The organism is Marininema mesophilum, assembly GCF_900106775.1.
Taxonomy (GTDB): Bacteria; Bacillota; Bacilli; order Thermoactinomycetales; family DSM-45169; genus Marininema; species Marininema mesophilum.
The window spans coordinates 1-115,343 of the sequence record NZ_FNNQ01000013.1 but is presented as its reverse complement, the minus strand read 5'-3'; the positions used below and the strand labels follow the sequence as shown (position 1 = coordinate 115,343).

Sequence of the window (115,343 nt, the reverse complement as noted above, 5' to 3'; positions counted from 1 at the left end):
AGGATGCTTGCAACCCTATTGCGGCCGGACGCAGGTTCAGCACAGATCTTTGGGCATGATGTGGTGAAAGAGCCGCAGATCGTACGTCAATTGATAGGAGTGACGGGTCAATATGCGTCGGTTGACGAGTCTCTCAGCGCTACTGAGAATTTGATCATCTTTTCCCGACTGCTAGGATTAGGGCGTGCAGAGGCAAGGCAAAAGGCTAGGGAGTTATTAGAGGAATTTGGTTTAACGGAAGCCGCAAAGCGTCCGCTGAAACATTTCTCAGGTGGTATGCGTCGCCGGCTGGATCTAGCAGCAAGCCTAATTGCACGACCACCGCTCATTTTCTTAGACGAACCAACTACTGGTCTAGATCCACGTACCCGAAATCAAATGTGGGACACGATCCGCCAACTGGTAAAACAAGGTTCTACCGTACTACTAACCACACAATATCTCCAAGAAGCAGATGAGCTGGCTGATCGAATCGCTGTTATCGACCGAGGCCGAGTGGTAGCGGAAGGAACCGTAGACGAGCTAAAGACGTCCGTAGGGAGTTCATCGTTGCATTTAAGAACCCAACATCCACAGGATATCGAGGAGGCTCGGCAGACTATTGAGCGGGTTCTCAAGGTTGAGTCTAATGTTTCGTCGATAGATGGGAAAATTTCAGCGCCAATAACCGACGCCGACCGGGTCACTGACCTCCTTATTTCCCTTCGTGAGGCAAACATCCATCTCGCTGAATTAAGTGTGCAGAAGCCAACCCTTGACGAGGTCTTTTTGAACCTCACTGGACATGGTTTAGAGAACCATTCCAAACAGTCAGGTGAAGTAGAGGAGGCAGCCGTATGAGTAGTCCTTCGATTCATCCAACAACCCATCACCAACTAAATAAAAGAACGAGTTTCACACAGTCGGTACGAAACTCGCTTACGATGGCCTACCGCGGTCTGTTGAAAATTCGACGCACACCGGAGCAATTGTTTGATGTCACATTCCAACCAATCATCTTCACGCTGATGTTTACCTATATCTTTGGAGGGGCTATCTCTGGGAACGTAGAGAACTATTTGCCTGTCATCATTCCTGGAATTCTCGTGCAAACCGTGATCACCACTTCCATCGTTACCGGGGTTCAACTGCGTGAGGATATGGATAAGGGTGTGTTTGATCGATTTAAGTCACTTCCCATCGCACGGATTGCGCCCTTAGCGGGTGCCCTATTAGCAGATACCATCCGTTATACTATAGCGACTGTACTCACTTTCACGATGGGGTATATTATGGGCTACCAACCCGATGGAGGACTAGGCTATGTTGCTCTTTCTGGACTTCTTGTCATCCTATGCTCCTGGGCTATTAGCTGGATTTTCGCCTTCTTCGGCGTCATTGCTCGAACAGCATCCAGTGTACAGGGGATATCGATGATTATCCTATTTCCGCTCACGTTTCTATCCAATGCTTTTGTACCGGTCAAGACCATGCCTGGCTGGCTCCAGTGGTTCGTAAATATGAACCCGATCTCCCATTTAGTTACTGCTGTGAGAGACCTTTGTAACTCTGGAACCTTTGGCTGGGACCTTACGATCTCCCTCATCGGAGCCGCTGTCATTGTCCTAATCTTTGCCCCCCTCACAGTACGTTCATATATGCGTCAGACATAGGAAAGAAGCGTATGATTTCAACTTTCCCAAAAACCCTTTGGCATTTCAAAGGACAAATTTTATATGGCGCCATACTCCGGTTATTACGTCCCTTTCCTTTCACGAAGGAAGAGCAAATTCTTCTCATATGGTCTCATTCAGATGAAGTAAAAGAAGGAGTTTAATTAATAAAACCGGCTCAAGTAGCTACCTGAGCCGGTTTCATTCTTCAAACTAACTTTGAAACCATTAGAGCTAACTCTTACCACTTAAAAAGGAAAGCCTCTAGATTTCATCGTTCCCTAAGGGAACTTTGTCAGATCCCCTACATGTTCCCCAATCACATCCCTATGACGTGGCTCATGGTCAACCCTTTACATCTTTTCAGGAGCATTTACACTGATCATGTTCAAACCATTTTTCAATACTTGGGCCGTTGCAAGATAGAGCGAGAGGCGCGCGCGGTTCACCTGTTCGTCCTCTTGGATAACACGATGAGCATTGTAGTAGCTATGGAACTGACCAGCTAATTCAAACAGATACCGCACAACACGATGAGGGGCCATCTGCTCTGCAGCAGTCGCCACTTCACTTGGGAACTCCCCTAGTTTTTGCAGAAGATCATATTCCTGCTCAAGGGTTAGTGCCGAGAGACTCTCCTCATCAAAGCGTACAGTCAATCCTCGCTCTTGTGCTTGACGGAAGACACTGTTGATCCGTGCGTGAGCATACTGAACGTAGAACACAGGGTTTTCATTGGATTGGGTAACGGCTAGATCCATATCAAATTCGAGGTGGGAATCCAACCCACGGGAGGCAAAGATAAAACGAGTTGCATCAACTCCAACTTCCTCCATCAGCTCGACTAACGTAATCGCTTTTCCCGTCCGCTTGGACATCTTGATCAATTCCCCACCCTGATACAACTTCACCATCTGAGTTACAAGGAAGGTCAATTTTGCCGGATCGAAGCCAAGTGCACCCATGGCCGCTTTCATTCGCGGAATATATCCGTGGTGATCTGCGCCAAAGATATCAACGATCCGATCAAAGCCGCGATTATATTTATTGCGATGATAAGCGATATCCGGTGTAAGGTAAGTATAGGTACCATCCTGTTTTACTAATACCCGATCTTTATCGTCACCATAGTCCGTCGATTTCAACCAGAGAGCCCCGTCTTTTTCATAGGTTTTGCCAAGACCTTTTAACTCTTCAAGAGCTTCTTCCACTGCTCCTGATTCATGGAGTCCAACTTCCGAGAACCAGCTATCAAACTGAACGCGGTAGGCTCCTAGATCTTTCTTGATCTTCTCTAACAAACGCTGGAGACCTACTTTACGGAAGACTTCATACCGCTCTTCTGCATCGAGATGGATGAGCCGATCCCCTTCTTCTTTTGCCAGTTGTTCGGCCATCTCGATAATATCCCGACCACGGTAACCATCTTCAGGAAATTCCGATTCCAACTTCAGAGCTTCCCGGTAACGGGCCTCAAGGGAAAGTGTCATGTTATGAATCTGATTTCCTGCATCATTGATGTAATACTCACGAGTTACAGCAAAGCCAGCACTTGCCATCACACGACAGAGAACGTCCCCAAAGGCAGCACCTCGCGCATGGCCAAGATGGAGGCTCCCTGTTGGATTAGCACTGACAAACTCCACCAACACCTTTTGCCCTTGACCACCATCGGATTCACCATACTTACTCCCTTGCTGGATAACATCCTTCGTTACCTGAGTCAATAGAGAACGATCCACAAAAAAGTTGATAAAACCAGGGCCTGCTATCTCTATTTTCCGCACATGGGCTTTCTTTCGGTCGATCCCCTCGATGATTGCTTCTGCGATTTGACGCGGGTTTTTCCGTGCAATTTTGGTTAATTGCATCGCCATATTGGTAGCAAGATCCCCATGTGCTTTATCTCGAGGCACTTCCAGCGCGACCTCTGAGAGTTGACTCTCTTCAGCTAATCCCGCTCGAATCACCGCCTGGCGGATCTCATGTTTTAGATTTTCTTTCATCTGCTCCAAGACATTCATCTTATGCAGTCACCTCCGTCCATTTAATATTGAGAAGATAGGAGCCCATCGCTTCGCCACCCATGGCTAAGCGGAAGGATAAGCGAACCTGACCTTCTACCTCACTCCTTTTGCGGTCGTATTCTAAGGTTTCCACCTCAGTTTCAGACACACCACCAGGGATTTCAATACGACTGTAGGTCTTCTGATCTAACCGATAGGTTTGACGGTAATTGACAACCCCTTGACGGATCACTATCGCTTCATCCTTACCTGCTTTTACTGTCGTATTTACATCATCCGATGAATCAGGCGAACCTTCCTTATATTTAAGGACCCAATACTGTTCACGTTCCTCAAAGAACCCTTCTAACTGCTGTTCAATAACATCTCCGTCTCCCGCTTCGGAGGAATGGACTGTGGAATGAATCGCTAGTTGGACAGGTTTCACTAGCCACGCCGCCCTTTCTCTATATCTATCACTGATATGGATAACCACCATTAACGAGAGAAACCGATCAGCATCTCCCGGATCACTTTCGCGGCTACGACTGAGGTTTGCTCGGTTGGATCATAGGCTGGAGCTACTTCAACAAGGTCAGCCCCTACTACCTGAACATCCGACCCTGCAATAGCATGGATGGATGCAAGAAGTTCACGGGAGTTGATCCCACCTGGCTCTTGTGTACCCGTACCCGGAGCATAGGCAGGATCGAGAACATCGATGTCCACGGTTACGTAGACAGGGCGTCCAGCCAATGCCGGTAACGCTTCGTTCAACGGAGCTAGCACCTCAAAGGGATAAAAGTGGATTCCTCCCTGTTCCGCGTAATCGAATTCTTCCTTTGTACCCGAGCGAATCCCAAATTGATAGACGTTCTCTTCTCCGATCAGTTCTGCGATTTTCCGTAGCGGTGTCGCATGGGAGTACTCCTCCCCTTCATAATCGGTACGAAGATCCGTATGGGCATCCAGATGGATGATTGCTAGGTCAGGATAGTACTTGTACACTTCCCGTACAACAGGCCAGGTCACCAGATGCTCCCCGCCAATTCCGAGGGGCATCTTCTTCTGTGCAAGTACCTGGGCCACAAAGTCCCCGATCTGAGCGATGCTCTTTTCCGGGTTACCAAAGGCAAGAGGAATGTCTCCTGCATCATAGTAGGCTACGTCCGTCAATTCCTTGCGCAGATAAGGGCTATACTCCTCTAGGACAAGGGAAACCTCCCGTACACGCTTAGGTCCAAACCGAGAGCCTGGTCGAAAGCTAACAGTCCAATCCATCGGCATCCCATAGATCACGGTCTGGGCAGCTTCTAGTTCAGGAGTGGCACCGATAAAGACATTTCCAGAATAAGCTTCCTCAAAACGCATGGCTTACTTCTCCCCCTGTGTCAACACTTCAACAAAGCGAGGCAACTTAAAGAGTGCATGGAAAAGTTCAGGTTGAAAGTACTTGGTCTCTAGCTCAGGGATCTCGCTCACATCCACAGAGAGTGGATCTTTTCCTTTGGAACCTAGAGTAAAGCTCCACAGACCACTTGGATAGGTCGGGATACTAGCGGTGTATAGACGAGCTACCGGGAAGATCGATGAGATATCTTGATAAACCTGGGCAATCAAATCACGGTTAAACCAGGGGGATTCCGTCTGGGCTACCATGATACCATCGGGCTTCAATGCGTCATAAATCCCTTGATAAAAGGGTTTTTGGAAAAGACCTACTGCAGGGCCTACTGGTTCGGTAGAATCAACCAAAATGACATCGTACTCACCTTTATGTGCTTCAATATGCTGAATGCCATCCGCTACTTGAATATCCACTCGCTCATCGGAAAGCGCCCCTGCGATTGCCGGGAAGTACTCCCGTGATACATCAATCACACGACCGTCAATTTCACATAAAACGGCTTTTTCCACTGAGGGATGCTTCAACACTTCACGAATCGCCCCCCCATCTCCACCACCGACGACAAGCACTTTCTTCGGATTGGGGTGGGTGAACATTCCTACATGGGTCAGCATTTCATGATAAACAAACTCATCCTCATCCGTCGTCATGACCATACCGTCTAGGACCAACATCCGACCAAAGGTTTTGGTCTCGATAACATCCATGCTTTGAAAATCCGTTTGCTCATGGTAGAGTGTGCGGCGGATTTTACTTGTTATGCCATGATCCGGTGTTTGTTTTTCAGTATACCATAATTCCATATCCATAATTTATCTCCTCCGTCTAGGCCTACCGTGAATCAACGTTCCCAAGAGAACCTTACTATAGAATAAAGCAATCCACCCAAGCAGACAATCATGTATCTCCTATGAAATTCGCAATCTTCACGAAGAGCGTTTTAGCCTTTCTCCGCATAACATCGGAAACCCACCCTCATACTAACAAGGATTACCAAGTGAGGGCGTTTTCCAACCCCTCTCATCCAGTTCAGCAATTGCGACAGTAAGGGGGAACATCAATGGGGGACGATATCAATCGCACACTACCGCCCGATCCTACGGGATGGGATGAGATTCCTATAGGCCGTTGGTGGAATATCGGTCGTAAGGTCCTACGCCTTCTAGGAATCTGCCTTATCACCTCAGCAGCCATCGTCCTCGTTACTATGCTCTATCTCAAGTCTCGTCCTCTTCCACCCCCACCTATCGGCATCACTACAAAGATTGTGGACAGCGGAGGGAAAGTAATCGACCAATTGGATGCAGGGGAGCACCGGGATCCGGTCCGTTTAGAAAAGCTCCCCAAAGAACTGATCCAGGCGACACTTGCCGCAGAAGACCTGCACTTTTTTACCCATCGAGGTTTCTCCTTTCGGGGAATCGTACGTGCTGCTTTGGTCAACCTCAAAGAAGGCCGGATCGCTCAGGGTGCTAGTACCATCACGCAACAGTTGGCTCGTAACCTCTATCTCACCCATGATCGAACATGGAATCGTAAATGGAAGGAAGCGATTCTCACCACGCAGTTGGAACTTCATTTCACAAAGCACTCGATCCTAGAGATGTACCTTAATAAAATCTACTACGGCCATGGAGCCTACGGGGTAGAGAGCGCTGCCCAGCTTTATTTTCACAAACCGGCCCGCTCATTAACCCTTGCAGAAAGCGCGATGTTGGCAGGGATTCCCCGCGGTCCAGGGTACTACTCTCCCCTCGATAACCCTACACGTGCCAAAAAGCGGCAGGAGACCATCTTAGCTCGCATGGTGGCGACAAAAAAGATCACACGCCAACAAGCATCAGTTGCCAAGAGCGCTTCCCTTACCTATGGACCTCTCCCTAAACCAACACCTGCTCGCGCCCCTTGGTTTCGTGATTATGTGATCCGCTCAGCAATCAACGAATACGGTTTGAGTGAAGCACAGGTACGAAGTGGTGGATTAACCATTCACACCACCCTCGATGCTCGCAGACAACGAGAAGCAGAAAAAGGCGTTGCTCATTATATTCCGAAGGGAATGGAAGGAGCGTTAATCAGTATAAACCCTAAAACAGGGGCCATCCTGGCAATGGTTGGAGGTAAAGATTATACTCAATCCCAATACAACCGTGTATTTGCCCATCGCCAACCTGGTTCTACCTTTAAACCGCTTCTCTATCTCACTGCACTAGAACAAGGATATACCCCCTTGACACGCTTTAACAGTAATCCCACTGTATTTCAAGTAAATGGGGAGAACTATGCCCCTACAAATTATCACAATCATTACTTCCATCGGCCGATCACCATGCTAGAAGCAATTGCTACCTCAGATAATATTTACGCTGTCCATACTTTATTGGAGACCGATGCGACACAAACCACAGCCCTTGGTAATCGCATGGGGATCAACAGCCCTTTGCGGGCCGTCCCTTCCCTCGCCCTCGGCACCAGCCCTGTTCAGCCCATGGAGATGGCCAAGGTTTATGCTACGCTCGCCAATGGGGGTGTACAAAATCAGCCCTTTGCTATTCATAGCATTGAAGATGCGGATGGTAACAGGATTGGTCAACACACCCCTCGCGCGACGCCGATCATCTCCAAAGCAGAAGCCTTTGTCATGACACAATTATTGAAAAGAGTATTTGCCCCGGGAGGGACTGCACACCATGTACAGCAGATGATCCCTCGACCTGTCGTTGGTAAAACAGGGAGCACCGAGTGGGATTCGTGGCTATCCGGATACACCCCTGATCTAGAAACGACTTTATGGCTTGGCTATGATCGTGGCAAGCGTATCCCTACGGGTACCTCTCGCTTGACCCACGCTCTCTGGGGAAGCTATATGAGGAAAGCCCTGGCTAACACACCCGCGACAAACTTCTCTCCCCCATCAGGAGTGACTGCAGCCATCGTCGATCCAGTAACAGGAGACTTAGCTTCCTCCGCTTGTCCCCACCGTGAGAAGGTATGGTTCCTGAAAGGGACGGAACCCACTCAGCTTTGCTCGGTTCATGCTCCATCGGGATCTCCTCGTGAACGTCTACATTCCCTTTGGGACCGCATCAAAAAATGGTGGAACGGTTAATCGTTCCACCATTTTTTGATCTTACCAATTGATCATCCAAAAAAAGACACTAAAAAAGCGGGTATGGACCCGCCCCTTTAGTGTCCTAGCATTACGATCCCGAAGCCTAGCTTTAAGTTTACACCTGGATAAATGGGTGAACAAGTTAGAGATTACTTTGTTCACAGAGCGTTCACTTTTCATCCGCTGTGGTTAATGCACTCTTTAATTCCTGACTCGCATTCTCCCACCACTCGCTATTATTTTCGATCAGTAATCGCTTTAAAGCACCCTTATGTTGATCATCTAATCCCGCTACTTTAATGCGCCGCTTTAGGGCATCATCCATACGATTTACGTGTTCGGCTAGGTTTTTCCAACCTCGCCTTGCTTCCCGATTAACCGTCATAGAGCACGCTGTCAGGCCTGCGTAATAAGGACCTTCTTCTTTCCGATCAATGGCTACCCAAACCACCCAGTAGTCCTTGGGATTCCCCTCTTTGGGTACATCCTTAGGATCCGAGCTAAACTTGATACCACGTTCCGCTTTGCTCTTTGCATGGATCAACCCTAAATCAATGTGAGCCTCATCTCCATCGACTAAAATAGCGGATAAGTTAGATATGTTAAGTGTACCGGTATGATAACCACCATGTGTCGTGGAATCCTCCCGGATAATATTAAAGCCAGAATTTTTCTTGCCCATGATCCTTCGCCCCCTTCAATCTCCTTCCTTCATTGTATCCTAGAAGCAGAACCTGGTGCAAAAGCAAAAGCAGGTTTATGAAGGGGAGGCATTTAACATATTTAGGCGATCAACTACCTCGCTCCGATTGGTAGTTGATTTGGGGGGCAGTCCTCCTGGGTCCCCATCCCCATGATCATCCTTCACCACTTGGCGAATCGGAAGATGAATATTAAAGGTTGTCCCTCTTCCACTTCCGGGCTGGCTCGTTACATGAACTTGCCCTCCATGTTCGGAAATAATGCGGTGACAGATGGACAGCCCCATACCTGACCCATCTCCCTTGGTTGTAAAAAAGGGATCAAAGATCCGTGACATATACTCCGGTGGAATCCCACTCCCCGTGTCCTGAACACGGATACTAATCCGATCTCGCATCTCTTTCCAACGAACAAAAACAACTCCCTTGTCCGCCAATGCCTCCAGTCCGTTCTGCACCAAATTGATTAGCACTTGCTTAATCTGCTCTGCATCTGCTTCAATGATCACTGGTGAAGAAGGGGGTTGTGGTGTCAGGTCGTGCCCCATCAAAATTGCCTTTGGGTTAAGTAATTGAAGTACGTCATCAATCAGGCGATCCAAATTAAACAGCGTATGACGAGCAGGACGAGTTTCACTCAAATGGAGAAATTGTTTTAATAAATCGTTAATCCGATCGATTTCCGGTAACATGATCGACTCCCATTTCTTCACCTCAGGAGATTCTGTCGCTGATATCTGAATAAACCCCCGAATCGAGGTGAGTGGATTACGAATTTCATGGGCGAGTCCTGCTGCTAACTGTCCAACAGCGGATAACTTTTCAAGATGGCGACGACGCTCTTCCTCCTGATGGCGAATCCGCTTCTGCTCAATTGAAAGACGATGCTCTGCCAAACGGATCAACTCAGATGCACTCTGGGCCTCCCCAGGATAAGACGCTGTGCCAATACAAACATTGACAAGGGAGCGCTCCGCCCTCAATCCAGCAATCACATTTTCAACCGTCTCCAGGCAAAAACGCATTGCCGACTCATCACCAGTCAATCCAACTACAAATTGATCCCCATCATAACGAGCTACCTGGGCCAAAGGAGGGAGATTCTTCTTCAATTGGCGTGCAATCTGCACTAACAACTGATCTCCAGCATCGATACCCTCCCGCATATTCACCTGTTGAAAATCGACAAGATCAACACAGACCACATGATAATAATGACCTGTCGCCATACAACGAGAAAGGCTTTTAGTCACCTGTTCCTGTAATCCACCAAAATTATATAATCCTGTAAGGTAATCCCTTCGTGAAGTTTCTTCTAATTCATCGATGTATTCATGCAACCGAGAGTGAGCCTTATCCACCTTGTCCAATAGATGACTATTCTCCTGTTGAATCTCCTCTGCCCGTGCATGACCGCGATACATCCAACCACTCATCCAACCAAAAAAAGCAAACAAAACACCTTCCGTTGAAATCTCCCCTAGATTGGGAGCAAGATTAAGTCCATATTTCATCCCTGTATGTACGGTAAAAAATAGCACCGTATATGCCAGGGTTTTCAGAATGGGCACCTGGTCATGCAAAATGCCTAAAACAACCAGGTACGCCCACATAAAACGGCAATCTCCAGTCAATGCATCCAGCGTCATCAGGAGACCAAGTACAATGAGTGAGTAGAGACCATATGGAAGTTTGGGTGCCCACTGATGCCTCATTACTACTAACCCGAAAAGTACAGCAAACAAAGCCGCTGTTGCTTCCCAACTTCCTTCTATGAAGCCTAAGGTCCCTCTCGTATACCCTCCCTGGGTGATCAGCCAGTCGGTCAACGGTTTAACCCCCCATTTCACCCTCCGTCGAACAATATTCTCCCAAATTAAAAAAACGACGTGATTTAGTAACATCCCTACTCAAAAATGACTGGATCGATATTCATTTCTCCGTTTCATTTCTTTAAAATTAACGTAATGATTCCATCTTAGACATCAAATTTCCTCCTCCAAATCTCTCTTTCGACAAAATCTGTCAAAAATCGATTTAAATTTTGACCAGCGGAATTTATGTCTTTCCATTTTGTTGGATAAACTCTGTACTAACATTAACTCCCTGAACCATTCTCTAGTTGTCATGTTTAAAGATTGCTACTCGTACCTTGTATTATCAATACTAGGTGATATTCTGATTTTACAAGGGGGAATTGGATTGGAGAAGGAACAGGAATTGAGCCGTTCGATCCTAGAGCTGTTGGGTGGGCAGGAAAACTTAACCTCCCTGTCCCATTGCATGACTCGTCTTCGGGTAACAACAAGGGACCCCCAAAAAATTCGTTTAGCTGAGCTAAAGGAACTCCCTGATGTCATGGGTGTTGTCCAATCAGCAGGCCAATATCAAATCATATTAGGGCCAGGTAAGGTAACCAAAGTCGCTCAACATATGGCTAGGGAGACAGGAATAAAAGCGGATGAGGTACAAGATGTCAAAGCAAGTATCCAAGATCAAAACCGAACACCATTCAAACTCTTCCTGCGACGATTAGCTAGCATTTTTATCCCATTAATTCCTGCCATCGTAGCTAGTGGGATGCTCTTAGGCCTTACCAACGTCTTCCTGCACACCGATTTATTTGGACTCACTCCTGAGAGCCAAACAGTCGTGTTGTTAACGGCGATAAGCAAAGTGGTCTTCACATATCTCGCAATTTTTGTTGGAATCAACACGGCCCGTGAATTTGGAGGAACGCCTGCACTTGGCGGCATAGCTGGTGGTTTGATCATCTTCCCTGATATCGGTAAAATCACCCTCTTTGGTGAAGCACTTGTACCGGGTCGAGGTGGATTGATCGGGGTATTGCTAGCCGCTTGGTTTATCTCTGTAGCAGAGCGACATATTCGTCGCTACATTCCCGCGGCAATCGATATCATCGTTACTCCCACCCTTGCCCTTCTTGTAACAGGCTTAGCCACCTATATCCTCCTACAACCATTGGGTGGTTTCATCGCAGATGGAATCACCGATGGCCTCAAACTGCTCCTAGAAGCAGGCGGTACAGTTGGAGCCGCTTTATCTGGAGCCGTTTTAGCTGGTACTTTTCTACCCCTTGTAATAACTGGACTTCATCAGGGCTTGATCCCGATTCACATGGAATTGCTGGATAAGACGGGGTTGGACCCTCTTTGGCCGATCCTCGGAATGGCAGGGGCTGGACAGGTAGGAGCCGCCCTTGCTATCTATCTAAAAACCAAGAACAACACATTGAGAAATGTCATCAAAGGAGGATTGCCTGTCGGGGTTCTTGGGATTGGTGAGCCACTCATTTATGGAGTAACCCTTCCATTAGGCCGTCCTTTTTTAACTGCATGTCTTGGTGCCGCTGTAGGCGGAGCCATCCAAAGCGCCTTAGGAACGGCTACGATTGCTATCGGTGTCTCTGGACTACCCGCAGCCTTCCTCTTAGCCAAAGGTCACCTTCTCACCTTTTTGATCGGTATTCTCGCCGCATATGGAGCCGGCTTCTTATTCACCTGGCTCTTTGGTTACAAACGAGCGATGGATCAAACGTTTACAAAAGAAAATACCGCTTCCACCAAAAAGACAGCAACAGCCAGCTCAGTCGGTTCCCCATCCTAATGTGTAAAACCCGCCAGGACGGCGGGATTCTTTCTTATGGAGGATTTATCGATGGACAAGGAGACATCTCACTGGGTTACTGAAGAACGACATGAAGCCACCTATGAGTTAGACCGCATGACCACGATGGAAATCTTATCCGTAATGAACCAAGAAGATCAACGGGTTCCCCAAGCAGTAAGAGGAGAACTAACCCAAGTAGCCCAAACGGTAGATGCTATGGTAGAAGCTGTACAAAAGGGGGGACGAATTTTTTATATTGGAGCTGGAACAAGTGGGCGTCTGGGGGTATTGGACGCTTCTGAATGCCCACCTACCTTCTCCAGCGATCCGCAAACGGTGCAGGGAATTATCGCAGGAGGGGATCACGCCTTACGGTTTGCCATTGAAGGGGCCGAAGACAGTGCAGAACAGGGTGCAGAGGATCTACAAGTAAGCGGATTCAATCCAACGGACTTTCTAGTCGCTCTATCCGCTAGTGGACGTACTCCTTATGTGATGGGGGCTTTAACCCACGCCAAACATATCGGTGCACAAAGTGCTTCGATTGCCTGCAATCCTCACTCTCCTGCTGGTCGCCTTGCTACCATTGCTATCGATATAAAGACGGGACCAGAGATCCTCACTGGGTCTACCCGGCTGAAGGCAGGAACCGCCCAGAAGCTTGTTCTCAATATGCTGAGTACAGCCATGATGATTCGCCTTGGCAAAACCTATGGCAACCTAATGGTTGACCTAAAACCAACGAACAAAAAACTGCATGAACGCTCCCGGCAGATTGTCTCCTTAGCTACGGGTGTACCATTAAGTGAGGCATCCACCACCCTCGATCTAGCAGGCGGTGAAACGAAAACAGCCATTGTCATGCTTTTAGCAAACACCGATGCAGCGTCTGCTCGCCAGCGCCTTACCAGTACCGCTGGTCGTGTAAGAGATGCTCTAGGGAATAACTCATCCTCCTAAAAACAACAGTTACAAAAAGGCAACGGGTTACCCGTTGCCTTTTCTTCTGTGGGAATTTCGTCTTAACGATTTACCCAGCGCGTGTAAGGAGGACGTTCCTCTTCTCTCTCGGCACTAGCCACTTCATTCACCGTTTTGTGTGATAATGGTTCCTTCACACCATAAAGTTCTTCGATACGAATCGGACCTTGTCTTCCATCAGAATTCATATAAGTTCCTGCTGCTCCTCGCTCAGGAACACCTTCACGTCCTTCTAAGGCCGCTGCTCCCTCACGGTCTTGCCAATGACCACCATATCGTCTCCGATAGGTTTGGTGGGCCAGGGGAGCCCGTTCAGGTTCCTCTAAAAGAGTATGTATAATCGTTTCTTTCAAAATACTTTTAATCTCTTCACTGCGATATCCGTTATCTACACTATCTACCCAATCAAAGATTGGCCCATCTTCCTTCGTAAATGTCACATTCCGCTGTGTAGGGGATAGCTCCTGTAATACACCCATCCGCTCTCTGAACGTTCCCCGGTCACAAATCGTATCTAAAGGAAAATATACGCCCTTTAGATAGGATTGGATACAGTATTTAACCAACAGAGGGAACTGACCTCGGGGCAGGATATCATACCAATTGCGCAGGAACCGATCTTTTTTCCCCAAATAAACGCCTACTGTGATCGTCATTTTCAGAACCCCTTTCAAATCGTCGGTACTTGTCCAACCCCTTGTAGCCCAATTCCTCTGCAGCTACAAGAGAAAAAGTAAAGAAGCCAGCACCGCATTTTTTTCTCATTATGCCTGTGCAAATCCTTCTTTTGCCAAATATAGTATCAATGCTGACTACTCACAGTCAACAGAAGATTTTGTCGAATTGAGACAAGTTCTCCCGTTTTTCTTTTTTTCCTATATCAATCGTTTATGATGTTGAAGAATTCGACGATATTGTTCTGGATGTTGCTTCAAATGTTGAAACACGAAAAAATTTGGACGGGTGTTTACTTCAAAAATCCAAGGATGCCCCTGTTGATCGGGCCCGATATCAATCCCAAGTTCCTTAATACCGGGAAAACGGGCATTTAAGACATCCACCGTCATTCTGGATAAGGAAAGTAAGTTTGAGCAGAGTTGTTCATTGACCGGATTCCCTTTACCAAATGCCCTTATTATCGCTTCCTTTGCCGTGAGAGGCCTTCCACCCTTACAATGATTTGTCACAAATTGTCCTGGAGCGGCTACCTTGGCTACCATCCCGCTGAGGAGCCACTCCTCCTCGGGCTTTTGTAGCATGATACGGATATCAAAGGGGCGTCCATCCACCTTCATTATTTCAATTCCCTGTTGGATAATGTATTGACGAGAAGGAGAGAGAAACCTCACCAAACGTTTACAAAGATCCCTCATCTTCATCAGATGGCGTTCTTTACGCCAGCGTAATTCGCATTGGTCTCCGTCCTTTTGAATGCGAACGATTCCTGAGCCGCCACCCCCTTTATCCGGTTTAACAAACACCGTCGGGTATTGATCCAACATCTGTATCAGCTCATCTTTATGCAACCACTTTGTGTCTGGAATATAAGCCGCCAAGGGTTGATGGGATAGCATCACCTTTGTTTTAAGCGCTTTACTAGCAATTTGCCGATATCTTCTACGCATGGGTGTCCTCTCCTTATAGCCTGATACATATGTCAGATGAATGGGCGAGCTATCTGTGTACATCCCTAGTCTATTCCTTCGCATCTGTGGCAGTGAAACAACTTCGCCTAATTTTACCCAACTCGCACCATGATCCGTTCCCTATATGAATGTGTTAAAATGGAAATGAATGTAGTGCATGTTGTTACCCGTAAAGGAATGTGCAAAAATGTACAATGAACGACCCTCAACTAACCGAAAATCTTATTTATTGTGGATAATCCTTCTCTTAATACTGATCATCGGCTTTAATCAACGCGGGACGATTCTCGCACAGCCGCTTCTTCATCAAGGGAATTTTTTGTTAGAATCCTGGCGCTTCCGTGACTTTGACTTGATCAAGAGTCCACAGGCGCTTGTCTATTACACCCCTTCCCAAAAAGAAGAGGCTACGCTCATCTCTAAAGAGGCTGAAGACATCCTCTCCTCCTTTGCGAAGCACTACAATTTTAAGCCAAGGCGACCCTTACCGATCTTTCTTTTCCCGGATCGTCAAAGGATGGAGGAACATTTCACTACTAGAAACAGCCATAATGCCAACGGTATCTATACGGCAGGAGCCGTCTACATTCTCGATCCTGCGGCATGGAATATGAGTTTTCCCTCTGCTACCCAACAACCTAGCAAGTGGGCTCGTCTCTTTCATAAGGAAGGACCGCTCACCCATGAAATCACCCATTATTATTTGGACCGAACCACCGGGGGGAACTACCCTCTATGGTATACAGAAGCCTTTGCCCAATGGGTAGAATATAAAGAATTAGACTATGAACGAGTACCACCTACTCAACCGCTACCAAAGTATGTCCTATATACCTATGATGAGCTTTACAATCGCTTTGATCAGTTACCTAACCAAGACCTCGCCTACCGACAATCCTTTCTCTTTCTGCGCTGGATAATAGATTCTCATGGGGAGAAACTTAACAAACAACTACAAGAGCATCTAGCTCAGGGGAAAACATTTAACGAGGCGTGGAAACGAACGTATGGCGAGACACCGAAGCGATCTTATGATAAATGGCTTTATCAAATCGGCCGATAACTCTTCTTGCGGGGTGGATGAATCTATGTGTGCCAAAATTCTTGTCGTTGAAGATGAACGACCTATCGCAGATATCCTGCAATTTAATCTATCAAAGGAAGGTTACGAGGTAGAGTGCATCTATGACGGTGAAGAGGCGATCCAGCGCATTATTGCAGAGCCGCCGGATCTTGTTCTTCTGGACTTGATGTTGCCGGGGGCCGATGGTATCGAAGTATGCCGTCGCGTACGGCAACATCATCAAGTCCCTATCATTATGGTCACCGCGAAGGATTCTGAAGTGGACAAAGTACTCGGCCTTGAAATTGGCGCGGATGATTATGTCACCAAACCCTTTAGCAACCGTGAGCTCCTCGCCCGGGTAAAAGCAAACCTTCGTCGTACCCGAGACCGTGCTGAAGAGCCTACAACATCTACCACATCCCAGATCCTTCGAGTCGGCTCCCTTGCCATCGATCAGGGAAGTTATCTTGTCTCCAAAGAAAAAGAACCGATTGAATTGACTCACCGGGAATTTGAACTTCTCTTATATATGGCCAAAAACGTCAACCAAGTGCTTACCCGCGAACATCTCCTCCAATCCGTCTGGGGTTATGATTATTTTGGTGATGTGCGGACAGTAGACGTTACGATTCGCCGTCTACGTGAAAAAATCGAGGATGATCCCAGCCAGCCCATCTATATCATCACACGGCGCGGTATCGGCTACACCATGCGGGATCCCCAAGGAGACCGATGAAATTTTTCAAATGGCTCCGTTTATTTAATAGTGTTCAATGGAAGATGGTTCTGATCTACATCTCTCTCCTATTGATCGCGATCCAATTGATTGGTGTCTATTTCTTTCAAGAGTTAGAGGATTTTTACGTTGGCGATCTAGAAGTTCGTCTCAAACGACAAGCCGATCTACTAATCTCTCCGGGCGGTATGGCTAAGGAGCTGGCTAAGCCCCAGCTCAATTCCGCTGAAAAACGCAAACGATTAAACAAATTATTACAAAACATCTATATCCTTGATAAAGGCTCAGGGCAAATCGTTCAGCTCCTCGATCAAGATGGAGTCGTCCTTAGTACCACAGCAGAAAACAAATCCAAGATTGGACAAAAAAATCCACGGGTAACTTCTGTTCTCCGTGGAGTTAACACCAACGATACACAGTTTCGTCGAGGCCCAAACAATCAACCTCTCATCCTTTATTCCAAAGCAATTACAGAGAATGATCAAGTCATCGGTGCCATCTACATCGAAGCCCCGATGAAGAAAACCTATGACACCATTCGGACAATTAACAACAAACTTCTACAAATTTCACTTTTCTCCTTAGTTGGCACGGCGATCTTGGGGATTATCCTGGCTCGTACCATTACCAACCCGGTTAAAGAGATCACCGAACAAGCTTCTGAAATGGCTCTTGGTGATTTTCACCGAAAAGTAGCTGTGAAAAGTAATGATGAAATTGGTCAACTCGCTGCCGCCTTCAACCACCTCGCGCAACACCTTCGCGAAGCTCTTTCCCAAAACGAAGAGGAAAAAGGAAAATTAGAGTCCGTTTTGACTAATATGAACGATGGTGTTATTGCTACAGATGATCGAGGGTGTGTGATTGTCATCAATCAACGGGCAGGCAACATCCTAGGGAGGACGATTGCTAAAGGGGATCCCATCACCCAGGCTCTTCCCTTATCAGAGCCTCTCCCTTTTCCTCTAGTGGAGGAACGGCAAGCCTATCTGGAATTAAATCGTGAGGATGAAGATGAGCCCACGGTAGTCAAGATCACCTTTACCCCCATCCGCCGCTCAGAGGAGACCGTTGGCTTGATTACGGTTCTCCAGGATGTTACCGAAGAGAATAAACTAGATCGACAACGGAAGGAATTTGTGGCCAATGTCTCTCACGAGCTACGGACTCCTCTCACCACCATCAAGAGCTACTTAGAAGCCCTCGACGAAGGTGGGGCGATGGAAGATCCCGAGTTAGCCAAACGTTTTCTACGGGTCACCCGTCAGGAATCCGAGCGAATGACCCGCCTCATCCACGACCTGTTACAACTATCCCGTCTCGACGCCCAAAAGGTTCGCTTTAATCGGCAACCCGTAGCAATCGAGGAGATTCTCTCGGATGCTGTAGAGCGATTTTCCATTTCTGCGGAACAAAAAAATATTGATATTTCCTTCCGTTTCAATGATCATTTACCCAAAATATACGGGGATCGGGATCAGTTGGATCAAGTATTGGACAATCTGATCTCCAACGCGGTCAAATACACTCCTGAAGAAAGAAGTATCACCGTTTCTGCTCGCCGTCGTTCGGATGGCTTCGTTGTAGTAGCCGTCTCTGACCGAGGGATCGGTATTCCTCAAAAGGATCTCGCCCTCATTTTTGAGCGATTTTATCGTGTGGATAAAGCCCGCTCTCGTAATATGGGTGGTACTGGACTTGGACTGGCTATTGCAAGAGAGATCATCGAAGCCCACGGTGGATCGATCGATATAGATAGCCGCTATGGATGGGGCACCACCGTCCACTTTACGCTGCCCCCCTATGTACCGGAGGTAATCCGATGATAGATCACATCAAATCCGTCCTCTTGACCATACTCATCCTGACTAGCTTTGTGCAGTCGGGGATTCTTCTTTATACCTCTCCTTCCTATGAGCAGGTATTGACGCCGGATGATTATTCCTATCCCCATAAGATCGTCAAGGAATCCTTTGAAAAACAAGGAGTCCACGAAATTGCTGCACCCAGTCAAATTCTCATCCATCAGAATGGAAAGCATCAACAAATCCCAGGAAACTTGGAAAAGAGTCAAATTCGTAATCTCCTTTCCAATGTACATCTAACTGAGCTGACGAGACCACAAAAGGTGACACCATCCAACAAGGACTGGAATAACCTCATGGCGAAAAAAGATGGGATTGAGTTGCGCTTTAACAACAACCTCTCTCCAGAGATCATGCAAGCATTCTTCACCACGGATCTACCAAAACCGGATCTACGCTCGGTCAGCCGGGTATGGATCTATCAAAATGCTGCGGGCGATCAATCTGCTCGTTTTATCTCAGATGAAACAGGAAAAACCGTGCAATACAAAGCGACTCTGGAATCCTTTGCTGATTTAATAAAGGTCGCGGACAAACTAAATGCTCCTTTCTTATCCGCTACCCTTCCTAAGAAAAATTCGGGCGCGATACCAAGACCCCTCTATCTACCAAATGATCCACTCGCCGTTCAGCAACTGCGCTATCCTTTAAAAAAGATTACGATTAATGATCTAAAGCTTGCACTATTTCCAGATCCTAATCTAATCGAAAAAAAACTCACCCTAGATCGTGCTACGATGTACACCGATACCACTCGAACCCTCCAACACAATACAGCCAAGAATTTAATCACTTACAATCGCCCGGATTCCACCACCGAATCGGAATTCAGCCTGACAGATCAACTGGACTTGATCCAGCAGTTTATGCGTCGACACGAAGGATGGACGGGGAATTTCCTCCTTGACGATATAGAAAATGACCCAGACCAAGTCACTCCTTTCTTTCGATTCCGCCTTTACACCAACGGCCTCCCTGTCTTTTGGGATGGAGGAGAGAAAATTACCCCAGCCACTTTACGTCTCTCTGCGGTGGGCAAAGGAGTAACAAGCTATGATCGCTCACTCTTCTACCCAGCCTTACAACCAGATAAAAAGGCAACGAAGGTGAGTTACCTACCCGACAAAAAAGAACTACTCGCTGAATTGGATCGCAAGGGGATCTCGTTAGAGAAGAAAGTAACCAGTATCTACCCTGGATACCGAACGGATATCAAAGATCAGGCCGTTACTTTCATTCCCACATGGATCATTCAATTGGAGGATGGGACAAGAAATTATGTAGAAAAGCGATCACCTGGGAGGTGACCCGTCATGGAATGGAGCAAAGCCAAAAGTATACTCATCATGGCCTTCCTCGCCTTAAACATCTTTCTAGCTAGCCAACTATTCAATGCTAGAACAGAACAATCCCAGGATGATCAGGCTACCAATACACAGGAAGAGCTTAATGAAATCGCTACAGAGGCGGACATCACGATCCTTGGTAAAACACCTGCGGAACCTCCTCAAGTAAACTCCCTTAAAGGAAGTCCTGTTTCCTTTAAGGAACCTTGGACCAATGACACCGATGGTACCTGGGTGCAAACCTTTGATCCTCCTCTAACTGTTAGTGGAGATCGAGAGAAAACCCTTAATCGCTATATCGATAGCCTGGATAACTACGTCTTTCAACCCGATGAATCCAACGATAAACGTCAAGTTTATTATCAACGATATGGCAAAAACCTCATTTTCGACGGCAAGATCGAGGCGAAATGGAAGAATAAAAACCACCTGACCTCCCTGCGACAATCTCTTTTCAAGGTTGAATCCCAAAATGGGGCAAAACGGCCCGGAGTCGCTGCCACTACGACACTCATCAACTTAATTGAAAAGGGACAAATCCAAAAAAAAGAGACCGTCACCAATATCCAATTGGGATATCATAGCCAGTCTTATGATAAAAAGGTTCGTATTTTACAACCCATGTGGCGGATCCAAACCAAAAAACATACCTTCTTTGTCAATGCTTTTAATGGCGCAATTGAATCCTCCGTCAATGAAACCAATCACGAATAGAAGCTGGAGGAGCCTATCCCATGAAGTACAGCATATTGGCCAGTGGGAGTACCGGAAACTCCCTCTACATAGAAACCGAGAACATCCGCATTCTCATCGACGCTGGCCTATCTGGCAAACAATTGGAAACAAAAATGAAGGCAATCGGTGCCGATCCTACCCAGTTGGACGCCCTTTTGGTTACCCATGAACACATCGACCATGTTAAAGGGCTGGGTGTCTTTGCTCGTCGGTACCAACTTCCTATCTATATGAATGAAGCTACTTGGGGAAGCTTACCCAGTGGCGTTGGGGCGATTCATCCCGATCAGCAACGCATCTTTCCTGTGCTATCTACCCTACAATTAAAGGATCTTGCCATCGAATCCTTCCCCATTTCCCATGATGCCGCTCAGCCTATGGGATTTTGCTTTCACGCAGAAGATGTCTCCCTTGGCCTTGTCACTGACACAGGTTATATTAATCAGCGTATTGTTGAAAAGATACGAGGAGCAGAAGCACTCATTCTTGAGTCCAACCATGACGTCGAGATGCTTCGCATGGGTGCATACCCCTGGAACATCAAACGACGAATTTTAAGTGACGTTGGTCATCTATCCAATGAAGATGCCGCAGAAGCCCTCCTCGACATTCTTCAGGGCGAAGGAGAAGATGTTCACCTCGCTCACTTGAGTCAGGATAACAACCTGACCGAACTAGCCCATCTCACCGTACGAAGCATTCTCGAAGAAGAAGGGTTAAAGGTAGGAAAGGACATCCATTTACGAGAAACCTGGCCGGATCGTCCCACTCCTCTCAGAAAAATACGAAAACGATCATAAAAAAAATAGCTGTCATTCTCTTAGATCAATCACAGCTAATTTTAATCTCATTCTCATGATTCCCTAAGGGAAAGCCGCTATAATAATAAGTGTCCTCCTTTAACAGCGAGCCATATTGATGTTAACCTAGCCATTCTTTTGGGTTACCCCTACATCTCTGTTGAATCCGCTGCCCTGCATAGGTTGCAGGGTTTTTTTTGCACAAAAACTAGCCATCTAGCTCTGCCATTCTTTTTTCTAACTCCTCGATGGATACGAGTTTATTATCGATCATTACCTGAATAAGGGTTCCCAGCCAGAGACGAGTACGATGATCTGCTTCCTTGAGATCAGCCAACTGCGCACCCCAGTTGACCAAGGTCCATGGATCAATCGGCTCCGTTCTTTTATTTGAACTCATCCGCCGTGCTCCTTACCTTTTTCTTTCAGTTTGACCGACAGAGAAAGGACGCAAACCTTGACGTTTGAAAATTAAAAACATTTTCTAGCTATCTCTCCTTTAGAACACCACAGGGAAACAGTATAATAAAGTTACACCCATCACATAATGTTAGAGAATTTACGTCTGATTTGATTGGTTCAAGGAGGAATGTGCCCGTGGGGTTTTATAATGATCGGAATAGAAGTACCAAGAGCCTAATTTGGGTTGCTTTGATTTCAGCAATCGTTGGTGGGCTCCTGGTACTAATCGTGTCACCTGCCTTAGTTCGATCCGGAATTCTTCCTCAACAATCCTTCCAAGGACCTGCCGTTTCAGAAAACACAGGTCCCGCGAGTTCTGTCAATGTTACTTCCAATATCACCAAAGCAGTCGAAAAGGTTCGCCCCGCTGTAGTTGGAATCGTCAACCAGAAATCAAGTGATCCCTTTACACAAAAAACTGTCGAACAGGGGACTGGTTCTGGAGTCATCTTTAAAAAACAGGGGGGTAAAGCCCTAGTTGTAACCAACCAACATGTAGTCGCTGGTGCTGACAAGGTAAGTGTGGTCATCCCTGGTGAAGGCCAAGGGAAAGAAGTGAGCGCCCGCGTGATTGGAAAAGATGAGCCCACTGATTTAGCCGTATTGGAAATGTCCTCTGAGTATGTAAAGGCGGTCGCCCAATTTGGCAACTCTGATAAGTTGAAGGCTGGCGAACCTGCCATCGCCATCGGAAATCCCCTTGGATTGGAGTTTTCTCAGTCCGTAACATCAGGGGTGATCAGCTCCCCCCATCGACAAATCGCTGTTTCAGAGAACATGGCGATGGATGCCATTCAGACAGATGCTGCGATCAATCCTGGGAACTCAGGTGGAGCACTCGTTAACGTCGCTGGACAGGTCATCGGAATTAATAGCCTTAAAATTGCGGAGCAGGGTGTCGAGGGTCTTGGCTTTGCCATCCCTTCCAATGACGCAAAACCAACAATCAATGATCTCGTCCAATATGGTAAAGTAAAGCGACCCTTCCTCGGTATTCAATTGCGTGATCTAGACACGATCACCAACGACGACCGTCAGCGGTTAAACCTTCCTGACTCGGTCCGTAATGGCGTAGCCATCATCAATGTAACCAATGGTAGCAGTGCCGATGAGGCCAATCTACAACGATTAGACGTTATTACAGCCCTGGACGGTAAACCGATCAAAAATGGCTCGGCACTTCGCTCCTATCTCTGGAAAGAGAAAGAAGTCGGCGAAACAACCACCTTCACCTTCTACCGTGACGGGAAAAAGATGACAGCCAAAGTGAAATTAAGAGAAAAATCCTAGGAGCTATCAAGTCACAAAATCGCCCGCTATAGGCTAATAGCGGGCGATTTTGTGCTGTCTGCAATCCACTAGAGAGGGGACTCTCCTATCGAGTGGGTTTGTTTTTAGTGGTCTCTCCAATATAGGAGGTTGTTGAAAACATTTTCGTTAATGCGTGTTCCGTTATTATAGGGATTTCCACCATTGGTGTGGATGGCAACACTGTAGTAGTCATTTGTATAGACAGGGGAGCCACTTTGGCCGTACGTGTCATTGCCGTAGTATAATTTTCGATCATAGGTTTGACGAATTTGATCACTGTGGCGCCATTGGGTTCCATAGGCTTTGTCCCTAGGATATCCACTGATTGTTTCCGCTGTACCGGTTAGGGAGCCGGGTTGCAAGCGAAGACCGAACCAACCGGTTGTGTATCCGATGTCGGAATTGATCTTGATAGCAGCGTAGTCATAGTTGGTATCTTCATTGGTTACCCAACCCAGTACCGAGTGGAAGGATTTTGCACTATAGGTACCATAGGGAGCATTGTTTCCGTCTCTACCCGGGGTGATGGTCGCCCAGGATGCCCACTTGTTGTTTCCTGTGTTGTAGACACAGTGACCAGCGGTGATAATGGTATCTGCACTGATAAACCAACCTGTGCAATCGCCAATATCACTAGAGATTTGTGCAATAGCACTGTAGGGAAAGGAGGTTGTAGGGTTGACTCGTATGCGGCCATCGGAGCCGATGATGGACTTAACCCCGATAAAGGGAGGATCATTTTTTACCGTATCTTTTTTGGTTACAATGGATGTTTGCTTGGCAAGAGCCTCACCGTTTCCTTTGTAACTGGAGGTAGTAGCTCCTCCATCCCGTTGCTTGCTGAATTCGTTACTAAAAGGTGCTGTTGGTGCAGTAATCGTACCATCATTAGAGATCATCGTGTCTGGCGACAGTTTGGACTTGGATGGAGCAGCTTCTGCGCTGGAGAGCCCTATCAGTGGTAAAGAGAGTGAGACGGCGACAACCAGACCAAGTAACGGGATTCGTAAACCTCTTTTGCGATTGATCACGTACGTGCCTCCCTTTTCTATTTTTCGTGAAAATTATAAACAGTAGGTTTTGTTTTGTCAATTATTTACTGGGAAAATTTTGCGTAACAGTTTCATTGTAATTCCGCTGCAAAACGATTACCCATTCAGGCTTACAACCCCCAAGAAGAGGGGATTAATTACGAGGTTGAAAGGATCCATTGCAGGGCTGTCGATTAACCTAATTTAAAAAATAGATGATGCGTAAATAGGTGTGTGACTATTTATCGCCATAATTTTTTTAAAAAAATAGTAAAAAACAAGAGAAGTAACCCTCCACCGGGATTCTTCTCTTGTCTTATTTATTATCTGAAACTTTTAGGCTGATCTTATTATAGATTACGAGCGGGAAAACCCAGCCCTTCAGGGTTGGGATGAAAGCGAGCGTCAGACGAGAGAGGGGAGATCTTCCCTCTCGCAAGGCTGACAATCCCCGTATATAATTAGATAAAGGGGAGGTAAACCCATGCACAAAGCGTTTAAATTTCGCTTGTATCCAACAAAGGAACAAACCATTCTCATCCATAAATCTATGGGATGTAGTCGTTTCACATTTAATCACTTTCTAGCCAGATGGAACGAATCCTGAAGGACTTCGTGTACTTGCGGTTGGGCAGACCGTCTAAGCTTGGAATCGATCCTGTCGGTAGATGGGAGCTCCCAAGAATCCCACTGCTTCAGCTGTGGGAGTGTCAAACATAACGAATCAATTTATCTAATGAATGTCGATGGTGTTCTCTTCCTTCCTCTCCTCGCCTCCCTAAGGTAACAATGGAAGGAATTTGTACATGATCGGATAACTCAAACAACTCGCGTACTTTATAGGGGTTAAATCCATACATCGGCGATGAATCATAACCAAGACTACGAATCGCTATCAGCAAATAGCCCAGGGCGATATTGGATTGAGCTACTCCCCATTGTCCACGTTGTTCTATGGTTTGCTCACCAAATATTTTTGGTATCGTATTCGTTAACCACGCCCTTGCATCCTCAGGCATGCTGGGATGGATAAACTCTTCCAGATTGGCGATGGCATCCTCCATATCACTCGTCACAACAATGGCAACCGGTGCACTCTCTACTTGCGGATGCTTATTCGCGATGTTATAAAGCTCCTGTTTGGTTTCTTTATTGGTAACCACGATAAATCTCCAAGGCTGAATATTCCACGCACTGGGTGCTAAGCGCGTTAAACGAATGATCTCCTCAATATCCTCTCTTGGTACAGGCTCTTGTAGATACGTGCGAATACTACAACGGGTTTCCATCGCTTGTTTAACTGACATCGCCATCTTTAGAATCTCCCCCTCTTCTTATCATTAAGGTTATGATTTACTAACCGTTTGTACATTACCGACCAGCTGTTTATAAATCACTTTCATTACATTTTCCTTTGACGGAATCGTGTAATTGGGTCGCATTTTGCCAGAGGCCACCTCATAGGCCATCTGATGAGAGGGCTCTACTACAATATCCCCATCTGCCTCTAATGTTTTGATATTTCGCTGGAGAGATTTTTTTCTCCACATTCTTTCGTTCATATTAGGAAAATAAATAATCGGTTCCGGATAGGCAAGAATCGCCGTAGTTAGTAAGTTATCACCCAACCCATTTGCGGCCTGGCCCATGGTGTTTGCTGTTGCAGGTAAAATGACCAATCCATCCGCCCATCTAGTTAACTCTACATGGCTGATCTCCTGGGAAAATTCCTGCTCATCGGTATATGCGCCTGCACATAGCAGATTAACTGTTTCTCGTGGAAGTAGGCGAGCAGCCGATGGGGTCATGATCACCTTTACTTCTTTAAAAAAATGAGCAAAGAGGGTCAAATAAGATGGAACGGCTAGCACGGATATCGATCCACCTATCCCCACCAACAAATTCTTTATTTTCAATTGATCGGTATCCATATGCTCTCACTCCATTATGAAATCAGGAAGGCTGCATCCCAATCAGCATCCTGTTTTTCACTTAGACTCATTAACGATAACCCGATCCCAGAAACACCTTCCAACAGCCCTGCTTTATTGAGCCCCCTTCCCCCCTCAAGATCCTGATAGCCAAAGGGTGACTCCCCTTGAAACATATCGATGATCTCCTTTGCCATCAATTCCGCATGTTTCACAAAAATTTCCTCACCTGTATCCTTCGCCATCCTCAGTAATATTTGGAGGATCCCACTTTTCCCATGACAAAAGGTTGCAGATTCAAGCTTGCTTAGTTCCTCCGGCCGCATGAAGCTCGATTTTACTGCTTGAATTGCCAGTTTCTTTAACTCTTCATCTCCTAATGCCATCCCAGCTAAATATAATGAACGAGCAACTCCTGGCGCACCATAACACCAAGCTTCCCGCGAAAAATATTTTTGCGAAGGCTTCCTTGAAACCTCCTCTTCAAAGCGAATGCGATCCGACCACAAAACACCATATCGATCCTGATAGGCTCGCTTAACTAACCAATCACTCATCCGTTGAATCGCTTCCAGCTGACCGTCCACTCGATAACCTCGGAGCGATGCTAAGGAGAGCAATACCAACGGCCCAGGAATACCATGGGCAAGTCCACAATTAAAATTCCCTTTTGGAAAAAGCTCCTTCTCTCTCTCCATAAATTGATACTGTTGAGGAATGTACCAACCAGGTACCGTATGATGATCTACTTCAATATCATGACTCACCTCTACGAGGTGGTGCAGGGTTTGCTCAAGTACATCGTTTAATTCATCATGATGAGGGTGATTCAATGCATAGCGTCCGATCCCGCTTAACCCAGAGATCACATCATACACCTTTGGACTAAGACCGACCTCTGATTTGCGCCGAGTGTTGTCCCCCTCGATAAATCGCTTCGTCTCCTGTGCAATTTTGCTATGGATCACCTTTAAAAAATTGCCGTACCGCTCCCCCTCCCTTGACGCCGCTTGACAAGCAAAGGCCACACCCGTCAAGCCGCCAAACAAGGATATACTGCCGATTCCATTCGACTCTAGCGCCCGTTGCATTTCTACAATATGAGCATGTCCCTTATAATCCCATTTCTGATCCGGCTCATACCGATCCCACTGGGAAAAAAAGAGGACGGTAGCGGGATACCCATGGGAAAGACTGGTATCCCCCCAGGGAGTTGCTCCCATCACAGATACATTATCGGGGCGCTCCACAATTTCTTTGATTTGAATTGGATCCACCAACCGCTCTGCTATCCTCTGGCTAATCTCTAATCCTTTATCGGCAATAGCTGACCTCACCCTGCGTCTGTGAATCACTTTATTCTCCATCCAACCCCTCCCCTTAAGCGCTTGATATTTTCGCATCCAGATAACTTTCTGCTTGTTTTGTAAACATATCTTTATATAGCCCGTTTAAATTTATCAGTTGATCATGGGAACCCATTTCCACGATCTGTCCTTGATCCATCACGATAATCCGATCCGCATAGCGTACAGAAGATAAACGATGAGTAATAAAAATACCGATTCGATCACGTACAAGATCCTTAAACTTCTCAAATACCTCATGTTCCGCCTGGGGATCCAAAAATGAGCTTGGTTCATCAAACAAACAAATATCTGCGTCCCTTAAGTAGGCTCTGGCAATCGCCACCCGTTGCCACTGCCCTCCAGATAACTGATGCCCATCTTTAAATAGCTTGCCGAGTTGTGTATCGAGTTTTTTAGGCAGTGAATGGACTAGAGAGGATAGCCCCCCCTTTTCAGCTGCCTTCATCAACGCTAAATCGTCATCGATTTTTTCTACATCCCCAAAACCAATATTGTGCCGCAAAGGCATCTCATACTGTACAAAATCTTGAAAAACGCCTCCGATTCTTCTGTTTACCTCATCTGAATCGTATTTACGGATTGACGTTCTATTGATCAAATACTCTCCAGTAAACTGGTTATACATTTGGGTGAGAATCTTAATCAGCGTCGATTTACCAGATCCATTTGGCCCTACAATCGCTAACGTTTCCCCTGCATGTAATTGCAAATTAATACCCTTTAGTACAGGCTTGTCCGTGTTCGGATATTGAAAAGATAAGTTTCGTAACTCCAATTGGGTGATGGGTGATTGTAAATGCTTTTTTCCCTCGATTAACTCAGCGGGAGATTCTACCTTCATATCTAAATAAGTGAACAATTGCTCCAAAAAGAGATTGTTTTGAAACAAGAGCATCACTTCTTGCGTTAAATTACGCGCCGTAGATAACGTCAGATTGATTGCTTGTAAATACCCCACTACGTTACCAATCATCAATTGCTTCATGTAAGCCGCTTTGAAGATAAAATGAATGACAATCATCACAGCCGTGTAGTTGATTCCGTAGTACAAAAAAGAGAGATTTCTTCTTTGTAAAGCAATTTCCTTATCCTCTGCAATAAAACTGCGATGAATTTTTTGATATTGATCGATTAGATAAGGACCCAGTTGATACAGCTTTACCTCTTTAAATGAGAGATCCCGGGTCATAATGTAGTTGATATACCAAAGCTCTCTTGTCTTTGGTGCTCTTTTCCATAAATATTTAAACTCTTTTTCTCCTAACTTCAAAAGGAGGGGAAAGAAAATGATAGGCACACCCAAGATCAATACCGCTGCCCACCAATGCCAAGCGAACAACACAAGTGCGGAGGAGACCAGTGTCACCCCTCCTGAGAGCACGGTCATCACCTGTTTAAATACTTGATAGACACGGATATTGGATTCATTTTGTACTCGTTTGATTTGATCCTGTACCTCATGATCTTCAAAGTCACTCAAATGTAGCGTGGACGCTTTTTGCATGACAAGTAAATCCACTTGGTACGATAGGGAAACCTCAAAGATACGATCCACATAAACACGTAAAATGTTGCAAAGCTCATTAAATACCATGACCCCACCTAATACGAGCATGGCATTAATCACGATGTGAAATCCGCTTCCCCAACTACTAACCAATTGATTGATCGCAAACTGGGAGGCAAGGATAAAAAATGTAGGAGCTACCCCCTGCAAAATCGTCAGCACAATAATTGAAACAAATTGCAGAGGATGAACACTCCATAGAATGGTAAAAATCCGCTTGATATAGGATGCTAATTTCACGAAGTTATAAATGGATACATTCTCTAGTTGGTTATCCCTATTCATGTTCCTCCTCCTTCCAACTACGTACTAACCAACTGCTTCCGTAAGTATTGCTGACTGTATAGAGCATGCCTTGCAAACGCCCTCGCCTTCATTTCTTTGCTGTTATCCCCCATTAATCGATTACAGGTCATGTGAAGCATACTTCCTAAGATTTTATGGGGATGATTCCAAAGGAGATTCTGCTCCTGTATTCTCTCCATTTGACTCTTAAATTCAGTGATGCCTTGATTCCGCTTATCTGCCAAACCCTTTATTATCTCTTGGTCCACCCCAAGTAATTGAGCCCACACAGGATTATGCAATGTACACTCAACAATCGCTCTTCGCCATAACTGAAATTCTTTTCGGTGTTCATCAGGCTGAACCATTTGATCGAGCCACAAGAGCCGGTCTTCAAAATTAAGACCATACTGCTCCATGAAGTCCAGCATATTCATGCTTGCAACAAACTCCTCTGGAAACTCAATTTTTCCAAAGCGAATTTGATTGACTAGATAGGCTACCAAGTCACTATCCGCTTCAAAAACACGCTCAGCATGGTGGATCAGTTGCGGGCCGCCATATCGTTCAAATTCGGGATCATAAGCATCGATGGTCAACTTTTGGATAAGCCCCTCTTCTACAAGTCTTTCCGCCCATGTATGAATGGTCGGAATCAAACTGGCTATAAGCCTCTCTGGTTCCCCAAAAAACCGTATCCGTAAATGATTATCTGGATCTCCATACCGCATGAAAAACCATCGCTGAACTAAGCCCTCCTCACGTGCATTCTTCACAAAATGAGAAAGTGGCCTAGAGATAAAATCGTTTTGCCTACTCTTTGCCATATAGACTTTGATATATAAACAATCACTCCCTGGAAGTTTGATGCGACTATTGCTAGCCAGCTTCTTCATCACAGGAGTAACAGGGGATGGGTGAGGTAGAGCTTCTCTCTTTTTGAGCGGGAAAACAAATTCACCAATATAATGGTGATGATCCGCATCAACAATCCAATCGTTATTCTGCTGATAAAAGGATTCTGATAAATGAACCCTTCCTTTATTCTCCACTGCTTTTATGATCTCTTTCCGATGGGCTGGGTGTTCTAGATCCAAAAGGAGACGTTGGTCCGTAGCCCCCATATAGACAAACCGTGGGACCATCCACTTTTTCAGCCAGTGATCAAAGGCGGTATTCCACTCCTCTACCGATGCCTCCTTCTTAAGTTCAAGTTGTCCCATCGATAACTTCCATTTTGCTGGAGACAAAATCGTTTTATCTACCTGTACTCGAGGTAAAAATGGAGAATCTCTTAATGTTCCCCATTCATAGGAGTGCCAAATTCGAACATTCTCTAAGGAAACTTCCCGCAAAAAACGGTAGACACCAGGGGACGATTGAAAATTCAACATATTATTGGCCGTAAAAGTAACTTCCTTGCCCAATGAAACAGACTTAAAATAAAGGCGTTCCAATGTTGCTCCTACGACAATATCCTCTAAAAATAGTTTCTTTTTATCACTAGCGTAATTGGTGCCAAGCACTAGCTCGTATTCTTGTAAACCAGGTGCTAGGGAGACATTGGCCGCCCTACCCCGAGTGGGAAAGTAGACACAGTCTGCTGTAATCACATCGGGTTGAGCATCGTTTATCTCCTTATGAGCCGCCTGTAATTTATTTTTTGTAAAGGGATCCAGAACGTCAAAAAACCTACCAAAGGTCTGTCCAGCAGAGCCAGATCCTGGATTTGGAGCGATCACAAGCGTAAACTCACCATCATCTACTGCCTTTGCACTTTTGGCTAGAACTTCTGTATATAGCTCCACCGTGGATGGAGCATCACGGTCATCAACCGAGGGAGGGATTATGTCCTTCAATGCCTTTGCATCTAATTGGACGACATACTGTCGGTTAAGAAGTGCCGTCTGCATCATCTCTAGCAAACGTTGTTCTCTTTCACTATTACGTGGTTCACTTATGGTTGAAGGTGCATCAGGATAATACTCCTCAGGACTTCCCAACCCACTTTCTTCGCTCAAAAGCTCCAAGATGGGAACTTCACGATCACGTCCATAACGATCTAAAAAACGATCCCGATACTTCTTTAAATGGGGTAAACCTTTCTCTGTCTGAGAAATTCGCCAAAGAATCGTTGCCGCCTTGGCAGCTTCATCAGCAACAGCTTGATTCAATGTCAATTCTCTATTTTTCAATCCTAGATCCACTTGGAGATACGCTTTTGTTTCATTGATGCTCTTCATTTTCTGAATCACATCAAGGTAAATCTCAATCCCTTCACCCATTGGAGAAGCATTGAAATCTTCAAGTAGCTGATCGATTTCTACTAATTGAAGGTACACATCGTGATACCGGGGAATATCTTTGATCTGATTGATGATGTAGTGAAAAGGATTGCTGATTGTGAGCGGAGGGCGCAATTCACTGATGAGAAATTCCTGCTTTAATAGTTGGAGGATGTACGTTCTAATTTGAACCGGATCAAAATTGGAGTAGTAGGAAGAAATCCGCGCGATTAATTCAGACAGAACAATCGGCTCTCTACTTGCTTTTAAAACTTGCAACGCTGCTTCATTTAATTGAATAGAAACTCGTTCTTTTTTTGATGTAATATTTGTCTGTCTTCCATAACCTGTTTGATAGGGTAGATACAACCGTCCACCTGACTTTGTGACCAATTGATTTTTATAAACCTTTATCTGTTGAATCCCTTCGATATCTTCCTCTAATTTTTCGATCAGTGTTAATAACCATTCCATATCCGGTCGTGCCCTTTTGATATGATTCTCTGAGGACTGCAATGAAATCGTTGTTCCTTCGCTAAGCTCACCAACCGTTACCCCTGCAAATAAACCAAAAGGTGTTGGCCGAGTACTCATTCTTGTAGCATATTTCAAAACACTGGCGACCACTTGTTTTGTTTTTCGTTGATGACTATCTCCTTCTAATTGCGAAAGATCTTCATATAGTGATGGACTAGCAATCGCAATACTCTCTATAAATGTCTTATCCATTGTTTTTAACAAAAGTTGTTGGAACGGCATGGTTTTATCGGTAGTTAATGCGTTAAATTTTTCGATTGGCCACGTTGGAGTACGAAGCATCCATGCATTAATCGGTTCATACATGCCGAGGACCTCCATTCATGATCAGTAGTGTTGATTGCCCAGAAGATATCTCCTCGGTTTCTGGGTAATCAACACTACTGATGAATGTTGTAATATTAATATAAAGGTATGAAGGGGGAATGCTCCCCCTTCATACCTCTTACTGCTTTATGAGCTTAACAGCACCAGCTTTCAAATGTTCCTTCGTCACAACCAGGAGTACAGATCAAACCAGATCCAGCTTGCACATCACCCTGTTTCACTTCTACGCTTTGAAGATCAAGATCAAATGGGTTAGCCATGTTACAAATCACTCCTTTAAATAATTTTTAATCACATTAACGTTAATGCATTTTCTATTATAGTGTAATTATTCCCTTTTACCTGAATTGACCCTTAATTTTACCTGAATTATATGTAAGATTTAATGATATTATATATATTTTTTCCATATATTATCATATAAGATCTTATAAACCATAAAAATTAATCATGATTATTCCTATAAAATAAGTACGTTTTTTATAAAATAAAAAAACAACAGATTATCCCTTATCAGGTAGGTCTGCTGTTTTCAACAACACAAGGTTAAGTAATCCATCAGGAAGCCGGGATCTCTCGTGAGGGAAGTTCAATGGTCATCTCTGTCCCCTTATTCAAATGGCTCCTCACGGAGATTTCACCATCATGCAGTTCAATCAGTTTCTTAGCAATCGCCATACCCAAACCCGTTCCATAGCTGGAATTTATCGAACTACGACCACGATAATAGCGCTGAAAGAGTGTAGATACCGTCTTTGCATCCATGCCCACCCCATCATCCCTGATCGATATCCTTAGCCCTGGATCAACTGAAGAAGGGGCTACATTTGTTTCAACCTTTAGCTCCACAATCACTTCTGTATCTGGTGGATTATGAACAAATGCATTCGTCAGGATATTAATCACTGCTCGCTTAAACCATTTGGGATCAACCGATGCCATCACATGGGTATCCTTAGGTAATTCCAGCCGAATATGAGATTCCTCTACATCCGCTTCACTTAGAACTTCAGCAACAATCATGCGTAGGGTTTCTTTCATGTCTCCTCTCTCCCGATTGAGCGATAAAGCTTCATTCTTCATCTGAAATGTGATATTCATATCCTCAATCAGGTGCTGAATATACTCTGTTTTTTGGATAACCAGCTCTAAATAATGCTCCATTTCCGCCGTTGACCAACGATATTCCCGGTGAGCATAGAGGTCTGCATACCCTTTTATCGTCGATAAGGGGGTTTTAAGATCGTGAGAGACACCTGCTAACCACTCATCCCTGGATTGATCCAGTCTACTTCGTTTCTCTTCTACCTCATTCAACTGAACACTTAATTTCTCCAATGCTTCCATCACTTCCTGATAAATGCGAAATCGTTTTTTTAACTGACCCGTTTGCGGATCCCTCACGTACTTGGCTCGAATACAGCCTCGATAATCTCCCCTGGATAAATCTTGTATCCACCTCAAGATCAATAGGAGAGGCTCACCTAACTTTCTACCAAATCGATAAGCAAAAAAAACAAACACACATAAGGAAGCAATGATAGAAGTAAAAAATAAAGCCGCAATCGTCAGGTTGGTCTTTTTTTCCTGATCATTCACCTCAGAAGCATGATTATATACCCAGGTTACGGGCTTACCATTTAATTTGCCAGTCAAATAGATTAGGGAAGAGCTATCCATATAAACAAACTTACCTGGTGTATAATTCTTCACTGTATCCTTTGGTCTTTCAAATTCGTAAATCTCCCGTCCCTTTTCGTCTAGAATTTGAACCCATCCACGTTGCTTATGGACTTGTCTTAATAAAGAAGTAGGAACATAAATTTTTCCATCCTTCCATTGGGTCGCATCCTTTAGGGTTCGGAGAAGAACATAGTTATTTTTTCTGCCCAATATCCACGTATACTCTTCTTTTTCGTGGTTTTTATTCCATACATGGATATTATAGCCCTTCCGACGCATCTCTTTTTTCAATTGCACCAAATCACTTGGGGAGTAGTTCACTGGTACATTTTTAGGTGCACGGTATCGCATTACTTCTTGACCACGACCATTTAATACCTGTGTCCATTCCTGATTGCGAGATAATTGCTCTTTCATTTTAGAGCTTATTTCTACACGGCCGTCGTTGCTTACAGTTGCTTCTGATGCCATTCTCCCCATCACTGCTTCTGGATCATTGGAAGGTTGTTGCTTACCTCCCTTTAACATCCCCGCACCATAATAAAAGAAGAGAAATAGCCCGATTAATATTAAAGAAAGAGTAACTACACCAGTTAAAAACTTTACCATTAAACGGTTTTCTAGTTTCATTGGGACCCTACCAGATTGCCGATGAATTTATAGCCCAAACCACGGATGGTGACGATATATTTGGGCTTTCTAACATCCGGCTCGATTTTTTTTCTGATCTTACCAATGTGAACCATCACGGTATTTTCGTAGCCAAAACTTTCTTCCCCCCATACCTGTCGATATAACTGGCCCATGCTAAAGATTTGGTGAGGATGTTTACATAGAAAAGCCAGCAGCTTAAATTCCTTGGCAGTACACGATATCTCCTCACCCTTTACAAACAATTGGCCTGTATTTTCAACCAACTTAAAATCACCAAAATCATAGGGTTGAGGGAAAATATCCTCCGCCGTTTGGGAAAGTTGATCTCGTTTTAATTGTGCTTTGATTTTAGCCACAATAATGAGCGGATTAAAAGGCTTTTCGATATAATCATCTGCTCCCATGTTATATCCCATCAGCTTATCCAAATCCGTTGTGCGAGCAGTGAGGAAGAAAATCGGAGAGTGGGTAATTTCTCGTAGTTTTTTACAAACTTCATACCCTTCCATGTCTGGTAACATCACATCTAAAAGAATCACATCCGGTTGATGCTTTGCACATATCTGAATAGCCTCATGCCCTGTCCCAGCCGTAAAAATTCGCTGAAAACCCTCTGAATGCAATGTTTTCGTCAGGAGCTGCAATATTTCCGGCTCATCATCGACAAGCAATAGATTCGTGTGATCCAACAAGATCATCCCCTAATTGAGACCATTCACCGCGACAGACTTCTCCAGATCATACATACTATATTCTCCTGGATCAAAAAGACTGTGGATTCGGTACCCTACTCCTTTTTGATTGATCAAATTTTTTGGATTTCCCGGATTTGCTTCGATCTTTTTCCGTAGGCGACGAATATGCACATAGACCGTATCCACATTAACAAACTTATCCTCGCCCCACACCACATCCAGGAGCTCCTCTGTACTTAAATAGTCCGGTGATCGCTCACATAAGGTTTTTAGCAATCGATATTCGATATTCGGAAGTGAAATCTCTACATCGCGATTGATAATGATATGGTTTTTTAAGTCAAATATGACATTGCGATTGATTGGTATCTTCTCTTGCTCATTATCTATTGGGGCTGTGGATATCACGGATCCTCGATACAAGTCTTTGATCAATTCGCTTACAACGTCGGTGTGATCTTGCCCTCCATTTAATAAGATAATAGGAACGCCATATTTTTGTGAAAGAGGAATAAGCGCCAAAAGGAAACTAGTATCCCTACTACTGGTATCTATCAAAACCGCAGAATACGGATTATTCTCTTGCAAAAAGTCAGGGGTTAGTGTACCAGGCGATTGTAAGTCGATTTTAATATCACTTTTCATGGTGTTTTCGATAACTAACTTCACCATGATTGGATTGTCCGAAATTAATAGAACGGATTTCATAATAACCCCCCACTATATTTTTATAGCTAGAAGAGCTACTCAATCCAATATTTAATAATCGCGCTTGATAAAGATCGTACTTGTAGAAACAACGAAGAGGATGAACGTACTTAAAATCCCCATAAAAAGCATAAATGGATTAATACTGGTTACCCACTCATGCTTAGGCATCATGGCCAGGAAGGGTTGTGACCATGGATACCAGGACCCTAAAAGACCTGAACCTGTCATGATCATAGAAGGAAGAATAAACACCACGTTTAATGTTAATGGAGTAGCAAAGTTTTTCCATAGTAACGAACACCCTAGCATTAATGCCATCAAAGGCAATGAAGCAAGCCACCCCTTGATCACTTTTGTAATTAGAATGCTCCAGGGCAGCGGGTCATTCAAACCATAAATCGTCCCAACGATAAGAAACCCACTCAATAGGCATAGTTGCGTCAGTAAAGTGAGTAAGGAAACTAAGAGGAATTTGCTACTATAAATCTGAAAGCGTGATACGGGTAAACAAAAGATTTGCTTCCACCCATTTGCCAAATGCTCATAACGACAAACAAAGGCAGCAAACACCCCTACAATCAGTGGGTAGAAAAACATCGTATACTTGTGCACTGTCAAACTAAAAAACCATAGCCAATCATTAGCACCCTCGCTCATTTCTGTTGGATTGCCAAAACCTATCCATAATGAAATCGCTGGCCCAAGGAGCAAGATACCGATAATCATGGACCAACGAATTTTATAAAATTCCGAACGCAAGTATCGAAGAGATACTAAGCTTTCCATTTTTCACTCACTTCTTCCTTATTATAATTCTCTTTTTGAAAAGTGGATTCCTCCAATTATTAGTAGAAAAACACCAATAATTACTCCAAATAAAGGCCATTGCATATATTCACCTTTATTTAAAGGGGAAGCCAAGGGAATATAGGCCCAGGGGAGAATATTAAAGAGCTTCACTGAAGAATAGGCGAGAAACAAACATAGCATCGCACCAATGATCCCGACGGTAATCGATAGGGCTTGGTTATGAAAAATCATGGAAATCCATAGTTGAAGAGCGAGCACAGGAATACCTGCTAAGCATGGATAGAAAAGTTGCTCGAGAACCAGTGACCATTTAATAGGACCTAAGGAAAAGAGGAGTCCCACAAGAAGCAACCCAATCAAAGTGAGAAAAACAAATCCAATAATGTAGATCAGTAGCAAGAAGAACTTACTTACATAGGTAGAAAACTTGTTAATCGGGAGGGAAAATATCACCTTCCATGAACTTGCATCATGTTCCATCCCGGCTACCATCGATGTCGCAATCGCAAATCCTAGGATCAACACAACAGGCCAGAAGTAATTGGCCTGAGCCATCAGACCTACCCAACCAAGGGGTTTTAGTATTTCTGGGCGTGTCATATAGTTCACAACTTGTAGCAAACTAAATCCGATGGGAGCAACGAGCAATAACCAGGGAATCCATGTCCCTTTTATTTTTCGTGCATCGGACAAAAGCAACCCCATCATAAACTCTGCTCCTTTCCAGTTAATTCGATAAAGATATTTTCAAGGGATTGACTAATTTTGTTCATCCCATATACCGAAAAGTCCCCTCGCACTAAATTTTCTACTACATCAGCTACTTTCTCCCGGGCCATCGGAGTAAAACAGACGCGCTCTTCGTCGATAAAGGGTTGCCATCCCAAACTTTCAAGGTAATTCTTTGCTTCAGTAGGCCGGCTTACTTCTAACTCAATTCTCCCTTTGGCTCGTTGTTTTAACACCTCAAGGGAATCTTGGAAAATCAATTGCCCACGAAAGATGATTCCCACCGAGGTTGCTACCTGTTCGATCTCCGAGAGTAAGTGGCTAGAAATTAATATGGTAACCCCTTGTTCCTCGGGCAATCGACTAATCAATTCTCGTATTTCGCGAATGCCCGCAGGATCCAGACCATTGGTTGGCTCATCCAGGATGAGTAATTGTGGTTTTGCAAGTAAAGCAACAGCGATACCCAGTCGTTGTTTCATTCCTAGTGAATAACCCTTCACTAAGCGATCCGCATCCTTAGTTAAACGGACCATTTGAAGAGCCTCTTCAATATTTTTTTTCGGTAGACCGAGTACCTGGGCGATCACTTTCAGGTTGTCACGGCCAGATAGATGACCATAATAAGTTGGAGATTCCACGAGGGAGCCAACCTGTCGTAAAATGTTTTTTCGATCCTCTTGGATATCTCTGCCAAAGATCGTGACCGATCCCTTGGTCGGTTTGGCCAATCCCAATAGCATCTTGATCGTCGTTGTTTTACCAGCACCGTTTGGCCCTAGAAATCCATATACTTCACCCTTGGCAACCTGAAGGTTTACATTGTTCACAGAGGCGTGGCCGCCATATTTTTTTGTTAAGCGCTCTGTCTGGATAATCATCTCAGTCACCGATTTCACTCCCTATCGTGGTTTACAGGGAATATCATATCGGACCCCTCATAAATCCATCCAAGATCCACCTTAAATCTACCTAAAATTTAACTGCAATCAGCGAGTGTGAATATGATAATGTATAGCCGACATTTTCGCTTAGAATCTTTAGCTCACAAACTCACAAGATTATCAGAAGAAAACATAATGAACATACGGTACGTTTAATATCCATCATTCAGGATGTATGGAGGATTGTGCACAAGAGCTTGCCATTAAAGAGAATGATAAAAAGAACTGGCCACTACACCTGACCTCTTTTTACTAAATCTGTTTGGTCAAATAAAAAGGTTGTGGCTAACCACAACCTTTAACAACCCAGGTACAAAACATAAGGTAATCCTCTTTCACCTGCTCTGTAGCTCAGTAGGTGCATCCCCTCTCACTTCATGCTAAACTTAAAGGAATGACTTTATTGGAGGACGTTACATGGCAGGTACCGATCAAATTTATATAAAATGGTATGCTTGTGATGAGCATGTCGAAGTTGTTCTCGACCAGCTTGTTGACGAAGTAGAAATTGCTCCTGACCTTAACCCATGTGAGCCAGATGAAGCAAAGACTGCAACCTGCCACTGGTGCGGGGGAACACCTGCCTATCGTCTTTCTGCTCACCCTAGTAACCCGTAAGGGGATGGGGTATCGAACACCACCGTTGGAGGGATCGAATGAGGATTCAATTGATCACCGTCGGCAAAATAAAGGAGAAGTATTTGCGGATGGGCGTAGAGGATTACATTCAGCGCATCACCCCCTACGCAAAAGTAGAAGTGACGGAGATCACAGAAGAGAAAGGACAGGAACCCCTATCCCCTGCTGAGATCGAGCAACTCGTCACCAAAGAAGGGGAGCGAATTCTCCGTGCACTCTCTTCAGATACCTATGCGATGGCCCTTGCCATCCAGGGAGTCGCTTTCTCTTCAGAGACCCTAGCCAATCACTTAAACCAATTAGCCACCTATGGACGAAGTAAAGTCGCCTTTATCATCGGTGGCTCCTATGGGCTCTCTAAAGCTGTATTACAGCGAGCCGATTATTCACTTTCTTTTTCCAAAATGACCTTTCCCCATCAGTTGATGCGTATGCTTCTCTTAGAGCAAGTGTATCGCTCCTTTAAGATTAATCGGGGAGAAACGTATCACAAGTGATGTACATACTTTAGAAACGTGACTTTTTATACTTGTCATCATTAGGGGTTTTCTATCCATTTATTTTGGTAGAAAGCCCCTCATACTACTTCATAAAAAAGCTGGAAACGATCGGACACTAACGTCCTTTCGATTCCAGCTTTTTATGGCGTGCGTGCTTTTTATCTATTAAGCGTATGCAGGGCGGACTTGAATCGTCTGTTCCCTTCCAGGGCCTACAGAGAAGATCGTCAGAGGAATCCCTGTCAAGTGGGTGATCCGCTCTACGTAATGCTGGGCGGCCATTGGCAGATCGGATAGGTTACGTACCCCTGTAATATCCTCCTGCCAACCTGGTAGCTCTTCAAATACCGGCTCGCACTCAGATAATACATCCAAGTTAGCAGGATAGTTTTCCAACACCCGTCCGCGATATCGATAAGCCGTACAGATCTTCACCGTATCGAGTCCCGTCAACACATCGATGGAATTAAGGGAAAGACCCGTGATTCCGCTCACTCGACGAGCATGGCGAACGACGACACTATCAAACCAGCCCACACGGCGAGGGCGGCCCGTGGTCGTCCCATACTCTCGACCCACTTCACGGATTTTCTTACCCACTTCATCTTTCAATTCCGTTGGGAAGGGGCCATCCCCTACTCGTGTCGTGTATGCCTTGGCTACACCAATCACCTGGTGGATCTTCGTGGGACCAACGCCAGAGCCGATACAGACCCCACCCGCAACCGGGTTGGATGAGGTAACAAAAGGATAGGTCCCTTGATCAATATCCAGCATCACACCCTGGGCCCCTTCAAAGAGAACGCGCTGTCCCTGATCGATAGCATCATTTAGCACTACTGAGGTATCCGTCACATAGGGTCGAAGCTGATCCGCTGCCTCTACATAAGGTTCATAGATCTCCTCGAAGGTAAAACCCTTGGTATCATACAGCTTCTCCAGTATCCGATTCTTCTCTTCGATGGTTTTCTGTAGCTTCTTTGCAAAGAGATCCCGATCCAACAGATCAGAGATACGAATGCCGGTACGAGCTGCTTTATCCATATAAGCAGGACCGATTCCTTTGCCTGTCGTCCCGATCTTGGATTTTCCTTTGCGGTTCTCCTCTGCCTTATCCAAACGAATATGGTAGGGCATGATCACATGGGCTCGGTCGGAGATGCGCAGGTTTTGGCTGGAGAATCCATGCGTCCGTAGATACTCCAGCTCCTCCAGCATCGCTTCTGGATGGAGCACCATCCCGTTCCCCAAAACACAAACCTTCTCCAGATAGAAGATTCCTGAGGGAATGAGATGAAGCTTATATCGCTTTCCACCAAATTCAATGGTGTGTCCTGCGTTATTTCCCCCTTGGTAGCGAGAAACAACCTCCGCTTTCTCCGCCAAATAATCCGTAATTTTCCCTTTACCCTCATCGCCCCACTGAGTTCCGACAACGACGACTGTCGACATCCTTCATTCCTCCTTCGCGGCAGGTGTTCGCGGTCATTCATCCTTTTACAGTCTAACGGGGAAAGAGGGAGATGTCAACGAAAAATCCGAACGATAAAATCAATCTATCTTTTTATTGTTCGGATTTATATGTATCTCCTTTTCGCTCCTCTAGTATTGCCTAATTAAATTAAACTTTTCCCTTATAATCTAGCGTATGCAAAGGCTCCCGCAGGATTTACCCTGCTTAGGCCTTTTGTCCCTCCATAAAAATATGGAAATTCGTTGCAGAACGAATGTCCATATTTAGCAAACCCTTGGTCTAGCGTAAAATGATACGGCCTAGATTAGTTGGGGAGCGTTAGTCATTCATATGCGACCGGCCTAAGCCAACATTGTGATGCTTCGACAGTTGGGTAACCACCCAGCTGTTTATATTAACCCTTGCAAACAAATGACTACATAAAACCTCCTTACTCATCCACAGACTCCAGAGCTGTCGATTAAGTAAGGAGGTTTCGCACTGATTATCCACCCATTGCCTGACCATGACGCAAGTCCAGGCTGAGGAATTTATTGTAGTTTTTCAGGAAGAGTAGTTCTACTTTACCTACCGGACCGTTCCGGTGTTTGGCTAGAATCACTTCTGTAATATTCTTCTTCTCTGACTCCTCGTTGTAATAGTCATCCCGATAAAGAAAAGATACAATATCTGCATCTTGCTCAATCGAGCCGGATTCCCGCAAGTCCGATAACATCGGACGCTTATCCTGTCTTTGCTCTACCGCACGAGAAAGCTGGGATAACGCGATGACTGGACAGTTTAACTCCCGTGCCAATAGTTTCAGAGAACGGGAAATCTCAGAAATCTCCTGTTGGCGGCTATCTTTTCCTCGTCCTTCAATCAACTGGAGATAGTCGATCATCACCATCCCTAAACCATGTTCCGCCTGGAGGCGACGTAACTTCGCCCGGATGTCAAAGACATTGATCCCTGGGGTATCATCGATAAAGATCGGGGCTTCCGCAAGGCTACTGATCGCCATGGTTAGCTTTTCCCAGTCTTCTTCCTTCAGTTGGCCGGTACGAAAGACCTGGGCATCAATATTGCCTTCACAGGCAAGCATCCGTTGTACCAACTGAGGGGCTGACATCTCCAAGTTAAAGATAGCGACGGGTTTCCCACTTCTTACAGCCACATTTTGCGCCACATTGAGGGCGAAGGCGGTTTTCCCCATTGCGGGCCGAGCGGCAAGGATGATGAGATCTGAATTTTGGAAGCCTGAGGTCATCCGATCAAGGTCCGTATACCCTGAAGGAACCCCAGTCAGTTGACCCTGGTTATAGTGAAGGCTTTCGATCCGCTCATAGGTATCCATCAATACATCCCGAATGGGTAGGAATCCATCCCGGCGCATCCGCCGCTGGGAAATCTCCAGGATCTTTTTCTCAGCGGTATCGATCACAGAAGAGATCTCTTCCCCACCCGAGTATCCTGAAGTAGCGATTTCGGTCGCTGTACGGATAAGCCTGCGAAGAACCGCCTTCTCCTCCACAATCCGTGCATAGTACTCTACATTGGCCGCCGTAGGAACGGTTTGCACCAGCTCGGTCAGATAAGAAACGCCTCCGACTTCGTCCAGTAGTTTCCGGTCGGATAATTCTGAGGTGAGCGTCACAAGATCGACGGGTTCTCCCTGTTCCGCCAAATCCATAATCACTTGGAGTAAGCGCTGGTGGGCCTGCCGGTATAAATCCTCAGGTTGTATTCGTTCTGTAACGGTGGCTAACACCGAAGGTTCGATCAGGACAGCACCCAGCACCGCCTGCTCCGCTTCTTGATTATGTGGCGGCATTCGATCCGCAAACAGCTCACTCATTGTTCTCCTCCTCCCTTCTTACGGCAACAAAAAAGCGCCCCACTCCCTGTGGAGCGCCAGAGAAACCGATTGAATCACTTCTCTTCCAGTACTTGAACAGAAAGAGTAGTCTTTACCTTCGGGTGAAGTTTCACAGGGATCTTCGTTACACCGAGGCTACGAATCGGTTCATCCAACTCGATTTTCTTCTTGTCCAAGGAGATTCCTTGCTCCCTTTTTAAGTGTTGGCTGATCTGTTTGGATGTGATCGATCCAAAGAGACGCCCACCTTCACCCGCTTTCGAGTGCAAGGTAATATCCAATTTCGCTAATTGCTCAGCGAATTTCTTTGCTTGTTCCAGTTCCACCACTTTCCGCTCTTCATCCCGTCGTTTTTGTTCCTTCAGGGAGTTCATATTTCCTGCAGAGGCCTCCACGACTAATTTACGAGGGAGCAGATAGTTACGCGCATACCCTTCGGATACTTCTTTTACTTCCCCTTTTTTTCCTTGTCCTTTGACATCTTGTTGGAAAATCACCTTCATCCGGTGTCGTCCCCTTCCTCAAAGGTCTCTTTTAAAACCGAAAGTAGGCTATCCCTTACCTCGGCTGGTGTAAATTCTTCAAATTGGCAGGCAGCATTGGTAAGATGACCTCCACCACCTAGTTCTTCCATGATCAGTTGAACATTGATATCTCCAAGGGAGCGTGCACTAATCGCTGTCTTCCCGTCATTACGCATACCGATGACAAAGGATGCACTGATACCCTTCATCGATAACAGAGTATCTGCCGCCTGGGCGATCACCAATTGATCATATACTTCCTTCTCTTCGCCGACCGTAATCGCAATTTTATCGTATACCACTTCTGTGTTTTTGACAATCTCAGCCCGTTTCACAAAACGATCCAAGTCCTCTTTTAACAGGGTTTGAACCATGGCTAAATCGGCTCCATGACGACGGAGAAAGGAGGCCGCTTCGAAGGTGCGCGACCCTGAGCGGAAGGCAAAGCTCTTCGTATCTACCACAATTCCAGCAAAGAGTGCTGTTGCCTCCAATGTATCCATCTCTAAGCGCTCATCTTGATATTGAAGGAGCTCCGTCACCAATTCACTTGTTGAGGAGGCATAAGGTTCCAGATATACCAATACCGGGTCCTTTACAAATTCTTCTCCCCGACGATGGTGATCGATCACGACGACCCGATCCGCTTTTTCGACTAGCTTTGGCTCAATAGTAAGGGAAGGCTTATGGGTATCGACTAAAATTAATAGCGTTCCTGAGTTCACCAATTGTAAAGCCCGTTCTGGATTCACTACGGATTCACTCAATTGCTCGTCTTTTTCAACAGCATCCATCAGCCCATCGATAGAGGGGTTTGATTCTGCCAGTACGATATGACCCTCTCGATCCGCATTCTGCACTGCCCTCAGTACACCGATAGCGGCCCCTAAGGCGTCCATATCCGGCCGTTCATGACCCATGATGAGTACCCGCTCACTATCCCGGATCAGGTTGGATAATGCATAGGAAATCACCCGTGCACGTACCCGTGTCCGTTTTTCTACCGCATTGGTTTTCCCACCGAAGAAAACCACACGCTCACCATCTTGGACCGCCGCCTGATCCCCTCCTCTTGCCAGGGCAATATCGAGTGACGCCTCCGCTGCACGCGTTTGATCCACCATCGAGATACCCGCCGCGGCTAGACCGATGGAAAGTGTGATCGGAATTTTATTTTGCCGCGTTAACTCCCGAACGACATCAAGGATATCAAAACGACTTTTAATCAGCTTATCCAGGGAGCGCCGTTGGAGCACCATAAAAAACTTCTCCGAATCAAAACGGCGCATACTGATGTCATGTTCCTGGGCCCAGCGAGTGATCGCTGCGGTCACATTGGTCATCAATAGGGTCCGTTCCTGTTCATCCAGCCCTGTTCCCGCTTCATCAAAGTTATCCATATGAAGGAAACCAATCACGTTTCGCTCATTTTCATGTCGTTCTTTTAAACGCTCTAATTTTGTAATATCCCGAAAAAAGTAAAGTCGTTCATCCGTGTGGTGAATCACTTCAAAGGTGCTATCGTCAAAATGAATCCGTTTTGGTTCTGTATCCTCGCTAGCGAGACGGGGGAAAACTTCGCTTACTAGTAAACCAACTATACCTTCCCGATTCGTCATCTCTCGCACATAGGGGTTATGCCATTCGATCTCACCTTTTCGATTATACAGGAGGATCCCCACTGGCATGTGAGTCACTGCTGCCTGACTCGCACCCTTAACTCGCTGGGATAGGGTCTGCACATAGTCAATAAACTCTTTGCGAAAAGCCCTCTCTGCTTGAAACAAGAGGCTACCTGAAACCAAAAAAATAGCCAAGCCAAATAAACTGTATTCCCATTGGTATATAGAAAGAAGCGCTATGAGAACCAAGATGAAACCCATGGCAAACACCATGTGGAAGCCGTGCCAGCGCTTAATAATGAACTTTGGCATGTTGACAACCCCTCGCCCCGGATTCACTCTTGCTCAGGAATCCGAGCTTATGTGCCTATTTTACCCCAGCTCCACTGGAATTGATAGCGATAGTCCCTTAGCCCCGCCCTTTTATCCGTTGACGTATCTGAGTCCCTGTATCAAGAACCCCTAACAGATGTAGTACCACAGTTGCAGGAGGAATCATCAGGGATATCACTACCACGAGAATCATCCATTTTTTACTTTTCCCTCGTGTATGGAGAATGTAGGAAATGAATGACCAACCCTGAATCATAAACAAGACATATAACAAAGCCACCGCATTGCTAAACAAAAGATCGAAGGATCCGGATGCTTCACTAGAAGTAACCAATAAACCCGCTAGCGATACAAAATAAAAATAGAAAAAGGAACGTGGTAACCGCCATGTGTAAAAAGGAATCATCTCTTTTCTTGGCAGTCCCGAGCGTTTTAGGAAGCGGCGACCCAACACAAAATTAAGGATGGGAAAGGGAAGTAACGTCAAAAGAAGCATCCCTGGCAATACTTTCCCCATATTTTGCGGATTAGGTAGTTTCTCTACTGTCCCGAGCGACTTCACCTTTTGTTCCATTAGTTGCCACTGTTTGTCCCAGTTAGCTGCTAACTCAGAAAAAAGATCGGTAAAAGAAGCTGTCACGATCACGATCAACAGCATGCTTACCCAGGCAGCAATAACGCCTCCTAATACGACATCCGTTCCTGATACATTCTCTCTACGGTACAATAACCCCATCACACTACCCGTCACCACTGAGAACCCATAGAGGGAAAGTACCAGAGCATGGGGGAAAAGAAACAAGATGAACAATCCTGATACCGTCACAGGGAAGATCAACGACCTTCCTCCCCAACGTGCACCATGGAGGAAAAAAGGAAGTGGCAAAAACCAGATCGTCAGTAACGAAAAAGGAGTCAATAAACTAACTATCAACAGAATAAAAATCCCAAAAGTAATTAATCCATACCGTGCATCTGCAAATCGGGACAAACTCCAGTCACCTCTTGTTGATGTATTCTTCCAATTGGGAGAGATCTCCGTACCACTCTTCTAACTGGTGTCCTTCCCTTGTATGTTCACGTAGCTTTCGAGCAACATTTTGATCGATCTCACGATAGGATACCCCCACCCGCCGAGCCAAAACATAAACGACGACCACAAGACTTGCTAGACTATCAGAAATTAACGACTGATTAGCTTGATGAAGCCCTTTATATAAATTAGAGACCTGATCCAACATTTCGGTCTTAAGCCATTCAATCACTTTTACACTTTTAGCAATGTGGACATTCCGTTCTGGCCGACTCATAGGCTCCGCACTCCTTTGTCAGGCTATGGGAGCTTGTTCGACAAAAGAAAGACAGATTCCTCCTTTTCAAGTTTCCCTTCTCTCGCTCTGTGATACAAGTAATGATACAAAAAAGAAGAGGCGTTTCCACACCCCTTCTCTTTTATCAATCTGTAGCGTAGGGCAAAAGTGCCATTTGCCGTGCCCGTTTAATTGCCCGGGTCAATTGCCGTTGATACTTGGAAGAAGTACCCGTTACACGGCGAGGCAGGATCTTGCCGCGTTCACTTACAAACTTCCGAAGCAAATCGATATCTTTATAATCGATATACTGGATCTTGTTAACCGTAAAGAAACATACCTTACGGCGTTTATTTCCACGACGGCGTGCCATGTGATTTCCTCCTCTCAACTTGAATCATTCAACCCATAATTAGAAGGGCAAGTCGTCATCGGAGATATCAATCGGTTTTCCATCATCAGCAAAGGGATCATTGGAAGGGCTACGACCCCCTCCATAATTCCCACCGCCACTATTTCCGTGGTCCTGGCTATAACTTGAGCCAGCATCAGCAGCGGCAACTTGAGAACGAGATTCCAAGAAGCGAACATTATCCGCAACTACTTCCGAAACTCGTATCCGGCGACCTTCCTGATTTTCATAACTACGAATTTGTAAGCGTCCTTCGACAGCGACTAGCCGACCCTTTTTCATATAGTTAGCGACCGTTTCACCCAGCTGACGCCAGGCAACGATATCGATGAAGTCAGCTTCCTTTTCACCTTGCTGGTTAGTGAAAGGACGATCCACCGCCAAACGGAAGCTAGCTACCGCTACTCCATTTGGAGTGTACCGAAGTTCCGGATCCTTCGTCAGACGACCGATTAGTACGACCCGATTCAACATAGGGCACCTCTCCTTTCGGGCTACAGCCCGTCAGTTCAACAGTTCAGCGGGAACTGTCTGTCCCTTTGGGCCGATACTCTCTCTCCGAAGCCCTTATTTTTTATCGTCAATGTTAATAACCATGTGACGGACTACGTCATCATTCAGCTTGATCAAACGATCAAGCTCGTTCACAGTCGCTTCCACACCATTGAACGTAATGACGGTATAGATACCTTCACGATTGTCATTGATTTCATAAGCGAGACGGCGTTTGCCGAAATGCTTTAGCTCAACGGTCTCCCCTTCGTTCTGGGTGATCACGTCTTGTACCTTTTCACGGTTAGCGTTCAGCTTTTCTTCGTCCAGTTCCGGACGGACAATGTACATCAGCTCATACTTGTGCATTTGTTTTCCACCTCCTTTTGGACTAAGCGGCCCTCAAATGGGCAAGGAGTGAATAGCAAGGCAAAAATGCCTACATGATTAAGAACCTATTCACGATGTCTTATTTTATCAGAGCAAGCCGCATTTGACAAGAATTGACGATTGATCGTCACACATTGAACCGGAAATGAACCACATCACCATCATGGACGACATACTCTTTTCCTTCTGAACGAAGGTGACCCTTCTCCCGTGCTCCAGGCATCGACCCTGCTGCCATCAAATCTTCAAAGCTCACTACCTCCGCACGAATAAAGCCACGCTCAAAATCAGAGTGAATCACTCCTGCTGCTTGGGGAGCCCGCATGCCTTGTCTAATTGTCCAGGCGCGAACTTCCTTCTCACCAGCAGTAAAGTAGGTAGCAAGTCCCAAGAGCCGGTAGGCCGCCGCTACTAAACGATCAAGCCCAGAGGATTCCAAGCCCAGCTCTTCTAAAAAGAGTTCTCGTTCTTCCCCTTCCAATTCGGCGATCTCTGCTTCCAGCTGTGCACTTATCGTAACGACTTCTGCCCCCTCAGTGAGAGCTTGTTTTTTTAAAGCTTCCACATGAGGATTCACATCATCGACATCAGCCACGTCATCCTCAGCTACATTGGCGGCATAGAGCATCCGTTTCAGGGTGAGTAGATTGAGGGAGTTAATCCGCTTCCGCTCGTCCTCAACCAATTCTACCGAACGAGCAGGCTTTCCCTCAGCAAGAGCAACTTGTAGTTTCTCAAGAATGGTATGTTCAATTGCCGCATCCTTATCTCCACTTTTCTTTTGCCGAGCAATCCGATCCAGACGGCGTTCTACGGTTTCTAAATCAGAGAGCACCAGCTCCAAATTAATCGTCTCCATATCCTCTAGTGGATTCACCTGACCAGATACATGAACGATATTCTCATCTTCAAAGCAACGAACAACATGGATGATTGCATCCACTTCACGTATGTGAGAAAGAAACTGATTCCCTAGCCCCTCCCCTTTACTTGCACCCTTTACTAGGCCAGCAATATCCGTAAATTGAAAGGAAGTAGGAACAATGCGCTGGGGATTCACCATTGCTGCTAATTTATCCATCCGCTCATCCCGTACATCAACTACACCAACATTAGGATCAATGGTACAGAAGGGGTAGTTTGCTGATTCGGCTCCAGCACGAGTAATTGCATTAAAAAGGGTCGACTTGCCAACATTGGGCAGGCCGACAATACCAGTCGTAAGTGCCATCGTTGTCATCTCCTCGATTGTTAAACTTCCATCATCACAGGACTCTTTTATCTTCTCGCTAATCCATGCCTACCTAATAAAGCCCACTCGATCTTCACAAATGAAAGCACCGCTATACGACGGTGCCTTAGATCCTCCACCTTCAGTATCAGGGAAATATTTCTCACTCAACAGGGGGGTCGGCAGGAATCAATACTTTCCGTAAACGCTTCTCAAACCGAGTACGGGGCAATAACACACTATGGCCACAACCCGTACACTTCATTCGGATATCCATGCCCATTCGAATCACCTTCCAGGCGTTGGTTCCACAGGGATGGCCCTTCTTCATCTCAACGACATCCCCCAGTTGGAACTTTTTACGGTCCATCGGCATTCACCTGCCTCGCTTCCCTTCATTATAGAAAGTGGATCATGGGATTTCAACTAACCCTCTGACCACTGCCCTTTTTAGATAATCGGTGCAAAGCCTCTAATAATTCTCCGCTGATTCGTTCTTGTTCCCCACGTCCTCCTGAGGGGTCCACCGTAATCGGTTCCCCATATCGAATCTGGATTCGAGCCGGACGAATCCACTTGGCATCACGGGGAAGGGCCTGAGAGGTTCCCTCGATATAGACCGGTAAAAGGTGTGCCGTTGTCTTCAATGCAATATAGGCCGCTCCCTGTTTGATCTCCTCCATCGGATTTTCGTCCCTGCGGCCTCCTTCAGGAAACATCCCCACGACCTGACCTTCCTTGAGGTAGACAAAAGCCTTTCGGATCGAACGAAGATCGATCTTCCCTCGCTGGATAGGGAAAGCCTCTAATGAAAGGAGGATTCTTTTTAAAATCGGATGCTTGAAGGATTCTTCCTTAGCCATAAAGTGTATTTGACGGGGAAATGAGGCTCCAATATAAAAGGGATCTAGATAACTAACATGATTGCCAACAAGAACAATCGGCCCTGTTTGCGGAATGTTGGAGGCTCCCGTTACCTCCACCCGGTGATATAGACGCAGAGCCAAAGCCACCAATTGTTTCACTAAGGAATACCACATACAATCACCTCACTATCCTTATCTCTCATGCCCATGTCCTTCTTCTCAATTATAGATTGAAACAGCAAGGAAAGGGTATGAAAAGACCAATCCATCCAATTTTTCCATTAAAAACTTTCCTCTTCACATTCTCTTATCTCGTTATGGATCCTTCTTCTGATTTGAGAAGGGGTAAAGTAGGAGCATCGTAAGGATGAATAAGTTAAGAACCCCATAAAGGGGATAAAGATAGGTAACTAGGGTAGAAAACCCCAATTGCGTTAGTGGAAGTAACAATATCAAAACAGTCCCTCCGACTAGCCAGTGGGGAAGCCTCACCCAATCGGATAATCGGGAAGCAATGCCATGGATGTTACTTACCGCGGTTGTATAAATCGCTAACCATAACACCAAGGTAATCGCAAATACCCATATGGACGAATAGTCACGTACCAATGCAAACAAAGGAATTTCATATTGAGAAATTAAATCCTTCACTCGTAAAAGGGAATAATTATACAAATAAGCAATCAACCCTAATGCTGTACAACTGATGCCACCCGCCAACCAAATCTCCCCTTGATGACGAATCTGTCCACCAATCGTAGATAAAACCGCTAATAACGATAACATATTAAAGGCCGCATAGATAATCGCTGATGGCCAAACTGGGAGAGAGGAAGGAGTGGGCTCAGACCAGGATGCACTCCACCCACTAATTTGAAGAAAGTGAAAACAGACAAAGAGAAGCACCGCTGTCATCAGAGGAATCAACACCAAATTCATCGACATCAAACCTCTTACATCAAAAAACAGAATCAGTAACACAGCGCCAACCATTACCAGTACGCCTGTATTAAAAGAACCACTCCATTGTTGAAAAGTAGCTCCACTGCCAGCCACCATGACCAAGGTACTAGAGAGGAGAAAGATGAGCACGAGCACATCAAAGAAGCGGGCAATCCGTGCTGGAAAAACCACTTCAAGGATCTCAGAATAATGGCTAGTCTTATTCTTCCAACTAATCTGAAGAATAATTACAATCGCAGCAAAAAAGATGAGGGTCGAAAGGAGGATACTCCCTCCACTTCCTTCGCCATACGACCCAAAAAACTCCCAAATTTCCCGTCCAGATGCAAAACCCGCTCCGATCGTCGTCCCCACAATAGTCATGCTGATTTTCACCGATTGCCAAAAGTTGAAGTGCATATCCGACCACCCTTGTCCTGGTTGTCCTTACTATGTATATTTGCCGATACGTTTCCGTATACTGGTAAGGAAATATTTTCCCGCGGAGGTCGACTACTATGCGAGAGCCGGTTTCTTCCGGATCCTTTTTTTCTATGCCACCTCGTATCCAATATAGTCACCCTAGTGCCAAGCATCAATGTGCTGATTGGTTAGGTCAAGCCATCCAACTGTACCCATCCACCCGTGAATGTGCGATCCTTTGTATCGGTACAGACCGCTCCACTGGAGATTCCCTCGGTCCTCTAGTCGGCTCTCAGTTAGAAAAAAGCGCCTCTCCCAACGTTCGCATATATGGAACGTTGGACGAGCCTGTACATGCGATAAACCTACGTCAAACACTACATAAGATGCAAAAGGATCTTCGTTCTCCACGCGTCATTGCTGTGGATGCTAGTCTTGGACAGTTATCCAGTGTGGGTTGGATCCAAGTGGGAAATGGACCGCTTAAACCAGGGGCAGGGGTAAATAAACAACTTCCCGAAGTGGGCCAAATTCATATAACTGGCATCGTAAATGTAGCTGGATTTATGGAGTACTTCGTTCTTCAGAACACGCGTCTCAGTATCGTGATGAAAATGGCTGACATTATCTCTGCTGCACTGGCAATTGCAACACAATCGTGCATGGCAAAGCACGCACCCATTCAATAAGCAGTACGTAATCGATTAATTGTACTTATTAATGCATGTAAGGAAGTTAGAGCCAGGTACTCTATTTTTCTGGTCTCTATGACTTCTAGCCACCTAAACTAAACGGGCTTAGAGAAGCGTACAGAAGAGCTTTTTTTGTGAATCCAATCATTGGCCAAGATTATCTACAAAGCATGAGAATAAGCCGATCCTTGTGGTTCGGCTTATTCTCATCGTTTCATAGGAACTCAACCGATTCTCAGTGAGGATGGATGAATGGCAAACTCAATCGGAGTTTTTCCTTTGCTCTCACCGTCGATCTGTATATCTAATTCTCTTCTCGATTCGATCCGAACCTGACGAGCTTGAAAGGTATGAACAGCAGGATGACCAATATGAGTGCCGAAAAAAACGCGAGGAAACATGCGAAGAAATAGCATTCCTTTACTAATCCCGTCGACTACGCAGATATCCAATAAACCATCATCGTTTGAAGCACTCGGACATATCTTCATTCCGCCACCGTAAAAAGCAATATTGGCAACGGCGACGAGCCACGCTTTGTTAAATTGATGTTCTTTCCCATCCAAATAAAGCGTAACCTCAGTGGGTTGAAATTGCCATAAGACACGGAACACGCCTACTACATAGGACCACTTACCCAAATATTTTTTTATAGGAAACTGGTTCACCCATCGTGTAACACTTCCATCAAAGCCAATTCCCGCCGTACTCACCACTGTCCCCTGGCATTCCTCTGTTCCATAAAAATCAGCGGTATCCACCTGGGCTGTACGTCCATCTAAAATCCGCTCCAATGCTTCTACAGGATCCCAAGGGATCGACTGGGCACGGGCAAAATCGTTCCCTGAACCCATGGGAATATATCCAAGTCTCGTATCCATACCGTACAAACCGTTTACTACTTCATGAACAGTACCATCTCCACCCACTGCTACTATGGTTTCAACTTGTTCCCGAGCTGCTCTCCGTGCTAATTCAACCGCATGTCCTGGTCGTTCGGTAAAGTATCTCTGAAATAAAACGTTTTTTTGTTGCAAGTGCCGCTCCAATATTGGCCATACCCGACGTGCTCTTTTCATTCCAGAAATCGGGTTAACGATGAAAACAATCATCCTGAATCTCTCCTGATTCACTGATATCGATTGTTCTACAACATCTTCACCGAGTGATTTTTCGCTTCTATTGCTGGTTGCAAAGCTTGGGTTATTGCCTGTTCTTCTTCCTTGGATAAGCGGTGGGTAGATCCACCCTCATGCACAGGTTTTGAATAAATATACGATACACCTTGATTACTAAATAGACTACTCATGACGATCCCATCTTTATTTTCATCAAGAAGCGCTAGGGAGAAGCTCATATCAGAGGCACGCTCCCCAATGGCATTGTATCGGACAAGGCCTATTTTACCTTTTAATCGAGTAAGACGATCATGGATCCCTTGTAAATGAGCGATCACGAGATCTCCATCAATCTCTTCTGACTCCAAAAGAGATTTTAATTCTTTCCCTTCTCCTAATTTCCTTGCTAACTGTCGAATCATTCGCTTTTGTTTTCCCAATCTTACTGTGGTCAAGATCCCCCATATGAGCAAGATCACTTGCAGTGCCACAACAACAAGAATCACTTCAGGTAAATAACGTTGTATCCCCTCATAAATAAGCTCAACCTTCATAACAATGGTTCTCCTTCCCATCCTGATGCTGCAACCTCAAACTTATCTACCATCCGGCAAACGCCATTTCTATCTCTTCAATCGCTTGTAAGAAGGTATCAACTTCTTCCTCCGTGTTAAAGAAACCAGGGCTTACTCGCACCGTACCCGTTGTAGCCGTACCATTGGTCTGATGAGCGAGTAGCGCACAATGTAAACCTGCTCGTACAGCGATTTCATATTGTTGATCTAAAATAACCGCTACCTCCTCACAATTCACCCCTTCTATATTGAAAGAGAGAACGGCTAGTGATGAAGTTGGAGGTGTATAGAGTTTTACTCCTGTTAAAGTTGAAAGCTTACTACGCATTCTCTCGGTTAACGCCTTCTCTTTTTGATGAATTCTTTCCATCCCCATATCTTCAAGGAATCGAAGGCCTGCTCTTAGGCCAACTATCCCAGGAACATTCTGTGTTCCACTTTCATAGCTTTGAGGTCGTTCAAGGGGGGGAGTTAGCTCTTCTGATTGATTGCCTGTTCCCCCTTGATAAAGGGGTTCTAATAACATCCCCGAACGCACATAGAGTCCCCCCGTACCTTGCGGCCCAAATAACCCTTTATGCCCGGGGAAGGCAAGCAGATCGATTCCCAAGGCTTGCACATCAATCGGCACACGACCTGCTGTCTGTGCTGCATCCACCAGCAAAGGCACTCCATGACGATGTGCCAGATCAGCCACTTCTTTTACAGGCAAGATCGCACCTGTCACATTAGACCCATGGGTAATGGCAATGAGCCGCGTCCGAGGGCCTATCGCCTTCTCCATCGCATTCAAATCCACCAGTCCGAATGTATCTGGAGCAATATGAGTCACTTCGATCCCCATCTGATTGCTTAGTGCTGCTAAGGGTCGTGCTACCGCATGATGTTCCCAACTAGTGCTGATCACATGGTCCCCTGGACGTAACCATCCTTTGCATGCCTGATTAACTGCATGGGTTCCATTTTGGCAAAACCAGATATTCTCTGATGCCTCTGCATGAAATAAACGAGCAAGAGCAAGACGGGTCTCTTCGACCAACTGACTTGCCTCCCTCGCCAATCGATGACCACCACGTCCTGGACTGGCTCCACACTCCTCGATAAACCGCGCCATTTCTGTGGCAACATCCCTTGGCTTTGGCCAAGTCGTCGCCGCATTATCTAGATAGATCAGCAATAAACACCCCTTCTCACCCGTCGCTTCATGAGTTGATACCTGAACGAGGCTTACAATTTTTCATTTTTTACTGACCACACCTGAACAATCCCTGAACAATCCTTCCTCAATCGACAATCCGTTCCTTGTGTAATATCTCTACCAATCGTTCTAGTTCACGTTGAGAGAAATATTCGATTTCAATCGTTCCCTTTCTTCTCCCTTGTCGAATACGGACGGGAGTGCTGTACGCTTCCTGGAGCATATCCTCATACCGCTTATATATTGCAGGAACCTCTTCGCTTCTCTTGTTTTTCTTCTTTTTTTGCTGTAGTGCCCCCCCTCGCTGTACCCATTCCTCTAACTGACGTACACTCGCTTCTTGCTTTTCTACTTTCTTTGCCAGCAAGATCATTGTATCTCGATCTTTGACACCAAGGAGCGCCCGAGCATGCCCCATTGACAATGTTCCACGTGAAACACTCTCTTGCAATTCCACAGGTAACTGAAGTAAACGAAGGAAGTTAGCAACATGGGGACGGCTCTTACCTACTCGCATAGCCAATTCTTCCTGGGTGAGCGAAAGATGATTTTGCAATTTTTTATACGCTTGAGCAATCTCCATCGAGTTTAGATCTTCTCGTTGTAAATTCTCAATGAGCGCAATCTCCATCATATTCTCATCTGAAAAATCTCGTATAACAACAGGTACTTCTGTTAAACCGATTTCCTTACTCGCGCGAAACCGCCTTTCACCAGCAACAATCTCAAAACCGCGAATACTTTTTCTAACTACTAACGGCTGCACAACCCCATGTTCCCGAATAGACGCCTTCAGCTCTTCCAACGCTTCTGGATCAAATTGCTTGCGAGGTTGGTAGGGATTAGGACGCAATTCAGAAATCGAGACTTCGTTTAATTGTTCTCCCTCCTCTGCTTTAGCTGTTGGGAAAAGCGCATCTAATCCCTTGCCAAGTCCTTTATTAGCCATTTTGCATCACTTCCTTCGCCAAAGCTACATAGCACTCGGCCCCTTTAGAACGAGCATCGTACGAAAGAATGGGTTTTCCATGACTGGGCGCCTCACTAAGTCGCACATTTCGTGGGATTACCGTCTGATACACTTTCTGTTGGAAATATTTTTTCACCTCATCCATTACCTGCACGGATAAGTTCGTTCGTCCATCAAACATTGTCAAAAGCACACCTTCAATTTCTAATTGCTTATTTAAGTGTTTTTGTACAATGCGTACCGTATTGAGCAACTGCCCTAACCCTTCCAAGGCGTAAAATTCACATTGAATTGGAATGAGCACCGCATCCGCAGCTGTTAAGGAGTTGATCGTTAATACTCCCAAGGATGGGGGACAATCAATTAAGATGTAGTCATATTGCCCACGAATGCTTTTTAACGCACGCTTAAGGCGGAGTTCACGAGATAGTGTGTTCACCAATTCAATTTCAGCCCCTGCAAGGGCGATGGTTGCAGGAATGATATCCAGACCCTCATGGAAACTTTTTAAAATCACTTCTTGCATGGGTATTTCATTGATCAATACATCATAGATACATTGGTTAACCTCGGCCTTATTTACCCCTAAACCAGAGGTCGTATTTCCTTGGGGATCAATATCCACAATTAATGTTTTCTTTTTCTGGTTAGCTAGGCTAGCACCCAGGTTAATGGAAGTGGTTGTCTTGCCCACTCCCCCTTTCTGGTTAGCAATCGCTACTACATGGCTCATCATTTACACCTCTATTCGATGACTGTGATGTGATCCTTATCCTGGCTGTATGACCCTTCACCCATGGTCTTTACTTTGGAATGCGTATAACTACCTCATAGAAATCCTCAAATTCTTGCTCATCGGCAGTTACGGCTAACCCAGAATCCTTTACCATATCGACTGACTGCCGGATCGTGTTCATCGCAATTCGTACATCCCTAGAAAAGGACTTCCGTTTCTTTTTTGGCTGTGGAGGCTGAGCTTCCAACAACTTGCGAATCCGCTCCTCTGTCTGTTTAACATTGAGCTCCTTCTCAATTACTTCTGCTAATACCCGCATTTGTGCATCTGACTCTTTAAGGACAAGTAATGCCCGAGCATGGCGCTCAGTAATTTCTCGACGCATTAAAGCCTGACGAACCTCTTCAGGCAAGTGCAATAGGCGTAGTTTATTGGCAACAGTTGATTGACCCTTCCCTAACCGTTGGGCTAGGCTCTCTTGGGTCAACTCATGTAATTCAATCAATTTCTGATACGCTATAGCTTCCTCTATCGCGGTAAGACCTTCTCGTTGTAAATTCTCGATCAACGAGGCAGACGCCGCCTCTGTATCGCTCATTTCGCGAACAATTGCGGGAATCGTCTCTATGCCTAATTTTTTAACGGCACGTAGACGCCTTTCACCCGCGATCAGCTCATATCCCCCACGGATCGAACGGATCACAATGGGCTGAATTACCCCATGGGTGCGGATGCTTTGACATAACTCTTCAATTCGATCATCATCAAAAATAGTTCGTGGCTGATAGGGACTCGGTTGGATGAGATGAACAGCTAACTGTTTCACTTCATCCTTACTCTGATTTTCCTTCTCAGCTATGCCGAACAGACGAGTGAACGGCTCTCTCATACTTGTGCACACCACCTATATTGGTATCAAATTCTTGCTAATTACTGGCCTGCGTTCTCTCTAAATTGATAAGCATCTTTTTCTTAGATCAACTGCAAGTGGATAAGTTTCGCCAATCTCTACAGGAATAGATGGACACCTTCCCAGATACTTTATCATTCTACAAGAAGAAGCACACCTATATTTTCGTCTCTGGATCAAAAAGAATTTCACATCTACAAAACCGAGTAGCTCGATTCTCAAACCTTCTCTTTCATAACACATACTACACCTACAATGATTCAATTCGCATACATCCAACCTACACTTTGTTTCATTACAGTACATATTCGACTCTAACTACAAAGCACCTGCCAATTCCCTGTTACCACGCCTTCAAATGAGGGAATCCCTCCTATATAAATCAGGGATGTTTCACGTGGAACATCCCTGATTACTCTGCAATTATGAATAGCCTTCTAGAAATCAGATACGTTGGGAGCGCCTATTTTTTGATCTCAGGCGCTTCCAATCGCTCATATTTCACTTGCTTGATTTACAACACGCTCAACTTCCTGAATGTCTTCATACCTCATTGGATTATCCCACCCATTTTTACACAGCCAACCATTTCTTCTAAAATAGATGAATCGGCAAATCCGATAGGATACATATATCGACAAATATGATCAATGCAATGTCATATTACGTCAAAAACAAGGCAAATATGTCGCCTTTTTTGTTGACCCTACTCACAATGCACTGATAGAATCAGAAGTGAGGTTAAGTGACGCCCTTCGACAAATAAAGGGGAGGTAGAAACATGGGTACACCTGTATATATCGGGAATGATCAAGGGTATTATGGCACAAAAGTGGTTAGTCGCAACAACGATAAGTTTCTAAAAATGTTTATTCGGAACATGGTGGTACCTAATCGTGTAGGCGAAATTACCTACAACAATGATCCGCATAATATCATGTACCGGGAAAACAACAGTGATAGAGAATGGTTTGTTGGTAAACTGGCCATTGAACAATCTGCTGATGACGAACTCTTTGATTCTCACGAAAGGCGTCTGTTTAGCCCAACATGGTTCCGCGAGCAAGAGTACCTCATTATGTTCCGTGTCAGCACCGGACTGATGTTACAGGGAAATCCTGATGCAGAGCCTGTGATCTCTGTTGCTCTTCCTACCGACAGCTATATCGATTATAAAGAAGAATTAAAGCGGCGTCTGATTGGAAAACACAGCTTTGAAATTAAACAAGGTAACCTCCCTTATCGGAAGATTGAATTTGAAATTAAACGTGAAAATTTATACGTGATCAGCCAACCAATGGCTACTCTTTTCCATATTGCCCTCGACCGTGAAGGACAGCTTCTCAATGAAGATCTCTTTATTCAAAAGGTAAGCATTAATGATCTTGGCTTTGGAACATCGGATGTAGAAACTCTTCATGGGGAGACAATCATTAAGCGTCAAAGCTTCACTTCCCGTCACGCAATGATTAATGTGTACCACCTTCTCTCCCAACGATTGAATGAGTTCACAAAGGATGTAGATTCCGAAAAAACGGGTAAAGATTATCCGATATGGAGCTTAAATCCTATCATCCGTTCCGGAGAGATTAGTTTTAAGGGCACCGTATACGATGTATCCGATATCGTAAAAGCAGCGATTGAAGAAGTAGGTACTTCCTTAGTCGATGAAGTTTGGACACGGTTGGATTACGCCGATGATATTACATATATCATCCTAACAGGCGGATCTTCTATCCCCTTCAAAAACCATTATCAGCAACAGTTCGGCGAAAAGTTGATCTTCGCTGAAGATTATGGGATCGATGCTCAATTCGCGAATGCTTTTGGTCTCTGCAAATTCACGCAATCAAAGAATCGCTCGGTACCTAGTAAATCGCAACAAGAAGTTGCGTCAACGATTCAGGAAGAATTTACTGTACCCGCTTCAGCGGAAACAGCGGTGAATCGCGAAAAAAAAGCTGTCAAAAAATAACAGCCCGCACCTAGAAAATCCTACATTCCCCCAGGGCCTAGCTCTGGGGGATTCCATCATCGTTAGGGGTAGACACTGGCGATATACCATGACGCCTCACTATCCTTCGGTGACAGGAGATCGCTTTCTTACACCCCGGAAAAGGAGGGGAATCTATCATGGCCCACTCGGGAGCAGACTACGATATGATCGTAATCAGCACAGATCCTTCTGGAGTAAAAGCTGCCAAAGAAGCAGCTCGTTCTGGGAAAACAACTCTCTTGCTTCAACTACATCCAGGTGCTGTAGCATCAGTAATGTGCAGTACGCCTATTCCTGGGCCAAACGTCGGACAAAGCCCGGCACATGGGGTAGAAGCCTTTATCGTTCAACCCGATGACATCCAAGTGGATTGCATCACTTCGACCCCCATGTCTTCTGCTGAAACATCTTCCCATCATTCCGTCTATATTTTACAATCCTCAGAAGATCACCCTAACACCATGGATACCCTCCGAGAGGGAGATATCTATTATCCAAATGAGGAGTCTATTGAAGAAGATCCTTCTAATGAAGAAGATCCTTCTAGCGATGCATATACCGATATGGAGGAGATCAACCCATCTGAGATTCTACGTGAACGGGAATTACGTAATCGTAGTAGAATGATCCATCGCACTCCTAATATTTTTAGTTTCCAACAAAACAAACCATCCATCGACAAATCATCCCAATCAAATAGTTTAGACACAAAGAGTGAGAGCTCTTCTCTATTTTCCCAACCTGTAATAAAAGAACGAGAGCTCAATCTACGAAGACCAGGCTCCTATCGACAAAAGGAATCCCCACCTTCGTGGAAACAAGCGGAGGAGAATATCGCCCCTTCTCCCTATCGACAAGAAGAATCCGATCATATAGAAGCACAACCGCCATCTACTTGGGGGCTAAATTCAACTTCAATTTCTAGTGAATCCTCTGAGGAATTAGAACCAACAAACCCGTCTTCGCCTTCTAAAACTCCTTTAGAAACCAAATTTAATCAACGGGAATCTCCTCAGGGACCTACAAAGCCTAAACGCTCTCAAGAGAGTGAAGAATCTTTACTAAACCGATCCACACCTTTGGGTAACCTACGACCCTTTGGTCTGAAACCTGAACGTCCATCACCTGTTCCAGATGAGGATCATGTTGAGGGCGCTATTGTTTGGAAAGCGCCTCAATCTTCCCGTAAGATTGAAGCTCCAACTTCATCAGCAAACACCCAGGAAGCCTCATCACCTGATGAAAATCATGCATCTTCCTTTAGAAAAATAACTTATGAGCCCTTCTCTCGGAGCAAAAAAAGTCGAGAATCATCCAATAATCAAACCACCCAAGCAAAGAGACCTCTCTCCTCTACACAGAAACAGGAGAGCAATAAGCACCAATCACCTTCACCCTTTCCAAAGAGAACAGAATCTCAAAAGGAGCAGCTGAAACCTGTCTCTCAGACCCAAGCTCCTCCATCGATAAAAGGAAAAGAACCCTCCCCTTTTATGGGAGAAGCCGCTCGTAATATATTGCAAAACTCCACGGGGCTCAAACGGGATAGTATTGATATCGAAGATCCCTTTGGACAATCCTATGAGGATCTACAAGAACCCTTTGCGCAAAACAATCCTCAATCTGAGCAATTGGAGAAACGCAAACTTGCTTTGCGTGGATTACACAACTTGATTAATAACCTGGGGTAACCCCACAAGTAAACCGCCTATTTGACAACAATCGGGCGGTTTCTTCATTTTTGGAGGACGCCTGGGAAATTAATCGCACCCATCATTATTCCCCAGGAAATATGACGATCTTTCCCGGAAAATATCGAGAAATCAATCCCTCTGGAAAAACATCAATTACCCGTTTCAACAGGGATGGCACTCATGATACGACTACAAGGGGCCATGATAGTATTGAGTTATTTCCCAAGAAATCTCATCTGATTTTTGCAAACGATACGCATACTCATCTCCAATGAAAATCCCCTCCAGGTTAACAGTAAGAAGCGCGCCTCTACTGTTAACCTGGAGGGGATAGTATCAACTTGATGTTCCGTTTCCTCTCTAACTGGCTATCTGTCAAATTAACTACATTGTTCGATGGTTATCCCTTATTACAAAGGTTTTCGTTGGGGGGTTCCTGCTTTTCGAGGGTATGATTTGGGTGTAGAGGATCCTTTTTTCACTAGAATAATAGAACGATCACCCATTTCCTCGGGTAATGATAAGGTGTGTGTTTCGGTAATCGTGCCTCCTAACTTCACAACAGCCTTTTTTCCTAAGGAGAGTTCCTCCTGAATATCCGGACCTTTCATCGCAGCAAAGAAACCATCTAGACGTACAAAGGGAAGACAGTATTCTGAGAGAACATTTAATTTAGCAACTGCACGTGCCGTTGCTAGATCAAATTTCTCTCTATACAGTGTATTTTGACCGGTCTCCTCTGCCCGTCCATGTACCGCCTCTACATCCTTCAGTCCACAGGTTTCCGCCACTCCCTTCAAAAACGATATACGCTTTTGGAGAGAGTCCAATAGCACTAAACGGATCTCCGGAAAAGCAATCTTTAACGCTAGTCCAGGAAATCCAGCACCTGTACCCACATCGATGATTGAGGAGATTTCCTTCATATTCACATGGGTTGCTAGAGCAAGAGAATCATAGAAATGCTTGATATAGACTTCTTTTTTATCGGTGATTGCCGTCAAATTCATGTGTTGATTAACCTCAAGCAAGTGGGTGAGGTAGGTTTCAAACTGATCCAATTGTCTCTCATTCAAATCCACATTTAATTGGGAGGCCGCTTCTTCTTGTAGCCACTCTCTATTTTCCATCTACCTACTCCTTCCGGTTAATGATCTATCTAAATCCCTTAGGCATGGTATCAGGCATGTTGATTAACCAGTTGACGTCGCACCAAATCAGGGATAGTGAACCTTGCTTTTACGAAGTCAAGCAGGGACAATGCTAGGGAAGCTTATGCTAAGTCCTGCTCCTCGACTTCCTCGACTTCCTCGACTCAGTTGAATGAAAATCCATCACACCTGAACTTCAGTTCCTGAGCCAATCGTATTCACCATCGCTTATCTATCTCATTCAGTGAAAAAAGCCCGCCACTTCGGCGGACTCATCTAACCTTCTTAGACACCCGCTCGGCGTTTAACCCCCTGCTCAATATAGATCAGTAAGATCGAAATATCCGCTGGGTTTACTCCTGAAATTCGGGATGCTTGCCCAAGGGAGAGTGGACGGACCTTCATCAACTTCTCCTTTGCCTCAGTGGAGAGACCATTCACCAGTGAATAGTCAATTCCATCAGGAATCCGCTTATTCTCCATCTTGCTCATCTTTTCTACTTGTTGCAGTGATTTTTTAATATACCCCTCATATTTCAATTGGATCTCCACCTGCTCCGCGACATCGGGGGTCACTGATGCTGCAGGAGGAGAAAGCTGAACGATATGCTCGTAGCGAATCTCCGGCCGTTTAATCAATTGAGCCAACTCAACTGCATTATCGATTGGGCTTGAACCCACTTCGGCCAGCAAGGCCAGCACTTCAGAGGATGGCTTCACCCGTGTCTCACGTAACCGCGCGATCTCCTTCTCGGTTGCCTCCCGTTTTACGAGGAAACGTTGATAACGCTCATCAGAAATCAGACCTACTTCTCGTCCAATATCCGTTAAACGCAGATCCGCATTATCGTGACGCAACAACAAGCGGTACTCTGCACGAGAGGTGAGAAGTCGATAGGGCTCATTGGTCCCCTTTGTTACTAAATCATCAATTAACACTCCGATATAGGCCTGGGAACGATCCAGAATAATCGCTTCTTTCCTTTGTACCTTACGGCCCGCATTGATCCCAGCCATCATTCCCTGGGCAGCGGCCTCCTCATAGCCCGAAGTCCCATTGATCTGCCCAGCAGTAAAGAGGCCAGCTACCTGCTTTGTTTCTAGGCTCGGCCATAGTTGCGTGGGGACGATAGCATCGTACTCAATCGCATACCCTGTCCGCATCATCTCCGCCTTTTCTAAGCCAGGGATCGTTCGTAGGAGGGGTTGTTGGATCTCCTCAGGGAGGCTAGTGGAGAGTCCCTGTACATACATCTCCAAAGTTTCCCGACCCTCAGGCTCCAAGAAAATCTGATGGCGGTCCTTATCCGCAAATCGGACAATTTTATCTTCAATAGAGGGACAGTAACGTGGTCCTTGACCCTCAATCTTCCCCGAATACATCGGAGCCCGATGCAGATTATCACGGATAAATTCATGGGTCTTCTCATTGGTATACGTTAGCCAACAAGGAAGTTGGTCAGTAATATATTCCGTTGTTTCATAGGAGAAGGCACGTAGCTCTTTATCCCCCGGTTGAATTTCCATTTTATCTGTTGCAACGGTTTGTTTATTAACCCGCGGCGGTGTTCCTGTTTTGAAACGTACAGTCTGAAAACCTAATTCCAAGAGATGGTGGGCTAGTTCCACTGCGGGTTGTTGGTTATTTGGACCACTTTCGTAGGAGAGATCCCCAATAATAATCTTTCCACGTAGGTACGTCCCCGTTGTCAGTACCACAGCGGTCGCATAGTACAAAGCACCCGTACGGGTAACCACTCCCTTACAAACTCCATCCTCTACAATCAATCGTTCCACCATATTTTGATGAAGAGTCAGATGGGGTTCTTCCTCTAGGGCCTTTTTCATCTCTTGTTGATAAAGCACTTTATCAGCTTGGGCCCGAAGCGCATATACCGCAGGGCCTTTACCTGTGTTGAGCATCCGCATCTGGATATGGGTTTTATCAATATTTTTCCCCATCTCACCACCGAGGGCATCCACTTCCCGCACCACATGCCCCTTAGCAGGTCCACCCACAGAGGGGTTACAGGGCATATAAGCTATCGTATCTAAACTGAGTGTCAATAATAAGGTCTTACATCCCATTCGAGCCGAGGCAAGTGCCGCTTCACATCCTGCATGACCAGCCCCGATGACAATCACATCATAATGCTCTTTCGAAACAGGCATTTTAATAGCCTCCTCACTTGCCCAGACAAAACTGGGAAAAAATCTGATCGATCAAATCTTCCGCTACAGCATCACCGATAATTTCCCCAAGGGAAACCCATGCATTCTTCAGATCAATCTCAATCATATCGAGCGGCATCTCCTGCTCAATGCCTTCAATCGCATCCCGTACATGTTGCTGAGCCTCTTTTAACAAATGAATATGGCGTGTATTGGTTACATAAGTAGCATCTACTGATTGGATCGTTCCTCCAAGGAACCGATCAGCAATCGCCTGCTCCAGTGCATCTAAACCTTTCTCCTCCGTCACCGAGGTTGTAATCAACGGAAGATCGCCAATCAAGGAACGTACCTCTTCTAAATCCAACCGGGGAGCAAGGTCCGTTTTATTAACGACCACAATGGTAGAATGTTGCCGTGCCAATTCTACTAGCTTTCGGTCCTCGTCCCCTAACTCCTCGGAATGATTCAGCAGTAAAAGAACTAAATCTGCACGGGAAAGGGCTTGATGAGAACGTTCTACCCCGAGTTTCTCAACAATATCCTCTGTTTCACGAATTCCAGCTGTATCTACTAAACGGAGGGGAATCCCACGCACATTGACAAACTCTTCGATCACATCCCGGGTCGTTCCTGGAATATCCGTCACAATGGCTCGATTCTCATGGGCGAGGGCATTCAGCAGAGAAGATTTCCCCACATTGGGTCGTCCGATGATCACTGTCCCGATCCCTTCCCGAAGAATCTTACCCTGGCGAGCCGTTGTTAACAAGCCCTGAAGCGCTTGTTCCACTTCACGGGATTTCGTCAACATCCGCTCCGCTGTCATTTGTTCCGCATCATACTCAGGATAATCCACATTTACCGCCAGATGGGCTAAACTCTCCAAAATATCCTGCCGCAGCCGCTGAATCAGACGGGATAATCGACCATCAGCCTGTTGAATCGCCACCTGTGCCGCCCGATCCGTCTTGGAGCGGATCAAATCCATTACACCCTCTGCCTGGGAGAGGTCGATGCGTCCGTTCATAAACGCCCGTTTGGTAAATTCGCCGGGCTCCGCAAGGCGTACACCCGTAGCAAGGAGGGTTTCCAGCACCTTCTGTACAGGGATCATCCCCCCGTGACAGCTGACCTCCACCACATCTTCACGGGTGAAGGTTCGGGGAGCTCGCATCACTGTGACAAGGACTTCATCAATCGATTGTTTCGTCGCTGGGTCAGTCATATGTCCATAGCGGACCGTATGGGTATCCAACTCCCCGAGGGGTTCTTTTCCTTGATATAGACGATCCACGACCGCGATCGATTCCGGACCACTTATTCGGATCACCGCGATGCCTGCCTCGCCCACCGTTGTAGCGATAGCCGCAATCGTGTCCGTTTCCATTACCTTCACCTCAAAACATTAGTCAATATATGATGGCACATCCATTAATTAATTAACCCATGGCATTCATCCGCCTATGCAAGTTCATGCTTGATTCCTAACAATTTATCATAGCATACGGTTATTGGAAAAGAAAACAAACGTCATCTACGAAAAAAACTCCCTGATGGGAGTTAGCGTATGCCGTAACGGGTTTACTTTGATGTTTTCCAACTGACGACAACTCTGCGATGGGGTTCTTTCCCCTCACTTGCTGTGGTCAGTTCTTTTTGTTTCTGTATCTGGGTGTGGATCACTTTGCGTTCCATGGGATTCATCGGTTCTAGGGTGATTGTTTTTTTATTTCGCATCACCTGTCGCGCTATCTGATCAGCCAACCGCAAGAGGGATTCCTCACGGCGCTTGCGATACCCCTCTGCATCCAACACAAAGCGGATGTAACCTCCTGGTGCTTTATTGGCCACGATGCTCGTCAGGTATTGAAGCGCATCTAAGGTCTGTCCTCTACGACCAATCAGTATCCCCAACTCATCCCCAACAAAATTAACAAGGACATGATCCGATTGTTGTTCGATCTCTAACCGAACGGACCGAAGACCCATCCCATCGAGAACCTCCCGCAAAAAGGATTCCACTTTCTCGACAGGTGAAGGGAGAATCCTCACTTCTACCTTGGCATCCCGCCCACCGATCCAACCGAGAAATCCCTTTTTAGGCTCCTCAAGAACGGTGATCGTTACTTGATCCCGAGATACGGAAAGGCGGCCGAGGGCCTCCTCCACCGCCAATTCCACCGTTTTACCCGTCACGGTCACTTTATTCAACCGGCTGCACCCTCCCGTTTCGCCTTAAATTTGTCCCCGATGAAATAGTACTGAACCATTTGGAACAGGTTACCATACACCCAGTACAAGGCCAGGGCCGCTGGGAAATTAAAGGCGAGTACGAAAATCATTATAGGCATGATATAGAGGAAAGCACGTGCTTGGGGATTATCACCCATCCCCATCATTACGGATTGCAGATACGTTGTTACCGCAGCTAGAACCGGTAGGATGTATAGTGGATCGTGTACACCCAATTGAAGCCACAAGAAGTCAGCCTGATTGAGAGCTTTATCATTAATAATCGCTTGATAAAAAGCAATAAGAATCGGCATTTGTACGATGAGAGGCAAACAACCCGCCAAGGGATTCACATTATGTTTCTGGAAGAGCTTCATCGTCTCTTCCTGCATCTTTTGCTGATTGTTTTTATATTTCTCCCGTAGTTTGGTCATTTCGGGTTGGATCGCCTGCATCGCTTTTGAACTTTTCATCTGTTTCAAAGTAAGAGGTAATAACAATAAACGAATTCCCACGGTAACCACCAGAATAGCAAGTCCATAGCTATTTAGTGCTTTGCCGGTTGCCTCCAATGCCTTCATGAGAGGCACTACAAAGTATGTCTGCCAAACCCCTTTAGGCTTATCAATATCTATGTTGCTTTTTGTTGGGGTAGTCGGCGAACAACCCGCCATCGCCAGTACCGCTACAATCAGCACCAACGCCACTAAGACACGACGTCTCCGCAAGGATGACTCCTCCTTCGATCATGATTAGCTCCATTTAGAATGAGCCTAATCATACTTTAAATAAAGAATATAACATCAAGGAACTGGATCATATCCACCTGGATGGAAGGGATGACATTTTAAGATTCGCTTGATCGTCATCCAGCCTCCCTTCCAGACACCATAGCGGGAGATAGCGATCCATCCATACTGTGAACAAGTTGGAGCAAACCGACAAGTCGGTGGTTTTAATGGAGATAGAACACGTTGATAAAAACGGATCAATCCGAGGGCAAGTCGTTTCATCCACTATCCCCCCGATTACGCATCCTTTCCGTCTCCTTCGTAAGAAGACAGGATTTACGAAACAGATGACGTAGACTGGAATGCATTTGTTGATAATCCATTTCTGCCGCTGGTTTACGGGCGATGACAATCAAATCCACATTGTCAGGCAATCGATCCATCCATTGCCGGGTTATTTCCTTGACTAATCGTTTAATTCGATTCCGTACAACAGCATTCCCAACCTTACGGCTGACAGAAATCCCGATTCGGATCGAATCAGGGCCTGCTCCAGGGCTTCGGTAGACCACAAACTGCCGATTCGCTGTCGACGTTCCTAAACGGAAAGCCCGCCGGAAGTCATTCCGCCGCCTTAACCGATACTCACGCTGCACGGAAATCCCCCTCTCCGCCGGACTTCATTTCCAGTATAAGACCAGACTTGTCCACCCTATACCCATATGAAAAAAAGCCACTATGAACAAGTGGCCTTAAGCAGACAATACTTTTCTGCCCTTACGACGGCGATTTCGCAATACTCTGCGGCCATTTTTCGTGCTCATCCGCTCACGGAAACCATGCACGTTTTTACGACGGCGATTGCTCGGCTGAAATGTTCGTTTCATTATAGTTGCACCTGATCACTCTTGCAGAGGGTCAAATCATCCTACCCGGAGACGCTCCAACTCTACAGACCAGGTAGCCTCCTTTCCGATGTCCAGATTTCGTCAGACCGATCCTCTCGGTTGACATTCTTATTTATTATAGCGGTGTAAAGAAAAGGTTGTCAAGGAATCTCATCTTCCACTATCCACATGTGGATAACTCTGGTCCCACTTTTTCATCCACAACGATATCCCCGGTTTATCCACAATTTTCACGGCTGTGAACAGTTACTTTCCCACAACCTGTGGATCATGGGTAAAGATTGCTGAATCCATTGTGATCACTCCGTAAATTTGATAAGATATGTGTGTTTTCCACAGTGGATAACTGTTTTTTCGACACCAAGTTATGCACACCCTGTGGACAAGTATGTGGATAATCCACAGGTGCTTGGGGAAAAAGCTTTCCACAACCTTGTGGATAATGTGTAGAATTCGGCGTTCCACAGTACATAAACAGATCATCATGTGGATATCCCTGTTGAAAAAAAATTCTTTGAAAGGAGGCACCTAATGGAGACACATATTCAAGAACTATGGGCTCAAGCGTTGGAACATATCCAAGAAAAGTTATCCAAACCCAGTTTTGAAACCTGGTTACAAGCTACAGAAGCTGTGGATTATCGAGAAGACACGCTCGTTATCTCTGCCCCCAACGAATTTGCCCGGGACTGGCTGGAGTCTCGTTATGCCAATCTCGTCCGCGATACTTTGCAGGAAGTAACTGGCTCTGTGATCGGCGTCCAATTTATTACTCACGCCGCCGTTCGGCCAGAAGGAGAAGAAGAAAAAGCAACTCCCCAGGATGTGCCCCCTACCGAACCTGAAGCTCCTAAAACGATGCTGAACTCTCGCTACACCTTTGATACCTTTGTTATCGGTTCTGGCAATCGCTTTGCCCACGCCGCTTCCCTCGCTGTTGCCGAAGCACCGGCAAAGGCATATAATCCCCTTTTTGTTTATGGGGGAGTTGGATTGGGTAAAACCCATTTGATGCATGCCATTGGAAACTATGTCCAATCTCATCCTTCCCATACCCAGGTGGTTTATCTCTCTTCAGAGAAATTTACCAATGAATTTATTAACTCGATACGAGATAATCGAACGGATGACTTCCGTAATAAGTATCGAAATGTGGATATCTTGTTGATCGATGATATCCAGTTCCTTGCGGGTAAGGAACAGACTCAAGAGGAGTTTTTCCACACCTTTAATGCCCTTCATGAAGAATCGAAGCAAATTGTGATCTCTAGTGATCGGCCACCAAAAGCAATTCCTACATTGGAAGATCGTCTTCGCTCCCGTTTTGAATGGGGATTGATCACAGATATCCAACCTCCAAACCTAGAAACGCGAATTGCTATCTTACGAAAAAAAGCGATCGCGGATAATTTGGACATCGACAGTGAAGTGATGGCCTTTGTCGCGGATCGCATTGATACCAACATTCGTGAATTGGAAGGCGCCTTGATTCGGGTGGTCGCCTACTCCGCTCTGATGAACCAGCCTGTCACGACGGAACTCGCAGCAGAAGCTTTAAAGGATATTATCGGGAATGCACAACCCAAAATCGTAGGGATTCCTGAGATTCAGCAGACAGTAAGTGCCTACTACCATATGCGTGTAGAGGACCTCAAAGGAAAGAAACGGACGAAGAACGTAGCACTGCCTCGGCAAATCGCGATGTATCTTTCTCGGGAATTAACCGATTGTTCCCTCCCTAAAATTGGTGAAGAGTTTGGTGGACGGGATCATACGACGGTGATCCATGCCTATGAAAAGATTACTCGTACCCAATCGATGGATCGTAGTTTACAAAAGGCTCTTGACGATATTAAACAACAGTTACAACGGGGATAACTTTCCCCTTCCTTAGTGTGCGCCTGTGTAGAATGTGGACAACCAGGATCAACCTTTACACAAGTTTTCAACAGCGATCCAGCCATAGATACCAAGGGAAAAATGGACTTATTCACATATTCACAGCCCCTATTACTATGACTGTGATTTCTTAAACTATATAGATATGTTATCAAAGCCCCAATATGACTCGTTAACTCATTTATTTTCCACCAGAACTTTTCGTTCAGGTGGCCGTATTAATGTTACCTTGTTATTAGTCATTAGGGGGCTCTTTATCTTTTGAGATAGGGATAATCTGTTTCTGAGGAGGTCATATAGCAATGAAATTTCGTATTTCCCGTACTGCTTTGACAGAGGCTGTCGCATCGGTTTCTAAGGCGGTTTCACAAAAAACCACGGTGCCAATTTTGACAGGGATTCACCTTTCTGTGGATGAAGAAGGATGTTGGGTAACGGGAAGCACTTCAGATCTTACGATTCAGGTATGTGTGCCGACGAAACAAGATGATAAAAATCTAGTAAATATGGAAACAATGGGTAGTGTTGTACTCCCTGGTCGTATTTTTGCAGATATTGTACGAAAACTTCCTGGGGATGAAGTGGATATGATTGTGGATGAACGGTGGAAAACAACGCTTCGTTCTCAGCAAGCTCAATTTGAGTTAAAAGGGTTAGATCCTGAAGAATATCCACATATTCCACAACTGCAAGAAGATCGGATGTTCAGCCTCCCCTCCGATCTACTGAAATCGATGATCCGGCAAACCGGCTTTGCTGTCTCTGCCTCTGAGGCAAGGGGGGTACTTACTGGGGTACTGTGGACACTTTCCCAAGGAAAACTCACCTTTGTGGCGACAGATAGTCACCGTTTATCAAGGCGCCAAGCAGAGGTAGAAGCTCCAGAGGACCTCACCATTGAAAATGTGATTGTACCGGGTAAAAGTTTGTCGGAGTTGGCAAAAATCCTCCAGGATGCCAGTGGATGGGTGGATGTCGTCCTCTCGGACAATCAGATTATGGTACGTGCAGACCATCTCCTCTTTTTCTCTCGTATTTTAGAAGGTACTTACCCTGATACCAATCGGGTGATTCCACAAGGTGGAAAAACAGATATCGTGTTAGCGACAAAAGAATTGTTACAATCCGTTGATCGAGCTTCTTTAATTAGCAGGGATGGGCGCGACAATGTGATAAAATGGACAATGAAGGAAGAAGGCACCGTTCAGGTCCACTCTGCTGCCCAGGATGTGGGGAGCGTACTCGAGGAAGTATCAGCGAGAATCACCGGAGAAGAGATGAGTATTTCCTTTAATGCTCAATACATGTTAGATGCCCTGCGAACGGTGGATTCTGATGAGATTCGTATTCTCCTAACTGGTACCATGACTCCCTTTATTATTCAGCCAGCAGAGCGAGAGGACTCCCTCCACTTGATTGTTCCAATCAGGACAAGATGATCGAAGGATCGAAGCAACGGGCCTCATGATAGAAAGAAGCCTGTTGGTGGAGAGAGGCATGAGGAGGAGGAAATATGCAGACCGTCAGTATCCACACAGAGATGATCACCCTAGGGCAACTTCTTAAAAAGTTAGAAATCGTACAGACCGGTGGCCATGCGAAGATTTTTCTAGAAGAAACGCTCATTCTGGTAAATGGGGAAGAGGAATCTCGACGTGGACGCAAACTTTATCCACAGGATACTGTGGATATCGAGGGGATGGCCCCCTTCCGCTTGATTCGCTCTTAAGAAGGGGGGGATTCCACTGTGCAAGTAGAAGAACTGGAACTCTCCCAGTTTCGCAATATTGACCGACTGGCGCTTAAATGTCCTGAGTCTCTCCATCTTTTTGTAGGCCAAAACGCCCAGGGAAAGACCAATATCCTCGAATCCCTCTATCTCCTAGCCCTCGGTAAGTCTCATCGAACGAGAAAAGATAAAGAAATGATTCGATGGGAAGCCAATGCGGCTCAGATAAAAGCCCGTGTAAGCGGGGAATTTGGGAATCATCGCTTGGATATTCGACTGACACCCCGTGGTAAAAAAGTGGTGAAAAATGGACTGGAACAACGCCGGCTCTCATCCTATATTGGGACGCTTACAGCCGTCCTCTTCGCACCTGAAGATCTTACAATTGTAAAGGGAAGTCCTCAGGTGCGTCGTCGCTTTATCGATATGGAGCTAGGTCAAGTAAGTCCATCATACATCCATGACTTAACTCGTTACAATCAACTTCTCTTGCAACGAAATCAATTGCTGAAAGACATGGGGAGTCGAAGGGAACGGGCGAATCCTCTCCTTGAGGTCATGGACGAACAGATGATCGGATTATCCACAAGCCTGTGGAAAAAGCGGGTTACCTTTATCCATCAGCTCACAAAATGGGCCCAAGATATCCACACTGCCATTACCCAAGGGAGGGAAAAGCTCGCTATTGAATATCAGTCGGCGGTGCCCACCAAAGAAGGGATCGATGAAGCAGGTTATCGTCTCTCCCTGGAGAAAGAATTGAATCGCTTACGGGATCAAGAGCTGAGACGGGGAACCACCTTAACGGGACCTCATCGGGATGATATCAGACTCTCTGCCAATAAGGTGGATATCCACACCTTTGGCTCCCAGGGACAGCAACGAACCGCTGCACTCTCTCTCAAGTTAGCGGAGATAGAATTGATTCACCAAGAGACAGGTACTTATCCAATCCTTCTTTTAGACGATGTTCTCTCTGAATTAGATGATTCCCGTAAAACCCACTTGCTAGAGGCGATTCGGGGGAAGGTACAAACCTTTGTTACCGCGACGGGGCTAGAGGGAATCGATCATGAAACCTGTGAACGCGCTCGCATCTATCGCGTTCAACATGGAAGCATCACAGAACAGGGGTGAGTGCAGTGTTTATCCATCTAGGCGGCAACAAGATGATTCGGATCAGCCAAGTGGTCACCATCCTGGATGTGGGGCCTCGACGATCTCCCTCTACGTTAGCTCCGTTTCTTGATTCGTCCCGCAATCAGGGACGTTTGGAATGGATCACTACCGAGGAGGAGATCAAATCGTATGTGGTGACGGAGACAACGATCTATGCATCCCCAATCTCCTCGTTGACGCTCCTTAAACGGGCGCAACTAGGAGGGAATCGGGCATTAGGAATTTCCGGCACAAAGGAAGTCAAAAAGGAACAAGAGTAGGTGACAGGAAGTGTCCATGCAAAACTCTAATTACGATGAGTCACAGATTCAGGTCCTCGAAGGCTTAGAAGCTGTACGTAAACGGCCGGGGATGTATATTGGTTCCACGAGTAGCCGTGGTCTTCATCACTTGGTCTGGGAAGTTATCGATAACAGTATTGACGAAGCCTTGGCTGGACGTTGTGACACCATTTGGGTAACGATTAATTCAGACAATAGTGTTACGGTGCAGGATAACGGAGGTGGGATTCCTGTCGGGATTCATCCAAAGATGGGGCGCTCCACGTTAGAGGTCGTTATGACCGTCCTTCACGCAGGCGGTAAATTTGATGGAGATGGCTATAAATTCTCTGGCGGTCTTCACGGAGTGGGTGTTTCCGTTGTAAATGCCCTTTCTGAATGGGTCGAGGTACAAGTCCGTCGTAATGGCAAAATTCATCAACAACGTTACGCTAAAGGGATACCGGAGAAGGATCTTGCCGTTGTTGGGGAGACCAAGGAAACAGGAACTACCACCACCTTTAAACCAGATCCAGAGATCTTTACAGAGACTACCGTCTATGAATACGAGATTCTCGCGACTCGTCTGCGGGAGCTAGCCTTCCTCAACAGTGGTGTTCGCATCATTTTGACGGATGCTCGTGGGGAAGAAGAGAAGGTCAACGAGTATAAATACGATGGTGGAATCCGTTCTTTTGTTGAACACCTCAACAAGAATCGGGAAGCCCTCCATAATCCTCCAATCTTCCTCGAAGGGGAAAAGGACAGTATCATTGTTCAAATTGCCCTGCAATACAACGATAGTTATTCTAGTAATCTCTATTCCTATGCCAATAACATCCACACCCATGAGGGTGGAACCCATGAATCCGGCTTTAAGTCTGCCTTGACACGGGTAGTGAATGATTATGCTCGTCGATATAACCTGCTGAAGGAAAACGACAACAATCTCTCTGGGGACGATACGCGAGAGGGTTTGACTGCGATCATCAGTATTAAGATTCCGGATCCTCAATTTGAAGGGCAGACGAAGACTAAGCTAGGTAACTCGGAAGCTCGTCAAGCAACGGAGTCCTTGTTTGCAGAGAACTTCCTCACCTTCTTGGAGGAGAATCCTACTGTCTCCAAAAAAGTGATTGGTAAAGCAGTGATGGCTGCTCGTGCCCGGGAAGCTGCTCGGAAAGCGCGGGAGTTGACTCGACGTAAAAATGCCCTTGAAGTCAGCTCCCTTCCAGGAAAATTGGCGGATTGTACGTCCCGGAAAGCAGAAATCAGTGAGCTATATCTGGTTGAGGGTGATTCCGCAGGTGGTACAGCCAAGCAAGGGCGCGATCGGATGTTCCAAGCGATCCTTCCTCTGCGTGGGAAAATCATCAATGTAGAAAAAGCCCGTCTTGATAAAGCCCTCTCTAACGAAGAGGTGCGGACGATTATCACTGCCCTTGGAACAGGGATTGGGGAAGATTTTCATCTCGAGAAGGCCCGTTACCATAAGATCGTTATTATGACCGATGCGGATGTGGATGGGGCCCATATTCGTACCTTGCTCCTCACCTTCTTTTATCGTTATATGCGGTCATTGATCGAAGAGGGATATATCTATATTGCCCAACCCCCTCTCTATAAGCTCTCCCAAGGTAAAACGGAACTCTATGCCTTTAATGATCGTGAAAAAGATAAACTAGCCAGCGAAATGACAGGCAAAGGAAAGATTGAAATCCAGCGCTATAAGGGTCTCGGTGAAATGAATGCCACCCAATTGTGGGAAACAACGATGGATCCAGAGAGCCGTACCCTCCTGCAAGTTGCCTTGGAGGATGCTATGGATGCGGATCAAGTCTTTGAAACCCTGATGGGTGATAAAGTAGAGCCACGCCGAGATTTTATCCAGGAGTACGCTCGCCAGGTGCGTAACTTGGATATCTGATGTTGGAACGTCTGAAAGAGCGGAGTGAAGTGAATGCCTGAAGATACAAATAGAGTGACGGAGATCAATATCAGCCAGGAGATGCGTAACTCATTCCTGGACTATGCGATGAGCGTGATTGTCAGCCGGGCCCTTCCTGACGTCCGAGATGGCCTAAAGCCTGTACACCGGCGGATCGTCTATACCCTTCATCAATTAGGAATGACCCCAGATAAGGGATATCGAAAATCGGCGAACGTGGTAGGTAATGTACTCGCCTCCTTCCATCCCCATGGGGATGCTTCTGTGTATGACACGATGGTTCGAATGGCCCAGGATTTTTCCTATCGGTATATGCTTGTGGATGGACATGGGAACTTTGGTTCCGTCGATGGGGATTCTGCTGCGGCGATGCGTTATACCGAAGCAAAAATGGCACCAATTACCCAGGAATTACTTCGTGACATCCAAAAGGAAACCGTCGATTTTGGTGAGAACTATGATGGGCGCCTAGAAGAGCCCCTCGTCCTTCCCTCTCGCTTCCCCAACATCCTTGTCAACGGAGCTGCAGGAATTGCAGTAGGGATGGCGACCAATATTCCTCCTCATAACCTAGGAGAAGTGATCGATGGTCTGCTCGCCATGATCGATGATCCAGATATCGATGTGGATGGGTTGATGAATTATATTAAAGGGCCTGACTTTCCCACCTCCGGTCTGATCCTCGGTCGCGAAGGAATCAAGAAGGCCTACCATACCGGACGGGGAAGTGTACGCCTACAAGCGAAAACCCGGATCGAAGAGGCCAACAACGGCAAGATGCGGATCGTCGTTGATGAACTCCCCTACCAGGTGAACAAAGCGAAACTTGTAGAAAAAATCGCAGAATTGGTACGGGATAAAAAGGTTGATGGAATCACGGATCTCCGGGATGAGTCCGACCGTAATGGGATGCGGGTGGTAATCGAGCTTCGCCGGGATGTCAATCCAAAGGTGCTGCTCAATAACCTGTACAAGCACACCTCTCTGCAGACAAGCTTTGGGATCAATATGCTTGCTCTGGTGGATGGGAAGCCCCTCGTATTAAATTTAAAACAAGTGCTGTTCCACTACCTTGAGCATCAAAAGGTAATTATCCGCAGGCGCACAGAGTTTGAATTGCGTAAAGCGGAGGAGCGTGCGCATATCTTAGAAGGTTTGCGCATCGCCCTCGATCATATTGATGAAGTGATTGAACTGATCCGCGCCTCGCAAACCACCCAGGAAGCACGGGATGGCCTAATGAATAAGTTTGGCCTCTCCGAAGTACAAGCCCAAGCAATCTTGGATATGCGTCTTCAACGCCTTACAGGTTTGGAGCGAGAAAAGATTGAGGATGAATATCAAGGGTTACTAAAAACCATCGCTGAGTTAAAGGCGATCCTCAATTCAGAAGAGCGTATTCTTGGTGTGATCCAGGATGAGCTGAAAGAGATCCGTGGGAAGTATGCAGATGAACGTCGGACCCGAATCACCTTGAGTCCAGAGGAAATCGCTGATGAGGACTTGATTCCTGAGGACGAAGTGGCTATTCTACTCACTCACCGTGGATATATTAAGCGGATGGCTCCCTCGAGCTATCGCGCTCAACGTCGTGGTGGACGAGGCGTCTCAGGGATGGGGGTACGGGATGATGACTTTACCCAGCATCTATTTGTTACCAGTTCCCATAACCACCTTCTTTTCTTCACCAATAAAGGGAAAGTGTATCGGATGAAGGCCTATGAGGTACCAGAACTGGGACGAGCTGCCCGGGGTACCGCGATTATCAATCTGATCCAAGTTGAACAGGGTGAGTATATCGAGGCCATCATTCCGGTAAAGAATTTCACTGCGGATTCCTATCTCTTCTTCAGCACCAAGTTTGGGGTAGTGAAGAAGACAGCCCTTGATGAATTTGGGAATATTCGGCGCAACGGCCTCTTTGCCATCAATCTCCGTGATGGAGATGAGTTGGTTGGGGTACGCCTGACAGATGGGGAACAAGAGATCATCCTTGGTACCAAGAACGGGATGTCCATTCGTTTCCCTGAGCAGGATGTCCGTAAGATGGGGCGAACCGCCACAGGGGTGAAAGGGATTGCCCTTGGTGAGGACGATATCGTGATCGGGATGGAAGTCATCGTCCTTGACCGAGATGTAGCCATCGTGACCACAAAAGGATATGGGAAGCGAACTCCGCTATCGGAGTACCGTACCCAATCCCGCGGTGGTAAAGGGATTAAAACTCAAAATGTGACTAAGCGTAAAGGGAAAGTTGTCGGTCTTAAAGTCGTCTCTGAGGAAGAAGACTTGATGATTGTTACGACCTCCGGCTTGATTATTCGCATGAACATCTCCGGTATCTCGAAGATGAGTCGGTATGCCCAGGGTGTGAAGCTAATGAACCTCAGGGAAGAGGAAGAAGTAGCTACCTTGGCTCGGGTTGAGCGGGAAGAAGTCCCGCCGGAAGAAGATAAGGATGAAGAGGATCAAGAGTAAGAAGTGAAGAGCTAGTCATCTAAAATGAATGAGGGGTTGACCTAGGGCAGAATCGCCTATGGTCAACCCCTTTTCATGAGCGGACGAAGAGAATTTTCTCTTCAAACAGCGTGTTTAAAATCAGATTGGGGAACTTACGACGTGTCACCTGGAGGAATTCTTCGACCAACACAGCTTCCTTAGCTGCTGTACCACTCACAATTTCTCCCCATAAGGGAACCTCATACCGACAAAGCATACTCAGGGAGAAGAGGAGTAGATAGTGGACAAACATCTCTGGTATCACGTCAGGAGTACGGCCTCGATTTAGATAGAGATAATATCCCCCCCGAGTATCCTCTCGGAACCAAGGATGGGCAAACCCTCGTTTCCACCGGTCTACATGAGTGGATTCAGGATGACTCCACCACATTCTCACCCATCCACAGGGAGCGGGGGACTTATCCACAGTAAAACGAGAACCTTGTTCCTCTGCTACACTATTCAGTCGTTCTGCCAGCCCTCTAGGGGAGAGATGGAGCTGATCCAGTACCTTTTCCTCCAACGTAAAGGACATGCTTTGTCTCCCATTGATAGAGCGAGTGTGGATGGCTATGGGATACAAGCTAGCTTCACGAAACACTTGCCGGTAGCTATCCTGGATATCAGGTAACAGGGACAAGAGATGTTTAATCGTCCAGGAGGTATTACAGAGTGCCCCCCATCCTGAGGCGCGTACAAGCTCAGGGAGAAGCCCTTCTGGTTGAATCCGTATCTCATCTTCAGAAAGGCGAAAATCACTTCGTTTACGCCTCCGGGTAGAAGCACCATGGCGTAGGACCAAAGCATTCCGTGGATAATCGGGATCAAAGGAGAGCATCCACGCCTTAGCCAAGTTCATCATACCGTAATAGGTGAGTAAGGGGCTGACAAAGGGAGAACTTTCCCGGGCAGCCCGGTATAGTTCGCGTGCTTGGCGAACATAGGACATCAGGGCATGGGAGGCGCGAAAGGATGCTCGGTCAGGATGATCCAATCCTTCTTGTTGATATTTATCCCGCAGATACCCTTTGGCCATGCCATCATTCTCTAGGAGTAAAAACAGATTCCACATCTTTCGTTCCGGGAATTCACAGGGAATACGTCGGATTCCCCCTGTTTCCATTAACACCACCTCTTCTCGCTACTAGTCTGCATGAAGAGGGGGTTCCTTATGACATTTGTTGGGAATCAGATTAACCACAGACTGTGGATAACTTGTGGACAACAAGGGATAACTTTTTTGAAAGTGGGGAATTTAAGCGGACTTATGTGTCGGATTCCCGTCCTGAATCAGGATGGTTTGGAGGATCTCATCTAGTTCTAGGGGTGTAGTCCGAGTGATGTGAATCCCGGATGTAGTAAGGTCTTTCACTGTCTTGTGTTGATCCTTAGAAACGAGTCGATGAGGGGATCCTTCTTCCCATTTCACCACACCGGCTACTTTCTGTGGATTCGCGGGAAGTTGTTCTATCCACAGGGTTTTCCAGTTATCCAGAAGCTGATCCTTTTCATACTCCCCAAGGAATCGACCCTTGTTTAACAGGAGAAGCACATCCGAGATCCGGCGGATATCTTCGACCCGATGAGTGGCCATCAGTACCGAGGTACCCTCCTGTTGGAGGAAGTGATGGATTTGTTCCGTGAAGAATTTTTGTGAAAAGAAATCCAGGCCGTCCATGGGTTCATCTAGGAGGAGAATTTCTGGTCGAATGGATAGAGCGAGAACAAGGGATAATTTCTTTTTCATTCCTTTGGACATCTGGTTAAAGGGCTTATCGGTTTTTACTTCACATTGTGCTAGCAGATCTCTACACAGTTTCCTATCCCACCGTGGATAAAGACGAGAGATAAAGTTAATCACCTCAGATGCGCGCACTCGTCCATGATCGATCGGATTTTCTGGCACATAGCCGATTTTATTTTTGATAAAATAATCATCCTGTTGGAAAGATAGCCCAGCAATCTTGATCGATCCTGTATGCGGTTGCAAAAGTCCATTTAAGATGCGGAAGATCGTACTCTTTCCAGATCCATTCGGGCCAATAAGGGCATAAGCTAAGCCTTTTTCTAGAGTGATGGACAGGGAGTCCAGTGTGAAGTCGTCATATTTTTTACTTACATCGTTCAGTTGAATAGCTGGAGTATTATTCATCAGAGCTTCCTCCTTGTTTCGATGACTCTGTTTTTACTTGCTGTAGAACTTGTGTAAACAATGTAGTTAATGTTGATTCTGATACACCCATGCGAAAGCTACTTTCAATCGTTTTTCGTAGGTCCTTTTCCACTGTGGATAAGCGATGAGAATCTTGCTTTTCTTGATTCACGTTGGCAACAAAGGTACCTAAACCCTGTCGCGTCTGAATCAACCCTGCAACTTCAAGATCCTGATAGGCTCGCCGGGTGGTAATCACACTACATCCGAGTTCCTTTGCCAGGATGCGAATGGATGGCAGAGAGGTTCCTTGTGGGAGGATTCCGCTGAGAATTAACTCCTGGAGTTGATCAGTGATTTGACGATAGATCGGAATGGGTGAATCAACAGCAAGATGAATCGGTAAAGGCATAGTGAGCTCTCCTTTAATCAATCGCAAGATCGCGGGTACGAATTCGATTTTTGATGAGGAAAAACCAACCAAGGATAAGACATGCAGCACCTATCCAAGCAATCGATACAGAGAGAATGGGATAATGGACAGAGAGTTTCAACGTCCAAGATACGATGTTGAATCGATAGGCGATATTTACCCAAAGCAGGAGGGGAGAAATGATTGCAAAGATCGTAATGGTGGGTATCCAAAATAGCCAAATACCACGCTTAGCCCATTCCAGAAAGGTATAGGCACTGCCAATTCCAAAGGCATAAGCAGCCCATATGAGGCTGAAAGAAAGAAAGCCTCCGATCGCCATCTGATTACCAAACACAAAGAATAGAAAGGGCAGAAAAAAGCTGATGCACATCACGGCTACCAAGATCAAACTGAGGCTCATACGAGCCATGACAAACCCATCAAGAGAGATCGGAAGAGTTCGATACCATGCTAATTGTTGGGCAAAGGGATCCTGTCTCAACTTTGTCAGCGACCAATATTCCTTAGCCCCATAGATGGTACAAAAATAGGGAAGCATCGTTATAAAGAGGATGTCGATGGGAATGCTGATTGGGGTAATAGACTCCTTAAAAAAGGCCATGTCACTACTGATTAACAAGGCGATGCTCCCCCCTAAAGTCAACGTTAATAAAAAGGTGCCAATTAATGCAGGCCAGGTGCGTTTTAACTCATAGCGGAGCAGATGAAGGATTTCTTGCCCAGTGGTCATTCGGTATTCCTCCTCTAATAGGTGAATGGCTTATAATGCTGATGATCGGATTATTGTTAATACTATATATAATGATATTAACACCATAACAGTGACGAAGCAAACCCTATTCTGAAAAGGGGCTTTTTCGAAATCTCAAAAGCTGCTTCATGCCTGTAACGAAGCGACTTGACAGGGGTTATCTCGTTTGATAGACTTTCCAAAAACCTCAAGCACGGAGCTGTTAATAACCTGAGGATAAAGGAGATTGGCTCGTTCATGTGGGAAGATAAGTTTGCCAAGGAAGGCCTAACATTTGATGACGTACTTCTTGTCCCGGCGAAGTCGGAGATCCTCCCCCGAGATACGGATCTTTCCACCCGTCTTTCTGATCGTATTCGCTTAAACACACCGTTGATCAGTGCTGGTATGGATACAGTGACGGAAGCATCGATGGCGATTGCGATGGCTCGTCAAGGCGGGATGGGTATCATTCATAAGAACATGGGGGTCCATGAGCAAGCAGAAGAAGTGGATCGGGTGAAACGTTCAGAGAGCGGGGTTATTACTAATCCCTTTTATCTTCACCCTCACCACCAGGTGTACGATGCTGAGGCCTTGATGGCAAAGTATCGCATTTCTGGTGTACCCATCGTGGATGAAAAAAAAATACTGGTGGGTATTCTCACCAACCGTGACCTGCGGTTTATCCACGACTACTCCATTCCGATTGAGCAAGTGATGACCAAGGAAAACCTTGTGACAGCCTCTGTGGGTACCACCATGAAGGATGCTGAAGAAAGCCTACAACGCCATAAAATTGAGAAGCTTCCCCTTGTAGATGAAGAAGGACATCTAAAGGGTCTCATCACCATTAAAGATATTGAAAAGGCGACTCTCTTCCCTCATTCAGCTAAGGATGCTCAAGGTCGTCTCCTTGTTGGGGCCGCAGTGGGTGTCGCTGAGGATACCGTGGAGCGGGCGGCGGCTCTGGTGGCAGCGGAAGTAGATGTCTTAACGGTGGACACGGCTCACGGTCATTCCCAAGGCGTACTTGATACGATCAAGGCACTGCGTGGGGAGTATCCGGACCTTTTAATCATCGCGGGTAATGTAGCAACGGGGGACGGAACTCGTGCTCTGATCGAAGCAGGGGCCAGCGTTGTAAAGGTGGGCATCGGACCTGGTTCTATCTGTACGACCCGTGTCGTAGCAGGGATTGGAGTTCCTCAAATCACCGCTGTATACGACTGTGCTAGCGTGGCTCGTCAATATGGTGTACCGATTATCGCGGATGGAGGCATTCGATTCTCTGGTGATATCGTCAAAGCCCTAGCCGCTGGGGCAGATATCGTCATGATGGGGAGTATGTTTGCCGGTACTGAGGAGTCACCTGGAGAAACGGAAATCTACCAGGGAAGACAGTTTAAGGTATACCGCGGCATGGGCTCCATCGGAGCGATGAAGGCAGGCAGTAAGGATCGCTATTTCCAAGAGAACGAGCAAAAGCTGGTTCCCGAAGGAATCGAGGGACGAGTCCCTTATAAAGGGCCCTTAGCAGATACGGTATATCAGCTCATGGGTGGTCTGCGAGCAGGGATGGGTTATTGTGGAACGCGAAACCTCATTGAGTTGAAAAACAATACCCGCTTTATCCGTATCACCAATGCCTCGCTCCGTGAAAGCCATCCTCATGATGTGCATATTACGAAGGAAGCACCGAACTACAACATTTGAACCTCGAAGGCACTGGATACCTTGATATTGTCCCCTTTGAGTGGACAGTAAGGAAAATCCCCTTTCTGTTAACCTTGAAGGGGATTTTCTATGGGGACATTCGTAAGACATAATTAAAAGAGATGAAGAAGATAGTGCACATATGTATGGAATAAGTATACTTATATAGCAAATTCCATACCACGATTGTGCCCCGTTTAAACGGTCAACGATCTTAACCCGGTGGATCGAACGCAGATTGCTTAAATGTTTATGTGGCTTCTTTTTATGTGTCTACATACAGGAGTAAAAATCACTATTAGTAGACGGATACAGGTGAATGAGACAAGGCTATTTATTTTATGTGAATAGGACTGATGAGCTTGTGATCGACAACAAAAAAGCGATCCTCATCCTGCTTTGTTTATCCGTGTGTATTTCAGGGTGGTCGTGGTTGACGGAACCGGTACAGGCGGCTTCTCCCTCCACTGCGATCCCTAACGATGTCAAAGCTCGTTCCTATATTCTTCTTGATGAGCGTTCAGGGCGTGTGTTGGCGCAGAAACGAGCCGATCAAAGTTACGCTCCAGCTAGCTTGACGAAAATCATGACAGAGTATGTCGTACTAGAGCAAATAAAGCAGGGGAAACTTTCATGGAAGGACCCTGTTCGTGTGTCAAAGAATGCCGCTCGGATCGATGAGGCACAGGTGTTCTTAGAAGCAGGAGAAAAGCAAAGTGTACGGGAGTTATTTACGGCGATGGCTGTATACTCTGCCAACGATGCCGCGGTTGCCCTCGCAGAACATGTTGCAGGAAGCGAAACTAAATTTGTCTCGCTCATGAATCAAAAAGCAAAGGAACTCGGCTTAAAAGGGACTCATTTTACGAACAGCACAGGTTTACCCAAATGGAGTTATCCAGATTATCCAGATGTAAAAGGAAAGCATGTGATGTCCGCAAGGGATGTTGCCGAGTTGACGCGAAGGGTTTTAAAAGATCATAGAGAGGTACTGAAGATCGTCTCTCACCCTCGTTATATTTTTCGCAAAGGGAAAAAAGGAGAGCGTATCTTGTTAAACTGGAATCGCATGCTCCCTAGCTTTGCCTATGCTTATAAAGGCTTAGATGGCTTTAAGACCGGTCATACTCGGGAAGCGGGCTATGGATTTGCTGGAAGTGCCAAGCAAAAGGGTTTCCGTGTTGTCTCTGTAGTGATGGGGACAAAATCGAAGACGGCTCGATTTATTGAAACAAAGAAATTATTGGATTATGGTTTCTCCCGTTATAAACTGGTGAAGTTGATACAAAAAAAGAAGGCCATAGCGAGTAAACGTCAGGCACCTGTTAAAGAAGGTGAGAGTCTATCTGTCCCTGTTGTGGCTAAGGAAAGCTTAACGATTCCCACTATTCCACAGGAAAACAAGCACTATCGAGTTCAGGTGAAATTTGCAAAAAGACTTCAAGCGCCTATCGCAAAAGGGAAAGTGGTCGGAAAGGCAAAGATTTTGTATGATGGAGAAGAAATACCTGGTGTGAAATCGGTAGATTTGATTGCAGGTAAATCTGTCGAAAAGGCAACTTGGTGGAGACTGTTGTTTCGTTCAATTTTCGGGGAAGACTGAAAAGGACGAGACGAGTTGTCAGACACCAGTCATTTCGATACAATAAACCTTATTGGGAACGGAACCGGGAAAGGGAGAGGATGAAATAAATGAGTCGAGTGAATGGTTTTGAGACTGGAACCGACCGCGTGAAACGTGGGATGGCCGAAATGCAAAAGGGTGGCGTTATTATGGACGTCATCAATGCCGAACAGGCAAAAATTGCGGAAGAAGCGGGTGCTGTAGCCGTTATGGCATTGGAGCGGGTACCTTCGGATATCCGTGCCGCTGGTGGCGTTGCTCGTATGGCAGATCCGACAATCATCGAAGAAGTGATGAAGGCTGTCAGCATCCCAGTCATGGCAAAAGCACGTATTGGTCATTATGTAGAAGCTCGTCTACTGGAAGCGATGGGTGTCGATTATATCGATGAGTCCGAAGTGTTGACTCCTGCAGATGATCAATACCATATCGACAAGGGTACCTTTACCGTTCCCTTTGTTTGTGGAGCACGTGACCTAGGCGAAGCATTGCGCAGGATTGGTGAAGGCGCATCGATGATCCGTACCAAAGGGGAACCTGGTACAGGAAACATCGTTGAGGCAGTAAAACATATGCGAATGATGATGAGTCAACTCCGTCAGGTACAGGGAATGTCCCGGGATGAGCTGATGGCCGAAGCGAAAAACATCGGTGCTCCCTATGAGCTTCTCTTACAAATCCATGAAACGGGTAAGCTCCCGGTTGTAAACTTTGCAGCAGGTGGGGTCGCAACACCAGCGGATGCCGCTCTGATGATGCAACTCGGTTCAGATGGTGTGTTTGTCGGCTCTGGTATCTTCAAATCCGATAATCCTGACAAATTTGCTCGGTCGATTGTGCAAGCGACTACCCATTACGAAGATTACTCCTTGATTGCAGAACTATCGAAGGGACTGGGTGCCCCGATGAAAGGGTTAGAAATTTCCACCCTAGAACCTTCCGCACGGATGCAAGAGCGGGGTTGGTAAGTTAAGGAGGAAGTGTCGATGAAGATCGGTGTTCTCGCTCTGCAAGGGGCGGTACGGGAACATGTACGGATGCTAGAGCAGGCTGGGGCAGAGGTCTCCCTCGTTAAGCAGCGAGAGCAGTTGGAAGGCCTTGATGGATTGGTGATTCCTGGTGGGGAATCGACAACCATCGCCAAGCTGATGCATCTGTACGATCTGATGGAGCCTATCCAAGAGATGGGCCGTCGAGGAATCCCCCTCTTTGGAACTTGTGCGGGGCTGATCGTACTGGCAGCACGGATCGAAGGGACGGAGACTCCCCATCTCGGCTTGTTGGATATTACAGTGGAACGAAATGCCTTTGGTCGTCAGCGAGATAGTTTTGAAGCTGAGCTTGCGATTAAAGGGGTTGCTGAGGACTTTGAAGCGGTCTTTATTCGAGCTCCGTTGATTACGGAGACGGGGAGTGAGAGTGAAGTCCTTTGTGAAATCGATGGGCGGATTGTCGTCGTTCAGCAGGGTCATCTTCTCGGTGCTTCATTTCACCCCGAGTTGACAGAGGATGGACGGTTACACTCCTACTTTGTTGAGATGGTCGAGGCAGCTCACCGAACGCGAATAGCCTAATCACATAAGCGAATCAATAGCGTAGATGAGAATAAGTACTCAGCTAGAGTGGTGCAGAGAGACGGTGGCTGGTGTGAACCGTTCCATTCTACTGGGGAATCCCTCTTGGAGCTGGGCGTGAAAAGGGAGCACAGTAATCCTCCCTTAAGCGATCCCGGTTGGCGGCCGTGATCCCGCTTGTGAGAGAATCGAGAGTTAATCTCGGTTAATTAGGGTGGCAACGCGGAACCTTCCGTCCCTTGGGATGGGGGGTTTTTGTGTGTATCAGACCAAAGGAGAGATGACCCATGCTGGATTTAAAAATGCTTCGCACGGATATGGAAACGGTTAAACTGAAACTGGCTCATCGAGGAGAAGATATAAGTGGTCTTCACTCGGTGATCAAACTCGATGAACAACGGCGTCGTTCCTTGCAAGAGACTGAGGAATTAAAAAGCCGGCGTAATGCGGTTTCTAAGGAAATTGCTCAAAAGAAAAAAGCCGGCGAGGATGCCACCGAAAGCATTGTAGAGATGCGCCAAGTTGGGGATCGTATCAAGGAATTAGATGATCAACTGCGCCAGATTGAGGAAGAACTACACCATATCCTTCTTTCCTTGCCAAACCTTCCCCATGATAGTGTTCCAGTGGGTGAGAGTGAAGAGGACAACATGCCAATTCGCCATTGGGGAGAGCCGACCTCCTTTGCATTTGAGGCAAAGCCGCACTGGGAACTAGCAAAGGAGCTCGAACTTATAGACTTTGAACGGGCAGCGAAGGTTACAGGTTCCCGCTTTGTTTTTTATAAAGGATTAGGGGCTCGCTTAGAGCGTGCGCTGATGAACTTTATGCTGGATCTGCACACAGGGGAACATGGCTATACAGAAATGATCCCTCCCTATATGGTGAATCGGCTAAGTATGACGGGAACAGGCCAATTACCTAAATTTGCAGAGGATGCCTTTGCGGTAGAGGGCACAGATTACTTCCTTATCCCCACCTCAGAAGTGCCTGTCACTAACTATCATGGGGAGGAAATTTTAGATATAAAGGATCTCCCTATTAAATACGCCGCATTTAGTACAAATTTCCGTTCTGAAGCAGGTTCCGCTGGCCGGGATACACGAGGATTGATTCGTAACCATCAGTTTAACAAAGTGGAGTTAGTAAAACTGGTTGACCCCAATTATTCCTATGATGAGCTTGAAAAACTAGTGGGTGATGCCGAAAAGGTGCTTCAATTGCTGGGCTTACCTTATCAGGTACTCATGATGTGCACGGCGGATCTCGGATTTACTGCCGCCAAGAAGTACGATCTGGAAGTTTGGTTACCCAGCTCCAACACCTATCGCGAGATTTCTTCCTGTAGTAACTTTGAGGACTTCCAGGCACGTCGGGCTAATCTTCGCTTCCGCAGAGAAGTAGGTAGCAAGCCGGAATTTGCCCATACGTTAAATGGTTCTGGTCTTGCTATTGGTCGTACAGTAGCTGCCCTGATAGAAAATTATCAACAGGAAGATGGAAGCATCCTCATTCCAGAAGTGCTACGTCCGTACATGGGTGGCTTGGAGAAGATAAGTAAAAAGTAAACAGTATCTTTGTTTTAAAACTTGGGTGGCAAACTTGGAGCTAATACTCATCTGGATGAGTTATTAGCGATCCATACGTTTTTAGAGAAGACAACTCACATCAATCGGAGTTGTCTTTTTTAGGTAAACAAATACCTGACCTATTTAAGATCGTTATTGGTGGAGTTATCCAAGAGTCGAGATTTGCTCTACAGACAGAAATGGATGGGACGTGCCAGAACACTTTGCGGTAAACAGAAATAACATATTTATACCAACAACCTAAAAGTTAGCGTGTAATGTCCTTTTGTTTACTGGGTTCAATTTCAATGTCGATCTTGTCAGGAGTTATGAAAGAGTAAAAAATTCAGCAATTAGCAATCGATTGCCGATAAATAAAGGCCCCAACTTCCTTTTTACGGTTTAACAATTAAATAAATATATAAATATATATATTATGAAGGAAGGTGAGTCTTAATTTGTCCAAAAATAATAATATAAACAAGAATAATATGAATCAATTAAATAAACAAGTGAATATTGTTAAGGTAGGGGAATGTTGTAGATTCAAAAGGAAATACTTTAGAAAAACAGCCAACGAAAAAATATGCGGTAACATTTTTCAACTATGCGATGCTAAACCTAGACTTTATTATAGAGCGGTGGACGTTTTTCCTTCTGCACTCGTGCAAATCGAAAATAAATCAAATAGCATCATGATTGCATTTATTAAATTGAGGGATGGACGTATTATATCGGATAGAATCGGTCAAGAACAGCAGGTTTCTTTCAATGTTCCTAGCATACAATACCTACGCATTGCGTGCATCAGTGAAGAAACCAGTTATTGCAGAGGATCCTACGTTTTATTTCTTCGCTCCCACCTTATTAGATGGAGAAGGAGAAGGGTGTGCTAAATACAACCGCCATTGTTCAGAAAATGCAAAAGAGCCCTTGCTTACGCGATTTATGAATGATATTCACCCACTGGGCGCGATCTGGGATCTGTTTGGATGCCTAATCTCTCTTGGATAGTCCGATAGGACATCCCCTCTTCCAACCGTAGATAAACGGTTTCCTTTTTGATCTCCGGATGTGTTTCGCTTAACTTGCCCTTTTAGCCATAAAAGAGCACCCCTTTAAGTAGACACAGGATTTTTCCTGTGTCTACTTAAAGGGGTGTACTCATTTTGCCCATCTTGATAAATAACCTTTTTTCACTGTCACCTTCTGGGGATAATACCAACCCTCATTGGAGTTTTATTTAGCACCAGATGAGGTAGTGATTCCACCTGATTGAAATAGGCACATCCGAAATTAAATGATATGTCGGTTAGATTATTCTATAGCGGGGAGTTAAACCGAGTTCGAAATTAACTGTTCCTGCAACGTCTGAAGAAATCGTTATTTCATCAAAACCCACGACAGTAAACCCCACGGCTTCTCCTGCCGTAAGAGTACCAATCGTAGCTGGAATCGATAGAGCAACATTATTCAATAAAAACGTCAAAGTAATAACTGCAGCAGCAGGCGTGCTAAGTATCTTAATGTAACCAGTTGCAGAAACTGCCAAATTAGCGAAATAGATTTGTTCACTTACATCTACCACGAGTGTTCTTGAACCGACTAGACATACTTTATCTTGAACACCAGTGCTTCCGCACCCGTCATTTGAAAATCCATTCAAAGTAAGTTCCTCCTTATGCTAAAATATCAACATGTGTCGAAAATAATCAAGAGTATTCATTTTTTGTAAATTATCGTTAATTTTATTTCGATAGAAAAATGATCAGTGGTCTGCATACTAAAACCACAGTGGAGTTTTATTACACCAGACGAGATAGTGACTCCACCTGATTGAGATAGGAAAATCCGATATTCGATGGTATCATATGTTAGATTGTTCTATAGCGGGGAGTTAAACTGTATTCGAAACTAACTGTTCCTGTAACGGTTGAAGCAATCGTTATTTCATCGAAACCTACGACGGTGAACGCCACTGCTTCTCCTGCCGTAAGAGTTTCAATTCCAGCTGGAATCGATAGAGCTGTATTATTCAATAAAAATGATAAAGTAATAACTGCAGCAGCAGGCGTGCTAAGTATCTTAATGTAACCAGTTGAAGAAACTGCTAAATTAGCAAAATAAATTTGTTCAGCACCAGCAGCACCAACAGTGGTGATTATTCTTGAACCGACTAGGCATACTTTATCTTGAACGCCAGTGCTTCCGCACCCGTCATTTGAGAATCCAGAACTAAGCGAACAACTTGACATAGCTATTCCCCTTTCATTGTTTTTAATTTATTAAATGAACTGGTGATTTATTTAGCGTGGACAAAAGTGGAATGGACGAACCCAAATTTGAGCGGATATTTGGATTATTTAGTTATGATTAATCCATATGGCCTGAAAGATCTCGTTCAGATTGTCACTAGGCTTAGCTGTAAGTACAGGGGAAATGGGCAAATCAGGCCAACAAGTAGCTGGTGAAGGAGTTAACGCTCCATGATTGACGAACGGGACACTTTGATACAGGAAGAAAACATAACCCTCAGAAGAGTTTTGGCGTAACGGTTAAATGCAACTGCTTTTGCTTAAGATAAGACGTGAGTAATTTACTCTATCGTAAAGTGAAGACTGTTGTGAATAATTCATGGCGAGACAAAAGTTAGAAAGTTTTATAGGTGGTAACCTCTGCCCTTGACTAATAAAGGAGCATAACTTAAAATGGATTAGTAGTTTATAGCTATCCACATTTTGTGGAGAGGTGGTCGAGTGGTTGAAGGCAACGGTCTTGAAAACCGTCGTACCTTTGCGGGTACCGTGGGTTCGAATCCCACCCTCTCTGCCAATGATATCAAGGGTTTCAGCGGTACTCAAAACTACTGAAAAGGAAGTCGTCCAATTTTTGGGCGGCTTCTTTTTGCGTATTAGGCATCACATGGGAATATGGACGCAATCTCGGGGTTTGTCTATCTGGATATCGGATTATCGTAGGGGACAAGGTTCTTCTCTTTTTGCATTATATAGGTATTTATAAAATAAAAATGGCCATCCTGCATGGATGGCCATTTTTATTAATCATAGAATGTTGCTTTAAGTTTATTGTCAGTTCCTTCAATGTTATTCTTCAAATAAAATTCGGCTTTTTTATTGGTCCCATCAACGTAATTACCAATATTCTCCCAAGTACACTCTTGTGAGTTATTTGTAATTTTACACATTCCTACATAATCATCTCTTGAACCATCTTCATCATCCTCATATAAAGCATACTCAGGGTTAACGATGTCATCTTTTTTTATTACAGTAATGTTTGCTTTAAAGTCGCCACCACTGGATGAAAACCGGTCACTTTTCAATGTGAACTCCGAATCCTCACCCACTTTAGTCCATTTCCTATCAAATAAGTTTATTAAGTCTAACCTCTGTGATGTTGAAGTTTGTTTTACATAAAACTCCGCTTTTTTGTTATCTCCATCAATGTACTTATTTGTATTGGTCCAAATACATTTATTAGGACTTGTTCTAACTTTACATTGATTCAATTTCCCTACTAAAGTATCGGTACTATCTGCATCGTCCTCATAAAGTGAATATGAAACTGATTCTTCAGTAGACGATGCATTTGAAATAATAGCCTTGAAATCGTGACCGTCAGATTGTACAGTTGTACTTTTATTAGAAGGTTGAGTGTTTCCCCCTAGCGGAGACCATTGCGGGTTATCTAAATCATCTGGTACATCAGGCATAATCCTTCCGTTTGCTACTCCATTAACGACGCTTACTTTCCATTCTGTATCAGGATAATTGGGAAATAGGTAGCTAAATGCTTTAAGTCTTTGTTTATGAAGTGGCAGCCCAGAATCACTAGGGTATGCAAAGATATAAAATTCATGGGAAGGCGCTTGGTCGTGTGCTCCGTAGAAATCTCCATCCCAATTATTATAGACCTTAGCGGTATAAAAGGCATCAATATTGGGCGAGGGAGAAAGACCATCCCATGTTAATAATGGATTTGAGGATGCAACGGTCATAGTAAAACTAGCCCAATCATCTCCAAAGGTCTCATCTGTAATTTTTATATCAGATTCGGACGCTTTGGCGCGTTTTACTTCTTTATTATCTTTATAACCAATAGTTACATTAGTTTGTGGATTGTGAGCAACTTTTTTTATTATTTTTTTTGTTTTTTGATCCCATGTTACATAAGCGTGAGAACGTGTTTTAAATTCTTCTGACCACATATCAAAATCTCTGTTATTACCATTAAACTCATCGAATTGATCACAGGATGTAGGCAATACAGGTGCTATACAGTATGGATTGGGTACTCTATCCTGGGGGATAAATGTTGTATAATTTAGTACAACTCCAACATTAGGTGGAAGTTCAAATCCAGGAATTTTTACTGGGTATGATTTATTTGTTTTACTATTAACTTTATTTATGTTTGTGTAATTAATGATTGTTGCAACTTCCTTCTCTTCATAAGATAAATCCTTTTCATTTTCCTTATTTAATTTTATTTTATAAGAACTCAAAGCTTTTTTTCTAATATTAATATTTTCAGCAGAAGATTTCTTCGATCCCTTTACTGAATATTTTACATTAGTGTTGCCTTTGATATTTTTGTCGACAAATGTATTTCCTTCAACTATCTTAACTAACTTATCATCTTTGTACACCTCATATTTATTATCCTCATCAGGGACGTTGACCCACTGAATTTTAATTTCATCTTCACTAACAATTGTATTTATAAAACTATTAGCAATCGAGTATTGTGTTTCTGATGCTTTATTAAGTATGAAGTTCTTATTATGCATACCGGTACTTTTCTTAACCTCCATCTTAGATATCTGTTCAGGTGATTTAAGAGTTTGTGTGTTAATTATAGCCGAATCAATAGGTGAATTTTTTTTATTATAGGATGTTAGCCTAAATTTATATATATTACCTGTCTCCAGGTGATTTACCTTGTAATAATTTTGTTGATTAGAGAAAAGCGTTTTCTGATCGCCGTTTCGATCTATGGATTCAAGGACATAATGATCGCCAATATCATTCCAGTCTAGATTAATGGCATTTGTTTCAGATTTAATTGCAATTTCAAATCTTTGGTTTAGTTTTGAGTTCGACTTAGCTTTTACATAATCCGTCTGGATTATAGGGAATATACTAATGATGATAATAGTGAAGGTTACAAATAAAATTAAATATAATTTAATATTTCTCACAATTACACCCCTTTTTCTATTTTTATATTACATTTATTGTATATTGAAACCACCCCTTTTTTAATTGTGATGTGTAACCTCCTTGAGTTAATGTTGTAAATTTAAAAACAATATCATTATTACCTATATAACAATATATTGTCAATATTGCAATATAGTTATATGATGGGGGAGCTGGTGGAGATTCAGTTCTTTACTTCACCTAATTTGAAAAAAATGAGTGCGTATTTGGTTGTCAATTCATCCAGCTGAAAAAGCTCGACTTGCAACGAGCGCGATTACTATATGCAATGACTTCAGGAGGAGCACGGAAGGATGTGAGAAGAAATTAATAAATTAAATGAATATCATTATTCATAGTAAGCCGATCCTCACTTCGAAGGAAGGTTTTGGTGAAACGAATGGGAATTTGTGTTTATTAGATTTAATAATAGCGGAGGAACATAAATGAAAAGAACCATTTTAAGAAAATTGTTAGTTACTATATGCACTTTTATTATTACACCATTACTGATTTCCTTAATTACCTTCATTGCTGGAGATGCATCATTTTCATTTGTGGAAAGGGTGGTTTCCGCTTTTTTAATATTTTCAATTTATGTAGCGCCTGTATTGTTTCTTTATGTCCTTCCTGTTTCTGTCCTTTCTGAATATGTATCTAGAAGATATCGATATCGGTGTCTAGTATCGTTCTTTATTCACATGGGCTTCTCTATTGTTTTCTTCTCATTATTCCTTCTCATTCCTATATTTGATCACAGGAGTGAAGCTGTTTATAATACACTTGATAGATTTGTGCTTTTTTTATCATATACCATAAATATTATTTTTTTCTTATATTGGTTAGTTGATGAATTATTTTTACGGTTATGGGGAGACAGAAGGCAACAATTTAAGAAATGAGTGTCACTAAATTATTATTTGGTTGATTTTTGACAGAGGAAATATTTTATGTTGTAATAATTGCATTGGAAAAAATTGATGTAGGGATGAAAAATAATGGCTAAGAAAAGAGATATAGAAAATACCAGTTTTATATGTGCGAATTGTAATCGTGAGGTTTTACCATTAGTGAATGGTAGTTATCGAAATCACTGTCCTTTTTGCTTGCATTCTATACATGTTGATTTAGTTCCAGGTGATAGGCTATCGAATTGTTATGGATTAATGCAACCAATCGGTATTGAATACAAGTCTAAAAAGGGTTATCAAATTATTTTTAGGTGTAAAAAATGCGGACACATGTCACGTAATAAAGTGGCAACAGAAGATCCAAAACAGCCTGATGATATAGAAAAAATCGCACAGTTGTCTTCCAAAGACACGGGTTTAGAATAATCAACTATTTTTCATTCAATCGATATAGAGATAACAAAAGGCATTGCTACTAGTAGCGATGCCTTTTGTTTCTACATCTTTTCATTCATCTGATGGAGATGGGTTTGTAGTTTTTTTACTTGCTCTCTTAACTCAAGGAATTCATCCTTCGATATTCCGCTCTTTGCGATGAGTGTATTAGGAATGCAGGCCACATTTTCTTCGAGGTGTTTAGCTTTCTCAGTCAGAGTGATCCATACTCTACGTTCATCTTCCGGGCAACGGTTACGGACGACAAGATCAGAGGACTCCATCCGTTTTAACATAGGGGTTAGTGTACCGGAATCTAGCTGAAGGTGATTACCCAATTCCTTGATGGTTAGTTTTTCGTGTTCCCACAAGGCAAGTAAAACTAAATATTGTGGGTACGTAAGGTCCAGTTTGTCGAGTATAGGCCGGTACATGCGGCAGATTTCTCGGTAGCAAGCATATACTGCGAAACAAAGCTGATCGCTTAATCGCATTCGCGGTTCACTGGACATAATTTCACCTCTTTATTAAGCTAATGCTTTTTCGATATCGTCACGAATTACCCAAGGTTTGGTCATGGGTGAGTATCGTTGAATAACGCTCCCTTGTCCGTCAACGAGGAATTTAGTGAAATTCCATTTGATTTGTTTGTTAAAGACCCCAGGAGCATTATACACGAGATAGCGATATAAGGGATGCATCGTTGGACCTTTTACATCGATTTTCGAAAAGAGTGGAAAGGTAATCCCAAAGTTTATTTGGCAAAATTCCTCAATCTCATCATCGGTACCTGGCTCTTGGCGCAAAAATTGATTACTGGGAAAACCTAGCACGGAAAAACCTCGTTCCCGATATGTTAAAAAGAGATCTTGTAATTCTGCATACTGAAATGTAAAGCCGCATTTGCTAGCGGTATTTACGATGAGGAGTACTTTGCCTTGGTAGATCGACAAAGATCTTTCTTCACCATCGATGGTGGTGGCTGTAAACGTATGGACACTCACTGGTTAGCCTCCCGTTTGTGATCCAATAATCTTTGTGCAAAATTAAATCATGCACAAAGATTATAGTATGATCGCAGGTGGTTGTCAATAAGTGACAACGATGTGTCTATTACTCACCTCTTAAGAATTATTACATAGGATGGTACTGGGCATCTATCCATTGCTCAATGGATAGATCATGTGCGTAGAAGAAGAAATCGCCCTTATAGGGAGGGATCGTTATCATGTGCGGAATCGCCGGTTGGATTGATTGGGAACGAGATGTCAGCCAAGAGCGGCAGTTGTTAGAACGGATGAATGATACATTGGTCTGCCGCGGACCTGATGCGGAAGGTTACTGGTTATCCACACGGGCAGGTATATGTCACCGGCGTCTCAGTGTGATCGATCCAGAGGGAGGCGCACAACCGATGGTGCGCCATTTAGAGGGACGTTATCGTGTCATCACGTACAATGGTGAGCTTTATAATATGGATGAATTGAGGCGAGAATTGGTAGAGCGTGGTCATCACTTACGGACGAGGTCTGATACGGAGCTCATCATGGCTGCTTATGATGAATGGGGTGTTGAGGTACCTAAACACCTCAATGGCATCTTTGCTTTTGCGATCTGGGATGAACGAGAAGAGAGTTTATATATTGCACGGGATCGTATTGGGGTAAAGCCTCTCTTCTTTGCTCGACGGGGAAGTGGCATACTCTTTGCATCTGAGTTGAAAACCTTGCTTGCTCATCCAGCAGTAGAACCGATCATTGATGGGGAAGGATTGGCTGAAGTGCTGACCATGGGTCCTTCACGTACACCTGGCCATGGGATCTTTAAAGGAGTCGAAGAATTACGACCAGGACACTGGCTAAAAGTAGATGGGAATCACTTGGCCATCCATTCCTATTGGCAATTACAGAGCGAACCCCATACAGATGATTTCGCAAAAACAGTGGAGAAAGTTCGCTATCTCTTTCAGGATGCAGTAACGAGACAATTGGTCTCCGATGTTCCACTAGGGACGATGCTTTCCGGAGGACTTGATTCTAGTGCGATCTCTGCCTGTGCTGCCAATCACTTTCTCAAAACAGGTAGAGGCGTGCTAGATACTTTTTCTGTCGATTACCAGGATAATGATCGCTATTTTACAGCAAATGAATTTCAGCCCAACCCCGATGCACCATGGATCCGAAGAATGGCTTCCTACTTAGAAAGCGACCATCATGATGTTGTAGTGCAAGTTCCAGAATTAGTGGAAGCACTCGATGTGGCTACCCTTGCCCGGGATCTCCCTGGTATGGCGGATGTGGATGCTTCTTTGTATCTGTTTTGCCGGGAAATAAAGAAAACATCTACGGTTGTCCTCTCTGGAGAATGTGCGGATGAAGTGTTTGGCGGCTATCCTTGGTTTCATCGACCAGAGATGGTGCAGGCGAAAACCTTCCCCTGGTCTCGCTTCCTCCATGAGAGAATGCGCTTCTTCACAGGGGAGACGAAGGAACTGATTCGAGGAGAAGAGTATGTGCGGGATCGGTATCAACAAGCTTTAGCAGAGGTGCCCACGTTAGAGGGGGAGGATGCCCAGGAGGCGCGCATTCGTGAGATCTTTTACCTCAATCTCACCCGATGGATGCCAACACTACTTGATCGTAAGGATCGGATGAGTATGGCAGTCGGCTTGGAGGTACGAGTCCCCTTTTGTGATCATCATCTGGTGGAGTATGTATGGAATGTACCTTGGTCGATGAAAGCAGTAGATGGACGGGAAAAGGGGCTGTTGCGTCGAGCGCTCCAAGGGATTCTCCCTGAAGATGTCTTACAACGAAAAAAGAGTCCGTATCCCAAAACACATAACCCTGCTTACCTCGATGCTGTTCGGAGTAGAGCCCTCGGTGTATTGGCGGAACCCCATTCTCCTGTGAGGCAATTGATCGATGGTGATGCGATGAGGGACTTTGCTTCCCAGGATTTAAAAAATGCACATCTTCCATGGTTCGGACAATTGATGAATGTTCCTCAATTGTTTGCTTGGGTTTTGCAACTGGATCGTTGGATGAGAGAATACGGCGTGCGATTGGTATAAGTCATCATCGAATGAAGTGATAAAAAAGTAGAGTAAAAGCACGGAGTGTAGACCTTTGATAAACCATAAGGGCCCTGTGGATTTAACAAAAGCCCTTATGGTTTTTATTGCTGAATCGACACTAATTTTGTCGAACGCCTATTAAAACAAGAACATATGTTCTATAATAACCCTAACAGACGGCCTCTCACCTAACCACCCGTAAGTCACCTCTATAAAGGGGGAATACCGATGGAAAAGTGGGTGCAAGTGATCGTGGCTGTCGCTTCACTCCTGCGATTGCTGATGGAACTTCCTGATGCTTTCTTCCGTTGGAAAAAACGGATGGGCGGTACTCGTAAGGAGAGAAGGCGGCGCAAAAAAAAGCATTCCGCATAGATTAAAGATAGGGAAAGGTCATCCAAGAACATGGAGGGCCTTTTCAGATCGAGCTTATAAAGAGTAGGGCAGATATTGGCTTTCTGTAATGGGGTTCGTTGAAATTTAAGTTCTTATAGGCTACAATAGCAAGTATATCTGCTTAAGGACCGTGCGCCCGTAGCTCAGTGGATAGAGCAGTGGTTTCCTAAACCACGTGTCGGAGGTTCGATTCCTCTCGGGCGCGCCAAAGGTGTTAGAATCTAAAACAATGACGAACTATTAGCTTGAATAAGAAATGGTAGTGCCTCTATTTATTCGATGAAACGTAAAAATCGAATGAATAGAGTTTTTTTATTTAGCACTGTAGATTAATTTTTATTAGTATAGTAGAGTAATTGTTAGATAAATTGGGGGAATTTTCATGCTGAAAGATAAAGAGATTTTTGTTGTCGTAGGAGCGGGTGAATTTAATAACAACCCAGGTTGGATTCATAAGCAGGAGGAGGAACTTAATCTACTGAAGCGAGAAGACTGGGCTCAGCAGTTTCAACCTGGGAGTGTTGCTGCTATTTTGGCGGAGCATGTATGGGAACATCTCACCTATGAAGAGGGTGTGAGAGCGGCACGCCTTTGCTACGAGTTTTTGATACCGGGAGGGTATATTCGATGTGCTGTACCCGATGCCTTTTTTCGTAATCCTGAATATCAACAAATAATTCAAGTGGGTGGACCTGGACCAAAGGATCATCCTGCTGCTAGCCACAAGGTTGTGTACAATTATCACACCATTACACAGATGTTTAGAGAGGCCGGTTTTGAAACGAAGCTACTAGAATATTGCGATGATAGGGGGCAGTTTCATCACCACTCTTGGAATGTAGAGGACGGGGTAATCTATCGTTCACGACCATTTGATCCACGAAATAAAGAAGGTATATTCGTATCGCTTATTGTTGATGCGATAAAGCCTTTGAGCTGAACCCTAGACTGTTTCCTGAAATTCTACACGTATTGTTAAAAAACAATAGCGTTCAAAGCTCGAGTTTGTGCAACAACGCTGGAAAGACCTGTACTTGTATTGACTTGAATGGTGACCGTATAAGTAACAGAAGTAGAAATGCTGTCATTCCAGGTAAGGTTAGGGATATCGGTAAAAGTAGAAGCAAGAGTGATTGTGGTGGCTCGACTGATGGTTAAAGTAGCTAAAGGAGAGACTAAATCGCTCCTTCTTAACCGATACGAAACATTATAATTGATAGTAAGCAAAGCACCTGTTGCAAGTAACTGAACGGTTGAGTCTAATTTTACTTGTCTGGTACCTGCGCTGGCTGGGCTCACGCCCAGTGTGAGAACGGTGACTTCCCCAGCACCGATCAAGTTAGCCGTAGCCGTTTCTGTAGAGGTAGCAAAAAATAGAATGGGGGACGGGTTAATAATTGAAGGACAACAACCGCAATTTATCATTCGAATCCCTCCACCTGGCTTAACGATCTGTTCCTATTAATATATGAAATAACATGTAAGTTTCCTGTGCTATTGTCTATTAAGTTAAAACTAGTGCGCATCGGGTGTGAAAATACTCCATTTATTATTCTACCGGGCAGAAACCCTCCGAGTAGCTAATAAACAAAGTTGAAGGGGGTCTATGAAGGAATGAAAAAAACAAAAATCTGATCTAGTAGCCCTTATCTGAGTCTGAATCTTTCACTTCTGGAGTAGAGCTTGCTTCGTCAGCAGGTTCGTGCATATAATAATTGTGTGTTATCCCGATATGATGATTATCAAAAACGGGATTACTCGTGCGAAGGGTAAGTTGAATAGGATAAACAAGAGGTTAGGTCTAGCTATTCAATTGATCGGGAATAATTTTCAAAAATCGTTGCATTATACGTCTTCCTTACGCGTTTCCGGGGGGAAGGCGTTTTTTATGCAGATAGAAGAGGAGGAATTCGTTTTGAGTCGTGAAACAGTGGGAATGATCTTTGAAGCGGCTGTAAAAGTGTTTGCTGAACGGGGTTATGATCGGGCGAAGATGGATGAGATTGCCCGGGCTGCGGGTGTAGCCAAGGGGACCATTTATTATCACTTTACAAGTAAGGATGAATTATTTACTGCGTTGATGAATCATGGTTTGCAAAATATGAAGGAGTATGTCCGGCGACGGATCGATGAGGAACAAGATCCCACATTAAAATTACGAGGTCTATTGGATGCGGAAGTGTCGTATTTATTTCAACATGGCACCTTTGCAAAATTACTCCTCACTGAGGTTTGGAGTACGAGTGAACGACAACATGAATTTCGCGCTCATATCCATGATCTGGAATCGATTACATGTGAAGTACTAAAAGTAGGGATACAGATGGGTCAATTTCGTGAAATGGATGCCATTGCGACATCGATTGCGATTTTTGGAGCGATGAGTGTATCCGTAATTCAAAAAGTTTTTAAAGATGCCCACCTTACCGGAGAAGAACTGGCAAATAAGAATACAGCTCCCGTTGTAGCCACTTTGGAAGCACTTGTACACAGGGGTATTCTAAAAAACTAGACCAAAAGTTCTATTTGCAATTCGAATAGGAAAAGGTATAATTATTTTTATACTGACTGGTCAGTTTAGTTCCGTTCCTAGGAAAGGAGACGATGGTATGCTGAGACGGAAGAGGAGAAGCAGACTCGCCCTCTACGATATTGTGAAGCACCGACCTTTGATTAGCGTGATGATTGGGATTTTTCTCGTTCCCCTCATATACAGTGGTATCTATCTAACGGCTTTTTTTGATCCATATAGTAAGATGGAGGATTTGCCGGTAGCTGTTGTCAACGAAGATCAAGGGGCCACAATCGATGGCGGGAAATTAAATGTTGGTAAGAATCTAGCTGAGAAATTGAAAAAGGATCCAAAACTAAAGTGGTCATTTGTGGATAAAGAAGAGATGCGTGAAGGTTTTAAGAAAAATCGCTATTATTTAGGGATTGTTATACCGAAGAACTTTTCAAAAAATGCAGCGAGTGTGGAAAAGGTACATCCCAGCAAGGGGCGGATTCAGTATTATGCCGATGAAGGCTCCAACTATCTAGCTCCTCAAATAGGGAAAAGAGCGATTCTCACGCTACAAACGAAAGTAGAGCGGGAGTTGAGCCGTACTTATGCGGAAAAAGTGTTTGAGAAAATGGGTAAATCCGCAAAGGATTTAGCCAAAGCGGCAGATGGTGCCGATACATTAAAGGAGGCCTCAGATAAAGCCCAGGGGGCTACAGGAAAGTTAGAAGAGGGCACCTCGAAAATGTTGAAGGCGGTAAAGCCCCTAGCACCAGGAATAGCAAAATTAGATCAGGGTAGCGAGCAATTACTCAAGGGGCAAAAACAAGCAACGGCTGCCACAGGCCAACTATCGGATGGAGCAGATCAAGTCGATGCGGGTCTGGGTACATTGCGAAACGAAGTAAAAAAAGTACAAACGAAAATCAATCCTATCAAAGACATCATTAAAAAACTTAAAGATGTCCTGGATCAACCTGGATGGACAAAACCATCTATATTACTTAAAGATCGACTCGATAAGATCGAACAACAAGATGGTCAAATTGAGGGTAACTTGAATCAGCTGATCAAAAAGAATCCCGAGTTAAAGGATAGTTCAGAAATAAATGCGATTCAGGCAAAGATAGATGAAAAAAGAGAGTTAAATCAGTCTTTACTTCAAGCTGCTAATCAATTAGACAGCATTTGGGATACTCTTCGTTCAAAAGTGGATGACTTGTATCAGAAGCTTCTTGACTTCGATAAGATGGTGGATGGTATTAATAAGCTAGCTGCTGGAGCAGATAAAATGGCAGGTGGTTTGGATAAACTGGATCAAGGTCAAAATGCCCTCTTAGCGGGAACAAAGAAATTGAATGCTGGATTGGATGAAGTTAACAAAGCACCAGCTCCCCTGATAGATGGATTGACGAAGATCGATCAAGGTCTTAAAAAACTTGAACCAGGCCTTGGTAAGATCAAAGATGGCCAGGGTGAATTGGCAGATGGATTGTTTAAGGGTGTAAAAAATGCGAAGGATGCCCTTGTAGGGAAGGATAAAAAAGCGGATCAAATGTCCCATCCGGTAGCTGTGAATCAAACAGAAATCGATCACGTACCGAACTACGCCAGTGGCTTTGCTCCATACTTTATTTCCCTATCCCTCTGGGTGGGCGCGATGCTGTTATTTACCGTATTGGATCTAAAACGCCCCACCTTAAATGATGAACGCCCTCTATCCATTATGTCCGCCATCGCTGTGGCGATAATTCAGGCATTACTCTTGGTGACAACATTGATCTACATTGTTGGAGTAAAACCAGAACAACCTGGATGGGTCTATCTTTTTACTATCGTCACCGCACTCACATTTACTTCGATTAACCATTTGTTAGTATCGATGTTCAAGGATGTAGGACGCTTCCTATCGATTATCTTGCTCATGCTACAACTAGCTTCGAGTGCAGGAACTTATCCTGTGGAGATGTTACCTGAATTCTTCCAGTCCATTCACGCCTTCTTGCCGATGAGTTACAGCGTTGAAGGATTACGTGAGGCTGTTTCCTCTCACGGGCAGGACATTTTGACCCATAATCTCTGGGTGCTGATTGGGTATACGGTAGGTGCTTATGGATTGAAAATCGCTTACGATTGGTTGAAAAAACGGGTAATTATTCGTTCCCGTACAGAATCATAATGGAAGAGAATGCTTAAACCGGCCAATGGTCGGTTTTTTTTGTAGAAAAGTGATTAAACGGAATAATTACGATTTACAACCCAGGGCGGCTTCGTTATAATATTAGGGCAGTCTAACGGTTAATCAACGATACCAAGTTGGGTGAATGCCTACGATCGAGATAAAAGTGTGAGTGCTGTTGTACGAATAACGGCGGAGCTCGGGGGTGAAATCATTTATGGAAACTGTGTTGGAATTAAAAGATATTCAGTTCTCCTATGAAAATCAAACCGTGTTAGAGGCGATCAATCTATCTTTGAAACGAGGAGAATTTCTAGGCTTGGTGGGTCCAAATGGATCAGGGAAATCCACCTTACTCAAAATAGCCCTGGGATCTTTACGTCCGGATCGTGGAGAGGTGTGTCTGTTTGGACAATCGCTCCGCCAATTTCGTGATTGGTCGCGACTTGGGTATGTCTCTCAAAAAGCGACTAGCTTTAACTTAGGATTTCCAGCGACGGTGTGGGAAGTGGTGGCATCGGGTCTTTATGGGAAACTAGGTTTATTTCGTCGTTTAAATAAAAAGCATGGTCGACTGGTGGATGAAGTGATTGAGAAGGTAGGTTTGACCGCATATGCACGCCGCAACATCGGGAGGCTCTCAGGCGGTCAACAACAGCGTGCCTTTATCGCAAGGGCTCTCGTATCAGAACCAGAGTTACTCATTCTTGATGAGCCTACTGTAGGGGTGGATGCTCACTCTGCCGAACAATTTTATCAGTTGCTCTCCCATTTAAATCGAGAGCAGGGGCTTTCTTTGATATTAGTTACCCATGATGTAGGTGCAGTGACTACCTATATTGATCGAGTGGCTTGTTTAAATCGTTGTATTCATTTCCATGGAGATTCGGCAGCGTTTGTTGCTCAACAGCAAGCGATCCTTTCTACAGCTTATGGACATGAGGTGCAAGTTGTGGGGCATGATCATTGAGGGGATCAAGGGAGAGAAGGAAGGAGGTTGGAGACACCAACGGGTGTCGATATCGCTATGTTTGAAATCCTATTGCACTATGAATTTATGCAACGGGCTCTAGTGGCTGGGGTGATCATCGGTTTTATTTCACCTATCGTAGGGGTATTTTTGGTGGTCCGCCGATTGTCCCTTATTGCAGATGCTCTGTCCCATGTCACCTTATCGGGAGTAGCAGCAGGGCTATTATTGCAAAAATATGTTTCCGCCTTTGCGATGATTAGCCCCCTTTATGTGGGGATGGTCTTCTCTATGGTAGCTTCCGTTTTCGTTGAACAGTTACGCCGTTTGTACCACTCTTATCAAGAATTAGCGATTCCTGTAATCTTATCGGGTGGCATTGGTCTAGGTGTGGTGTTGATCAGTGCTGCGGATGGGTTTAATGTAGATGTAGCTGGCTATTTATTTGGCAGTATCCTAGCTGTGGGGAAATCGGAGATCCTGGCAATTGTGGGAGCGGGTCTTCTTGTTTTGGGTATTGTCGTTCTTTTTTATAAGGAATTATTTGCTCTTTCCTTTGATGAAGAGAGTGCTGTTTATGCAGGGATTCCTCGCCATGGGATCAACCTTGCTTTTAGTCTCGCGGTTGCGTTGGTGATTACTGCATCGATTCGAGTGGTAGGTATATTACTAGTATCCGGGTTGATCACGTTGCCGGTCGCGGCTAGTTTACAATTGGCCAATAGCTTTCGCCAAGCATTCATTTACGCTGTAATCTTTGCACAAGTTTCTGTCTTGGCTGGGTTAGTGGCGGCGTTTTACCTCGACTGGGCATCTGGTGGGACGATTGTGTTAGTAGCCGTGTTCAACCTGTTGTGTGTTATGGGTATCAAACGAACAGTTAGCTGGGTGAGGAAGCGAAGAGGCCATCTGACTACATGATAGCGGGGCGATTGCTTATGAATAAGGAAGAAGCATTGGACCGACTAAAAACCAAAGGGTTTAAATATACCGGTAAGCGGGAGAAGATGGTAGAGATTTTTAGCAAGAATGATCGTTATCTCTCTGCCAAAGAGGTATTGGCAGGAATGCAGGAGGAGTATCCTAGCTTATCCGTCGATACGTTATATCGCAACCTTTCTCTATTGGAGGAGTTAGAGATTGTAGAGGGCACTGAATGGGAAGGGGAACGTCGCTATCGGATGCATTGTGGAGGGGAGAGTCATCATCACCACTTTATCTGCCGGAAGTGTGGGAAAACAAAACCCCTCAATCAATGCCCGATGAATGAGTTATTAAGTGATACCGAGGATTTTCGCATTACCGGGCATAAATTTGAAATCTACGGATACTGTAGCCGTTGTGAAACGGGCAGAGCAGAAACGGTTAACCGTGGATAGGATTGGTGACAGAATGAACGTAGAAACCTATATGCGCGAAGCAATCCAGGAAGCCAAAAAAGCGGAGGCTCTTGGGGAAGTTCCTATCGGGGCGGTAGTAGTGAAGGATGGAGAAATCATCGGCCGGGGGCATAACCTACGGGAGACGGATCACGATCCAACAGCCCATGCAGAGATGATCGCCATTCGTCAGGCCACGGAACATACGGGGGATTGGCGACTATTGGGATGCCAGTTGTACGTCACCTTAGAGCCCTGCCCGATGTGTTCCGGTGCCATCATGCTCTCCCGGATCGATACCCTCGTATACGGCGCCTACGATCCAAAAGGAGGGTGTGCCGGAACCTTGATGAACTTGCTGACAGATAAACGATTCAACCACCAAGTAACAGTGATGGATGGCTTGATGGAAGAGGAGTGTGGGGGATTGTTAAGGGATTTTTTTCGTCACTTACGATCCCAACGAAAAGTAAAGAAATAGAGTAGGGGGGAAAGGAAGCTCTCAGGAATTTTATCATTGGCAATTGGTATGAGCTTGACGATAAATTGCTGATTAGATAAAATAAATGCTGATGTGTTTAAGGTTGCGGAGAGGTGTCCGAGTGGTTTAAGGAGGCGGTCTCGAAAACCGTTGTACGGGGTTCACCCGTACCGTGGGTTCGAATCCCACCCTCTCTGCCATATCAAGGGTTTTGGGGATTTTCGTTCAAGTGAAATAGCCCTTTGGAAAATGGGGATTGCAAACGAATTGCAAACCTTTATCAATCTTAAGTGCTTTCATGTCCCTAAGTCCACTCATTGAAAAGGAAGTTGTCCAATTTTTGGGCGGCTTCTTTTTGCATGATAGGCATGACATGAGAGTAAGTGTCCATAGTGATGGCAATAGTGGAATGACCTAATCGTTCCGATACTACTTTTAGTTCAGGATCATTTTAGGAGACTCAGAAGGTTGGGTGTTCCATGAACCAAAAGTGATATTTTCATCCCTAGACTATTTGGCTTATTTAAAAAAGGTTGGGCAAAAACACCCATATCCAAATAAAAGGCCACTGTCTAATAACTGAACAGTGGCCTTTTATTGGGGCAAACAATGTGGTTTCCTCGCCTGTTTATTTTTTCATCACGGTCCCATTTTATGGTTGCATTGCCCCTCAGTCATCAGTTTTTTGAAGTTCTTTTTAAAATAATCCACAGTAATCCAATGAATTGAAGACCCGTTAATATGCTAAGATAGCTTCCAATAGACATCATTGCCAGAAGTGAAACTAATCCACTGATCACAATACTAATGATTAAAAGAGTAACTAACTTCTTTACTACCCCCCATATGCTGAGTGGAATAGTTAAGATGTAAAGTACCCATATTAAAGGAGTTCCAAAGTCCCAAAAATCCATTTCGATTCCTCCTTTCTCAATATTTATTACACTCCAACCGAAAAGAAGCCTCCTTAAGTGGAGGCTTCTTTCTAATTAGTGTATATATATCCAAATCTAATAAGCCATTATACTCACCTTTTGCAGTCATGTTTATCTCATAGAGTTATAGGTAGCATTGTTTTTTGCGTCCATTCGTATGTGTTGAGTAACATCTGTCCGCTTTGAATAACTTCCAAAATCATAATTGTAGAAGCTAGCACCTCCCGTTAATTTAATCCTTTTATTACTATCATACCGTGCAGGATTATTAAGTGTGGACCAAGATTTATGCCAATGGGTGTCAAAAGCAGATGGATTTGTACCCGTTTATGATTGATTTGGAGCCCGAATTGCCGCTGTTCCTCTCTTCCATATTTTTCTTCTCTAAAACGCTTGGATTAAAACCGTCCAGACGGTACAATAACACTATACAATCTCATAAAAAGAGATGAAAGTGGGGATAAGTATGACTATGAATAATGATGGTTCGAAAAGAAGCCGGTTGTTAACATCTGCATCAGATATCGTTAGGGAAAAAGGGGTATCAAAATTAACCCTTGAAGCGGTAGCAAACCAGGCGGGTGTCAGTAAAGGTGGACTGCTTTATTATTTTCCTAGTAAAGAAGCTTTGATTAAGGCAATGATTGACGAGATGTTGGATGTATATGTGAATGATATACAAAAGAATCTTCAAGACATTAAAGGAAGAGGTCAATGGACCAGAGCTTATATGAAAAGCATGTTTATGGAGGTTGAAGATGGTTTGAAGATAAGTTCTGCGCTACTAGCATCGATGTTTACAAACCCAGAATTATTGGATAAAGCTCAAACCCGGTATAAGGAGTTTCAAGAGAAAGTAGAGAATGATCAGGCTGACCCGATCCATTCCACTATAGCAAGGCTAGCGGCTGATGGTTTGTGGTTCGCAGAAATGTTTGGTCTAGCACCGCTAGATAAAAAAATGCGAGATAAAGTATACGATGAATTAACTAATTTAATAACAAAGGGGGATGAATAATGAGTTATGTATTTCTTGCAATTGCGGTTGTGGGCGAACTTATCGGATCATCTATGCTCAAAGCTTCAAAGAGTTTCTCTAAGGTTTATCCTACTATTGGGGTTTTTGTTGGATTTGCTATATCCTTTTACTGTCTTTCATTAGCTCTAAATACGATCCCATTAAATGTAGCTTATACAATTTGGGCTGGTCTAGGAGCAGTCGGAACTACACTGCTTTCTATTCTTATTTGGAAAGAGAAAATTAATCTTGCCAGTGGCATAGGGCTATTGTCAATTATTGCAGGCATTGTCTTATTGAACGCTTTCGGCCCTGGACACTAAATAAATAAAAAAGGATGATAAATAATGAGTTATGTATATCTTGTAATCGCGGTTGTAGGTGAACTTATAGGAACATCAATGCTCAAAGCTTCAGAGGGTTTTACCAAGATTTATCCTACAGTAGGGGTTTTTGTTAGTTTTGCTATAGCATTTTTCTTTCTTGCATTAACACTAAAAAAAATTCCGCTGAATGTAGCTTATACAATATGGGCAGGGCTAGGAGCAGTGGGTACTACGCTGATTTCTATTATAGTTTGGAAAGAGAGCATTAATCTTGCTAGTGGCATAGGGTTATTGGCAATTATTGCAGGTATCGTCTTATTAAATGCTTTCGGCCCTGGACATGCTAAGGACGCTAGGTAATTATTTGCTTAAAGATATTAGGCGGTGAACGACTAAGTGGCCATTTTCAGCAATTCGTTGTGATCAGTACAATCTAACTTAGGGCATTTTAGAATATATGATCTATACCATTCGTTGTAAATCTACCCCTTAGTATGTTACAATAGCTAGACCGTGCTAGATGGGGAGTTAGCGGTGCCCTGTAACCCGTAATCCGCTATAACGGGATTGAATTCCTGTCCGAGGTTCGATCCTTGCGGGGTTTGGTCCATGTGGAAGGTGTTGACGAACAGGTCCTGCGCAACGGGAACCTTTGAACCGTGTCAGGTCCTGACGGAAGCAGCACTAAGGAGTGCTTTCCGTGTGCCGTAGGGGTGCCTGATCTGAGTTGACCACATGGAGCCCACCCGGGGGGATCGTGTCGATGGCAGGTGCACGGTTACTATACATACAAGGTCCATTTTTACATAAGAACGGATGCCCTACATAGAATGGGTGTTGGTTCTTTTTAAATTGTTAAATTTTAAAAAAACCTCCTATCTTTATAGAAAATTTCCAAGAGAGAGGAGGAAGAGTGCAGGACAGAAGCGAATAAAAAATCAAGGTGAAAATTTGGATGAAGATGTCGATGTATTGGATTGTCAGCCAAGTTCTACCATCAATAGTCGCGAATAGTGATTGGTGGAGAGGGTGCTGGGTATAAGTTTGAGGAGAACGGAGGCGATAAAAAAGTGCCCATCGCGTTTCATCTCGACATGGAGCTCGATCAGTTGACATCCTGGGTGGAACGGATGCCTCAAGCTGTCATGCTCGTGGATGACCGAGGAGGGGTGGTGGCAGTTAATCATAAACTGCAAGAAACCCTACGGTTTGAACGGGATGAGATCCTGGGGCGGCCTTGCACCCGCTTCGTTTCTTTGCCAAAGGATGTGGAGGAATATATTACCCAAACAGAGAGTATGGAAAGCCCGGTGCAATCTGTACAGGGAAACCTTCAGGTAAAGGGAGTATCCCCACCGTGCCCCACTGCGATTCAATTGATTAGCGGGCAAAGCCGTAGAGGATGGTACCATTTACTGCTCTTCACCCCTGTATCGCAACAACTAAGTATCGTGCAACAATATGCTGAAGTGCTTCTTGCAGATTTACACATGGGAGTAGTGGTGTTTGACAAACAGGGCCGAGTAGTGGAAATTAATCCAGTTGCATGTGGACTGTTAGGTATAAGGCGACAACAAGTTCTTGGAGCGGTTGTGCGTGATCTCTTTGGTGAGATTATTCCTATAAAATCTCGCTTCACTCTTCTAGAACAACTAACGCAGGGTTTATTTTTCCGGAATTTTTCAACTGCTTGGGAAGTGAATGAAAATTATGTGGAAGCAGTCGTGGATTATCAACCCATCGATGATGCTTCTGGAGATAGAGTTGGAACCTATTTGATGATTCGCGATGAAACAGAGCTACACACCTTAGAAATGCAACTACGAAGAACGGATCGATTAGCGATGATCGGTCAAATTGCCGCGGGTACCGCCCATGAAATTCGTAACCCGCTTACTTCCATCAAAGGTTTTTTACAGGTGATGAAACACGCTCTAAGGGAAAAGGGGGAACTGAAAGAGCAGGGATATACGGAGATCATGCTGCGAGAAATTGATCGGATAAACGATTTGCTGAGTGAATTCCTGCTGATGTCAAAGCCGCGTAGTGCACGAATGTACGCTGTTCAGGTTGTAGAAGTATTGCAAGAACTGCTACCTTTAATTGAAAATGAAGCGATTCTTCATAATACAGAAGTGAGATATGAAGACCTGGGGAAATTGTTGCCTGAGGTCCTGGCGGATGGAGAGCTTTTAAAGCAGGTGTTTCTCAATTTATGTAAAAATGGGATCGAAGCGATGGGAGATGGCGGAGTCCTTACGATTCGTCTGCGGTGGTTAGAAGAGGAGTGTAAAATGGGGATTGATATAGCGGATGTAGGTCCCGGTATCCCTACATATGCAATGGATAAGATTTTTGATCCTTTCTTTACAACGAAGGAAACAGGAACGGGGCTGGGTCTTTCGGTTTGTCAACGAATTGTTCATGATATCGGGGGAACTATTCATGTCTCTTCTGGGGATTGGGGGACGACTTTTACGGTACTTCTCCCTGGGATAACGAAGTGACCGGCCGCCTTTGCGGCGTTTTTTTTGTTAGAAGAGGACTTTGGAAAAACGGTTTGAACTGTAGTATGATAAAAGTATCAAACTGTCCCAGATCGTCCCTTCTAGGTGTCGATTTAAGGATTTGGAGTGTTGCTCGTGTCTTATCGGGCCCTGTACCGAGTGTGGCGGCCTCAGACATTTAAAGATCTCGTTGGACAGGAGCATGTAACAAAGACATTGGAAAATGCTCTTTCAGAGGGGCATATTTCGCATGCATATCTGTTTAGCGGCCCTAGGGGAACAGGGAAAACCAGTGCGGCAAAAATCATGGCTAAAGCGGTCAATTGCCTACAAGGTCCAGGTCCAGAGCCATGCAACGAATGCGAGATATGCCGCAAGATTACCGAAGGTTCTCTGATGGATGTAGTGGAAATCGATGCTGCTTCCAATCGAGGGGTCGACGAGATCCGAGATTTGAGGGATAAAGTGAAGTATGCCCCAAGTGAGGGGCGATATAAAGTTTATATTATTGATGAAGTTCATATGTTAACGACAGAGGCGTTTAATGCCTTGCTGAAAACCTTAGAAGAACCACCGGATCATGTGGTCTTCATATTAGCAACTACTGAACCTCACAAGCTTCCTGCGACGATTATCTCTCGTTGTCAACGGTTCTCCTTTCGTCGTCATACAATGGGTAATCTCTTAGCCCGTTTAGGCCAGGTTTGTGAAGCTCAGGGTGTGGAAACTGGGGATGGAGCGTTAGTAGCGATAGCCCAGGCGGCTGATGGTGGCATGCGGGATGCCCTTAGTCTCCTGGACCAGGTGCTCTCTTTTTCTCCGGATAAAGTGAACGAGGAAGCTGTGCTTTCAGTGACAGGGTCTGTATCTCGAAAAGTGCTTGCTGAATTGATGGAATCGATAGTTTGCAAGGATGCTAAAACGGCATTGGATCGAGTTGACCGGTTGTTGATGGAGGGCCTTGAAGCAGAGCGTCTCGTTCAAGACTTAATTCTGCTGGCGCGAGATCTCTTAGTGCACATGGCGGCACCTGAACTGGATGAAGTGAAAGCTCGCCTGGCCAATGATGAAGTCATCCTCCGTTTAACAGAACAAAGGAGTATTTCAGGGCTAGGAAGCATTTTAGACGCCTTGATCGATGCTCAGCAACGAATGAAATGGGCGGCCCACCCACGTATTTTACTGGAGATGACCCTTGTTCGTCTCTGCCAACCAGTAGATCTTCCCCAAGGGGAGGCGCCACAAGAACAGGATGATAACATCAGTCGTTTAGCAGAACAGGTGCGACAGTTAGAGGCTCGGGTCGCTGAATTAAGTCAACTGTCATCGGATGAGGCTCCTTCTGTTAAGAGTACAGCCTCTGTGGGAGACGAAGAAGGAAGAGGGAAGAAACATACCCCTGTTCAATCGAATCGTGGTGGGGTGAGGAGCGCTTCCTCCTCTGTGGCAGCTACCCAGCTATTGCAACAAAGTTCTCCTGAAGAGCTACAACAAGTGAAGCAACGTTGGCCCGAAGTATTAGCTCAAGTGAAGGAACGAAAAATTACAGTACATGCTTGGTTAATCGATGGTGAACCGGTCGCTACTTCTGAGGAAGGTATTTTGCTTGTCTTTAAAAATGCAATTCATCGGGAAACCACCGAAAAAGAGGGGAATAAGACCCTTATTCAGCAGGTGATAGAAGAGGTCTTTGGCTCCCCTAAGAAGCTGATCACGATCATGCGTGGAGAGTGGGAACGACACCAAGGAGCGATGCAAACTTCTGCAACGGTGGTGGAGCCGGCTGCTCCTCAACCTAACAGGGAGAAGCCATCATCCGCTGAGAAAGTAGATCCTGTACAACGAGCGGTGGAGTTCTTCGGCGAAGATTTGATCGAAGTAACAGATTAAATAAAGGTGCCACTCAGGCAGTTAAACTATTTGGGAGGGAATACCCATGAAAAATATGAACCAAATGATGAAACAAATGAAGAAGATGCAGACGCAAATGGCAAAGGCTCAGGAGGAGCTCGCTGATAAAGAAGTGGAAGCTTCTGTTGGGGGCGGAATAGTTAAGGTGCGGATGAATGGACATAAAAACGTTCTCTCAGTAGAGATTGCACCAGAAGCAGTAGATCCAGAAGATGTAGAGATGCTTCAAGATCTCGTGACAGCTGCAGTCAATGAAGCGATGAAACAAGTAGATGATCTAGTAGCCAATGATCTTGGGAAGTTAACTGGTGGGATGAACATCCCAGGCCTGTTCTAAAGAACAGGCTTTTTTTCTGAAAGAGGATTCATTGTTAGGAGGCTCTGTTTGTGTACATCCCTGATCCGATATCCAAATTAATTGATGGTTTTATGCGATTGCCTGGCATCGGGCCGAAAACGGCCCAACGGCTCTCTTTCTATGTATTAGGAATGGAAGAAGAAGATGTGATGGAATTAGCCAAGGCATTGGTGCGAGCGAAGCGGGATCTACAGCGATGCGAGGAATGTAGCAATATTACTGATCATAAAAGGTGCCTAGTCTGTGCAGATAAAGGGAGAGATCGATCTGTTATCTGTGTGGTGCAGGATCCTCGCGATGTGATTGCTATGGAGCGAACGAAGGAATACCATGGCTTATATCATGTGCTCCACGGGGCCATTTCCCCTATGGAAGGAATTGGTCCGGATGAACTATCTATCCCTGATCTTTTGAAACGACTAGAGGATGAAACCGTGCAAGAGCTCATCCTAGCGACAAACCCCAATATTGAAGGGGAAGCGACTGCGATGTATTTACAGCGATTAATTAAACCCTTTGGGATTAAAGTGACGCGGATAGCCCATGGCCTTCCTGTTGGTGGAGATTTGGAATATGCTGATGAGGTGACATTGACGAAGGCGATGGAGGGGCGGCGAGAATTATAGAGGTATATAAAGTAAGTCCGAGTGTTCCACCGGGTCCAGAGCCTCGAAAATCCCATAAGTGGCGATATGCCTCCGCATGGCTGCTTTGTCTTAGTTTTTTTCTGATGATCCCTTTAGAATTTGCCGCTTTAGAATGGAAACAGACTGCGTCGGGGTTATGGCAGGTGGAAAACGGTACTAATCCAGGGTTGGCCTATTCGTTGATTTGGCTCGTGTGGGCATTAGCCAGTTTAAGTGGGCTTGTTTTGTTTTTGGTATTTGGATTTTCAAGTCGCTTCAACTATGAGCGTTGGCGTGGTGGCGTTCTCACAATTAGGGATGTGACCTTTTATTTTGCCTGGCTCCAGCTCACAACAATGATTCTGATGTTGGCTTCTGAACTTTTAGGAGTGAGCGGAAATGGGTGGTTTGGGTTAATTCTTCCTTATTTACCCCATGGATTGATGATTCTGTGTGCTTTGTGGCTGTTTAAGGGTCGACTTTCGGAGCTAGACTTCCGAAGGATGGGTGCTAAAGAGACAGGTTTCGCTTTTGTGGCGGTCATTGCTGCCTATGGGTTTACGTATTTCTTTTTGGATCCCCTAGTAACTAACCCCGTCGCCCACTGGTTTAACTTAGAACTGGGGTCATGGCGGGAGGAGAGCATATCAGAGGGGATCAATCAAGCAGCCAAGATGGGACTTCTCTCCGTCGGGGGCCAGATTCTACTTATTGGTGTCATGGGACCGATTGCTGAAGAAATTCTATTTCGTGGTTTATTGATGAATGTGGTTGCTCGCCGCATGGGTGTAAGTATTGCCCTAATCGTTTCTGCCTTGCTCTTCGCCTGCTCTCACGCGGATGTTTCGTATATGGCTCCTCTGTTTGTGTTAGGGCTGTTATTGGGTGGCTTGTATGCAGTGTTTCGCAGTCTATGGGTGCCGATTTTTTTCCATATCGTGAACAACACGGCCTCGGTGTTATTTGATCTCTTTCGGTAAAAAAGAAGGAGGCCAATTTCCTTTCCCAAAGATCGTATTTCTTCCGTGATATACCTGATCAGCCGAAGTTCTAATCGGAGCAGGCCCTTCATATGCTTGTACCAAACGCTTGGAAGGGGCATATCGGATGGAGATCGGATGGTGGGTGGTAGCGGCTTTCGGTGGATTGATGGTGTTTATGTTAATGAGTCAATCGATAGTAAGGCCATTGCGTTGGGTGTGGCTTGGTATTCTTTATACAGCAGTGGGAGCACTCGTACTATTTTTGTTAAACCTAGCGGGAGAGATGGTGGACTTTCGTATTCCGATAAACCCTGTTACTTCCTTTATTACAGGAGTACTGGGGATGCCGGGTCTCGCCTGTCTCCTATTGGTGAAGATATTCCTGATTGGTGGATAACATCTTTCGAAAAAAGTGTTGACGCAAGGCGCAATCCATGATAAATTATTACTTGTCGCTGCGAGGGCATGGCAAGAAAGTCAGCCTCGCGGAAGAGAAAATGAAAAGCTGCTTGCGAAAAAAGAAACGAAAAGAATTGTTGACAGGATCTACAGAAGATGATAAGATAGATCTTGTCGCCGTAAGAGAGCGGCATCGGCTGAAAGGCCGGAAAACAAAGCGTTCCTTGAAAACTGAAGAGCGAATGAATGACCTGTTCAATTCATGAGTCACAAACTTTTTTAACGGAGAGTTTGAT

At 45.0% G+C, this 115,343-nt stretch carries 111 protein-coding genes, 3 tRNA genes, 1 other RNA gene, 2 pseudogenes and 1 other annotated feature (1 of these 118 running past the window's edge); of the genes and pseudogenes, 56 read left to right on the top strand and 61 right to left on the bottom strand.

What is annotated here, in order from left to right:
- Nucleotides 1–840, top strand: the 3' portion of a protein-coding gene (locus BLV90_RS12800) for an ATP-binding cassette domain-containing protein (protein ID WP_245726354.1). It extends 180 nt beyond the left edge of the window; only the last 840 of its 1,020 coding nucleotides appear in the window; its start codon lies off the left edge, out of view; the stop codon is at nt 838–840.
- Nucleotides 837–1,652, top strand: coding sequence for an ABC transporter permease (locus tag BLV90_RS12795; protein WP_091741731.1), 816 nt, complete (start codon nt 837–839; stop codon nt 1,650–1,652). Before BLV90_RS12800 ends, BLV90_RS12795 begins: the two co-directional genes overlap by 4 nt.
- Before the next feature lie 353 nt (nt 1,653–2,005).
- On the opposite strand, the gene argS is transcribed toward BLV90_RS12795, so the two are convergent.
- The 4 genes from argS to speE are packed head-to-tail and all read right to left on the bottom strand — an operon-like array spanning nt 2,006 to nt 5,869.
- Nucleotides 2,006–3,676, bottom strand: a complete 1,671-nt coding sequence (argS, locus tag BLV90_RS12790) for an arginine--tRNA ligase (protein WP_091741728.1) — start codon at nt 3,674–3,676, stop codon at nt 2,006–2,008.
- Between the two features lies 1 nt (nt 3,677).
- On the bottom strand, nt 3,678–4,106 hold the full coding sequence (locus tag BLV90_RS12785; protein ID WP_177168056.1) for a YwiB family protein: 429 nt from the start codon (nt 4,104–4,106) through the stop codon (nt 3,678–3,680).
- Nucleotides 4,107–4,156: 50 nt separating this feature from the next.
- Nucleotides 4,157–5,029, bottom strand: a complete 873-nt coding sequence (gene speB / locus BLV90_RS12780; protein ID WP_091741723.1) for an agmatinase — start codon at nt 5,027–5,029, stop codon at nt 4,157–4,159.
- 3 nt (nt 5,030–5,032) lie between these two features.
- Nucleotides 5,033–5,869 (bottom strand): polyamine aminopropyltransferase, encoded by an 837-nt coding sequence (speE, locus tag BLV90_RS12775; protein ID WP_091741756.1) that lies wholly within the window; start codon nt 5,867–5,869, stop codon nt 5,033–5,035.
- Between the two features lie 257 nt (nt 5,870–6,126).
- On the opposite strand from speE, the gene BLV90_RS12770 reads away from it, so the two are divergent.
- The gene (locus BLV90_RS12770; protein WP_091741720.1) at nt 6,127–8,175 is read left to right on the top strand and encodes a transglycosylase domain-containing protein; all 2,049 of its coding nucleotides are present in this window, start codon (nt 6,127–6,129) and stop codon (nt 8,173–8,175) included.
- 172 nt (nt 8,176–8,347) lie between these two features.
- Here the strand turns inward: BLV90_RS12770 and BLV90_RS12765 are convergent, their stop codons facing one another.
- Together BLV90_RS12765 and BLV90_RS12760 are read right to left on the bottom strand one after the other, a co-directional pair.
- Nucleotides 8,348–8,860: a YwhD family protein gene (locus BLV90_RS12765; RefSeq protein WP_091741718.1), complete on the bottom strand. Its 513-nt coding sequence runs from the start codon at nt 8,858–8,860 to the stop codon at nt 8,348–8,350.
- A gap of 75 nt (nt 8,861–8,935) precedes the next feature.
- Nucleotides 8,936–10,708 carry an ATP-binding protein gene (locus BLV90_RS12760; RefSeq protein ID WP_177168055.1) on the bottom strand — a complete coding sequence of 591 codons (1,773 nt, stop codon included), beginning with the start codon at nt 10,706–10,708 and terminating at the stop codon, nt 8,936–8,938.
- Nucleotides 10,709–11,081: 373 nt separating this feature from the next.
- Here BLV90_RS12760 and BLV90_RS12755 point away from each other — a divergent pair, with 373 nt between their 5' ends.
- Both BLV90_RS12755 and murQ read left to right on the top strand, forming a co-directional pair.
- The gene (locus BLV90_RS12755) at nt 11,082–12,506 is read left to right on the top strand and encodes a PTS transporter subunit EIIC (RefSeq protein ID WP_245726353.1); all 1,425 of its coding nucleotides are present in this window, start codon (nt 11,082–11,084) and stop codon (nt 12,504–12,506) included.
- A 51-nt stretch (nt 12,507–12,557) separates the two neighbouring features.
- Nucleotides 12,558–13,469, top strand: a complete 912-nt coding sequence (gene murQ / locus BLV90_RS12750) for an N-acetylmuramic acid 6-phosphate etherase (RefSeq protein ID WP_091741712.1) — start codon at nt 12,558–12,560, stop codon at nt 13,467–13,469.
- A gap of 62 nt (nt 13,470–13,531) precedes the next feature.
- Here murQ and BLV90_RS12745 read toward each other — a convergent pair whose 3' ends face one another.
- Together BLV90_RS12745 and BLV90_RS12740 are read right to left on the bottom strand one after the other, a co-directional pair.
- On the bottom strand, nt 13,532–14,146 hold the full coding sequence (locus BLV90_RS12745; RefSeq protein ID WP_091741709.1) for a hypothetical protein: 615 nt from the start codon (nt 14,144–14,146) through the stop codon (nt 13,532–13,534).
- A 219-nt stretch (nt 14,147–14,365) separates the two neighbouring features.
- Nucleotides 14,366–15,115: a YheC/YheD family protein gene (locus BLV90_RS12740; RefSeq protein WP_177168054.1), complete on the bottom strand. Its 750-nt coding sequence runs from the start codon at nt 15,113–15,115 to the stop codon at nt 14,366–14,368.
- Nucleotides 15,116–15,323: 208 nt separating this feature from the next.
- Here BLV90_RS12740 and BLV90_RS12735 point away from each other — a divergent pair, with 208 nt between their 5' ends.
- The 6 genes from BLV90_RS12735 to BLV90_RS12710 are packed head-to-tail and all read left to right on the top strand — an operon-like array spanning nt 15,324 to nt 21,684.
- Nucleotides 15,324–16,199, top strand: coding sequence for a peptidase MA family metallohydrolase (locus tag BLV90_RS12735; protein ID WP_091741701.1), 876 nt, complete (start codon nt 15,324–15,326; stop codon nt 16,197–16,199).
- A gap of 25 nt (nt 16,200–16,224) precedes the next feature.
- Nucleotides 16,225–16,938: a response regulator YycF gene (gene yycF, locus BLV90_RS12730; protein ID WP_091741698.1), complete on the top strand. Its 714-nt coding sequence runs from the start codon at nt 16,225–16,227 to the stop codon at nt 16,936–16,938.
- Entirely contained in the window at nt 16,935–18,764 is a 1,830-nt protein-coding gene (locus BLV90_RS12725) for an ATP-binding protein (protein ID WP_091741695.1), read from the top strand. Before yycF ends, BLV90_RS12725 begins: the two co-directional genes overlap by 4 nt.
- Entirely contained in the window at nt 18,761–20,110 is a 1,350-nt protein-coding gene (locus BLV90_RS12720) for a YycH family regulatory protein (RefSeq protein ID WP_177168053.1), read from the top strand. Before BLV90_RS12725 ends, BLV90_RS12720 begins: the two co-directional genes overlap by 4 nt.
- 6 nt (nt 20,111–20,116) lie before the next feature.
- On the top strand, nt 20,117–20,863 hold the full coding sequence (yycI, locus tag BLV90_RS12715; protein ID WP_091741688.1) for a two-component system regulatory protein YycI: 747 nt from the start codon (nt 20,117–20,119) through the stop codon (nt 20,861–20,863).
- A gap of 20 nt (nt 20,864–20,883) precedes the next feature.
- Nucleotides 20,884–21,684, top strand: a complete 801-nt coding sequence (locus BLV90_RS12710) for an MBL fold metallo-hydrolase (protein WP_091741685.1) — start codon at nt 20,884–20,886, stop codon at nt 21,682–21,684.
- Nucleotides 21,685–21,892: 208 nt separating this feature from the next.
- On the opposite strand, the gene BLV90_RS12705 is transcribed toward BLV90_RS12710, so the two are convergent.
- A complete protein-coding gene (locus BLV90_RS12705; protein WP_091741682.1) occupies nt 21,893–22,084 on the bottom strand; it encodes a hypothetical protein in 192 nt (63 codons plus the stop codon).
- Between the two features lie 197 nt (nt 22,085–22,281).
- Between BLV90_RS12705 and BLV90_RS12700 the strand changes: the two genes are divergently transcribed.
- Entirely contained in the window at nt 22,282–23,436 is a 1,155-nt protein-coding gene (locus BLV90_RS12700) for a S1C family serine protease (RefSeq protein ID WP_091741679.1), read from the top strand.
- Nucleotides 23,437–23,540: 104 nt separating this feature from the next.
- On the opposite strand, the gene BLV90_RS12695 is transcribed toward BLV90_RS12700, so the two are convergent.
- Nucleotides 23,541–24,488 (bottom strand): trypsin-like serine peptidase, encoded by a 948-nt coding sequence (locus BLV90_RS12695; protein WP_091741677.1) that lies wholly within the window; start codon nt 24,486–24,488, stop codon nt 23,541–23,543.
- 484 nt (nt 24,489–24,972) lie between these two features.
- Between BLV90_RS12695 and BLV90_RS12690 the strand changes: the two are divergent.
- Nucleotides 24,973–25,092, top strand: a pseudogene (locus tag BLV90_RS12690) (helix-turn-helix domain-containing protein); the annotation flags it as partial.
- Between the two features lie 106 nt (nt 25,093–25,198).
- Here BLV90_RS12690 and BLV90_RS12685 read toward each other — a convergent pair.
- From BLV90_RS12685 to BLV90_RS12635, 12 genes are all read right to left on the bottom strand, one after another.
- Entirely contained in the window at nt 25,199–25,801 is a 603-nt protein-coding gene (locus BLV90_RS12685) for a nitroreductase family protein (protein ID WP_177168052.1), read from the bottom strand.
- A 33-nt stretch (nt 25,802–25,834) separates the two neighbouring features.
- On the bottom strand, nt 25,835–26,419 hold the full coding sequence (locus BLV90_RS12680) for a flavoprotein (protein ID WP_091741671.1): 585 nt from the start codon (nt 26,417–26,419) through the stop codon (nt 25,835–25,837).
- Between the two features lie 14 nt (nt 26,420–26,433).
- Entirely contained in the window at nt 26,434–27,786 is a 1,353-nt protein-coding gene (locus BLV90_RS12675; RefSeq protein ID WP_177168051.1) for a lanthionine synthetase C family protein, read from the bottom strand.
- A gap of 13 nt (nt 27,787–27,799) precedes the next feature.
- Nucleotides 27,800–29,641: an ABC transporter ATP-binding protein gene (locus tag BLV90_RS12670; RefSeq protein ID WP_091741665.1), complete on the bottom strand. Its 1,842-nt coding sequence runs from the start codon at nt 29,639–29,641 to the stop codon at nt 27,800–27,802.
- 17 nt (nt 29,642–29,658) lie between these two features.
- Entirely contained in the window at nt 29,659–32,769 is a 3,111-nt protein-coding gene (locus BLV90_RS12665) for a lantibiotic dehydratase (protein WP_177168050.1), read from the bottom strand.
- A gap of 155 nt (nt 32,770–32,924) precedes the next feature.
- Nucleotides 32,925–33,050 (bottom strand): gallidermin/nisin family lantibiotic, encoded by a 126-nt coding sequence (locus BLV90_RS16000; protein ID WP_143035056.1) that lies wholly within the window; start codon nt 33,048–33,050, stop codon nt 32,925–32,927.
- Nucleotides 33,051–33,348: 298 nt separating this feature from the next.
- A complete protein-coding gene (locus BLV90_RS12660) occupies nt 33,349–35,103 on the bottom strand; it encodes a sensor histidine kinase (protein ID WP_091741659.1) in 1,755 nt (584 codons plus the stop codon).
- Nucleotides 35,100–35,825, bottom strand: coding sequence for a response regulator transcription factor (locus tag BLV90_RS12655; RefSeq protein WP_342707324.1), 726 nt, complete (start codon nt 35,823–35,825; stop codon nt 35,100–35,102). Before BLV90_RS12655 ends, BLV90_RS12660 begins: the two co-directional genes overlap by 4 nt.
- Nucleotides 35,826–35,828: 3 nt before the next feature.
- Nucleotides 35,829–36,530 carry a winged helix-turn-helix domain-containing protein gene (locus BLV90_RS12650; RefSeq protein ID WP_091741653.1) on the bottom strand — a complete coding sequence of 234 codons (702 nt, stop codon included), beginning with the start codon at nt 36,528–36,530 and terminating at the stop codon, nt 35,829–35,831.
- Nucleotides 36,531–36,581: 51 nt separating this feature from the next.
- Nucleotides 36,582–37,319, bottom strand: coding sequence for an ABC transporter permease (locus BLV90_RS12645; RefSeq protein WP_091741650.1), 738 nt, complete (start codon nt 37,317–37,319; stop codon nt 36,582–36,584).
- 21 nt (nt 37,320–37,340) lie between these two features.
- Nucleotides 37,341–38,051 (bottom strand): ABC transporter permease, encoded by a 711-nt coding sequence (locus BLV90_RS12640; RefSeq protein WP_091741647.1) that lies wholly within the window; start codon nt 38,049–38,051, stop codon nt 37,341–37,343.
- Nucleotides 38,048–38,953, bottom strand: coding sequence for an ABC transporter ATP-binding protein (locus tag BLV90_RS12635; protein ID WP_342707326.1), 906 nt, complete (start codon nt 38,951–38,953; stop codon nt 38,048–38,050). The genes BLV90_RS12640 and BLV90_RS12635 overlap by 4 nt, the downstream gene beginning before the upstream one ends.
- Before the next feature lie 480 nt (nt 38,954–39,433).
- Between BLV90_RS12635 and BLV90_RS12630 the strand changes: the two genes are divergently transcribed.
- Nucleotides 39,434–39,634 carry a CxxH/CxxC protein gene (locus tag BLV90_RS12630; protein WP_091741641.1) on the top strand — a complete coding sequence of 67 codons (201 nt, stop codon included), beginning with the start codon at nt 39,434–39,436 and terminating at the stop codon, nt 39,632–39,634.
- 38 nt (nt 39,635–39,672) lie between these two features.
- On the top strand, nt 39,673–40,152 hold the full coding sequence (gene rlmH / locus BLV90_RS12625) for a 23S rRNA (pseudouridine(1915)-N(3))-methyltransferase RlmH (protein ID WP_091741637.1): 480 nt from the start codon (nt 39,673–39,675) through the stop codon (nt 40,150–40,152).
- A gap of 168 nt (nt 40,153–40,320) precedes the next feature.
- Here the strand turns inward: rlmH and BLV90_RS12620 are convergent, their stop codons facing one another.
- From BLV90_RS12620 to BLV90_RS12560, 13 genes are all read right to left on the bottom strand, one after another.
- Entirely contained in the window at nt 40,321–41,607 is a 1,287-nt protein-coding gene (locus BLV90_RS12620) for an adenylosuccinate synthase (protein ID WP_091741634.1), read from the bottom strand.
- 506 nt (nt 41,608–42,113) lie between these two features.
- Nucleotides 42,114–43,466: a replicative DNA helicase gene (dnaB, locus tag BLV90_RS12615; protein ID WP_091741632.1), complete on the bottom strand. Its 1,353-nt coding sequence runs from the start codon at nt 43,464–43,466 to the stop codon at nt 42,114–42,116.
- Nucleotides 43,467–43,540: 74 nt separating this feature from the next.
- Nucleotides 43,541–43,990, bottom strand: a complete 450-nt coding sequence (rplI, locus tag BLV90_RS12610; RefSeq protein ID WP_091741628.1) for a 50S ribosomal protein L9 — start codon at nt 43,988–43,990, stop codon at nt 43,541–43,543.
- Entirely contained in the window at nt 43,987–45,945 is a 1,959-nt protein-coding gene (locus BLV90_RS12605; RefSeq protein ID WP_091741625.1) for a DHH family phosphoesterase, read from the bottom strand. The genes rplI and BLV90_RS12605 overlap by 4 nt, the downstream gene beginning before the upstream one ends.
- Before the next feature lie 97 nt (nt 45,946–46,042).
- Nucleotides 46,043–46,957 (bottom strand): DUF2232 domain-containing protein, encoded by a 915-nt coding sequence (locus BLV90_RS12600; protein WP_177168049.1) that lies wholly within the window; start codon nt 46,955–46,957, stop codon nt 46,043–46,045.
- A 7-nt stretch (nt 46,958–46,964) separates the two neighbouring features.
- Nucleotides 46,965–47,276: a MazG-like family protein gene (locus tag BLV90_RS12595; protein WP_091741619.1), complete on the bottom strand. Its 312-nt coding sequence runs from the start codon at nt 47,274–47,276 to the stop codon at nt 46,965–46,967.
- Nucleotides 47,277–47,421: 145 nt separating this feature from the next.
- A complete protein-coding gene (rpsR, locus tag BLV90_RS12590; protein ID WP_091741616.1) occupies nt 47,422–47,649 on the bottom strand; it encodes a 30S ribosomal protein S18 in 228 nt (75 codons plus the stop codon).
- A 39-nt stretch (nt 47,650–47,688) separates the two neighbouring features.
- Nucleotides 47,689–48,162, bottom strand: coding sequence for a single-stranded DNA-binding protein (gene ssb, locus BLV90_RS12585; RefSeq protein ID WP_091741613.1), 474 nt, complete (start codon nt 48,160–48,162; stop codon nt 47,689–47,691).
- A 93-nt stretch (nt 48,163–48,255) separates the two neighbouring features.
- The gene (gene rpsF, locus BLV90_RS12580; RefSeq protein WP_091741610.1) at nt 48,256–48,549 is read right to left on the bottom strand and encodes a 30S ribosomal protein S6; all 294 of its coding nucleotides are present in this window, start codon (nt 48,547–48,549) and stop codon (nt 48,256–48,258) included.
- Between the two features lie 148 nt (nt 48,550–48,697).
- The gene (gene ychF, locus BLV90_RS12575; protein ID WP_091741607.1) at nt 48,698–49,801 is read right to left on the bottom strand and encodes a redox-regulated ATPase YchF; all 1,104 of its coding nucleotides are present in this window, start codon (nt 49,799–49,801) and stop codon (nt 48,698–48,700) included.
- A 163-nt stretch (nt 49,802–49,964) separates the two neighbouring features.
- Nucleotides 49,965–50,171 (bottom strand): DUF951 domain-containing protein, encoded by a 207-nt coding sequence (locus BLV90_RS12570; protein WP_091741604.1) that lies wholly within the window; start codon nt 50,169–50,171, stop codon nt 49,965–49,967.
- A 52-nt stretch (nt 50,172–50,223) separates the two neighbouring features.
- Entirely contained in the window at nt 50,224–50,841 is a 618-nt protein-coding gene (locus tag BLV90_RS12565; protein WP_091741601.1) for a lysophospholipid acyltransferase family protein, read from the bottom strand.
- A gap of 141 nt (nt 50,842–50,982) precedes the next feature.
- Nucleotides 50,983–52,029, bottom strand: a complete 1,047-nt coding sequence (locus tag BLV90_RS12560) for a YkvI family membrane protein (RefSeq protein ID WP_091741598.1) — start codon at nt 52,027–52,029, stop codon at nt 50,983–50,985.
- Between the two features lie 98 nt (nt 52,030–52,127).
- Here BLV90_RS12560 and yyaC point away from each other — a divergent pair, with 98 nt between their 5' ends.
- Nucleotides 52,128–52,721: a spore protease YyaC gene (yyaC, locus tag BLV90_RS12555; RefSeq protein WP_091741595.1), complete on the top strand. Its 594-nt coding sequence runs from the start codon at nt 52,128–52,130 to the stop codon at nt 52,719–52,721.
- Between the two features lie 227 nt (nt 52,722–52,948).
- Here the strand turns inward: yyaC and BLV90_RS12550 are convergent, their stop codons facing one another.
- The 6 genes from BLV90_RS12550 to noc all read right to left on the bottom strand — a co-directional run bounded on the left by BLV90_RS12550 (nt 52,949) and on the right by noc (nt 58,210).
- On the bottom strand, nt 52,949–53,836 hold the full coding sequence (locus tag BLV90_RS12550) for a diacylglycerol/lipid kinase family protein (protein WP_091741592.1): 888 nt from the start codon (nt 53,834–53,836) through the stop codon (nt 52,949–52,951).
- Nucleotides 53,837–53,871: 35 nt separating this feature from the next.
- Nucleotides 53,872–54,396 (bottom strand): DUF4446 family protein, encoded by a 525-nt coding sequence (locus BLV90_RS12545; RefSeq protein ID WP_177168048.1) that lies wholly within the window; start codon nt 54,394–54,396, stop codon nt 53,872–53,874.
- 46 nt (nt 54,397–54,442) lie between these two features.
- On the bottom strand, nt 54,443–55,594 hold the full coding sequence (locus BLV90_RS12540; protein WP_342707323.1) for an aminotransferase class V-fold PLP-dependent enzyme: 1,152 nt from the start codon (nt 55,592–55,594) through the stop codon (nt 54,443–54,445).
- A gap of 106 nt (nt 55,595–55,700) precedes the next feature.
- Entirely contained in the window at nt 55,701–56,564 is an 864-nt protein-coding gene (locus tag BLV90_RS12535; protein WP_091741571.1) for a ParB/RepB/Spo0J family partition protein, read from the bottom strand.
- Nucleotides 56,557–57,318, bottom strand: a complete 762-nt coding sequence (locus tag BLV90_RS12530) for a ParA family protein (RefSeq protein ID WP_091741568.1) — start codon at nt 57,316–57,318, stop codon at nt 56,557–56,559. The genes BLV90_RS12535 and BLV90_RS12530 overlap by 8 nt, the downstream gene beginning before the upstream one ends.
- A 70-nt stretch (nt 57,319–57,388) precedes the next feature.
- On the bottom strand, nt 57,389–58,210 hold the full coding sequence (gene noc / locus BLV90_RS12525) for a nucleoid occlusion protein (RefSeq protein WP_091741564.1): 822 nt from the start codon (nt 58,208–58,210) through the stop codon (nt 57,389–57,391).
- 802 nt (nt 58,211–59,012) lie between these two features.
- On the opposite strand from noc, the gene BLV90_RS12520 reads away from it, so the two are divergent.
- Entirely contained in the window at nt 59,013–60,206 is a 1,194-nt protein-coding gene (locus BLV90_RS12520) for a ParM/StbA family protein (RefSeq protein ID WP_091741560.1), read from the top strand.
- Between the two features lie 158 nt (nt 60,207–60,364).
- On the top strand, nt 60,365–61,918 hold the full coding sequence (locus tag BLV90_RS12515; RefSeq protein ID WP_091741557.1) for a hypothetical protein: 1,554 nt from the start codon (nt 60,365–60,367) through the stop codon (nt 61,916–61,918).
- Between the two features lie 413 nt (nt 61,919–62,331).
- Here BLV90_RS12515 and rsmG read toward each other — a convergent pair whose 3' ends face one another.
- The 8 genes from rsmG to rpmH all read right to left on the bottom strand — a co-directional run bounded on the left by rsmG (nt 62,332) and on the right by rpmH (nt 69,097).
- Nucleotides 62,332–63,051: a 16S rRNA (guanine(527)-N(7))-methyltransferase RsmG gene (gene rsmG / locus BLV90_RS12505; RefSeq protein ID WP_091741550.1), complete on the bottom strand. Its 720-nt coding sequence runs from the start codon at nt 63,049–63,051 to the stop codon at nt 62,332–62,334.
- Between the two features lie 306 nt (nt 63,052–63,357).
- Nucleotides 63,358–65,244 carry a tRNA uridine-5-carboxymethylaminomethyl(34) synthesis enzyme MnmG gene (gene mnmG, locus BLV90_RS12500; RefSeq protein WP_091741548.1) on the bottom strand — a complete coding sequence of 629 codons (1,887 nt, stop codon included), beginning with the start codon at nt 65,242–65,244 and terminating at the stop codon, nt 63,358–63,360.
- A 13-nt stretch (nt 65,245–65,257) separates the two neighbouring features.
- Nucleotides 65,258–66,634, bottom strand: a complete 1,377-nt coding sequence (gene mnmE / locus BLV90_RS12495) for a tRNA uridine-5-carboxymethylaminomethyl(34) synthesis GTPase MnmE (RefSeq protein ID WP_091741544.1) — start codon at nt 66,632–66,634, stop codon at nt 65,258–65,260.
- A 194-nt stretch (nt 66,635–66,828) separates the two neighbouring features.
- Entirely contained in the window at nt 66,829–67,449 is a 621-nt protein-coding gene (gene jag, locus BLV90_RS12490) for an RNA-binding cell elongation regulator Jag/EloR (RefSeq protein WP_342707325.1), read from the bottom strand.
- Between the two features lie 5 nt (nt 67,450–67,454).
- Nucleotides 67,455–68,153 carry a membrane protein insertase YidC gene (yidC, locus tag BLV90_RS12485; RefSeq protein WP_091741744.1) on the bottom strand — a complete coding sequence of 233 codons (699 nt, stop codon included), beginning with the start codon at nt 68,151–68,153 and terminating at the stop codon, nt 67,455–67,457.
- Between the two features lie 129 nt (nt 68,154–68,282).
- Nucleotides 68,283–68,492, bottom strand: coding sequence for a membrane protein insertion efficiency factor YidD (gene yidD / locus BLV90_RS12480; protein ID WP_091741538.1), 210 nt, complete (start codon nt 68,490–68,492; stop codon nt 68,283–68,285).
- Nucleotides 68,489–68,866: a ribonuclease P protein component gene (rnpA, locus tag BLV90_RS12475; protein ID WP_091741535.1), complete on the bottom strand. Its 378-nt coding sequence runs from the start codon at nt 68,864–68,866 to the stop codon at nt 68,489–68,491. The genes yidD and rnpA overlap by 4 nt, the downstream gene beginning before the upstream one ends.
- 96 nt (nt 68,867–68,962) lie before the next feature.
- Nucleotides 68,963–69,097 carry a 50S ribosomal protein L34 gene (rpmH, locus tag BLV90_RS12470; protein WP_073154615.1) on the bottom strand — a complete coding sequence of 45 codons (135 nt, stop codon included), beginning with the start codon at nt 69,095–69,097 and terminating at the stop codon, nt 68,963–68,965.
- 552 nt (nt 69,098–69,649) lie between these two features.
- Between rpmH and dnaA the strand changes: the two genes are divergently transcribed.
- The 7 genes from dnaA (at nt 69,650) to gyrA (ending at nt 78,611) form a co-directional block, all read left to right on the top strand.
- The gene (dnaA, locus tag BLV90_RS12465) at nt 69,650–70,996 is read left to right on the top strand and encodes a chromosomal replication initiator protein DnaA (protein ID WP_091741532.1); all 1,347 of its coding nucleotides are present in this window, start codon (nt 69,650–69,652) and stop codon (nt 70,994–70,996) included.
- Nucleotides 70,997–71,319: 323 nt separating this feature from the next.
- Entirely contained in the window at nt 71,320–72,456 is a 1,137-nt protein-coding gene (dnaN, locus tag BLV90_RS12460; RefSeq protein WP_091741529.1) for a DNA polymerase III subunit beta, read from the top strand.
- Between the two features lie 74 nt (nt 72,457–72,530).
- A complete protein-coding gene (gene yaaA / locus BLV90_RS12455; RefSeq protein ID WP_091741526.1) occupies nt 72,531–72,746 on the top strand; it encodes a S4 domain-containing protein YaaA in 216 nt (71 codons plus the stop codon).
- An 18-nt stretch (nt 72,747–72,764) separates the two neighbouring features.
- Nucleotides 72,765–73,883, top strand: coding sequence for a DNA replication/repair protein RecF (gene recF / locus BLV90_RS12450; RefSeq protein ID WP_091741524.1), 1,119 nt, complete (start codon nt 72,765–72,767; stop codon nt 73,881–73,883).
- A 5-nt stretch (nt 73,884–73,888) separates the two neighbouring features.
- Nucleotides 73,889–74,185, top strand: coding sequence for an extracellular matrix regulator RemB (gene remB, locus BLV90_RS12445; protein ID WP_091741521.1), 297 nt, complete (start codon nt 73,889–73,891; stop codon nt 74,183–74,185).
- 16 nt (nt 74,186–74,201) lie between these two features.
- Nucleotides 74,202–76,112 carry a DNA topoisomerase (ATP-hydrolyzing) subunit B gene (gyrB, locus tag BLV90_RS12440; RefSeq protein ID WP_091741518.1) on the top strand — a complete coding sequence of 637 codons (1,911 nt, stop codon included), beginning with the start codon at nt 74,202–74,204 and terminating at the stop codon, nt 76,110–76,112.
- Between the two features lie 33 nt (nt 76,113–76,145).
- A complete protein-coding gene (gyrA, locus tag BLV90_RS12435; RefSeq protein ID WP_091741515.1) occupies nt 76,146–78,611 on the top strand; it encodes a DNA gyrase subunit A in 2,466 nt (821 codons plus the stop codon).
- 73 nt (nt 78,612–78,684) lie between these two features.
- On the opposite strand, the gene BLV90_RS12430 is transcribed toward gyrA, so the two are convergent.
- The 4 genes from BLV90_RS12430 to BLV90_RS12415 form a co-directional block, all read right to left on the bottom strand.
- Complete coding sequence (locus tag BLV90_RS12430) at nt 78,685–79,755, bottom strand: YaaC family protein (protein ID WP_091741512.1); 1,071 nt, start codon at nt 79,753–79,755, stop codon at nt 78,685–78,687.
- Nucleotides 79,756–79,887: 132 nt separating this feature from the next.
- On the bottom strand, nt 79,888–80,784 hold the full coding sequence (locus BLV90_RS12425; RefSeq protein ID WP_091741509.1) for an ABC transporter ATP-binding protein: 897 nt from the start codon (nt 80,782–80,784) through the stop codon (nt 79,888–79,890).
- The gene (locus BLV90_RS12420) at nt 80,777–81,196 is read right to left on the bottom strand and encodes a GntR family transcriptional regulator (RefSeq protein WP_091741506.1); all 420 of its coding nucleotides are present in this window, start codon (nt 81,194–81,196) and stop codon (nt 80,777–80,779) included. The genes BLV90_RS12425 and BLV90_RS12420 overlap by 8 nt, the downstream gene beginning before the upstream one ends.
- 13 nt (nt 81,197–81,209) lie before the next feature.
- Nucleotides 81,210–81,950, bottom strand: a complete 741-nt coding sequence (locus BLV90_RS12415; protein ID WP_091741503.1) for a hypothetical protein — start codon at nt 81,948–81,950, stop codon at nt 81,210–81,212.
- A 258-nt stretch (nt 81,951–82,208) separates the two neighbouring features.
- Here BLV90_RS12415 and guaB point away from each other — a divergent pair, with 258 nt between their 5' ends.
- From guaB to BLV90_RS16875, 6 genes are all read left to right on the top strand, one after another.
- Nucleotides 82,209–83,666 carry an IMP dehydrogenase gene (gene guaB / locus BLV90_RS12410; RefSeq protein WP_091741501.1) on the top strand — a complete coding sequence of 486 codons (1,458 nt, stop codon included), beginning with the start codon at nt 82,209–82,211 and terminating at the stop codon, nt 83,664–83,666.
- Nucleotides 83,667–84,099: 433 nt separating this feature from the next.
- Complete coding sequence (locus BLV90_RS12405; RefSeq protein WP_177168047.1) at nt 84,100–85,269, top strand: D-alanyl-D-alanine carboxypeptidase family protein; 1,170 nt, start codon at nt 84,100–84,102, stop codon at nt 85,267–85,269.
- 89 nt (nt 85,270–85,358) lie between these two features.
- Nucleotides 85,359–86,258: a pyridoxal 5'-phosphate synthase lyase subunit PdxS gene (gene pdxS / locus BLV90_RS12400; RefSeq protein WP_091741497.1), complete on the top strand. Its 900-nt coding sequence runs from the start codon at nt 85,359–85,361 to the stop codon at nt 86,256–86,258.
- An 18-nt stretch (nt 86,259–86,276) separates the two neighbouring features.
- Nucleotides 86,277–86,864 carry a pyridoxal 5'-phosphate synthase glutaminase subunit PdxT gene (pdxT, locus tag BLV90_RS12395; RefSeq protein WP_091741495.1) on the top strand — a complete coding sequence of 196 codons (588 nt, stop codon included), beginning with the start codon at nt 86,277–86,279 and terminating at the stop codon, nt 86,862–86,864.
- A 13-nt stretch (nt 86,865–86,877) separates the two neighbouring features.
- Nucleotides 86,878–87,107: a binding site (T-box leader), on the top strand.
- A gap of 44 nt (nt 87,108–87,151) precedes the next feature.
- Entirely contained in the window at nt 87,152–88,432 is a 1,281-nt protein-coding gene (gene serS / locus BLV90_RS12390; RefSeq protein WP_091741493.1) for a serine--tRNA ligase, read from the top strand.
- A 491-nt stretch (nt 88,433–88,923) separates the two neighbouring features.
- Nucleotides 88,924–89,328, top strand: coding sequence for an S-Ena type endospore appendage (locus BLV90_RS16875; RefSeq protein ID WP_425433896.1), 405 nt, complete (start codon nt 88,924–88,926; stop codon nt 89,326–89,328).
- Between the two features lie 416 nt (nt 89,329–89,744).
- On the opposite strand, the gene BLV90_RS12380 is transcribed toward BLV90_RS16875, so the two are convergent.
- Nucleotides 89,745–90,098 carry an S-Ena type endospore appendage gene (locus tag BLV90_RS12380; RefSeq protein WP_091741489.1) on the bottom strand — a complete coding sequence of 118 codons (354 nt, stop codon included), beginning with the start codon at nt 90,096–90,098 and terminating at the stop codon, nt 89,745–89,747.
- A gap of 208 nt (nt 90,099–90,306) precedes the next feature.
- On the bottom strand, nt 90,307–90,687 hold the full coding sequence (locus BLV90_RS12375) for an S-Ena type endospore appendage (RefSeq protein ID WP_091741487.1): 381 nt from the start codon (nt 90,685–90,687) through the stop codon (nt 90,307–90,309).
- Between the two features lie 487 nt (nt 90,688–91,174).
- Here BLV90_RS12375 and BLV90_RS12370 point away from each other — a divergent pair.
- A tRNA-Ser gene (locus BLV90_RS12370) sits at nt 91,175–91,264 on the top strand.
- Nucleotides 91,265–91,490: 226 nt separating this feature from the next.
- On the opposite strand, the gene BLV90_RS12365 is transcribed toward BLV90_RS12370, so the two are convergent.
- Nucleotides 91,491–93,653 (bottom strand): DUF3238 domain-containing protein, encoded by a 2,163-nt coding sequence (locus tag BLV90_RS12365; RefSeq protein ID WP_091741485.1) that lies wholly within the window; start codon nt 93,651–93,653, stop codon nt 91,491–91,493.
- Nucleotides 93,654–94,100: 447 nt separating this feature from the next.
- On the opposite strand from BLV90_RS12365, the gene BLV90_RS12360 reads away from it, so the two are divergent.
- Together BLV90_RS12360 and BLV90_RS12355 are read left to right on the top strand one after the other, a co-directional pair.
- Complete coding sequence (locus BLV90_RS12360; RefSeq protein WP_091741483.1) at nt 94,101–94,556, top strand: hypothetical protein; 456 nt, start codon at nt 94,101–94,103, stop codon at nt 94,554–94,556.
- 96 nt (nt 94,557–94,652) lie between these two features.
- The gene (locus BLV90_RS12355) at nt 94,653–94,991 is read left to right on the top strand and encodes an RNHCP domain-containing protein (protein WP_091741480.1); all 339 of its coding nucleotides are present in this window, start codon (nt 94,653–94,655) and stop codon (nt 94,989–94,991) included.
- Nucleotides 94,992–95,062: 71 nt separating this feature from the next.
- Here BLV90_RS12355 and BLV90_RS12350 read toward each other — a convergent pair whose 3' ends face one another.
- Nucleotides 95,063–95,512, bottom strand: a complete 450-nt coding sequence (locus tag BLV90_RS12350; RefSeq protein WP_091741477.1) for a MarR family winged helix-turn-helix transcriptional regulator — start codon at nt 95,510–95,512, stop codon at nt 95,063–95,065.
- Nucleotides 95,513–95,527: 15 nt separating this feature from the next.
- Complete coding sequence (locus BLV90_RS12345; protein ID WP_091741474.1) at nt 95,528–96,004, bottom strand: glutathione peroxidase; 477 nt, start codon at nt 96,002–96,004, stop codon at nt 95,528–95,530.
- 224 nt (nt 96,005–96,228) lie between these two features.
- Here BLV90_RS12345 and asnB point away from each other — a divergent pair, with 224 nt between their 5' ends.
- The 4 genes from asnB (at nt 96,229) to BLV90_RS12330 (ending at nt 99,412) form a co-directional block, all read left to right on the top strand.
- On the top strand, nt 96,229–98,073 hold the full coding sequence (asnB, locus tag BLV90_RS12340; protein ID WP_091741471.1) for an asparagine synthase (glutamine-hydrolyzing): 1,845 nt from the start codon (nt 96,229–96,231) through the stop codon (nt 98,071–98,073).
- Nucleotides 98,074–98,304: 231 nt separating this feature from the next.
- Entirely contained in the window at nt 98,305–98,451 is a 147-nt protein-coding gene (locus BLV90_RS16290) for a hypothetical protein (RefSeq protein ID WP_177168046.1), read from the top strand.
- Between the two features lie 153 nt (nt 98,452–98,604).
- Nucleotides 98,605–98,680 (top strand) — tRNA-Arg (locus BLV90_RS12335).
- A gap of 174 nt (nt 98,681–98,854) precedes the next feature.
- A complete protein-coding gene (locus BLV90_RS12330; protein ID WP_091741468.1) occupies nt 98,855–99,412 on the top strand; it encodes a class I SAM-dependent methyltransferase in 558 nt (185 codons plus the stop codon).
- 35 nt (nt 99,413–99,447) lie between these two features.
- On the opposite strand, the gene BLV90_RS12325 is transcribed toward BLV90_RS12330, so the two are convergent.
- The gene (locus BLV90_RS12325) at nt 99,448–99,897 is read right to left on the bottom strand and encodes a hypothetical protein (protein ID WP_091741465.1); all 450 of its coding nucleotides are present in this window, start codon (nt 99,895–99,897) and stop codon (nt 99,448–99,450) included.
- 490 nt (nt 99,898–100,387) lie between these two features.
- Between BLV90_RS12325 and BLV90_RS12320 the strand changes: the two genes are divergently transcribed.
- From BLV90_RS12320 to BLV90_RS12290, 7 genes are all read left to right on the top strand, one after another.
- Nucleotides 100,388–100,984 carry a TetR/AcrR family transcriptional regulator gene (locus BLV90_RS12320; RefSeq protein WP_177168045.1) on the top strand — a complete coding sequence of 199 codons (597 nt, stop codon included), beginning with the start codon at nt 100,388–100,390 and terminating at the stop codon, nt 100,982–100,984.
- A gap of 97 nt (nt 100,985–101,081) precedes the next feature.
- Nucleotides 101,082–103,154 carry a YhgE/Pip domain-containing protein gene (locus tag BLV90_RS12315; protein ID WP_091741460.1) on the top strand — a complete coding sequence of 691 codons (2,073 nt, stop codon included), beginning with the start codon at nt 101,082–101,084 and terminating at the stop codon, nt 103,152–103,154.
- Nucleotides 103,155–103,371: 217 nt separating this feature from the next.
- A complete protein-coding gene (locus tag BLV90_RS12310) occupies nt 103,372–104,124 on the top strand; it encodes a metal ABC transporter ATP-binding protein (protein ID WP_091741457.1) in 753 nt (250 codons plus the stop codon).
- 57 nt (nt 104,125–104,181) lie between these two features.
- Complete coding sequence (locus BLV90_RS12305) at nt 104,182–105,045, top strand: metal ABC transporter permease (RefSeq protein ID WP_091741454.1); 864 nt, start codon at nt 104,182–104,184, stop codon at nt 105,043–105,045.
- A gap of 17 nt (nt 105,046–105,062) precedes the next feature.
- On the top strand, nt 105,063–105,503 hold the full coding sequence (locus BLV90_RS12300) for a Fur family transcriptional regulator (RefSeq protein WP_091741742.1): 441 nt from the start codon (nt 105,063–105,065) through the stop codon (nt 105,501–105,503).
- A 13-nt stretch (nt 105,504–105,516) separates the two neighbouring features.
- Entirely contained in the window at nt 105,517–105,984 is a 468-nt protein-coding gene (tadA, locus tag BLV90_RS12295) for a tRNA adenosine(34) deaminase TadA (RefSeq protein WP_091741451.1), read from the top strand.
- A gap of 107 nt (nt 105,985–106,091) precedes the next feature.
- Nucleotides 106,092–106,184 (top strand) — tRNA-Ser (locus BLV90_RS12290).
- Nucleotides 106,185–106,288: 104 nt separating this feature from the next.
- On the opposite strand, the pseudogene BLV90_RS16560 reads toward BLV90_RS12290, so the two are convergent.
- Together BLV90_RS16560 and BLV90_RS12280 are read right to left on the bottom strand one after the other, a co-directional pair.
- Nucleotides 106,289–106,423: pseudogene (locus tag BLV90_RS16560) on the bottom strand (site-specific integrase); the annotation flags it as partial.
- A 238-nt stretch (nt 106,424–106,661) separates the two neighbouring features.
- Nucleotides 106,662–106,898, bottom strand: coding sequence for a hypothetical protein (locus BLV90_RS12280; protein WP_091741448.1), 237 nt, complete (start codon nt 106,896–106,898; stop codon nt 106,662–106,664).
- A gap of 493 nt (nt 106,899–107,391) precedes the next feature.
- On the opposite strand from BLV90_RS12280, the gene BLV90_RS12275 reads away from it, so the two are divergent.
- The 11 genes from BLV90_RS12275 (at nt 107,392) to BLV90_RS15995 (ending at nt 115,313) form a co-directional block, all read left to right on the top strand.
- Nucleotides 107,392–107,937 (top strand): TetR family transcriptional regulator, encoded by a 546-nt coding sequence (locus BLV90_RS12275; protein WP_218142304.1) that lies wholly within the window; start codon nt 107,392–107,394, stop codon nt 107,935–107,937.
- Entirely contained in the window at nt 107,937–108,260 is a 324-nt protein-coding gene (locus BLV90_RS12270; protein WP_091741442.1) for a DMT family transporter, read from the top strand. Before BLV90_RS12275 ends, BLV90_RS12270 begins: the two co-directional genes overlap by 1 nt.
- 24 nt (nt 108,261–108,284) lie before the next feature.
- Nucleotides 108,285–108,623, top strand: coding sequence for a DMT family transporter (locus BLV90_RS12265; protein ID WP_091741439.1), 339 nt, complete (start codon nt 108,285–108,287; stop codon nt 108,621–108,623).
- Nucleotides 108,624–108,774: 151 nt separating this feature from the next.
- Nucleotides 108,775–109,041: signal recognition particle sRNA large type (ffs, locus tag BLV90_RS12260), an RNA gene on the top strand.
- Between the two features lie 292 nt (nt 109,042–109,333).
- On the top strand, nt 109,334–110,770 hold the full coding sequence (locus BLV90_RS12255; RefSeq protein WP_177168044.1) for an ATP-binding protein: 1,437 nt from the start codon (nt 109,334–109,336) through the stop codon (nt 110,768–110,770).
- 135 nt (nt 110,771–110,905) lie between these two features.
- Complete coding sequence (gene dnaX, locus BLV90_RS12250; RefSeq protein WP_177168043.1) at nt 110,906–112,660, top strand: DNA polymerase III subunit gamma/tau; 1,755 nt, start codon at nt 110,906–110,908, stop codon at nt 112,658–112,660.
- Between the two features lie 46 nt (nt 112,661–112,706).
- On the top strand, nt 112,707–113,018 hold the full coding sequence (locus BLV90_RS12245; RefSeq protein ID WP_091741433.1) for a YbaB/EbfC family nucleoid-associated protein: 312 nt from the start codon (nt 112,707–112,709) through the stop codon (nt 113,016–113,018).
- Between the two features lie 50 nt (nt 113,019–113,068).
- Nucleotides 113,069–113,665, top strand: coding sequence for a recombination mediator RecR (gene recR / locus BLV90_RS12240; RefSeq protein ID WP_091741430.1), 597 nt, complete (start codon nt 113,069–113,071; stop codon nt 113,663–113,665).
- Between the two features lie 164 nt (nt 113,666–113,829).
- Nucleotides 113,830–114,645 carry a CPBP family intramembrane glutamic endopeptidase gene (locus BLV90_RS12235; protein WP_177168042.1) on the top strand — a complete coding sequence of 272 codons (816 nt, stop codon included), beginning with the start codon at nt 113,830–113,832 and terminating at the stop codon, nt 114,643–114,645.
- A 127-nt stretch (nt 114,646–114,772) separates the two neighbouring features.
- Nucleotides 114,773–115,045 carry a pro-sigmaK processing inhibitor BofA family protein gene (locus BLV90_RS12230; RefSeq protein ID WP_091741422.1) on the top strand — a complete coding sequence of 91 codons (273 nt, stop codon included), beginning with the start codon at nt 114,773–114,775 and terminating at the stop codon, nt 115,043–115,045.
- Between the two features lie 37 nt (nt 115,046–115,082).
- On the top strand, nt 115,083–115,313 hold the full coding sequence (locus BLV90_RS15995) for a hypothetical protein (protein ID WP_143035054.1): 231 nt from the start codon (nt 115,083–115,085) through the stop codon (nt 115,311–115,313).
- The last annotated feature ends 30 nt before the right edge of the window (nt 115,314–115,343 follow it).

Bases quoted from the DNA above. Each gene is read 5' to 3' on its own strand.
- BLV90_RS16000 (WP_143035056.1), bottom strand. From the start codon at position 33,050: ATGGCTAACCCATTTGATCTTGATCTTCAAAGCGTAGAAGTGAAACAG.
- ychF (WP_091741607.1), bottom strand. From the start codon at position 49,801: ATGGCACTTACGACTGGTATTGTCGGCCTGCCCAATGTTGGCAAGTCG.
- yyaC (WP_091741595.1), top strand. From the start codon at position 52,128: ATGCGAGAGCCGGTTTCTTCCGGATCCTTTTTTTCTATGCCACCTCGT.
- rpsR (WP_091741616.1), bottom strand. From the start codon at position 47,649: ATGGCACGCCGTCGTGGAAATAAACGCCGTAAGGTATGTTTCTTTACG.
- rpsF (WP_091741610.1), bottom strand. From the start codon at position 48,549: ATGCACAAGTATGAGCTGATGTACATTGTCCGTCCGGAACTGGACGAA.
- BLV90_RS12770 (WP_091741720.1), top strand. From the start codon at position 6,127: ATGGGGGACGATATCAATCGCACACTACCGCCCGATCCTACGGGATGG.
- BLV90_RS12245 (WP_091741433.1), top strand. From the start codon at position 112,707: ATGAAAAATATGAACCAAATGATGAAACAAATGAAGAAGATGCAGACG.
- BLV90_RS16290 (WP_177168046.1), top strand. From the start codon at position 98,305: ATGGAAAAGTGGGTGCAAGTGATCGTGGCTGTCGCTTCACTCCTGCGA.
- BLV90_RS12535 (WP_091741571.1), bottom strand. From the start codon at position 56,564: ATGGCTAATAAAGGACTTGGCAAGGGATTAGATGCGCTTTTCCCAACA.
- BLV90_RS12350 (WP_091741477.1), bottom strand. From the start codon at position 95,512: ATGTCCAGTGAACCGCGAATGCGATTAAGCGATCAGCTTTGTTTCGCA.
- mnmE (WP_091741544.1), bottom strand. From the start codon at position 66,634: ATGGAAACGGACACGATTGCGGCTATCGCTACAACGGTGGGCGAGGCA.
- pdxT (WP_091741495.1), top strand. From the start codon at position 86,277: ATGAAGATCGGTGTTCTCGCTCTGCAAGGGGCGGTACGGGAACATGTA.
- BLV90_RS12425 (WP_091741509.1), bottom strand. From the start codon at position 80,784: ATGAATAATACTCCAGCTATTCAACTGAACGATGTAAGTAAAAAATAT.
- BLV90_RS12620 (WP_091741634.1), bottom strand. From the start codon at position 41,607: ATGTCGACAGTCGTCGTTGTCGGAACTCAGTGGGGCGATGAGGGTAAA.
- gyrA (WP_091741515.1), top strand. From the start codon at position 76,146: ATGCCTGAAGATACAAATAGAGTGACGGAGATCAATATCAGCCAGGAG.
- BLV90_RS12665 (WP_177168050.1), bottom strand. From the start codon at position 32,769: ATGTATGAACCGATTAATGCATGGATGCTTCGTACTCCAACGTGGCCA.
- BLV90_RS12605 (WP_091741625.1), bottom strand. From the start codon at position 45,945: ATGCCAAAGTTCATTATTAAGCGCTGGCACGGCTTCCACATGGTGTTT.
- BLV90_RS12635 (WP_342707326.1), bottom strand. From the start codon at position 38,953: ATGATTATCCAGACAGAGCGCTTAACAAAAAAATATGGCGGCCACGCC.
- speE (WP_091741756.1), bottom strand. From the start codon at position 5,869: ATGGAATTATGGTATACTGAAAAACAAACACCGGATCATGGCATAACA.
- BLV90_RS12530 (WP_091741568.1), bottom strand. From the start codon at position 57,318: ATGAGCCATGTAGTAGCGATTGCTAACCAGAAAGGGGGAGTGGGCAAG.
- BLV90_RS12305 (WP_091741454.1), top strand. From the start codon at position 104,182: ATGTTTGAAATCCTATTGCACTATGAATTTATGCAACGGGCTCTAGTG.
- BLV90_RS12595 (WP_091741619.1), bottom strand. From the start codon at position 47,276: ATGAGTCGGCCAGAACGGAATGTCCACATTGCTAAAAGTGTAAAAGTG.
- asnB (WP_091741471.1), top strand. From the start codon at position 96,229: ATGTGCGGAATCGCCGGTTGGATTGATTGGGAACGAGATGTCAGCCAA.
- BLV90_RS12735 (WP_091741701.1), top strand. From the start codon at position 15,324: ATGTACAATGAACGACCCTCAACTAACCGAAAATCTTATTTATTGTGG.
- BLV90_RS12520 (WP_091741560.1), top strand. From the start codon at position 59,013: ATGGGTACACCTGTATATATCGGGAATGATCAAGGGTATTATGGCACA.
- dnaA (WP_091741532.1), top strand. From the start codon at position 69,650: ATGGAGACACATATTCAAGAACTATGGGCTCAAGCGTTGGAACATATC.
- murQ (WP_091741712.1), top strand. From the start codon at position 12,558: ATGGACAAGGAGACATCTCACTGGGTTACTGAAGAACGACATGAAGCC.
- pdxS (WP_091741497.1), top strand. From the start codon at position 85,359: ATGAGTCGAGTGAATGGTTTTGAGACTGGAACCGACCGCGTGAAACGT.
- BLV90_RS12655 (WP_342707324.1), bottom strand. From the start codon at position 35,825: ATGATCTTGTTGGATCACACGAATCTATTGCTTGTCGATGATGAGCCG.
- BLV90_RS12560 (WP_091741598.1), bottom strand. From the start codon at position 52,029: ATGCACTTCAACTTTTGGCAATCGGTGAAAATCAGCATGACTATTGTG.
- BLV90_RS12265 (WP_091741439.1), top strand. From the start codon at position 108,285: ATGAGTTATGTATATCTTGTAATCGCGGTTGTAGGTGAACTTATAGGA.
- BLV90_RS12420 (WP_091741506.1), bottom strand. From the start codon at position 81,196: ATGCCTTTACCGATTCATCTTGCTGTTGATTCACCCATTCCGATCTAT.
- BLV90_RS12270 (WP_091741442.1), top strand. From the start codon at position 107,937: ATGAGTTATGTATTTCTTGCAATTGCGGTTGTGGGCGAACTTATCGGA.
- BLV90_RS12515 (WP_091741557.1), top strand. From the start codon at position 60,365: ATGGCCCACTCGGGAGCAGACTACGATATGATCGTAATCAGCACAGAT.
- BLV90_RS12325 (WP_091741465.1), bottom strand. From the start codon at position 99,897: ATGATAAATTGCGGTTGTTGTCCTTCAATTATTAACCCGTCCCCCATT.
- BLV90_RS12765 (WP_091741718.1), bottom strand. From the start codon at position 8,860: ATGGGCAAGAAAAATTCTGGCTTTAATATTATCCGGGAGGATTCCACG.
- BLV90_RS16875 (WP_425433896.1), top strand. From the start codon at position 88,924: ATGAATCAATTAAATAAACAAGTGAATATTGTTAAGGTAGGGGAATGT.
- BLV90_RS12550 (WP_091741592.1), bottom strand. From the start codon at position 53,836: ATGATTGTTTTCATCGTTAACCCGATTTCTGGAATGAAAAGAGCACGT.
- BLV90_RS12740 (WP_177168054.1), bottom strand. From the start codon at position 15,115: ATGCGTAGAAGATATCGGCAAATTGCTAGTAAAGCGCTTAAAACAAAG.
- BLV90_RS12545 (WP_177168048.1), bottom strand. From the start codon at position 54,396: ATGAAGGTTGAGCTTATTTATGAGGGGATACAACGTTATTTACCTGAA.
- dnaN (WP_091741529.1), top strand. From the start codon at position 71,320: ATGAAATTTCGTATTTCCCGTACTGCTTTGACAGAGGCTGTCGCATCG.
- BLV90_RS12795 (WP_091741731.1), top strand. From the start codon at position 837: ATGAGTAGTCCTTCGATTCATCCAACAACCCATCACCAACTAAATAAA.
- BLV90_RS12660 (WP_091741659.1), bottom strand. From the start codon at position 35,103: ATGAAACTAGAAAACCGTTTAATGGTAAAGTTTTTAACTGGTGTAGTT.
- BLV90_RS12675 (WP_177168051.1), bottom strand. From the start codon at position 27,786: ATGGAGAATAAAGTGATTCACAGACGCAGGGTGAGGTCAGCTATTGCC.
- serS (WP_091741493.1), top strand. From the start codon at position 87,152: ATGCTGGATTTAAAAATGCTTCGCACGGATATGGAAACGGTTAAACTG.
- BLV90_RS12355 (WP_091741480.1), top strand. From the start codon at position 94,653: ATGGCTAAGAAAAGAGATATAGAAAATACCAGTTTTATATGTGCGAAT.
- BLV90_RS12315 (WP_091741460.1), top strand. From the start codon at position 101,082: ATGCTGAGACGGAAGAGGAGAAGCAGACTCGCCCTCTACGATATTGTG.
- BLV90_RS12710 (WP_091741685.1), top strand. From the start codon at position 20,884: ATGAAGTACAGCATATTGGCCAGTGGGAGTACCGGAAACTCCCTCTAC.
- BLV90_RS12310 (WP_091741457.1), top strand. From the start codon at position 103,372: ATGGAAACTGTGTTGGAATTAAAAGATATTCAGTTCTCCTATGAAAAT.
- yycF (WP_091741698.1), top strand. From the start codon at position 16,225: ATGTGTGCCAAAATTCTTGTCGTTGAAGATGAACGACCTATCGCAGAT.
- BLV90_RS12680 (WP_091741671.1), bottom strand. From the start codon at position 26,419: ATGGATACCGATCAATTGAAAATAAAGAATTTGTTGGTGGGGATAGGT.
- BLV90_RS12415 (WP_091741503.1), bottom strand. From the start codon at position 81,950: ATGACCACTGGGCAAGAAATCCTTCATCTGCTCCGCTATGAGTTAAAA.
- BLV90_RS12570 (WP_091741604.1), bottom strand. From the start codon at position 50,171: ATGGACCGTAAAAAGTTCCAACTGGGGGATGTCGTTGAGATGAAGAAG.
- BLV90_RS12360 (WP_091741483.1), top strand. From the start codon at position 94,101: ATGAAAAGAACCATTTTAAGAAAATTGTTAGTTACTATATGCACTTTT.
- ssb (WP_091741613.1), bottom strand. From the start codon at position 48,162: ATGTTGAATCGGGTCGTACTAATCGGTCGTCTGACGAAGGATCCGGAA.
- yidD (WP_091741538.1), bottom strand. From the start codon at position 68,492: ATGAAACGACTTGCCCTCGGATTGATCCGTTTTTATCAACGTGTTCTA.
- BLV90_RS12375 (WP_091741487.1), bottom strand. From the start codon at position 90,687: ATGTCAAGTTGTTCGCTTAGTTCTGGATTCTCAAATGACGGGTGCGGA.
- BLV90_RS12640 (WP_091741647.1), bottom strand. From the start codon at position 38,051: ATGATGGGGTTGCTTTTGTCCGATGCACGAAAAATAAAAGGGACATGG.
- BLV90_RS12280 (WP_091741448.1), bottom strand. From the start codon at position 106,898: ATGGATTTTTGGGACTTTGGAACTCCTTTAATATGGGTACTTTACATC.
- BLV90_RS12630 (WP_091741641.1), top strand. From the start codon at position 39,434: ATGGCAGGTACCGATCAAATTTATATAAAATGGTATGCTTGTGATGAG.
- BLV90_RS12565 (WP_091741601.1), bottom strand. From the start codon at position 50,841: ATGTGGTATTCCTTAGTGAAACAATTGGTGGCTTTGGCTCTGCGTCTA.
- gyrB (WP_091741518.1), top strand. From the start codon at position 74,202: ATGCAAAACTCTAATTACGATGAGTCACAGATTCAGGTCCTCGAAGGC.
- BLV90_RS12330 (WP_091741468.1), top strand. From the start codon at position 98,855: ATGCTGAAAGATAAAGAGATTTTTGTTGTCGTAGGAGCGGGTGAATTT.
- BLV90_RS12685 (WP_177168052.1), bottom strand. From the start codon at position 25,801: ATGGCGATGTCAGTTAAACAAGCGATGGAAACCCGTTGTAGTATTCGC.
- BLV90_RS12275 (WP_218142304.1), top strand. From the start codon at position 107,392: ATGAATAATGATGGTTCGAAAAGAAGCCGGTTGTTAACATCTGCATCA.
- BLV90_RS12705 (WP_091741682.1), bottom strand. From the start codon at position 22,084: ATGAGTTCAAATAAAAGAACGGAGCCGATTGATCCATGGACCTTGGTC.
- noc (WP_091741564.1), bottom strand. From the start codon at position 58,210: ATGAGAGAGCCGTTCACTCGTCTGTTCGGCATAGCTGAGAAGGAAAAT.
- yycI (WP_091741688.1), top strand. From the start codon at position 20,117: ATGGAATGGAGCAAAGCCAAAAGTATACTCATCATGGCCTTCCTCGCC.
- yidC (WP_091741744.1), bottom strand. From the start codon at position 68,153: ATGGCGGGTTGTTCGCCGACTACCCCAACAAAAAGCAACATAGATATT.
- BLV90_RS12650 (WP_091741653.1), bottom strand. From the start codon at position 36,530: ATGAAATCCGTTCTATTAATTTCGGACAATCCAATCATGGTGAAGTTA.
- BLV90_RS12430 (WP_091741512.1), bottom strand. From the start codon at position 79,755: ATGGAAACAGGGGGAATCCGACGTATTCCCTGTGAATTCCCGGAACGA.
- mnmG (WP_091741548.1), bottom strand. From the start codon at position 65,244: ATGCCTGTTTCGAAAGAGCATTATGATGTGATTGTCATCGGGGCTGGT.
- rlmH (WP_091741637.1), top strand. From the start codon at position 39,673: ATGAGGATTCAATTGATCACCGTCGGCAAAATAAAGGAGAAGTATTTG.
- BLV90_RS12745 (WP_091741709.1), bottom strand. From the start codon at position 14,146: ATGACGATCACAGTAGGCGTTTATTTGGGGAAAAAAGATCGGTTCCTG.
- BLV90_RS12725 (WP_091741695.1), top strand. From the start codon at position 16,935: ATGAAATTTTTCAAATGGCTCCGTTTATTTAATAGTGTTCAATGGAAG.
- yaaA (WP_091741526.1), top strand. From the start codon at position 72,531: ATGCAGACCGTCAGTATCCACACAGAGATGATCACCCTAGGGCAACTT.
- tadA (WP_091741451.1), top strand. From the start codon at position 105,517: ATGAACGTAGAAACCTATATGCGCGAAGCAATCCAGGAAGCCAAAAAA.
- BLV90_RS15995 (WP_143035054.1), top strand. From the start codon at position 115,083: ATGATAAATTATTACTTGTCGCTGCGAGGGCATGGCAAGAAAGTCAGC.
- BLV90_RS12300 (WP_091741742.1), top strand. From the start codon at position 105,063: ATGAATAAGGAAGAAGCATTGGACCGACTAAAAACCAAAGGGTTTAAA.
- BLV90_RS12670 (WP_091741665.1), bottom strand. From the start codon at position 29,641: ATGAATAGGGATAACCAACTAGAGAATGTATCCATTTATAACTTCGTG.
- rsmG (WP_091741550.1), bottom strand. From the start codon at position 63,051: ATGGAAAATAGAGAGTGGCTACAAGAAGAAGCGGCCTCCCAATTAAAT.
- rpmH (WP_073154615.1), bottom strand. From the start codon at position 69,097: ATGAAACGAACATTTCAGCCGAGCAATCGCCGTCGTAAAAACGTGCAT.
- speB (WP_091741723.1), bottom strand. From the start codon at position 5,029: ATGCGTTTTGAGGAAGCTTATTCTGGAAATGTCTTTATCGGTGCCACT.
- BLV90_RS12720 (WP_177168053.1), top strand. From the start codon at position 18,761: ATGATAGATCACATCAAATCCGTCCTCTTGACCATACTCATCCTGACT.
- dnaB (WP_091741632.1), bottom strand. From the start codon at position 43,466: ATGAGTGAGCTGTTTGCGGATCGAATGCCGCCACATAATCAAGAAGCG.
- guaB (WP_091741501.1), top strand. From the start codon at position 82,209: ATGTGGGAAGATAAGTTTGCCAAGGAAGGCCTAACATTTGATGACGTA.
- BLV90_RS12645 (WP_091741650.1), bottom strand. From the start codon at position 37,319: ATGGAAAGCTTAGTATCTCTTCGATACTTGCGTTCGGAATTTTATAAA.
- rplI (WP_091741628.1), bottom strand. From the start codon at position 43,990: ATGAAGGTGATTTTCCAACAAGATGTCAAAGGACAAGGAAAAAAAGGG.
- argS (WP_091741728.1), bottom strand. From the start codon at position 3,676: ATGAATGTCTTGGAGCAGATGAAAGAAAATCTAAAACATGAGATCCGC.
- BLV90_RS12230 (WP_091741422.1), top strand. From the start codon at position 114,773: ATGGAGATCGGATGGTGGGTGGTAGCGGCTTTCGGTGGATTGATGGTG.